The sequence below is a fragment of the Pseudomonas sp. GD03903 genome (assembly GCF_029840045.1).
Lineage (GTDB): Bacteria > Pseudomonadota > Gammaproteobacteria > Pseudomonadales > Pseudomonadaceae > Pseudomonas > Pseudomonas pseudonitroreducens.
The window spans coordinates 1-113,524 of the sequence record NZ_JAOCBT010000022.1; the positions used below are offsets into that span (position 1 = coordinate 1).

Annotated in this window: 104 protein-coding genes and 1 pseudogene (1 of these 105 cut by a window edge); 60 read left to right on the top strand and 45 right to left on the bottom strand. The window is 65.8% G+C overall.

Translation table 11 applies throughout. The features are described from left to right. Positions 1-505: DUF2780 domain-containing protein (locus tag N5C91_RS25865; RefSeq protein ID WP_279832960.1), on the bottom strand; the 505-nt coding region annotated here is incomplete at its 3' end. 287 nt (positions 506-792) lie between these two features. On the opposite strand from N5C91_RS25865, the gene mdtD reads away from it, so the two are divergent. Next, on the top strand, positions 793-2,229 hold the full coding sequence (gene mdtD / locus N5C91_RS25870) for a multidrug transporter subunit MdtD (protein ID WP_236172691.1): 1,437 nt from the start codon (positions 793-795) through the stop codon (positions 2,227-2,229). Here the strand turns inward: mdtD and N5C91_RS25875 are convergent, their stop codons facing one another. Beyond that, positions 2,230-2,742 (bottom strand): RimK/LysX family protein, encoded by a 513-nt coding sequence (locus N5C91_RS25875; protein ID WP_236172692.1) that lies wholly within the window; start codon positions 2,740-2,742, stop codon positions 2,230-2,232. It lies immediately after the preceding gene. A 105-nt stretch (positions 2,743-2,847) separates the two neighbouring features. After that, positions 2,848-3,060 (bottom strand): cold-shock protein, encoded by a 213-nt coding sequence (locus N5C91_RS25880; RefSeq protein ID WP_015475193.1) that lies wholly within the window; start codon positions 3,058-3,060, stop codon positions 2,848-2,850. Positions 3,061-3,381: 321 nt separating this feature from the next. Between N5C91_RS25880 and dbpA the strand changes: the two genes are divergently transcribed. Together dbpA and yccS are read left to right on the top strand one after the other, a co-directional pair. After that, the gene (gene dbpA, locus N5C91_RS25885) at positions 3,382-4,758 is read left to right on the top strand and encodes an ATP-dependent RNA helicase DbpA (protein ID WP_236172693.1); all 1,377 of its coding nucleotides are present in this window, start codon (positions 3,382-3,384) and stop codon (positions 4,756-4,758) included. A gap of 210 nt (positions 4,759-4,968) precedes the next feature. Beyond that, complete coding sequence (yccS, locus tag N5C91_RS25890) at positions 4,969-7,164, top strand: YccS family putative transporter (RefSeq protein WP_236201314.1); 2,196 nt, start codon at positions 4,969-4,971, stop codon at positions 7,162-7,164. 118 nt (positions 7,165-7,282) lie between these two features. On the opposite strand, the gene N5C91_RS25895 is transcribed toward yccS, so the two are convergent. The 6 genes from N5C91_RS25895 to rpmE form a co-directional block, all read right to left on the bottom strand. Beyond that, the gene (locus N5C91_RS25895; RefSeq protein ID WP_279832963.1) at positions 7,283-8,017 is read right to left on the bottom strand and encodes a transporter substrate-binding domain-containing protein; all 735 of its coding nucleotides are present in this window, start codon (positions 8,015-8,017) and stop codon (positions 7,283-7,285) included. A gap of 63 nt (positions 8,018-8,080) precedes the next feature. Then, positions 8,081-8,854 carry a phosphatase PAP2 family protein gene (locus tag N5C91_RS25900; RefSeq protein ID WP_279832965.1) on the bottom strand — a complete coding sequence of 258 codons (774 nt, stop codon included), beginning with the start codon at positions 8,852-8,854 and terminating at the stop codon, positions 8,081-8,083. A gap of 180 nt (positions 8,855-9,034) precedes the next feature. Beyond that, positions 9,035-10,303, bottom strand: a complete 1,269-nt coding sequence (locus N5C91_RS25905) for a malic enzyme-like NAD(P)-binding protein (RefSeq protein ID WP_169934958.1) — start codon at positions 10,301-10,303, stop codon at positions 9,035-9,037. 103 nt (positions 10,304-10,406) lie between these two features. Further along, positions 10,407-11,852: a M48 family metalloprotease gene (locus tag N5C91_RS25910; RefSeq protein WP_279833103.1), complete on the bottom strand. Its 1,446-nt coding sequence runs from the start codon at positions 11,850-11,852 to the stop codon at positions 10,407-10,409. A gap of 2 nt (positions 11,853-11,854) precedes the next feature. After that, a complete protein-coding gene (locus N5C91_RS25915; RefSeq protein WP_279832968.1) occupies positions 11,855-12,607 on the bottom strand; it encodes a thermonuclease family protein in 753 nt (250 codons plus the stop codon). Positions 12,608-12,683: 76 nt separating this feature from the next. Continuing rightward, entirely contained in the window at positions 12,684-12,899 is a 216-nt protein-coding gene (rpmE, locus tag N5C91_RS25920; protein WP_024766509.1) for a 50S ribosomal protein L31, read from the bottom strand. Between the two features lie 175 nt (positions 12,900-13,074). Between rpmE and N5C91_RS25925 the strand changes: the two genes are divergently transcribed. The 10 genes from N5C91_RS25925 (at position 13,075) to N5C91_RS25970 (ending at position 26,822) form a co-directional block, all read left to right on the top strand. Continuing rightward, on the top strand, positions 13,075-15,336 hold the full coding sequence (locus N5C91_RS25925; protein ID WP_279832969.1) for a primosomal protein N': 2,262 nt from the start codon (positions 13,075-13,077) through the stop codon (positions 15,334-15,336). 205 nt (positions 15,337-15,541) lie between these two features. Next, positions 15,542-17,281: an arginine--tRNA ligase gene (gene argS, locus N5C91_RS25930; RefSeq protein WP_279832971.1), complete on the top strand. Its 1,740-nt coding sequence runs from the start codon at positions 15,542-15,544 to the stop codon at positions 17,279-17,281. Between the two features lie 6 nt (positions 17,282-17,287). Then, a complete protein-coding gene (locus tag N5C91_RS25935) occupies positions 17,288-18,100 on the top strand; it encodes an SPOR domain-containing protein (protein ID WP_279832973.1) in 813 nt (270 codons plus the stop codon). A 166-nt stretch (positions 18,101-18,266) separates the two neighbouring features. Then, positions 18,267-18,803 carry an ATP-dependent protease subunit HslV gene (gene hslV, locus N5C91_RS25940; RefSeq protein ID WP_037013407.1) on the top strand — a complete coding sequence of 179 codons (537 nt, stop codon included), beginning with the start codon at positions 18,267-18,269 and terminating at the stop codon, positions 18,801-18,803. A gap of 29 nt (positions 18,804-18,832) precedes the next feature. Beyond that, the gene (gene hslU / locus N5C91_RS25945; protein WP_279832976.1) at positions 18,833-20,173 is read left to right on the top strand and encodes an ATP-dependent protease ATPase subunit HslU; all 1,341 of its coding nucleotides are present in this window, start codon (positions 18,833-18,835) and stop codon (positions 20,171-20,173) included. Positions 20,174-20,248: 75 nt separating this feature from the next. Further along, on the top strand, positions 20,249-20,620 hold the full coding sequence (locus N5C91_RS25950) for a DUF971 domain-containing protein (RefSeq protein ID WP_236172703.1): 372 nt from the start codon (positions 20,249-20,251) through the stop codon (positions 20,618-20,620). Positions 20,621-21,251: 631 nt separating this feature from the next. Beyond that, positions 21,252-22,931: a class II poly(R)-hydroxyalkanoic acid synthase gene (gene phaC / locus N5C91_RS25955; protein WP_279832978.1), complete on the top strand. Its 1,680-nt coding sequence runs from the start codon at positions 21,252-21,254 to the stop codon at positions 22,929-22,931. After that, entirely contained in the window at positions 22,928-23,932 is a 1,005-nt protein-coding gene (gene phaZ, locus N5C91_RS25960; RefSeq protein WP_236201308.1) for a poly(3-hydroxyalkanoate) depolymerase, read from the top strand. Before phaC (N5C91_RS25955) ends, phaZ begins: the two co-directional genes overlap by 4 nt. 332 nt (positions 23,933-24,264) lie before the next feature. Beyond that, on the top strand, positions 24,265-25,947 hold the full coding sequence (gene phaC, locus N5C91_RS25965) for a class II poly(R)-hydroxyalkanoic acid synthase (RefSeq protein WP_236172706.1): 1,683 nt from the start codon (positions 24,265-24,267) through the stop codon (positions 25,945-25,947). Between the two features lie 260 nt (positions 25,948-26,207). Continuing rightward, a complete protein-coding gene (locus tag N5C91_RS25970; protein WP_236201307.1) occupies positions 26,208-26,822 on the top strand; it encodes a TetR/AcrR family transcriptional regulator in 615 nt (204 codons plus the stop codon). A 79-nt stretch (positions 26,823-26,901) separates the two neighbouring features. Here N5C91_RS25970 and N5C91_RS25975 read toward each other — a convergent pair whose 3' ends face one another. From N5C91_RS25975 to N5C91_RS25985, 3 genes are all read right to left on the bottom strand, one after another. Continuing rightward, complete coding sequence (locus N5C91_RS25975) at positions 26,902-27,846, bottom strand: phasin family protein (protein ID WP_279832983.1); 945 nt, start codon at positions 27,844-27,846, stop codon at positions 26,902-26,904. Positions 27,847-27,856: 10 nt separating this feature from the next. Continuing rightward, the gene (locus N5C91_RS25980; protein ID WP_236172709.1) at positions 27,857-28,267 is read right to left on the bottom strand and encodes a phasin family protein; all 411 of its coding nucleotides are present in this window, start codon (positions 28,265-28,267) and stop codon (positions 27,857-27,859) included. Between the two features lie 194 nt (positions 28,268-28,461). Continuing rightward, positions 28,462-28,737, bottom strand: a complete 276-nt coding sequence (locus N5C91_RS25985; RefSeq protein WP_236172710.1) for a polyhydroxyalkanoic acid system family protein — start codon at positions 28,735-28,737, stop codon at positions 28,462-28,464. 150 nt (positions 28,738-28,887) lie between these two features. Here N5C91_RS25985 and ubiE point away from each other — a divergent pair, with 150 nt between their 5' ends. From ubiE to N5C91_RS26045, 12 genes are all read left to right on the top strand, one after another. After that, complete coding sequence (gene ubiE, locus N5C91_RS25990) at positions 28,888-29,670, top strand: bifunctional demethylmenaquinone methyltransferase/2-methoxy-6-polyprenyl-1,4-benzoquinol methylase UbiE (protein WP_236172711.1); 783 nt, start codon at positions 28,888-28,890, stop codon at positions 29,668-29,670. Then, a complete protein-coding gene (locus tag N5C91_RS25995) occupies positions 29,667-30,293 on the top strand; it encodes an SCP2 sterol-binding domain-containing protein (protein ID WP_236201400.1) in 627 nt (208 codons plus the stop codon). The genes ubiE and N5C91_RS25995 overlap by 4 nt, the downstream gene beginning before the upstream one ends. After that, complete coding sequence (gene ubiB / locus N5C91_RS26000) at positions 30,290-31,897, top strand: ubiquinone biosynthesis regulatory protein kinase UbiB (protein WP_236172712.1); 1,608 nt, start codon at positions 30,290-30,292, stop codon at positions 31,895-31,897. Before N5C91_RS25995 ends, ubiB begins: the two co-directional genes overlap by 4 nt. A gap of 95 nt (positions 31,898-31,992) precedes the next feature. After that, the gene (gene hisI, locus N5C91_RS26005; RefSeq protein ID WP_184590387.1) at positions 31,993-32,406 is read left to right on the top strand and encodes a phosphoribosyl-AMP cyclohydrolase; all 414 of its coding nucleotides are present in this window, start codon (positions 31,993-31,995) and stop codon (positions 32,404-32,406) included. Beyond that, a complete protein-coding gene (locus N5C91_RS26010) occupies positions 32,396-32,734 on the top strand; it encodes a phosphoribosyl-ATP diphosphatase (RefSeq protein WP_065086256.1) in 339 nt (112 codons plus the stop codon). The genes hisI and N5C91_RS26010 overlap by 11 nt, the downstream gene beginning before the upstream one ends. A 27-nt stretch (positions 32,735-32,761) precedes the next feature. After that, positions 32,762-33,010, top strand: coding sequence for a twin-arginine translocase TatA/TatE family subunit (locus N5C91_RS26015; protein WP_236172713.1), 249 nt, complete (start codon positions 32,762-32,764; stop codon positions 33,008-33,010). Positions 33,011-33,013: 3 nt separating this feature from the next. Next, the gene (tatB, locus tag N5C91_RS26020; protein WP_236172714.1) at positions 33,014-33,538 is read left to right on the top strand and encodes a Sec-independent protein translocase protein TatB; all 525 of its coding nucleotides are present in this window, start codon (positions 33,014-33,016) and stop codon (positions 33,536-33,538) included. Next, the gene (gene tatC, locus N5C91_RS26025; protein WP_236172715.1) at positions 33,535-34,332 is read left to right on the top strand and encodes a twin-arginine translocase subunit TatC; all 798 of its coding nucleotides are present in this window, start codon (positions 33,535-33,537) and stop codon (positions 34,330-34,332) included. Before tatB ends, tatC begins: the two co-directional genes overlap by 4 nt. Further along, positions 34,329-35,036 carry a 16S rRNA (uracil(1498)-N(3))-methyltransferase gene (locus N5C91_RS26030; RefSeq protein WP_236172716.1) on the top strand — a complete coding sequence of 236 codons (708 nt, stop codon included), beginning with the start codon at positions 34,329-34,331 and terminating at the stop codon, positions 35,034-35,036. Before tatC ends, N5C91_RS26030 begins: the two co-directional genes overlap by 4 nt. Before the next feature lie 186 nt (positions 35,037-35,222). Beyond that, on the top strand, positions 35,223-37,136 hold the full coding sequence (locus tag N5C91_RS26035; protein ID WP_236172717.1) for a methyl-accepting chemotaxis protein: 1,914 nt from the start codon (positions 35,223-35,225) through the stop codon (positions 37,134-37,136). A gap of 368 nt (positions 37,137-37,504) precedes the next feature. Next, the gene (locus N5C91_RS26040) at positions 37,505-39,451 is read left to right on the top strand and encodes a methyl-accepting chemotaxis protein (protein WP_279832994.1); all 1,947 of its coding nucleotides are present in this window, start codon (positions 37,505-37,507) and stop codon (positions 39,449-39,451) included. Between the two features lie 94 nt (positions 39,452-39,545). Then, positions 39,546-39,974 carry a UPF0158 family protein gene (locus N5C91_RS26045; protein WP_236172719.1) on the top strand — a complete coding sequence of 143 codons (429 nt, stop codon included), beginning with the start codon at positions 39,546-39,548 and terminating at the stop codon, positions 39,972-39,974. Between the two features lie 424 nt (positions 39,975-40,398). Here N5C91_RS26045 and N5C91_RS26050 read toward each other — a convergent pair whose 3' ends face one another. Genes N5C91_RS26050 through mexA form a run of 3 tightly spaced genes read right to left on the bottom strand, consistent with a single transcriptional unit; the run spans position 40,399 to position 46,174 of the window. Then, positions 40,399-41,856, bottom strand: coding sequence for an AdeC/AdeK/OprM family multidrug efflux complex outer membrane factor (locus tag N5C91_RS26050; RefSeq protein ID WP_279832996.1), 1,458 nt, complete (start codon positions 41,854-41,856; stop codon positions 40,399-40,401). 1 nt (position 41,857) lies between these two features. Beyond that, positions 41,858-45,001 (bottom strand): efflux RND transporter permease subunit, encoded by a 3,144-nt coding sequence (locus N5C91_RS26055; protein ID WP_279832998.1) that lies wholly within the window; start codon positions 44,999-45,001, stop codon positions 41,858-41,860. 15 nt (positions 45,002-45,016) lie between these two features. Further along, positions 45,017-46,174, bottom strand: coding sequence for a multidrug efflux RND transporter periplasmic adaptor subunit MexA (gene mexA, locus N5C91_RS26060; RefSeq protein WP_236172722.1), 1,158 nt, complete (start codon positions 46,172-46,174; stop codon positions 45,017-45,019). 270 nt (positions 46,175-46,444) lie between these two features. Between mexA and N5C91_RS26065 the strand changes: the two genes are divergently transcribed. Next, positions 46,445-46,879 (top strand): MarR family transcriptional regulator, encoded by a 435-nt coding sequence (locus tag N5C91_RS26065; protein ID WP_236201399.1) that lies wholly within the window; start codon positions 46,445-46,447, stop codon positions 46,877-46,879. A 51-nt stretch (positions 46,880-46,930) separates the two neighbouring features. Here the strand turns inward: N5C91_RS26065 and N5C91_RS26070 are convergent, their stop codons facing one another. The 3 genes from N5C91_RS26070 to N5C91_RS26080 all read right to left on the bottom strand — a co-directional run bounded on the left by N5C91_RS26070 (position 46,931) and on the right by N5C91_RS26080 (position 49,753). Beyond that, positions 46,931-47,506 (bottom strand): YceI family protein, encoded by a 576-nt coding sequence (locus N5C91_RS26070; protein WP_236172723.1) that lies wholly within the window; start codon positions 47,504-47,506, stop codon positions 46,931-46,933. 28 nt (positions 47,507-47,534) lie between these two features. Then, positions 47,535-48,089, bottom strand: a complete 555-nt coding sequence (locus N5C91_RS26075) for a cytochrome b (RefSeq protein ID WP_236172724.1) — start codon at positions 48,087-48,089, stop codon at positions 47,535-47,537. A 176-nt stretch (positions 48,090-48,265) separates the two neighbouring features. Next, on the bottom strand, positions 48,266-49,753 hold the full coding sequence (locus tag N5C91_RS26080; protein ID WP_236201298.1) for a flavin monoamine oxidase family protein: 1,488 nt from the start codon (positions 49,751-49,753) through the stop codon (positions 48,266-48,268). Positions 49,754-49,944: 191 nt separating this feature from the next. Here N5C91_RS26080 and N5C91_RS26085 point away from each other — a divergent pair, with 191 nt between their 5' ends. Continuing rightward, positions 49,945-51,348, top strand: coding sequence for an adenosylmethionine--8-amino-7-oxononanoate transaminase (locus N5C91_RS26085; RefSeq protein WP_279833000.1), 1,404 nt, complete (start codon positions 49,945-49,947; stop codon positions 51,346-51,348). 78 nt (positions 51,349-51,426) lie between these two features. After that, the gene (locus N5C91_RS26090) at positions 51,427-52,146 is read left to right on the top strand and encodes a 16S rRNA (uracil(1498)-N(3))-methyltransferase (RefSeq protein WP_279833002.1); all 720 of its coding nucleotides are present in this window, start codon (positions 51,427-51,429) and stop codon (positions 52,144-52,146) included. A gap of 275 nt (positions 52,147-52,421) precedes the next feature. Here N5C91_RS26090 and N5C91_RS26095 read toward each other — a convergent pair whose 3' ends face one another. The 10 genes from N5C91_RS26095 to pilG form a co-directional block, all read right to left on the bottom strand. Then, a complete protein-coding gene (locus N5C91_RS26095) occupies positions 52,422-53,033 on the bottom strand; it encodes a LysE family translocator (RefSeq protein WP_279833004.1) in 612 nt (203 codons plus the stop codon). 74 nt (positions 53,034-53,107) lie between these two features. After that, positions 53,108-53,908, bottom strand: a complete 801-nt coding sequence (locus N5C91_RS26100; protein WP_279833006.1) for an AraC family transcriptional regulator — start codon at positions 53,906-53,908, stop codon at positions 53,108-53,110. A gap of 7 nt (positions 53,909-53,915) precedes the next feature. Continuing rightward, complete coding sequence (locus tag N5C91_RS26105; protein ID WP_279833008.1) at positions 53,916-54,431, bottom strand: chemotaxis protein CheW; 516 nt, start codon at positions 54,429-54,431, stop codon at positions 53,916-53,918. An 11-nt stretch (positions 54,432-54,442) separates the two neighbouring features. Then, positions 54,443-55,477: a chemotaxis protein CheB gene (locus N5C91_RS26110; RefSeq protein WP_236172730.1), complete on the bottom strand. Its 1,035-nt coding sequence runs from the start codon at positions 55,475-55,477 to the stop codon at positions 54,443-54,445. Further along, entirely contained in the window at positions 55,470-63,944 is an 8,475-nt protein-coding gene (locus tag N5C91_RS26115; protein ID WP_279833011.1) for an Hpt domain-containing protein, read from the bottom strand. Before N5C91_RS26115 ends, N5C91_RS26110 begins: the two co-directional genes overlap by 8 nt. 24 nt (positions 63,945-63,968) lie before the next feature. Further along, positions 63,969-64,832 carry a protein-glutamate O-methyltransferase gene (locus N5C91_RS26120; RefSeq protein ID WP_236172794.1) on the bottom strand — a complete coding sequence of 288 codons (864 nt, stop codon included), beginning with the start codon at positions 64,830-64,832 and terminating at the stop codon, positions 63,969-63,971. Between the two features lie 62 nt (positions 64,833-64,894). Next, a complete protein-coding gene (locus N5C91_RS26125; RefSeq protein ID WP_236172732.1) occupies positions 64,895-66,943 on the bottom strand; it encodes a methyl-accepting chemotaxis protein in 2,049 nt (682 codons plus the stop codon). 83 nt (positions 66,944-67,026) lie between these two features. Further along, complete coding sequence (locus tag N5C91_RS26130) at positions 67,027-67,563, bottom strand: chemotaxis protein CheW (RefSeq protein ID WP_169934991.1); 537 nt, start codon at positions 67,561-67,563, stop codon at positions 67,027-67,029. A 54-nt stretch (positions 67,564-67,617) separates the two neighbouring features. Next, positions 67,618-67,983, bottom strand: a complete 366-nt coding sequence (pilH, locus tag N5C91_RS26135) for a twitching motility response regulator PilH (protein WP_024766237.1) — start codon at positions 67,981-67,983, stop codon at positions 67,618-67,620. 46 nt (positions 67,984-68,029) lie between these two features. Next, positions 68,030-68,437: a twitching motility response regulator PilG gene (gene pilG / locus N5C91_RS26140; RefSeq protein WP_015475142.1), complete on the bottom strand. Its 408-nt coding sequence runs from the start codon at positions 68,435-68,437 to the stop codon at positions 68,030-68,032. A 282-nt stretch (positions 68,438-68,719) separates the two neighbouring features. Between pilG and gshB the strand changes: the two genes are divergently transcribed. The 7 genes from gshB to N5C91_RS26175 all read left to right on the top strand — a co-directional run bounded on the left by gshB (position 68,720) and on the right by N5C91_RS26175 (position 74,696). Further along, positions 68,720-69,682, top strand: a complete 963-nt coding sequence (gene gshB, locus N5C91_RS26145; protein ID WP_236172733.1) for a glutathione synthase — start codon at positions 68,720-68,722, stop codon at positions 69,680-69,682. A 56-nt stretch (positions 69,683-69,738) separates the two neighbouring features. Continuing rightward, positions 69,739-70,632, top strand: a complete 894-nt coding sequence (locus N5C91_RS26150; protein WP_236172734.1) for an energy transducer TonB — start codon at positions 69,739-69,741, stop codon at positions 70,630-70,632. 75 nt (positions 70,633-70,707) lie between these two features. Continuing rightward, positions 70,708-71,277 carry a YqgE/AlgH family protein gene (locus N5C91_RS26155; RefSeq protein ID WP_236172735.1) on the top strand — a complete coding sequence of 190 codons (570 nt, stop codon included), beginning with the start codon at positions 70,708-70,710 and terminating at the stop codon, positions 71,275-71,277. Beyond that, on the top strand, positions 71,274-71,711 hold the full coding sequence (ruvX, locus tag N5C91_RS26160; protein WP_236172795.1) for a Holliday junction resolvase RuvX: 438 nt from the start codon (positions 71,274-71,276) through the stop codon (positions 71,709-71,711). The genes N5C91_RS26155 and ruvX overlap by 4 nt, the downstream gene beginning before the upstream one ends. Positions 71,712-71,865: 154 nt before the next feature. Next, positions 71,866-72,378, top strand: a complete 513-nt coding sequence (gene pyrR / locus N5C91_RS26165) for a bifunctional pyr operon transcriptional regulator/uracil phosphoribosyltransferase PyrR (protein ID WP_024766241.1) — start codon at positions 71,866-71,868, stop codon at positions 72,376-72,378. A 45-nt stretch (positions 72,379-72,423) separates the two neighbouring features. Beyond that, positions 72,424-73,428, top strand: coding sequence for an aspartate carbamoyltransferase catalytic subunit (locus N5C91_RS26170; RefSeq protein WP_236201292.1), 1,005 nt, complete (start codon positions 72,424-72,426; stop codon positions 73,426-73,428). Beyond that, the gene (locus N5C91_RS26175) at positions 73,425-74,696 is read left to right on the top strand and encodes a dihydroorotase (RefSeq protein ID WP_236201291.1); all 1,272 of its coding nucleotides are present in this window, start codon (positions 73,425-73,427) and stop codon (positions 74,694-74,696) included. The genes N5C91_RS26170 and N5C91_RS26175 overlap by 4 nt, the downstream gene beginning before the upstream one ends. 539 nt (positions 74,697-75,235) lie before the next feature. Here N5C91_RS26175 and N5C91_RS26180 read toward each other — a convergent pair. From N5C91_RS26180 to pilT, 5 genes are all read right to left on the bottom strand, one after another. Beyond that, positions 75,236-76,405 carry a PLP-dependent aspartate aminotransferase family protein gene (locus tag N5C91_RS26180; protein ID WP_279833024.1) on the bottom strand — a complete coding sequence of 390 codons (1,170 nt, stop codon included), beginning with the start codon at positions 76,403-76,405 and terminating at the stop codon, positions 75,236-75,238. Then, positions 76,402-77,775, bottom strand: a complete 1,374-nt coding sequence (locus tag N5C91_RS26185; protein ID WP_279833025.1) for a cystathionine beta-synthase — start codon at positions 77,773-77,775, stop codon at positions 76,402-76,404. Before N5C91_RS26185 ends, N5C91_RS26180 begins: the two co-directional genes overlap by 4 nt. A gap of 325 nt (positions 77,776-78,100) precedes the next feature. Beyond that, positions 78,101-78,505, bottom strand: coding sequence for a TM2 domain-containing protein (locus N5C91_RS26190; RefSeq protein ID WP_017520120.1), 405 nt, complete (start codon positions 78,503-78,505; stop codon positions 78,101-78,103). Between the two features lie 92 nt (positions 78,506-78,597). Next, positions 78,598-79,743 (bottom strand): type IV pilus ATPase PilU, encoded by a 1,146-nt coding sequence (gene pilU, locus N5C91_RS26195; RefSeq protein ID WP_236172740.1) that lies wholly within the window; start codon positions 79,741-79,743, stop codon positions 78,598-78,600. A 104-nt stretch (positions 79,744-79,847) separates the two neighbouring features. Further along, the gene (pilT, locus tag N5C91_RS26200; protein WP_017520118.1) at positions 79,848-80,882 is read right to left on the bottom strand and encodes a type IV pilus twitching motility protein PilT; all 1,035 of its coding nucleotides are present in this window, start codon (positions 80,880-80,882) and stop codon (positions 79,848-79,850) included. 73 nt (positions 80,883-80,955) lie between these two features. On the opposite strand from pilT, the gene N5C91_RS26205 reads away from it, so the two are divergent. From N5C91_RS26205 to N5C91_RS26265, 13 genes are all read left to right on the top strand, one after another. Beyond that, a complete protein-coding gene (locus N5C91_RS26205) occupies positions 80,956-81,645 on the top strand; it encodes a YggS family pyridoxal phosphate-dependent enzyme (protein ID WP_236172741.1) in 690 nt (229 codons plus the stop codon). A gap of 25 nt (positions 81,646-81,670) precedes the next feature. Next, entirely contained in the window at positions 81,671-82,504 is an 834-nt protein-coding gene (gene proC, locus N5C91_RS26210; protein WP_236172742.1) for a pyrroline-5-carboxylate reductase, read from the top strand. A gap of 5 nt (positions 82,505-82,509) precedes the next feature. Next, a complete protein-coding gene (locus N5C91_RS26215) occupies positions 82,510-83,718 on the top strand; it encodes a hypothetical protein (protein ID WP_279833033.1) in 1,209 nt (402 codons plus the stop codon). A gap of 142 nt (positions 83,719-83,860) precedes the next feature. Next, complete coding sequence (locus tag N5C91_RS26220) at positions 83,861-84,454, top strand: YggT family protein (protein ID WP_236172744.1); 594 nt, start codon at positions 83,861-83,863, stop codon at positions 84,452-84,454. A 6-nt stretch (positions 84,455-84,460) separates the two neighbouring features. Continuing rightward, complete coding sequence (locus N5C91_RS26225) at positions 84,461-84,751, top strand: DUF167 domain-containing protein (RefSeq protein WP_236172745.1); 291 nt, start codon at positions 84,461-84,463, stop codon at positions 84,749-84,751. A 118-nt stretch (positions 84,752-84,869) separates the two neighbouring features. Beyond that, on the top strand, positions 84,870-86,837 hold the full coding sequence (locus N5C91_RS26230) for a dynamin-like GTPase family protein (RefSeq protein ID WP_279833037.1): 1,968 nt from the start codon (positions 84,870-84,872) through the stop codon (positions 86,835-86,837). A 98-nt stretch (positions 86,838-86,935) separates the two neighbouring features. After that, positions 86,936-88,075, top strand: coding sequence for a homoserine O-acetyltransferase (locus N5C91_RS26235; protein WP_054907817.1), 1,140 nt, complete (start codon positions 86,936-86,938; stop codon positions 88,073-88,075). A gap of 8 nt (positions 88,076-88,083) precedes the next feature. Next, a complete protein-coding gene (gene metW / locus N5C91_RS26240) occupies positions 88,084-88,704 on the top strand; it encodes a methionine biosynthesis protein MetW (RefSeq protein ID WP_236172747.1) in 621 nt (206 codons plus the stop codon). Positions 88,705-88,738: 34 nt separating this feature from the next. After that, positions 88,739-89,161: a DUF4426 domain-containing protein gene (locus tag N5C91_RS26245; protein ID WP_236172748.1), complete on the top strand. Its 423-nt coding sequence runs from the start codon at positions 88,739-88,741 to the stop codon at positions 89,159-89,161. Next, positions 89,158-89,751, top strand: coding sequence for an RdgB/HAM1 family non-canonical purine NTP pyrophosphatase (rdgB, locus tag N5C91_RS26250; protein ID WP_279833043.1), 594 nt, complete (start codon positions 89,158-89,160; stop codon positions 89,749-89,751). The genes N5C91_RS26245 and rdgB overlap by 4 nt, the downstream gene beginning before the upstream one ends. After that, the gene (gene hemW / locus N5C91_RS26255; protein ID WP_279833045.1) at positions 89,748-90,956 is read left to right on the top strand and encodes a radical SAM family heme chaperone HemW; all 1,209 of its coding nucleotides are present in this window, start codon (positions 89,748-89,750) and stop codon (positions 90,954-90,956) included. The genes rdgB and hemW overlap by 4 nt, the downstream gene beginning before the upstream one ends. Before the next feature lie 84 nt (positions 90,957-91,040). Continuing rightward, positions 91,041-91,364 carry a DUF3392 domain-containing protein gene (locus N5C91_RS26260; RefSeq protein WP_017520106.1) on the top strand — a complete coding sequence of 108 codons (324 nt, stop codon included), beginning with the start codon at positions 91,041-91,043 and terminating at the stop codon, positions 91,362-91,364. A 44-nt stretch (positions 91,365-91,408) separates the two neighbouring features. Next, entirely contained in the window at positions 91,409-91,663 is a 255-nt protein-coding gene (locus N5C91_RS26265; RefSeq protein WP_017520105.1) for a hypothetical protein, read from the top strand. Between the two features lie 145 nt (positions 91,664-91,808). Here the strand turns inward: N5C91_RS26265 and N5C91_RS26270 are convergent, their stop codons facing one another. From N5C91_RS26270 to N5C91_RS26290, 5 genes are all read right to left on the bottom strand, one after another. Further along, complete coding sequence (locus tag N5C91_RS26270) at positions 91,809-93,155, bottom strand: DUF1329 domain-containing protein (RefSeq protein WP_279833050.1); 1,347 nt, start codon at positions 93,153-93,155, stop codon at positions 91,809-91,811. 168 nt (positions 93,156-93,323) lie between these two features. Beyond that, on the bottom strand, positions 93,324-93,995 hold the full coding sequence (gene trmB, locus N5C91_RS26275; RefSeq protein WP_217284487.1) for a tRNA (guanosine(46)-N7)-methyltransferase TrmB: 672 nt from the start codon (positions 93,993-93,995) through the stop codon (positions 93,324-93,326). 134 nt (positions 93,996-94,129) lie between these two features. Further along, positions 94,130-94,936, bottom strand: coding sequence for a thiazole synthase (locus N5C91_RS26280; RefSeq protein WP_236172753.1), 807 nt, complete (start codon positions 94,934-94,936; stop codon positions 94,130-94,132). A gap of 58 nt (positions 94,937-94,994) precedes the next feature. Continuing rightward, positions 94,995-95,195, bottom strand: coding sequence for a sulfur carrier protein ThiS (gene thiS / locus N5C91_RS26285; RefSeq protein WP_017520101.1), 201 nt, complete (start codon positions 95,193-95,195; stop codon positions 94,995-94,997). A gap of 100 nt (positions 95,196-95,295) precedes the next feature. After that, on the bottom strand, positions 95,296-95,664 hold the full coding sequence (locus tag N5C91_RS26290; RefSeq protein WP_024766771.1) for a DUF423 domain-containing protein: 369 nt from the start codon (positions 95,662-95,664) through the stop codon (positions 95,296-95,298). Between the two features lie 32 nt (positions 95,665-95,696). Between N5C91_RS26290 and mtgA the strand changes: the two are divergent. Continuing rightward, positions 95,697-96,420 (top strand): annotated as a pseudogene (gene mtgA / locus N5C91_RS26295) (monofunctional biosynthetic peptidoglycan transglycosylase). On the opposite strand, the gene N5C91_RS26300 reads toward mtgA, so the two are convergent. The 5 genes from N5C91_RS26300 to ftsY all read right to left on the bottom strand — a co-directional run bounded on the left by N5C91_RS26300 (position 96,417) and on the right by ftsY (position 101,179). Then, positions 96,417-97,031, bottom strand: coding sequence for a hypothetical protein (locus N5C91_RS26300; RefSeq protein WP_236201279.1), 615 nt, complete (start codon positions 97,029-97,031; stop codon positions 96,417-96,419). The pseudogene mtgA and the gene N5C91_RS26300 sit on opposite strands and share 4 nt — an antisense overlap. A 94-nt stretch (positions 97,032-97,125) precedes the next feature. Then, positions 97,126-97,980 (bottom strand): RNA polymerase sigma factor RpoH, encoded by an 855-nt coding sequence (rpoH, locus tag N5C91_RS26305; RefSeq protein ID WP_024766773.1) that lies wholly within the window; start codon positions 97,978-97,980, stop codon positions 97,126-97,128. Positions 97,981-98,091: 111 nt separating this feature from the next. Then, positions 98,092-99,102 (bottom strand): permease-like cell division protein FtsX, encoded by a 1,011-nt coding sequence (ftsX, locus tag N5C91_RS26310; RefSeq protein WP_236172757.1) that lies wholly within the window; start codon positions 99,100-99,102, stop codon positions 98,092-98,094. Then, positions 99,102-99,773, bottom strand: coding sequence for a cell division ATP-binding protein FtsE (ftsE, locus tag N5C91_RS26315; protein ID WP_236172758.1), 672 nt, complete (start codon positions 99,771-99,773; stop codon positions 99,102-99,104). The genes ftsX and ftsE overlap by 1 nt, the downstream gene beginning before the upstream one ends. Then, positions 99,770-101,179: a signal recognition particle-docking protein FtsY gene (gene ftsY, locus N5C91_RS26320; protein ID WP_279833063.1), complete on the bottom strand. Its 1,410-nt coding sequence runs from the start codon at positions 101,177-101,179 to the stop codon at positions 99,770-99,772. The genes ftsE and ftsY overlap by 4 nt, the downstream gene beginning before the upstream one ends. A 191-nt stretch (positions 101,180-101,370) precedes the next feature. On the opposite strand from ftsY, the gene N5C91_RS26325 reads away from it, so the two are divergent. Genes N5C91_RS26325 through rsmD form a run of 3 tightly spaced genes read left to right on the top strand, consistent with a single transcriptional unit; the run spans position 101,371 to position 104,859 of the window. Next, entirely contained in the window at positions 101,371-102,741 is a 1,371-nt protein-coding gene (locus tag N5C91_RS26325) for a pitrilysin family protein (protein WP_279833066.1), read from the top strand. Then, positions 102,734-104,251, top strand: a complete 1,518-nt coding sequence (locus tag N5C91_RS26330) for a pitrilysin family protein (protein WP_279833069.1) — start codon at positions 102,734-102,736, stop codon at positions 104,249-104,251. Before N5C91_RS26325 ends, N5C91_RS26330 begins: the two co-directional genes overlap by 8 nt. After that, positions 104,251-104,859 carry a 16S rRNA (guanine(966)-N(2))-methyltransferase RsmD gene (gene rsmD, locus N5C91_RS26335; RefSeq protein ID WP_279833072.1) on the top strand — a complete coding sequence of 203 codons (609 nt, stop codon included), beginning with the start codon at positions 104,251-104,253 and terminating at the stop codon, positions 104,857-104,859. The genes N5C91_RS26330 and rsmD overlap by 1 nt, the downstream gene beginning before the upstream one ends. Before the next feature lie 5 nt (positions 104,860-104,864). On the opposite strand, the gene N5C91_RS26340 is transcribed toward rsmD, so the two are convergent. Then, on the bottom strand, positions 104,865-105,218 hold the full coding sequence (locus N5C91_RS26340; protein ID WP_236172764.1) for a hypothetical protein: 354 nt from the start codon (positions 105,216-105,218) through the stop codon (positions 104,865-104,867). Between the two features lie 107 nt (positions 105,219-105,325). On the opposite strand from N5C91_RS26340, the gene N5C91_RS26345 reads away from it, so the two are divergent. Continuing rightward, positions 105,326-106,321, top strand: coding sequence for a hydrolase (locus tag N5C91_RS26345; RefSeq protein ID WP_279833077.1), 996 nt, complete (start codon positions 105,326-105,328; stop codon positions 106,319-106,321). 82 nt (positions 106,322-106,403) lie between these two features. Continuing rightward, entirely contained in the window at positions 106,404-106,820 is a 417-nt protein-coding gene (locus N5C91_RS26350; RefSeq protein ID WP_169935018.1) for a GNAT family N-acetyltransferase, read from the top strand. A 105-nt stretch (positions 106,821-106,925) separates the two neighbouring features. Here the strand turns inward: N5C91_RS26350 and N5C91_RS26355 are convergent, their stop codons facing one another. Then, a complete protein-coding gene (locus tag N5C91_RS26355) occupies positions 106,926-107,579 on the bottom strand; it encodes a TetR/AcrR family transcriptional regulator (RefSeq protein WP_236172766.1) in 654 nt (217 codons plus the stop codon). Positions 107,580-107,823: 244 nt separating this feature from the next. Between N5C91_RS26355 and N5C91_RS26360 the strand changes: the two genes are divergently transcribed. From N5C91_RS26360 to N5C91_RS26385, 6 genes are all read left to right on the top strand, one after another. Beyond that, positions 107,824-109,254 (top strand): coniferyl aldehyde dehydrogenase, encoded by a 1,431-nt coding sequence (locus N5C91_RS26360; protein WP_279833083.1) that lies wholly within the window; start codon positions 107,824-107,826, stop codon positions 109,252-109,254. Positions 109,255-109,289: 35 nt separating this feature from the next. Next, the gene (locus tag N5C91_RS26365) at positions 109,290-109,835 is read left to right on the top strand and encodes a twin-arginine translocation pathway signal protein (protein WP_236201270.1); all 546 of its coding nucleotides are present in this window, start codon (positions 109,290-109,292) and stop codon (positions 109,833-109,835) included. A gap of 39 nt (positions 109,836-109,874) precedes the next feature. Continuing rightward, the gene (locus N5C91_RS26370; RefSeq protein ID WP_279833086.1) at positions 109,875-111,470 is read left to right on the top strand and encodes a GMC family oxidoreductase; all 1,596 of its coding nucleotides are present in this window, start codon (positions 109,875-109,877) and stop codon (positions 111,468-111,470) included. Between the two features lie 350 nt (positions 111,471-111,820). After that, complete coding sequence (gene coaD / locus N5C91_RS26375) at positions 111,821-112,300, top strand: pantetheine-phosphate adenylyltransferase (RefSeq protein WP_184590535.1); 480 nt, start codon at positions 111,821-111,823, stop codon at positions 112,298-112,300. Between the two features lie 144 nt (positions 112,301-112,444). Then, a complete protein-coding gene (locus tag N5C91_RS26380; RefSeq protein ID WP_017521427.1) occupies positions 112,445-112,696 on the top strand; it encodes a YfhL family 4Fe-4S dicluster ferredoxin in 252 nt (83 codons plus the stop codon). 123 nt (positions 112,697-112,819) lie between these two features. Then, positions 112,820-113,524, top strand: the 5' end (the start) of a protein-coding gene (locus N5C91_RS26385) for a gamma-glutamyltransferase family protein (protein WP_279833091.1). The gene runs 999 nt beyond the window's last position; the window shows 705 of its 1,704 coding nt (coding positions 1-705); the start codon lies at positions 112,820-112,822; the stop codon falls past the right edge of the window.

Consider the following 113,524-nt stretch of genomic DNA (forward strand, 5'->3'; position numbering starts at 1 on the left):
GCAGGTTGCTGTTGGCGCCCTGCTTGCCGAGGTAATCCAGCAGCACGCTGGAGAATTTGCCGGTCATGTCCTGGTCCATGCCCAGCGCGCCGAAGGCCTTGCTCACGTCGCCCATGTTGCTGACGTTGCCCAGCAGGCCGCTGGACGCACCACCGCCCAGGTTGCCCAGTTGGCCGCCCAGGCCGCCGAGTGCATTGCTGCCGGTGAGCTTGTCGAGGCCGGGGACGGACTTCGCCAACTGCGAATAGTCCGCCGTGCTGAGCTTGTTCTTCGCCAGGCCGAGCAAAGCGCCCGTGCCGCCGAGCGCCTGCTCGTCGCTGACGCCGAGCTGACCGGTAAGGGCATCGAGCAGGCCACTGGTCTGCGGCGTCGAGGCCACGCGCGAGGTATCGGCGCCGGTCGCCCCGGACACCGCCTTGGCGGCATCGCCCAGGTTGAAGGCAAACGCGGAAGAAGCCGCCAGCAGGGCGGCCAGTGCGAGGGTGACACGGGGTTTGACGGACATCGCTGTCTCCTGGGATACCGAACGCCAGATTCGACCGGAAGCCAGGGCCAATGTTCCACCATGGCTGGCGTGGCGGAGCAAAAGCGCGGCGCGGTCACAGCGCCGTCAAAGACCGTCTTCAGCGGGGCGCGCCGGGGAACTCGCTCGCCACTGCGCAGCGCCAGGCCATTCGTGGCATCACCCTGCCGAGCTGCAAGACAGACCCGACTCACCGCCGGCGCGGCGATTTCCCCCGCGATCGGCAAAGTTTCCCTAAGCTAGAGCCATACCCGCCCGACGGACCGACCATGAGCGAACCCTTCATCCTCACGCCCCGCGTGGCCCGCCTGCTGCCCTGGCTGGTGGCCATTGCCTTTTTCATGCAGGCCCTGGACGGCACCATCCTCAACACCGCACTGCCCAGCATGGCCCGCTCGCTGGAAGAAGACCCCCTGCGCATGCAGGGCGTGGTGATCGCCTACCTGCTCACCGTGGCGCTGCTGATCCCCTCCTCCGGCTGGATTTCCGACCGCTTCGGCACGCGCCGGGTGTTCCTCTTCGCCATCTTCCTGTTCAGCTTCGGCTCACTGCTCTGCGCGCTCTCGCCCAGCCTTGGCACCCTGGTTGGCGCCCGCGTGGTGCAGGGCATCGGCGGCGCGCTGATGATGCCGGTGGGGCGCCTGGTGATCCTGCGCGTCTACCCGCGCAGCGACCTGGTGCGCATCCTCAGCTTCGTCACCATCCCCGGCCTGCTCGGCCCGCTGGCGGGGCCGACCATGGGCGGCTGGCTGGTGGAGTACGCCAGCTGGCACTGGATCTTCCTGATCAACCTGCCGGTGGGACTGATAGGCTTCATCGTCGCCCTGCGCCTGATGCCGGATCTGCGCGGCATACGTGCAACGCGCTTCGATACGATCGGCTTCCTGCTGTTCGGTGGTTCCATGGTGCTGATCACCATCGCCCTGGAAGGCCTGGGCGAATTGCACATGCCGCACGTACGCGTGGTGCTGCTGCTGATTGGCGGCATGGTGCTGCTGGCCGCCTACTGGCTGCGGGCGTTGCGCATCGAGTCGCCACTGTTCCCGCCATCACTGTTCACCACGCGGACCTTCGCCGTGGGCCTGCTGGGCAACCTGTTCGCCCGCCTGGGCAGCGGCTCCCTGCCCTTCCTCACGCCGCTGCTGTTGCAGGTGGGCCTGGGCTTCTCGCCGTCCAAAGCGGGCATGACGATGATCCCCATGGCCCTGGCGGCAATGGTCATCAAATCGCTGGCACGGCCACTGCTGGACCTGTTCGGATATCGCAAGCTGCTGGTCAGCAACACGCTGCTGCTGGGAGCGATGATCGCCAGTCTCGGCCTGGTGGACCAGGACACCCCCTATGCACTGCTGCTGGTGCAACTGGCGATATTGGGCGGGATCAACTCGCTGCAGTTCACCGCGATGAACACCCTCAGCCTCATCGACCTGCGTGACGACAACGCCAGCGCTGGCAACAGCCTGCTCTCGGTGGTCATGCAATTGTCGATCGGCATGGGCATCGCCTGTGCAGCGGCACTGCTGGGCGGCTTCACGGGGGACCAGGAAAGCGTGCAGGGCGACGTGCTCGCAGCCTTCCACGCGACCTACTTCAGCGTCGGCATCCTGTCGATGCTGGCGGCGGCGATCTTCTTCCAACTGAATGCCGAAGACGGCCGCACCACGCCGCGCCGCGTCGATCCGGAGACCGACGTCAGCGAGCACTGATCAGGGCTTGCAGGTAGGCGCTGCGGTCTGCGTCTTCGAGGCGTCCACCGCGCCCAGGTGCTCGAGGGTGCGGCGGCCGAGCAGGACCGGATAGTCCAGGGTCTGACGGTCACGCAGGGTGAACTGCTCGCGATAGACCTTGCCGCCCAGGCACACGTCCATCAGCACTACCGGGGCGCGCTCGACGCCACTGGCGGTCTTGAACTTGAGCACGCGCTCGACCCGCCGCTCGAAGGGCAGGCGTTCTTCCTTGCCGGTCGCCGGGTCACTGATCATCACGTCGTATTGCACCCAGCGCTCGCCGTTCTTCCTGATCCGGGCGATGTTGCGCGCATCCATCACCGAAGTCTGCGCGCCGGTATCCAGTTTCACCTTGAGCGGTGCCTGCTCGGGCATCAGCGTGAGCGTCTCCACCCAGCCCCAGGTCGTGGGCTGCGCGGGCGCGTCGGCGGCCAGGGCGCTGCCCGAAACGAGCAGACCGGCGAGCAGCAGGCGGAAGGCAGGCGATGGCATGGGGGCAACTCCGGAAATCGATGACGGTGCGATAGGTAAAGAACATAGGCAATAAAAAACCCCGGATGTTTCCATCCGGGGTCTTTCGGCTGACGCCAGGGGATCTTAGTTGATCACCTGTACGCGCTCGGCCTGCATGCCTTTCTGGCCCTGCACGACTTCGAAGCTGACCTTCTGGCCTTCGGCCAGAGTCTTGAAGCCGTTACCTTCGATAGCGCGGAAGTGTACGAACACGTCCGGGCCGCTTTCCGGGGTAATGAAGCCGTAGCCTTTGGTCTCGTTGAACCACTTGACGGTGCCGTTCTGACGATTCGACATGGTGTTCTCCTTGGAACGTATTTTTGAAATTAGCCACGAATGGCCAGGAACTGAGTTGCAAGGAGTTACAAGGAGTCGAGCAGGACGGGGTGGAATAACCGACCGCATCAGGTCACGATCGACGGCGACCCATGCAAACACAGTGCGGAAACTCTACGACAAAAATTCGCGGAAAGCGAATCTCTTGAAAAAACCGTATATCGGCACTTTGGCAAATTCGGACGAGTGGCCTCAAACCCTTGCCATATCGGCTTCTCAGCCCTGCTGAGGGTACTCTCCTGCTACACTGCGCGGCCATATGGATTCACCCGGGCTCCCTTCGTGACCACCTCTGCATTTTCCAGCCTCGCGCTGTCGGCCGACCTGCTGGCCAACCTCGATTCTCTCGGTTACCGCGAGATGACGCCGATCCAGGCCGCCGCCTTGCCGGCGATCCTCAAGGGCCGCGATCTGATCGCCCAGGCCAAGACCGGTAGCGGCAAGACTGCCGCCTTCGGCATCGGTCTGCTCAGCCCGCTGAATCCGCGCTACTTCGGCTGCCAGGCGCTGGTGCTGTGCCCGACCCGCGAGCTCGCCGACCAGGTCGCCAAGGAGATCCGCCGTCTCGCCCGCGCTGCCGACAACATCAAGGTGCTGACCCTCTGCGGCGGCACACCTTTCGGCCCGCAGATCGGCTCGCTGGAGCACGGCGCCCACGTCGTGGTCGGGACGCCGGGACGGATCCAGGAGCACCTGCGCCGCGGCACCCTGAAGCTCGACGGCCTGAATACCCTGGTGCTCGACGAAGCCGACCGGATGCTCGACATGGGTTTCTACGACAGCATCGCCGACATCATCGGCCAGGCTCCGGCGCGCCGGCAGACGCTGCTGTTCTCCGCCACCTACCCCGATGGCATCGGCCAACTGGCGGCGAAGTTTCTGAAGAATCCCGAGCGCGTGGAAGTGGAAGCGCTGCACGACGACAGCCAGATCGAACAGCATTTCTACGAGATCGATGCCAAGCAGCGCCTGGATGCCGTCGTCCGCCTGCTGCAGCATTTCCGCCCGCAATCCTGCGTCGCCTTCTGCCATACCCGCCAGCAATGCATGGAAGTGGTGGAGCAGCTCAATGCCCGGAAGATTTCCGCCCTGGCCCTGCACGGCGATCTGGAGCAGCGCGAGCGCGATCAGGTGCTGACCATGTTCGCCAACCGCAGCTGCAGCGTGCTGGTAGCCACCGACGTGGCCGCGCGCGGGCTGGACATCGCTGCGCTGGAAGCGGTGATCAACGTCGAGCTGTCGCGTGACGCGCAGGTCCACGTGCACCGTATCGGCCGCAGCGGCCGTGCCGGCGAGAAGGGCCTGGCACTGTCCCTGGTCACCCCCGCCGAGGCCAGCCGTGCCCAGGCGATCGAGGATTTGCAGGGCGCGCCGCTGAACTGGGAGCGCATCGATTTCCTCAAGGCCAACGACGCCCCGCTGCTGCCGCCGATGACCACTCTGGCGATCGCCGGTGGACGCAAGGACAAGCTGCGCCCCGGCGATATCCTCGGCGGCCTCACCGGCGATGCCGGCCTGAAAGGTACGCAGGTGGGCAAGATCGCCATCTTCGATTTCCAGGCCTTCGTCGCCGTGGAGCGCGATGTCGCCAAGCAGGCGCTGAAGCACTTCAACGAAGGCAAGATCAAGGGCCGCTCGTTCAAGGCACGCATCCTCTAGCGATGCCTGTTTATGTAGGAGCGAGCTTGCTCGCGCAATTGCATGGCAACGATGTAGCCGGCAAACAGCGTTCGCGAGCAAGCTCGCTCCTACAAAGAGCCGTCCGCCAGGGATGGTGAGCAAACGCGGCAGCATGTCTACGCTCGCGATAGCCGCACGACAGTCGTTCCGCTAGTCTGAGGGGCAGACATTCGGAAGTCCCGCACGCGCATGTTCTCCTCCCCACTGCTCCAGTCTCTGCGGCGCCTCTGGGCGCTGGACAAGTTCGCCTACAGCCTGCGGGTGTTCGTCGCCCTCAGCGGGGTCATGCTCGCGTGCTGGCTGCAGGGCCGGCCGGAGCTGGTGATCCCGCTGTTCCTCGGGGTCATCGCCAGCGCCCTGGCGGAAACCGACGACCACTGGCTGGGACGCCTGCAGGCGCTGCTGGTGACGCTGGCCTGCTTCAGCATCGCCGCACTGGCGGTGGAGCTGCTGTTCCCCTACCCGCTGCTGTTCGTCGCCGGGCTGGCCCTGTCGACCTTCGCCATGACCCTGCTCGGCGCCCTGGGCGAGCGCTACGCGGCCATCGCCTCGGCGACACTGATCCTGTCGATCTACACCATGATCGGCGTCGACCAGCGCGGCGGCACGCCCACCGACTTCTGGCGCGAGCCGCTGCTGCTGGTGGCCGGCGCCGGCTGGTACGGGTTGCTCTCGGTACTCTGGAACGCCCTGTTCGCCAACCAGCCGGTGCAACAGAGCCTGGCGAAGCTGTTCCTCGAACTGGGCGAGTACCTGAAGATCAAGTCGACCCTGCTGGAGCCGCTGCGGCACCTCGATGTCGAGGCCCAGCGCCTGGCCCTGGCGCGGCAGAACGGGCGCGTGGTGGTGGCATTGAACCAGGCCAAGGAAACCATCCTGGCGCGCCTCTCCCACGGCAGGCCGAGCCCGAAGATCAGCCGCTACCTGAAGCTCTACTTCATCGCCCAGGACGTCCACGAGCGCGCCAGCTCGTCGCATTACCCGTACAACCAATTGGCCGAGGCGTTCTTCCACAGCGATGTGCTGTTCCGCTGCCAGCGCCTGCTCAACCAGCAGGGCAAGGCGTGCAAGGCGCTGGCGAAGGCGATCCAGCTGCGCCAGCCGTTCGACTACAACGACAGCGAACTGGCCCTGGCCGACCTCAACGCCTCGCTGGAATACCTGCGCCAGCAGGGTAATCCAGCCTGGCGCGGGCTGCTGCGCTCCCTCGGCGCGCTGGCCGCCAACCTCACCACCCTGGACCGCAAGCTCAGCGGTGCAAGCAACCCCGACGCGCTCGACGATGAGCAGGACAGCACCCTGCTCGACCGTTCCCCGCGCTCGCTCAAGGATGCACTGGAGCGCATCCGCCTGCAGGTGTCACCGACCTCGCTGCTGTTCCGCCACGCCCTGCGCCTGTCGCTGGCGCTGGCCGCCGGCTATGGCGTGCTGCACCTGATCCACCCGACCCAGGGCTACTGGATCATGCTCACCACGGTGTTCGTCTGCCAGCCGAACTACGGGGCGACGCGCATCCGCCTGGTGCAGCGGATACTCGGCACACTGGTCGGCCTGGTGGCCGGCTGGGCACTGATCGACCTGTTCCCCAACCCGCTGCTCCAGTCGCTGCTGGCGGTGGTCGCCGGGGTCGCCTTCTTCGCCACGCGGAGCACACGCTATACCCTGGCCACGGCGGCGATCACCCTGCTGGTGCTGTTCTGCTTCAACCAGGTGGGCGACGGCTACGGGCTGATCCTGCCGCGCCTGTTCGACACCCTGCTGGGTGCGCTGATCGCCGGCATCGCGGTATTCCTGGTGCTACCCGACTGGCACGGGCGCAGCCTGCATCGGCTGGTCGGCGGCACCCTGGCGTGCAACAGCCGCTATCTGCGGGAAATCATGCAGCAGTACGCCAACGGCAAGCGCGACGACCTCGCCTATCGCACGGCGCGGCGCAACGCGCACAACGCCGACGCGACACTCTCCACCACGCTGTCGAACATGCTCCTGGAGCCCGGCCACTTCCGCAAAGACGCGGAAATCGGCTTCCGTTTCCTGGTGCTCTCCCACACCCTGCTCAGCTACCTCTCCGCCCTCGGCGCGCACCGCAACCAGCTGCCACCGGACGTCAACGACGACCTCATCGCCGAAGCCGCCGAGCGCCTCACCGCCAGCCTCGACGATATCGCCGCGCGCCTCAACGAGCGGCGCCCGGTGGCTATCTACAGCGACGAGGAAGACGCGCTGGCCAAGCGCCTGGAAGAACTGCCCGAGGAACAGGACGACGCCCACCGCCTGGTGCAGACCCAGCTGGCACTCATTTGCCGGCAGCTCACGCCGCTACGCACCCTGGCGGCGCACCTGCTGAAGAAGGACATCGGCGCGGAACAGGCCGAAACCGCCTGACGCTTTTGCAGGAGCGCGGGGGACGCCCAGTTCTTGCTCGCGAACACATGGCACCAGATGGCCTGGCGCGAAACGGGGTTCGCGAGCAGGCTCGCTCCTACCCAGAGGCAAGGCCCCGTCAGAGACCGTGCTCGCGCATCAGCTGGTCGTAGCTGCCATCCGCACGCATCTCGCGGATCGCCTTGTTGAAGGCCGCAACTATCTCGGCATGGTGCGGGTTATGCCGGCCGACGAGGATGTGCAGGCCGTTCTCGGCCAGCGGCACCGGGAGGAACTCCAGCTGCCCCTTGAGTTCGGCGAGGTCGCCGTTGAAATGCACCCGCGCGGTGATCTCGTCTTCCAGTGTCAGGTCCACGCGCCCGGCCTGCAGCATCAGCGCCGCATTGACGAAGCTGAATACCGCGACCCGCTGCAAATTCGAGTCGCTGTCGAACGCTGCGGAATAGGCATAGCCGCGCACAATGGCAATGCGATACGGATAGAGATCGGCCAGCTTGCCGAAGGTAATGGGCGAGCCCTGGCGCTTGATCAGGCGCACGCGGTTGAACAGATAGGACTCGGAATACACACCGAAGGACTCCCGCTCCGGCGTATACCAGGCATCCGCCACCAGGTCGTACTCGCCGTTCGCCACACCGTGCAGCACGCGCGGCCAGGGCACCTCGATGTATTCGCTGGCATAGCCGGCGCGCTTGAGCGCGGCCTGCACCAGGTGCACCGCCACGCCATTGCCGGGCAACTGCCGGTCCGCGTAGGGCGGCCAGCGATCCGCGGCGATACGCAGCGTTTCCCCGGCCCGCGCCGCGCTGGAGACGCACAGGAACAAGAGGATCAGCAGCAGGCGCAGCAGCATTGGGAAACGTCCGGGGAGGGGCTTGGGCAAGACTAGTCGCTGCCCCCGGCGTCGCGCCAATCTTCAGAACAGCATCGCCGCACGCAAGCTCATGCCGCCGCCGGTTTCCGGCACCACCGCCACGTTGTAGCGCTCGCTCTCCGGCCCCTCGAGGAACAGGTTGTAGGTGAAGTTGGCGAAGAAGTTGCCCACCGCCATCCCCACCAGCACGTCGGTGGGATAGTGCTTGTCACCTTCCACGCGCGACAGCGCGGTCAGCCCGTCGAGGGTGTAGAGCCCGGCCCTGGCGGTGTAGCGCCAGGCGGGGTCCATGTCGATGTAGTCCAGGTTGCGCCGGGTAAAACTGGTGTGCACGGCCGTCACCGCAGTGTGCTTGGAGGGGAAGGAGTCATCCGGGATTCCGTCCGGCCGCTCGCGTCCGGACCACTCCTTGGCCTCCTCGACGAAACCGGTCACCGCATAGCGGTCCGCCGCCAGCAAGCTCAGGTTGCGCCCGCGCCAGCTCCATTTCTCCTCGGTGCTCACGTCCTTGGGCGAGGCCACCAAGGCGGTGACGACGCTCAGGCCGGTGGCGAGGTTGAGCATGCGGTCGGCAGCCTGGTTGGCGTCGCCGCCGAACAACCAGCCGTGGTTGCTCGCCGACTTCTGCCACTTGTGGTCCCAGTTGCCCGCCGCAATCACCGCCGCGCCGGCCACCGGTGCCCAGACGTCGGCGCTGGTGACGGCGCGCTGCGCCGAGTCTCCCACCCGATCCCAGCTCATTTGCGGCGCCCCTGCGCAACCGATGAGCGCGGCGCTGGCCGCCAGGGTGGCGACTGCCAGACAAGTCCGATTCATGATGCTCCCCCATGCGCCCGGCCCGCTCCAGAGCAGCGGACGCGTCAATGCATGAGCAGGGAAGGATAGTCGGGACGATTCTGAAGGCCCCTGCCTTCAGTCATTAATGGGTAACTCTTCGTTTCACTCAGCTGAAAAAGAAAAACCCCGCCGAGGCGGGGTTTTCCGAGTCAGACGGAATCAGCCTTTGAAGACGTCTTCCACCGACTGCAGCGGGTAGTGCTTCGGATACGGCAGGGTCGCCACGCCGGTCTCGATGGCGGCCTTGGCCACGGCATCGGAAACGACGGTGATCAGGCGCTTGTCCATCGGCTTCGGAATGATGTACTCGCGGCCGAATTCCAGGGCGGTCACACCGTAGGCGTCGCACACGTCCTTGGGTACCGGCAGCTTGGCCAGGTCACGCAGGGCCAGGGCGGCGGCGATCTTCATTTCTTCGTTGATGCGGGTGGCGCGCACGTCCAGGGCACCGCGGAAGATGAAGGGGAAGCCAAGCACGTTGTTGACCTGGTTCGGGTAGTCCGAACGGCCGGTGGCCATGATCACGTCGTTGCGGGTGGCGTGGGCCAGTTCCGGCTTGATTTCCGGGTCCGGGTTCGAGCAGGCGAAGACGATCGGGTTCGGCGCCATGCGCTGGAGGTCTTCAGCGCTGAGCAGGTTGGCACCAGACAGGCCAACGAACACGTCGGCGCCTTCCAGGGCGTCGGACAGGGTGCGTTTGTCGGTCTCGGTGGCGAACACCGCCTTGTACTGGTTCAGATCGTTACGGCCGGCATGGATCACGCCCTGGCGGTCGATCATGTAGATGTTCTCGACCTTGGCGCCCATGCTCACCAGCAGCTTCATGCAGGAGATGGCGGCAGCGCCAGCGCCGAGGCAGACGATCTTCGCGGTCTCGAGCTTCTTGCCGGCGATTTCCAGGGCGTTGAGCATGCCGGCGGCGGTCACGATGGCGGTGCCGTGCTGGTCATCGTGGAACACCGGGATGTCGCACTGTTCGATCAGGGCGCGCTCGATCTCGAAGCACTCGGGTGCCTTGATGTCTTCCAGGTTGATGCCGCCGAAGGTGATGGAGATGCGCTTGACGGTATCGATGAACGCCTGCGGGCTCTCGGCATCGACTTCGATGTCGAACACGTCGACCCCGGCGAAGCGCTTGAACAGAACGCCCTTGCCTTCCATCACCGGCTTGGAGGCCAGCGGGCCGAGGTTGCCCAGGCCGAGGATGGCGGTGCCGTCGGAAATGACCGCGACCAGGTTGCCCTTGCCGGTGTACTTGAAGGCCAGTTCCGGATCACGCGCGATTTCGCGCACCGGCTCGGCGACACCCGGGCTGTACGCCAGCGACAGGTCGCGGGCGGTGACGGTCGGCTTGGTCAGCTCGACGCTCAGTTTACCGGGGCGGGGTTGGGCGTGATATTCGAGGGCAGCGGTCTTGAGATCAGACATTTGGGCACTTCCGCTTTTGTTGCTTGTTGGACAGACGGGGGCCCGAGCATACGCACAAACCCCGCACCTGCCAAGGTAGCCCAAGCCCCTGCTGTCAAGACCTCTAGCGTACGACTTTCAGCCAATCGCCCGGTTTTGGCTGACCAGTTGGATACAAGTCATTCAATAAACGTATACGATTTATCGAGTCAGATTCCGGACCGGATTCAGCCTTCGCGAACTGCTCGACAGTCTGCCCGGATTTGACCTGAACAACGGCGATCCGGCGCGGTTGTGCGTATTTCTGTTCGTCTGCACGCATTGGCCTGAAGCTGCGGATGACCTGCATGAATTCGTCGTCGACGCTCTCCAGGGAGGCGCGGCCTTTGACCGCACCAACGAAGAGGTAGGCGCGGTCCTTCTGGTAGACCACCGCCACGCGCCGTGCCGGCGAACCCGGCACCACGCCGGTGGCGACATCCAGGCCAGCCTGCTGGAAGCTTTCTTCGTTCGATAGCCGCCCACCAGTACCCTTGCGCAGGTATTCCGCCGGGGTCAGCTGGCCCTCGCGCTGTACCAGCTTCATGCCGATGTAGGCCTGCTGGTCGGCGGTGAAGCCGACCAGGGCGGTCGGCTGGTTGAGAATGCCCCAACCCGCGGGGTAGGTCAGGGTGAAGTCCAGCTCCGAATGGTAGAAGCTCTGCCCGCGGCGCACGCCACTGGAGGCGGAGTCGCCGAAGGGCATACCGTCGATGGCCTTCAGGTAGCGCTCGGCATCGACTTCGCGCTGGCCGCTGGCAGCCAGGGCCTGGGCCGGCCCGATCACCTGCTTCAGGCGCTGGTCGTTGTCCGGATGGGTGTCGAACAGCCCGTGGTAGCCCACCGGCTGGGCTGCCTGCCCCTTGCGCGCGGCCTCGTCACGGGCGAAGTCTTCCTGGTTCTTCAGCACCCGCACCACCTGGATCATCGCGGTGGGATCGTAGCCGGCGCGAGCCAGGTACTTGGCGCCCAGGCCGTCGGCCTCCAGCTCCATGTCGCGGCCATAGCCGCGCACGAAGGCGGTGCCGAGCACGTTGGTGAGGTCGGCGGCGGCGCCAACGCCGGTGCCAATGGCCACCGCCTGGCCAAGGATGTTCCAGGCGCTGGACTGGCTTTGCTGCTTGACGCTATGCCGCGCGGTAACGTGGCCGACCTCATGGCCGAGCACCGCCGCCAGTTCCGCCTCCGAGCCCAGGTACGCCATCAGCCCGCGGTGGATATAGATGTAGCCGCCGGGCAGGGCGAAGGCGTTGATGTCAGGGGTGTCGATGACCGTGAAGTGATACTGCAGCTGCGGCCGGTCGCCGGCGCGGGCGACCCGTTCGCCGACCTGCTGGACGTAGGCCTGCAGCTTCGCGTCCTCATAGCGCGGGTATTGCTTGGCGATTTCCTGGCTGTACTTCTGGCCCATCTCCAGCTCGCTCTGCTCGCTCATCATGACGAAGTCAGACTTGCCGGTAGCCGGGTTGGTGGCGCAACCGCCGAGGACGCCCATCAGCGCCAGCAGGGCCAGAATTCCGAACGAGCGCAAGCTCATGGCAATACCTCCATCATCGCCGGATCGGTCACAGGCAGCATCCAGCGCGCCTGCCCGGGTTTCACGCCACCGTGCGCGGCACGGTCGATGACCCAGCCGCGCGCTTCTATTTGTCGACCCTTCAGCTCACGCAGGGTTGCATCGTCGAACTGCTTCACGAGGCGCGGCTGGATACGCAGTACCAGCGGGCCGTCGAGATCGATCCACAAGCCGCCGCGGTTGCGTTGAACCTGCTCCACCCGACCGCGCACCACCGCAAAGCCGCTGTCCTGAAGTTGCTGCGCCGTCTGCACCGGGGACTTTTTCCACAACCCCAGCTTGGCGCTGCGCGCCACGCGCTCGGCGGCCCGCTGACAGGCAGTGAGCTCGGTGTTGGGTGCGATAGCTACAAGGTAGCCCAGACCTTCGGCGAGCAACCGGGATTCAAGGTTGTTACCGCCGGCGTCATAGGTGTGGGCCAGTGTGCGGCCGTACTTGTCCTTGCCTTGCCGACCGACAACCAGGCCGACTTCGCCGTCATTGGCCGCCACCAGCTCCTGCAGGCGGCGCTGGGCGGCGACGGCAAAGGGCTCCTCGGAGCGGCCGTGATGGGCCAGCTCGGGGGCATTCACGCCGATCAGGCGAACGCTGCGGCCGTCGGCCAGCTTGAGCGTGTCACCGTCCACTACCCGCGCCACGCGCACCGTTTCCACCGAAGCAGGCTTCGGGCAGGCAGCAGCGCTGGCGTCCAGGGAAAAAAGGACGGCCATAAAAAAGGCGCCCACGAGGGACGCCTTTTTCGAGTTACCGTGAAAAACCATCGTCGGCCTTTCCCGGAAATCGATCTTACTTCTTGCCGCCGAACATGGCGAAGCGCTGGTTGAAGCGGTCGATACGGCCGCCGGTGTCCAGAACTTTCTGCTTACCGGTGTAGAAGGGGTGGCACTCGGAGCAGACGTCCAGGTGAATGCCCTTGCACAGGGTGGAACGGGTCTTGATCACGTTGCCACAGCTGCAGGTAGCTTCGATGTCTTCGTACGCGGGATGGATTTCCGGTTTCATGGTCTCTTCCTCTCAGTGGTGTGCCGCCACCCAGTCTCTGGCAGAAGCCGAGCCACGGTCATCGAGGACCGCGGGCGGGATCTTTTACCGGGCACCGCACGGAAATTAAGGGCGTGGATCATACCAGAGAACGCTTTCAACGCAAGATCAGGCATGACCGACCGTCGCATTGCCCATGCTACCATCGAATGCTTCTCGCCACCCGGAATCGCACCGCGTGTCCTCACCCTCCATCCTGCGTCTCGCCCTGCCCTCGCCGCTGCGCCGCCTGTTCGATTACCTGCCGCCACGCGGGGTCGACGTAGGGCGCCTGCAACCGGGCGTACGCCTGCGCGTGCCGTTCGGCCGCCGCGAAATGGTCGGCGTGCTGGTGGACAAAGTGGAAGCCTCCGACGTGCCGGCGGACAAGCTGCGCCCGGCCCTGGCCGTGCTCGACCACGAGCCGCCGATGCCGGCACACCTGCTGGAGCTGTGCCGCTGGACATCGCAGTACTACCAGCACAGCCTGGGCGACACCTTCTCCTGGGCGCTGCCCAACCTGCTGCGCCAGGGCGACCCGGCCGAGGCGCGCCAGCAGCGCTTCTGGCACGCCGAACCGGGCGCCCGCGAGGAAGACCCGCGCCTGGCTCGCGCACCGCGCCAGCGCGAGGCGTTGAAGATTCTCAAGCAGCACCCCCACGGTGTTGCCCACGACCTGCTCAGCCAGTTGCAGATCAACAAGGACAGCCTCGACCTGCTCCAGGAAAAGGGCCTGGTCACCCTGGAAGTGCGCGAGCATCGCGTGCCGCCGCACCACGGCCCCTGGCTGGCGCAGGCAGAGCTGCCGCTCAATGCCGAGCAACGCGCCGCCTTCGAGGCCGTGCGCGCCGGCTTCGGCAGCTTCCACAGCTTCCTCCTGGCCGGCGTCACCGGCAGCGGCAAGACCGAGGTCTACCTGCAACTGATCCGCGAGACTCTGGAAGCCGGCAAGCAGGCGCTGGTGCTGATCCCCGAGATCAACCTCGGCCCGCAGACCCTGAGCCGCTTCGAGCGCCGCTTCAACGCGCGGATCGCCCTGCTGCACTCGGCCCTGACCGACCGCGAGCGCCTCGACGCCTGGCTGGCGGCCCGTGACGGCGAGGCGGACATCATCATCGGCACCCGCTCGGCATTGTTCACCCCGATGAAGAATCCGGGGCTGATCATCATCGACGAGGAGCACGACGCTTCCTATAAACAGCAGGAAGGCCTGCGCTACCACGCCCGCGACCTCGCCATGGTGCGCGCGCGCCTGGAAAACCTGCCGATCCTGCTGGGCTCCGCCACGCCGGCGCTGGAAAGCCTGCACAACGCCCAGAGCGGCCGCTACGGCCTGCTGCGCCTGACCCAGCGTGCCGGCGGCGCGCACCAGCCGAAGTTCCACCGTCTGGACGTGAAGAGCCTGCCGCTGGATTCCGGCATCTCCATGCCGTTGCAGCGCTCGATCAAGGAAACCCTGGCCGCCGGCCAGCAGGTGCTGGTCTACCTGAACCGCCGCGGCTTCGCCCCGACCCTGCTGTGCCACGACTGCGGCTGGATCAGCCAGTGCCCGCGCTGCGATGCGCGGATGACCGTGCACCAGGGCAGCGGCGAGCTGCGCTGCCACCACTGCGACCACCGCGAGCGACCGCCGCGCAACTGCCCGAAATGCGGCACGGTGGACCTGCGCCCGGTCGGCGCCGGCACCGAGCGCGCCGAGGAGCGCCTGCGCATCCTCTTCCCGGACTACCCGGTGCTGCGCATCGACCGCGACAGCACCTCGCGCAAACACGCCATGCGCGACCTGTTCGCCACCATCAACAAGGGCGAGCCATGCATCCTGGTCGGCACCCAGATGCTCGCCAAGGGACACCACTTCCCGCGGGTCACCCTGGTGGCGATCCTCGATGCCGATGGCGGGCTGTTCTCCGCCGACTTCCGCGCCAGCGAGCGCATGGCCCAGCAGATCGTCCAGGTCGCCGGCCGCGCCGGGCGCGCCGAGGAACCGGGCCGCGTGCTGATCCAGACTCATCTGGCCGACCACCCGCTGCTGGTGCAACTCACCGAGCAGGGCTACTTCGCCTTCGCCGAGCAGGCCCTCACCGAGCGCCGCGCCGCCGGCCTGCCGCCATTCGCCCACCTGGCGCTGCTGCGCGCCGAGGCGCACAAGCCTGGACAGGCGGAGGGTTTCCTCGACGAAGCCTGCGCCGAGGCCGAACGCCTGCAAGCTGCGCTCGGCCACGAGGTGGAGCTCCTCGGCCCGGTACCCGCGCCCATGGAGCGCCGCGCCGGCCGCTATCGCGCCCAGTTGCTGCTGATGAGCACGGCCCGTGCACCACTGCACCGTCTTCTCACGCCCTGGCTGCAAACGCTCGAGGGCATGCCCGGCGGGCGCCAGGTACGCTGGTCGCTGGATGTCGACCCGATCGATCTGTTCTGACGACCCTCTTTTATTCCCAAGAACCCGTCCGCCGCGCCGGAACCGTCCTACATTGACTTCCATCAGCCGCGACGGATGGCACAGCGGCGAGACTGAACTCGGAGCGTTCCGCGGTTGGCAAGCCATGCCCGGCCACGGATAATGCGCGGTTCTGAGCCCGATAACCGGTCGCGCGCGCCGGATGCACGCGAGCACGGAGAAAACCATGAAAGACACGATTCGCCACCTGATCCAGCAAGCCCTTGTCAGCCTCACCGAAGATGGCACCCTGCCCGCCGGCCTGACGCCCGACATCCAGGTGGAGAACACCAAGGACCGAACCCACGGTGACTTCGCCAGCAACATCGCCATGATGCTGGCCAAACCCGCCGGGATGAAGCCGCGCGACCTCGCCACCAAGCTGGTCGAGGCGCTGCCGCAGAGCCCGGAAGTGGCCAAGGTCGAGATCGCCGGTCCCGGCTTCCTGAACTTCTTCCAGGACCAGGCCTGGCTCGCCGCCAGCCTCGACAAGGCCCTGGCCGACGAACGCATCGGCGTGCGCAAGGCCGGCCCCGCGCAGCGCGTGGTGGTGGACCTGTCCTCGCCGAACCTGGCGAAGGAAATGCACGTTGGCCACCTGCGCTCGACCATCATCGGCGACGGCGTCAGCCGCGTGCTGGAGTTCCTCGGCGACACCGTGATCCGCCAGAACCACGTCGGCGACTGGGGCACCCAGTTCGGCATGCTGCTGGCCTATCTGGAAGAACAACCGGTAGACGCCCAGGCCGAACTGCACGACCTGGAAGTCTTCTACCGCGCCGCCAAGAAGCGCTTCGACGAGTCGCCCGAGTTCGCCGACCGCGCCCGTGAACTGGTGGTCAAGCTGCAGGCCAAAGACCCCAAGTGCATGGCCCTGTGGACCCGCTTCAACGACATTTCCCTGTCGCACTGCCAGAAGGTCTACGACCTGCTGGACGTCAAGCTGACCATGGCCGACGTGAAGGGCGAGAGCGCCTATAACGACGACCTCGCCCAAGTGGTCGCCGACCTGACGGCCAAGGGCCTGCTGGTCGAGAGCGACGGCGCCCTGTGCGTGTTCCTCGACGAGTTCAAGAACGCCGAAGGCGAGCCGCTGCCGGTGATCGTGCAGAAGGCCGGCGGCGGCTACCTCTATGCCACCACCGACCTGGCCGCCATGCGCTACCGCCACAAGGTGCTGCACGCCGACCGCGTGCTGTACTTCGTCGACCAGCGCCAGGCCCTGCACTTCCAGCAGGTGTTCGAAGTCGCCCGCCGCGCCGGTTTCGTCCCGGCCAGCATGGACCTGGAGCACATGGGCTTCGGCACCATGAACGGCGCCGACGGCAAGCCATTCAAGACCCGCGACGGCGGCACCGTGAAGCTGATCGACCTGCTGATCGAAGCCGAGGAGCGCGCCTACACCCTGGTGAAGGCCAAGAACCCCGACTTCAGCGAGCAGGACCTGCGCCAGATCGCCCACGCCGTTGGCATCGGCGCGGTGAAATACGCCGACCTGTCCAAGCACCGCACCAGCGACTACAGCTTCAACTTCGACCTGATGCTGAGCTTCGAAGGCAACACCGCGCCGTACCTGCTGTATGCGTACACCCGCGTGGCGAGCATCTTCCGCAAGCTGGGCAAGGGTTATGACGAAGTGGGCGGCAAGATCGCCCTGCAGCAACCGCAGGAAATCGCCCTGGCCGCACAGCTGGCGCAGTTCACCGACCTGCTCAACAACGTGGCGACCAAGGGTGTGCCGCACATCCTCTGCGCCTACCTGTACGAGCTGGCCGGCCTGTTCTCCAGTTTCTACGAGCACTGCCCGATCCTCACCGCCGAAGACCCGGCGCAACAGGAAAGCCGCCTGCGCCTTGCCGCGCTGACCGGCCGCACCCTCAAGCAGGGCCTGGAGCTGCTGGGCCTGGAAACCCTGGAGCGCATGTAAGCACCCATGGCGAAGAAGAAACCCGCTCCCAAGCGCGGCGCCAGCCGCTACCAGGCCCCGGCCAAGAAGACGTCGGTCCCCGGCTGGGTCTGGCTGGTCGCCGGCCTGGCCATCGGCGGCTTCATCATGTTCCTGATGAAACTGGAGCCGGGTCGCAACGACGTCAAACGCGAGAAGCCGGAAGCGCCCAAGACCGTGGTCGGCTCCAACAAGCCCTCCGGCACCGTGCAACCGCAGCAGCCGGCGGCACCCACCGGGGTCAAGCCCAAGTACGACTTCTACACCCTGCTGCCGGGCTCGGAAGTCGCCGTGCCGCCGGAGGCCGTGCCGCCGCCGGCCAAGCCGACTCCGCCGCCGACCGTGGTCGCGACCAAGGAAGAGGCCGAGAAGATCGACACCCAGCGCGCCCTGACCGCCCTGAGCGGCCAGACTCCGCCACCGCCCGCAGTGGTCAAGCCGGCAACGCCCGCCACGCCGCCAGCGACCCAGGTCGCTGGCGCGCAGAAGCAGGCCCTGCCGCAGGCTCCGGCCAGCGATAGCGCACCAGCCAAGCCGACCCCGCCGCCAGCCGTGGCCGCGACGCAGTACTACCTGCAGGCGGGCTCGTTCCGCAAACAGACCGACGCCGACCACCTGCGCGCGCAGATCATCATGATGGGCCAGAACGCCCGCGTGGAGTCCGGCACGGTACGCGACGAAACCTGGTACCGGGTGATGGTCGGCCCCTACGGCGACCGCGCCAAGGCCTCCGCCGCGCAGAAGCAACTGGCCGGCAACGGCTTCAGCAACCTGCTGTTACAGCAACGCCAGACCAGATAAAAGCGGCTGCAAGCGGCAGGCTACAAGCTCCAGGCCAAAACCGCCTTCAGCTTGCAGCCTGTCGCCTGAAGTCTACCGCCGCTCTTCCTCCCTTGAATCACGCCAGCCTCGTCCCCATCTGACTCTGCATTCGGGCACATCGCCCCGCTAGTGTGGAGTAAGACCCTTGACCACCATCGTATCTGTCCGCCGTAACGGCAAAGTCGTCATGGGCGGCGACGGCCAGGTTTCCCTGGGCAACACCGTGATGAAAGGCAACGCGAAGAAAGTCCGCCGCCTGTACCACGGTGAAGTGCTGGCCGGCTTCGCCGGCGCCACCGCCGATGCCTTCACCCTCTTCGAACGCTTCGAGCAGCAGCTGGAAAAACACCAGGGCCACCTGGTGCGCGCCGCCGTCGAACTGGCCAAGGACTGGCGTACCGATCGTTCCCTGAGCCGCCTGGAAGCCATGCTCGCCGTGGCCAACAAGGACGCCTCGCTGATCATCACCGGCAATGGTGACGTCGTCGAACCCGAGCATGGCCTGATCGCCATGGGCTCCGGTGGCGGCTTCGCCCAGGCGGCCGCGATGGCGCTGCTGCAGAAGGCCAACGACGAGATGAGCGCCCGCGAAATCGCCGAGACCGCGCTGAACATCGCCGGCTCCATCTGCGTGTTCACCAACCAGAACCTGACCATCGAGGAGCTCGACAGCGCCCTTTGAGGCGTTGTCGTTCCGGAGTAACCCGTCAAATGTCCATGACTCCCCGCGAGATCGTCCACGAACTCAACCGCCACATCATCGGCCAGGACGATGCCAAGCGCGCCGTCGCCATCGCCCTGCGCAACCGCTGGCGGCGCATGCAGCTGCCGGCCGAGTTGCGCGCCGAAGTGACGCCGAAGAACATCCTGATGATCGGCCCGACCGGCGTCGGCAAGACCGAGATCGCCCGTCGCCTGGCCAAGCTGGCCAACGCGCCGTTCATCAAGGTGGAAGCGACCAAGTTCACCGAAGTCGGCTATGTCGGCCGTGACGTCGAGTCGATCATCCGCGACCTCGCCGATGCCGCGATCAAGATGCTCCGCGAGCAGGAAGTGCAGAAGGTCAAGTACCGCGCCGAAGACGCCGCCGAAGAGCGCATCCTCGACGCGCTGCTGCCGCCGGCACGCACCACCGGCTTCGGCGACGAGCCGGCGCGCGAGGATTCCAACACCCGCCAGCTGTTCCGCAAGCGCCTGCGCGAAGGCCAGCTGGACGACAAGGAAATCGACATCGAGGTCGCCGACATCCCCTCGGGCGTGGAAATCATGGCCCCGCCCGGCATGGAAGAGATGACCAACCAGTTGCAGAACCTGTTCTCCAACATGGGCAAGGGCAAGCGCAAGAGCCGCAAGCTGAAGGTCGCCGAGGCCATGAAGCTGATCCGCGACGAAGAAGCGCAGCGCCTGGTCAACGAAGAAGACCTCAAGGCCCGCGCCCTGGAAGCGGTGGAGCAGAACGGCATCGTCTTCATCGACGAGATCGACAAGATTGCCAAGCGCGGCAACGTCGGCGGCGCCGATGTGTCCCGCGAGGGCGTGCAGCGTGACCTGCTGCCGCTGATCGAAGGCTGCACCGTGAACACCAAGCTGGGCATGGTGAAGACCGACCACATCCTGTTCATCGCCTCGGGCGCGTTCCACCTGTCCAAGCCCAGCGACCTGGTACCGGAACTGCAGGGCCGCCTGCCGATCCGCGTCGAACTCAAGGCCCTGAGCCCGAGCGACTTCGAGCGCATCCTCAGCGAACCCCACGCGTCGCTGACCGAGCAGTACACCGCGCTGCTGAAGACCGAAGGCCTGGACATCGAGTTCGCCGCCGAAGGCATCAAGCGTCTCGCGGAGATCGCCTTCCAGGTCAACGAGAAGACCGAGAACATCGGTGCCCGTCGCCTGCACACCCTGCTCGAGCGCCTGCTCGAAGAGGTGTCGTTCGATGCCGCCGACCTCGCCAGCGAGCACAGCGACAAGGCCATCGTGATCGACGCGGCCTACGTCAACGGTCACCTGGGCGAACTGGCCCAGGACGAAGACCTGTCGCGCTACATTCTCTAAGAGCGACTACCGGCAGCAGGCGGCAGGCTACATGCCAACCGCCTGCGGCCTGCAGCCTTTAGCCTGGAGCCCTCCATGCACATCCCCTCCGCCATCAAGCTGCACAAGGCCTCGAAAAAGCTTTCGCTGACCTATGGGGAGCAGTCCTACGAACTGTCTGCCGAGTTTCTGCGGGTGCACTCACCGTCGGCGGAAGTCCAGGGCCACGGCAACCCGGTGCTGCAGGTCGGCAAGCTGAATGTCGGCCTGAACAACCTGGAGCCGGCCGGGCAGTACGCGCTCAAGCTGACCTTCGATGACGGCCACGACAGCGGCCTGTTCACCTGGGACTACCTCTACGAGCTGTGCGTGCGCCACGACGAGATGTGGGCGGATTACCTGGCGCAGCTGGAGAAAGCCGGCAAGTCGCGCGACCCGTCGGAGTCGGTGGTCAAGCTGATGCTGTAACCGGGACACCACACTTCCTGACTGCGTAGGAGCAGACTCCGTCCGCGATCGGCCCCAGGCCACGCCAAACCCATCGCGGATAAATCCGCTCCCACAGATGCTGAAGGTGCTTCCTGTAGGAGCGAGCTTGCTCGCGAACCATTCCAACGCCTGCGCTGCCGGAAAATTCGTTCGCGAGCAAGCTCGCTCCTACAAAAGCCCCAACTCTGCTCCTACAACTCGTTCGATCTTCCCTTCCAGCTTTCCCTGCGCACCAACCTTCGTCGGGCAATCGCCCAGGGCACGCCATTTGCAACATTCATCCGGCAGACTGTTGCTTGCGTGGCCGCCGTCAGGGGATTGGCGAGATGCCCCCGCTCTAGGGCGCGTTTTCTAACTTTTCCCGACATACTCCTAGGAGAAGGCCCACGCTGCACCAGCTTGCGCGGCGAAGGAAACTCGGGTAACCAAGGCAGTGCAATGTACGGAGTTACAGTGCACAGAGCGTGGTCTCCTGAACTTCCAGTGATGCCGCCAAGTAGATGAATCGCGTGGAGCTGTCTCCACGTTCCGCAACCCCGAGAAGTACTAGGCATTACGTCACCCAGGTGAGCCCCGCCAGTATGCGTCTCAGGACAATGGAGCGTCGCCGATGACCCAGAAGAACAACAGCGATCTACCCCAGCAAGCCGCGGAAAACACACTTGCCCTCAACCCGGTGATCGGGATTCGCGGCAAGGACCTGCTCACTTCTGCCCGGATGGTGTTGCTGCAAGCGATCAAGCAGCCCTTCCACAGCGCCAAGCACGCGACGCACTTCGGCCTCGAGCTGAAGAACGTGCTGCTCGGCAAATCCGAGCTGAAGCCCTCGGACGACGACCGTCGCTTCAACGACCCGGCCTGGAGCCAGAACCCGCTCTACCGCCGCTACCTGCAGACCTACCTGGCCTGGCGCAAGGAGCTGCACACCTGGATGGGCGAGAGCGACCTGTCGCCCCAGGACATCAGCCGTGGCCAGTTCGTCATCAACCTGATGACCGAGGCCATGGCGCCGACCAATACGCTGTCCAACCCGGCAGCAGTCAAGCGCTTCTTCGAAACCGGCGGCAAGAGTCTGCTCGACGGCCTCACCCACCTCGCCAAGGACATGGTCAACAACGGCGGGATGCCCAGCCAGGTGAACATGGATGCCTTCGAGGTCGGCAAGAACCTGGCCGTGACCGAAGGCGCGGTGGTGTTCCGCAACGATGTGCTGGAACTGATCCAGTACAAGCCGATCACCGAAAGCGTGCACGAGCGCCCGCTGCTGGTGGTGCCGCCGCAGATCAACAAGTTCTACGTCTTCGACCTGTCGCCGGAGAAGAGCCTGGCGCGCTTCTGCCTGCGCAACCAGGTGCAGACCTTCATCGTCAGCTGGCGCAACCCGACCAAGGCGCAGCGCGAGTGGGGCCTGACCACCTACATCGAGGCGCTGAAGGAAGCCATCGACGTGGTCCTGAAAATCACCGGCAGCAAGGACCTGAACATGCTCGGGGCCTGCTCCGGCGGCATCACCACCGTCACGCTGCTCGGCCATTACGCCGCGCTGGGCGAGAACAAGGTGCACGCCTTCACCCAGATGGTCAGCGTGCTCGACTTCGAACTGGACACCCAGGTCGCCCTGTTCGCCGACGAGAAGACCCTGGAAGCCGCCAAGCGCCGCTCGTACCAGTCCGGCGTGCTGGAAGGCAAGGACATGGCCAAGGTGTTCGCCTGGATGCGCCCCAACGACCTGATCTGGAACTACTGGGTCAACAACTACCTGCTGGGCAACGAGCCGCCGGCCTTCGACATCCTGTTCTGGAACAACGACACCACGCGCCTGCCCGCCGCGCTGCACGGCGAGCTGGTGGAGATGTTCAAGACCAACCCGCTGACCCGCGCCGGCGCCCTGGAAGTCTCCGGCACGCCGATCGATCTCAAGCAGGTCACCTGCGATTTCTACTGCGTGGCCGGCCTGTCCGACCACATCACGCCGTGGGAAGCCTGCTACCGCTCCGCCCGCCTGCTGGGCGGCAAGTGTGAATTCATCCTCTCCAACAGCGGGCACATCCAGAGCATCCTCAACCCGCCGGGCAACCCCAAGGCACGCTTCATGACCGGCCCTGACCTTTCCGTCGATTCCAAGACCTGGCAGGAAAACTCCAGCAAGCACGCCGACTCCTGGTGGCTGCACTGGCAACAATGGCTGGCCGAGCGCGCAGGCAAGCTGAAAAAGGCCCCGACCGCCCTGGGTAACAAGGCTCACCCGGCCGGCGAGGCCTCCCCCGGAACCTACGTACACGAACGATGAAAACAGAACTCCTCCCGCAAGCCGGCGCCGTGGACGACGCCAACCATCCAGATTCGTCGCAGGCCGTGGAAGTGGCCGCGCCGACGAGCCGGCGCGCGCGCAGCAAAAGCAGCGGCGAGGAGATACTGCCGAGCAAGGCGCCGGCGGCGCAGCCCTTCGAGTTCCGCACCATCGAGCTCGACGGGCAGACCATCCGCACCGCCGTGCGCCCGGGCAAGAAACACATGACGCCGCTGCTGATCTTCAACGGCATCGGCGCCAACCTCGAACTGGTGTTCCCCTTCGTCGCCGCACTGGACCCGGACCTGGAGGTGATCGCCTTCGACGTGCCCGGTGTCGGCGGCTCGTCCACCCCCAGCACGCCTTACCGCTTCCCCGGCCTGGCCAAGCTGGCCGCGCGGATGCTCGACTACCTCGACTACGGCCAGGTGACGGCCATTGGCGTGTCCTGGGGCGGCGCCCTGGCGCAGCAGTTCGCCCACGACTACCCCGAGCGCTGCAAGAAGCTGATCCTCGCCGCCACCGCCGCCGGAGCGGTGATGGTGCCGGGCAAGCCGGCGGTGCTCTGGCGCATGGCCAGCCCGCGCCGCTACATCCAGCCGTCGTATGGCGTACACATCGCCCCGGACATCTACGGCGGCGCCTTCCGCCGCGACCCGAAGCTGGCCATGGCCTTTGCCAGCAAGGTGCGCTCGTCCGGCAAGATGGGCTACTACTGGCAGCTATTCGCTGGCCTGGGCTGGACCAGCATCCACTGGCTGCACAAGATTCGTCAGCCGACGCTGATCCTGGCTGGCGACGACGACCCGATCATCCCGCTGATCAACATGCGCATGCTGGCCTGGCGCATTCCCAACTCGGAGCTGCACGTGATCGACGACGGCCATCTGTTCCTGGTGACCCGCGCGGAAACCGTGGCACCGATCATCATGAAATTCCTCCAGGAAGAGCGACAGCGCGCGATCATCCACCCCCGTCCATTCGCCCCCAAGGCCGGCTGAAGCATCACAGCTTCGTCACACTCGGTGGGCATCCTGCCTTGACCGATCGCTGCACAGGCACTTTTTTTAAAGAGCCGAACAACAAACAGGCGTGTTCACGGGTATCGACACGTAGCGCCTGATTCGGGACCCGCGCTGCGGCCACCTTCGCAGGTGACCGCAGGGCAGCCCGGCTGCTGATCCACTGCCCTGTTTTCGGGCAGCTTCCTCTCGCGTCGATACCCGTGCACATCCCTCGAACCGGCGACAAGCGTCTGGAACGGGCCATTCCCGATTCTGGTACAGGCTTTGCGTCGCCATTGGCAGGTCGGACCCTTTACGGAGTGCTGTTCATGCGAGAGAAAGCTGAGCCTGGTAGCGTCCCCGTTCCCACCCAATACATGAATGCGCAGAGCGCGATGGTCGGCCTGCGCGGCAAGGACATGCTGTCCACCCTGCGCATGCTGGCACTGCAGGGTGTGCGCCAGCCGGTGCATTCGGCGAAGCACCTGGCGGCCTTCGGCAAGCAGGTCGGCAAGGTGCTGATCGGCGACTCGCCGCTGCAACCCAACCCGCAGGACGCGCGCTTCCAGGACCCCTCCTGGCGGCTGAATCCGCTTTACCGGCGTACCGTGCAGGCCTACCTGGCCTGGCAGAAGCAGTTGCTGGCCTGGGTCGACGAGAGTGACCTGAAGCCCGACGACCGCGCCCGCGCGCGGTTCCTGCTGTCGATCCTGTCCGACGCCGCCTCGCCATCCAACACACTGCTCAACCCATTGGCGGTGAAGGAGCTGTTCAACACCGGCGGACAGAGCGTCCTCAAGGGCGTGCAGCATCTGCTGGACGACCTGATGCACAACGGCGGCATGCCCAGCCAGGTCAACCGCAGCGCCTTCGAAATCGGCCAGAACCTGGCCACCACGCACGGCGCCGTGGTGTTCCGCAACGAGGTGCTGGAGCTGATCCAGTACAAGCCGATGGGCGAGCATCTGCACGCCAAGCCGTTGCTGATCGTGCCGCCGCAGATCAACAAGTTCTATATCTTCGACCTGTCGCCGGAGAAGAGCTTCGTCCAGTACGCCCTGAAGAATAATCTGCAGGTCTTCATGGTCAGCTGGCGCAACCCCGATGCGCGTCACCGCGAATGGGGGCTGTCGACCTACGTCACGGCACTGGACGAAGCCATCGAGGCGTGCCGCTCCATCAGCGGCAGCCGAAGCGTGAACCTGATGGGTGCCTGCTCCGGCGGCCTGACCATTGCGGCCCTGCAAGGCCATCTGCAGGCGCGCCGGCAATTGCGCAAGATCGCCAGCGCCACCTACCTGGTCAGCCTGCTGGACAGCCAGGTGGAAACCCCCGCCGCGCTGTTCGCCGACGAACAGACCCTGGAGACCAGCAAGCGCCGCTCCTACCAGCACGGGGTGCTGGACGGTCGCGACATGGCCAAGGTGTTCGCCTGGATGCGGCCCAACGACCTGATCTGGAACTACTGGGTCAACAACTACCTGCTGGGCAAACAGCCGCCAGCCTTCGACATCCTCTACTGGAACAACGACAACACTCGCCTGCCTGCCGCGCTGCACGGCGACTTCCTCGACTTCTTCAAGCACAACCCACTGGCCCGCCCCGGCGCCATGGAAGTCAACGGCACGGCCATCGACCTGAAGAAAGTGGCCGTGGACAACTTCCACGTCGCCGGCATCACCGATCACATCACGCCGTGGGACGCGGTATACCGCTCGGCGCAGCTACTGGGCGGCGACAGTCGCTTCGTGCTGTCCAACAGCGGACATATCCAGAGCATCCTCAACCCGCCCGGCAACCCCAAGGCCTGCTACTTCGAAAACGGCAAGATCAGCTCCGACCCGCGCGCCTGGTACTACGACACCAAGCGCCAGGAAGGCAGCTGGTGGCCGCTGTGGCTGGAGTGGATCCAGCAGCGCTCGGGCGAACGACGTCCGGTGAGCTTCGACCTGGGCAACGCCGAATACCCGCCCAAGGAAGCGGCGCCGGGGACGTATGTGCATGTGCGCTGATCTCGGAACCCCGAAACGAATTGCCCAGCCAGCACCGTAAAGGCTCTTGTAGGATGGGTGGAGCGCAGCGATACCCATGCCGTCGGCGCGCGGAATTGATGGGTATCGCTGCGCTCCACCCATCCTACGAGAAACTCTCCCGGCGACCCTTGGAGCGAAGCGCAAAGAACGCTCCGTGCAGAAGTTTGCCGCGCAGCCATTGGCAGCCACCCTCCCCCGCGGCTATCGTCGGCTCCACTGCGGCTGGAACAAGAACACGGATGAAAACGCGCGACCGGATTCTCGAATGCGCCCTGCAGCTGTTCAACGAGCAGGGCGAGCCCAACGTCTCCACCCTGGAGATCGCCACCGAACTGGGCATCAGCCCCGGCAATCTCTACTACCACTTCCACGGCAAGGAACCCCTGGTGCTGGCGCTGTTCGAGCGCTTCCAGGAGGAACTGGCGCCACTGCTTGACCCGCCGGAAGACGTGCGACTGGGTGCCGAGGATTACTGGCTGTTCCTGCACCTGATCGTCGAGCGCCTGGCGCATTACCGCTTCCTCTTCCAGGACCTCTCCAATCTTTCCGGAAAGCTGCCCAGGCTGGCTCGCGGCATACGCACCTGGCTCAACCAGCTCAAGCGCACCCTGGCTACGCTGCTGGCGCAGCTAAAGGCCCAGGACGAATTGATCAGCGACACCGAAGCGCTCGGCCAACTGGTGGAGCAGATCACCCTGACCTTGCTGTTCTCGCTGGACTACCAGCGCATCCTCGGCCACCAGGGCGACGTACGCCAGGTGGTGTTCCAGGTGATGATGCTGGTGGCGCCACACCTGCGCCCGGACTCGCAGCTGATCGCCGAGCGGCTCGCCAAGCGCTACCTCGCTCCCTGAGCCACAGCGCGCAAGCTTTTCCCTTGAGAGAATGAAAACGCCCGGCGCGAGGCCGGGCGTGGGTGTTGCAGCAGACCGATCAGGCCTGGGACGGCGGCGTTGCCGGAGCGGCAGCGGACGGCGTCACGGCCGGCGCGGCGGCGGCAGCCGACGGTGCCGGGGTGGCGGCCGGAGCGGCTGCCGGTTTCGCAGCAGCCGGTTTGGCGGCGGCCTTGGGTGCGGCGGGCTTCTTCACGGCAGGCTTCTTCGCCGCGGCCGGCTTGGCTGCAGGTTTCGCAGCGGCAGGCTTGGCGGCAGCGGCCGGTTTTGCAGCGGGCTTGGCGGCCGGTTTCGCAGCGGCTTTCGCAGCAGCGGGTTTGGCAGCCGGTTTCGCGGCAGGTTTGGCCGCAGCCTTGGCAGCGGGTTTCGCGGCCGCCTTGGCAGCCGGTTTGGCGGCAGCTTTAGCGGCGGGCTTGGCAGCCGGCTTCGCTGCAGGTTTCGCAGCGGGCTTGGCGGCGGATTTGGCAGCCGGTTTGGAAGCCGCGGTCTTCACAGCGGGTTTCGCGGCCGGTTTGGCGGCGGCTTTCGCTGCGGGTTTGGCGGTAGCCTTGGCGGCCGGTTTGGCGGCCGGTTTGGCGACGCTGACGCCGGTGAGCTTCTCGATCTGCTTGGTGAGGCTATCGACCTTGCTGTGCAGGTCCTTCACTTCACGGCTGCTCGGTACGCCCAGGCGCGAGATCGCGCTGTTCAGGCGCTTGTCGAAGGCCTCTTCCAGCTCGCCCCACTTGCCGATCGCGGCGCCCTTCACGGCATCGACGCGCGCCTTCGCGGAACGGGTGGAAGTCTTCACCGCACCCTCGACTTCGGTCTTGGCCAGTTTCTCAGCCTTCTCGCCGTCCTTGACCAGGGTCTCGAACACCTTGCTGCCGTCCTTGCTGACCTTCGAGTAGGCCCCCAAGCCAGCCAGCCAGATCTGCCGCGAGTATTTCTCGATCTCGCCGATCCAACTGGACTCTTTTTTATCGGTAGTTTTTTTGCCAGCCATCCTGCTCTCCTTATTGGGTTCTCGCGACACGCTCGAGCACTGCGCTCAGCTCATCCAGCTTAGCAGAGAGCGCCTCCACATCACGCCTGGAGGGAATTCCGATTCGATTGAGGGCGGAGGCGACACGCGCATCGAACGCTTCCTCGATCCTGTCGAAATTCAGCTTGGCTTTGACGCTGTGCAGGCGACCCTTGACGCTGTCGTTGGCGGCGTCGATCTGGGTGCTCACCAGGTCGCGGCCTTTCTTCTCCACGGACTCGCCGGACTTGACCAGTTCCTTGAAGTACTCACTGCCTTCGGCGCCCACGCGAGCGTAGGTACCCAGGCCGGCGAGCCAGATCTGCCGCGCGTAGTGCTTGGCATCGGAGTAGAGGGAGGATTCGAGCTCTGCGACTTTCTTCTTGCTGACAGCCTTGGCCATGGTGGCACCTCACAGGGTTCTGATTCGATGATGTCGAACAGCTGCCCGCGAAAGGCGGGACTGTGAGCCAAGGTATCGGGGAAAATTAGAAAACACATACCAGGCTTTGCAGGAACGAAGCGGCTACAGGCGGCTAGCCTCAGGCTGCAGGGGAAAACAGCCTGAAGCCTGAAGCCTGCCGCCTGCCGCCACCCTTACGCCAGCGCCTTGTCCAGCGCGCGCTCGATCTCACCCTTGAGCAGGCCGCCCATGGCCGAGAGCATCAGGCCCAGCTTCACATCCACCGCAACCTTGTCCGCGCCCACTTCGATGCGCCCATCCACGCCGCTGCGCTTGAACAGCAGGGTGTCGCCCTGCCACTCGCTGCTCACCCCGTGCTCGCGGGAGAGCTTGTCGGCGAGCTTCTCTGCCTTGGCGCGGGCGGCCTCCAGGCCCAGGGAATGGTTACGTTCGACGTGGATACGGGACATGCTGGAACTCCGCGATTGACTGACTTTCCAGATAATACGCGCCGCGCCGTATCGCCGCACCCCGGCGCCCCTCTTGCGGCGGCGAGCGGGGCGGCGTTTTCTCCGCATCCTGTTAGAATGCCCGCCACTGACTTCCAGGGTAGAAACGCCATGAGCGAACCGCGCAAGCCCCAAGCCGGCCAGGACAGCGCCGATCCCACCACGCACTTCGGCTACAAGACCGTGCGCGAGAGCGAGAAGGCCGAGAAGGTCGCCGAAGTGTTCCACTCGGTCGCCGCCAAGTACGACCTGATGAACGACCTGATGTCCGGCGGCATCCACCGTCTGTGGAAGCGCTTCACCATCGAACTGTCCGGCGTGCGCGCCGGCAACCGGGTGCTGGACATCGCCGGCGGCACCGGCGACCTGACCCGCCAGTTCTCCCGCCTGGTCGGCCCGACCGGCGAAGTGGTGCTGGCCGACATCAACGCCTCGATGCTCAAGGTCGGCCGCGACAAGCTGCTCGACAGCGGCGTCGCCGGCAACGTCAGCTTCGTCCAGGCCGACGCCGAGAAGCTGCCGTTCCCCGACAACTACTTCGACGCGGTAACCATCGCCTTCGGCCTGCGCAACGTCACTCACAAGGACGAAGCCATCCGTTCCATGCTGCGGGTGCTCAAGCCCGGCGGCCGCCTGCTCGTGCTGGAGTTCTCCAAGCCCACCAGCAGCCTGCTGTCCAAGGCCTACGATGCTTACTCCTTCACCCTGCTGCCGCTGATGGGCAAATTGGTGACCAACGACTCCGAGAGCTACCGCTACCTCGCCGAGTCGATCCGCATGCACCCCGACCAGGAAACGCTGAAGTCGATGATGGTGGAGGCCGGTTTCGACCGCGTCACCTACCACAACATGACCGGCGGCGTGGTCGCCCTGCACCGCGGCATCAAGCCCTGATGACCCTGCTCCTGCAGGCCGCCCTGGCCAGCGCCGAAGCCACCATCAACCGCGTGCTGCGGCTCGATGGCGTGGCGCTCAGGCGCCTCGGCCGGCTCGCCGGCAAGGTGCTGGAAGTGGACTGCCAGGCGCCGGCGCTGCGGCTGTTCATCCTGCCCGATGCCGACGGCCTGCACTTGGCCGCGCACCACGAGGCGCCGGCCGACTGCACCCTCGTCGCACCGGCCGGCAGCCTGCTGCAGCTGGCCCTGGCCAAGGACAAGACCCGCGTCCTGCACAGCCCGGAAGTGACCATGGGCGGCGACAGCGCGATGCTGCTGGAGCTGGCCGACATCCTCCAGAGCCTCGAACTCGACTGGGAGTACGAAGTCTCCCGCTGGCTCGGCCCGGCACCCGCACATCTGCTCGGCGCGCGCCTGCGCGGCGGCATGGCGTGGGCCGGCGATAGCCTGGAAAGCCTGCGCCTGAGCCTCGCCGATTACCTCGCCGAAGAAAGCCGCACCCTGGTCGGCCGGCATGAAGCCGAAGCGCGCTTCGCCGAATTGGACCAGTTGAAGATATCCCTCGACCGCCTTGACGCGCGGATCACTCGCCTGACCCAGAAGATCAAGCCTGACGCATGAAGCTGCTCGCCTTCCGCCGCCTGCTGCGCATCCAGCGCGTAGCCATCCGCTACCGCCTGGACGACATGGTCCTCGAACTGCCCTTCCTGCCCTGGTGGCTGCGTCTGGTCGGCGGCCTGCTGCCCTGGCGCTGGCTACCGCGCAAACCGCTGGACCTGAGCCGTGGCGCGCGCATCCGCCTGGCGCTGGAAGACCTCGGGCCGATCTTCATCAAGTTCGGCCAGATACTCTCCACCCGCCGCGACCTGCTCCCCGACGACATTGCCCTGGAACTGGCTTTCCTCCAGGACAAGGTGCCGCCCTTCCCGCCGGAACAGGCCGTGGCGCTCATCGAACAGCAACTGGGCGCGAAGATCGAGCAGGTGTTCGCCCGCTTCGAACGCGAACCGCTGGCCTCCGCCTCGGTGGCGCAGGTGCACACCGCGCAGCTCAAGAGCGGCGAGGAAGTGGTGGTGAAGGTCATCCGCCCGAACCTGGAGCCGGTGATCCGCTCGGACATCGCCTGGCTGCACATCCTCGCGCGCACCGCCGAGCGCATCTCCGCCGACGCCCGCCGCCTGCACCCGGCCGAAGTGGTCAGCGATTACGAGAAGACCATCTACGACGAGCTCGACCTGCTCCGTGAAGCGGCCAACTCCTCGCAGCTGCGGCGCAACTTCGAAGGCTCGCCGCTGCTCTATGTACCCCAGGTCTACTGGGACTGGTGCCGCCCCAAGGTACTGGTGATGGAGCGCATCTACGGCATCCCGGTGACCGACCTGGAGACCCTGCGCGACCAGCGCACCGACTTCAAGGCCCTGGCCGAGCGCGGCGTGGAGATCTTCTTCACCCAGGTATTCCGCGACAGCTTCTTCCACGCCGACATGCACCCCGGCAACATCTTCGTCAGCACCCGCACGCCCTGGAGCCCGCAGTACATTGCGGTGGACTGCGGCATCGTCGGCAGCCTCACCGACGAAGACCAGGACTACCTGGCGCGCAACCTGATCGCCTTCTTCAAGCGTGACTACCGCAAGGTCGCCCAGTTGCACATCGACTCGGGCTGGGTGCCGGCGGAAACCAAGGTCAACGATTTCGAGGCGGCGATCCGCACCGTGTGCGAGCCGATCTTCGAGAAGCCGCTGAAGGACATCTCCTTCGGCCAGGTGCTGCTGCGCCTGTTCCAGACTGCGCGGCGCTTCAACATGGAAGTACAGCCGCAACTGGTGCTGCTACAGAAGACCCTGCTGAACATCGAAGGGCTGGGCCGCCAGCTCTATCCGGAGCTGGACCTGTGGACCACCGCGCAGCCCTTCCTGGAGCGCTGGATGCGTGATCGCGTCAGCCCCGGCACCCTGCTGCGCAACGCCCAGCAGCACATCGAACAACTGCCGCACCTGGCGCAGATGACCCGCGACACGCTCGAACGCCTGTCCCGCGAGCCGCAGCCAGAAGCGCGCCTGAGCGGTGCTCAGGCCGGCATGGCCAGCGCCTGGCCGGCGCGGCTGATTGGCGCAGTGCTGGTTGCCGGCGCCGCCGAAACCGGCCTGGCCACCCACTCCCTCGCCGCCTGGCCGGCCTGGGCGATGCTGGCCGGTGGTCTGTATCTGATTCTGCGCCGATAGCCAGTCGCCCCAGCGGCTGGCACACTTGACCGCTATACGAAGTGGCTTACAAAGTGGCTCTGGGCACCGCGCGTGCCCGCTGTACGGAACCCGAGATGAAAGACTGGCTGGACGAAATCAACTGGAATGCCGATGGACTGGTGCCGGCAATCGCCCAGGACCATCGCACCGGCCGCGTGCTGATGATGGCCTGGATGAACCGCGAGGCCCTGGCCCTTACCGCCGCCGAGAACCGCGCCATCTACTGGTCGCGCTCGCGCGGCAAGCTCTGGCGCAAGGGCGAGGACTCCGGCCACGTGCAGAAGCTCCACGAACTGCGCCTGGACTGCGACGCCGACGTGGTGATCCTGATGGTCGAGCAACTGGGCGGCATCGCCTGCCACACTGGCCGCGAGAGCTGCTTCTACCGGGTGTTCGAGAACGGCGCCTGGCAGACCGTCGACCCGGTCCTCAAGGACCCGGATGCCATCTACTCCCACGTAGGTACAGGAAAACCCCATGAGCACTGATACCCTCGCCCGTCTGGCGGAAGTCCTCGAAGCGCGCAAGAATGCCGCACCGGACAGCTCCTACGTGGCCAGCCTGTATCACAAGGGCCTGAACAAGATCCTGGAGAAGGTTGGCGAAGAGTCGGTGGAAACCATTCTTGCCGCCAAGGACGCCGCCACCAGCGGTGATTGCACGGACCTGATCTACGAAACGGCCGACCTCTGGTTCCACTCCCTGGTGATGCTCGCCGCCCTCGGCCAGCACCCGCAGGCGGTACTGGACGAGCTGGACCGCCGCTTCGGCCTTTCCGGGCACGACGAGAAAGCCGCGCGCCAGCCGTCAGCCTGAACCCGACAACTTTGCGAGGAAAACAAGATGGGCATCTTTGACTGGAAACACTGGGTAGTCATCCTGATCGTCGTGGTCCTGGTCTTCGGCACCAAGCGCCTGAAGAACCTGGGTTCGGATGTCGGCGAAGCCATCAAGGGCTTCCGCAAGGCAATGAACACCGAGGAAGACGACAAGAAGGACCCGAGCGCCGCTGCCGGCAACCCGCCGCTGAACCAGCCGCACACCATCGACGCCCAGGCGCACAAGGTCGAAGAGCCGGCGCGCAAGGACTGATTCATGTTCGGTATCAGCTTCAGCGAACTGCTGCTGGTGGGCCTAGTCGCCCTGCTGGTGCTCGGCCCCGACCGCCTGCCGGGTGCCGCGCGCACGGCCGGCCTGTGGATCGGCCGGCTCAAGCGCAGCTTCAACGCCATCAAGACGGAAGTGGAGCGCGAACTGGGTGCGGATGAAATCCGCCGCCAGTTGCACAACGAGCACATCCTGCAGATGGAACAGGAAGCCAAGAAGCTGATGGCGCCGCTGACCGACCTGCAGGACCAGGCCCGCGAAGCCTTCAACCCGCAGCAGCCGGCCCAGCCCGACAGCCAAGGGGCGACGAGCGAGTCGCCTGCGGCACCGAGTATCGCGCCCAACAGCCGGCTGAACAGCCTGCCAGGCGCGGGCATCGCCCCTGTCGCCACCCCGGAAGCGGCACCCGCCGCTCCGGCAGAACCTGTCGCTGCGCCCCAGGCGCAAGCCCCAAGCGAGACGCCGGCGCCGAGCCAGCCGTCCGCTTCGTCCGAGACGCCGCGTAGCCCATGAGCGCCGAAAAGCCCGACCAGCCCGAACAAGACCAGGAAATGCCCCTGGTCTCGCACCTGACCGAACTGCGCAATCGTTTGCTGCGCTGCGTGATCGCGATCTTCGTGATCTTCATCGGTCTCCTGTACTTCTCGCAGAAGATCTACGCGCTGGCTTCCGAGCCGCTGCGGCGCTTCCTGCCCGAAGGCGCGACGATGATCGCCATCGACCCGGCGTCAGCCTTCCTCGCGCCGCTGAAGCTGACCATGATCGTTGCCGTGCTGATTGCCATGCCGGTGATCCTCGGCCAGATCTGGGGCTTCATCGCCCCCGGCCTGTACAAGCACGAGAAGCGCGTCGCCCTGCCGCTACTGGCCTCCAGCATCATACTGTTCTACGCCGGCATGGCCTTCGCCTACTTCCTGGTGTTCCCGTTGATGTTCCACTTCTTCCTCGGCCAGGCCCCGGAAGGCGTGACGCCGATGACCGACATCAACAGCTACCTAGACTTCCTCACCCTGCTGTTCGCCTTCGGCGTGGCCTTCGAGATTCCCGTGGCCACTGTCCTGCTGGTATGGATCGGCGTGGTCGACGTGGCCTACCTGAAGAAGATCCGCCCCTACGTGATCATCGGCTGCTTCGTGGTCGGCATGGTTCTCACCCCGCCGGATCCGCTGTCGCAGACCTTGCTGGCAGTGCCGATGTGGATGCTGTTCGAGGCTGGCGTACTGTTCAGCCACCTGATCCGCAAACGCGGGCCGGAAACCGAAGACGACGAGCCCAAGGGCGACCAGCCGCCGGCTACCCGTCCGTGAACCTGCTGCTGCTCGACGACGCCGACTTCGTCGCGGCGGACCGCGTGATCCTGCGCGACCGCCGCCTGACGCACATGCAGGAAGTCCACCGCGCCGAAAGCGGCGACCGCCTGCGCGTGGGCCGACTCGGCGGCCTGATGGGCGAAGGCCACCTGCTGCGCCTGGAAGCCAACGAGGCCGAGTTGCAGGTCAGCTTCGACCAGGCCCCGCCGGTGAAACTGCCGCTGACCCTGCTGCTCGCCCTGCCCCGCCCGAAGATGCTCCGCCGAGTGCTGCAGACCGTGGCCGCCATGGGCGTGCCGCGCCTGGTGCTGCTCAACAGCTACCGGGTGGAAAAGAGCTTCTGGCAGACGCCCTTCCTCGAGCCCGAGGCCATTCGCGAGCAACTGATCCTGGGCCTCGAACAAGCCCGCGATACGGCGCTGCCCGAGGTCATCATCGAGAAGCGCTTCAAGCCCTTCGTCGAGGATCGCCTGCCCGCCCTCGCTGCCGGCAGCCTCGGCCTGATCGGCCACCCCGGCCCCTGGCCCGAGTGCCCGCGTGCGTTGAGCGAACCCGTGACGCTGGCGATCGGCCCGGAGGGCGGCTGGATTCCCTACGAGGTCGACAAGCTGCGAGAGGCCGGCCTGAATCCCGTACAACTGGGTGAACGCATCTTGCGCGTCGAGACTGCCGTGACCGCCCTTCTGGCACGACTGTTCTAACTCAAACTGGCGCAAAGCCAGTAACCACGCGGCCTCCAGCGTGAACCGCCAGTCAGAAAAAGCACCCCGGAACTCTTCAGTTCCACGCGCCCGCGCCGATATCAGCGGTACCGGTCGTCCCCACTCTGCGCATTTCCTGCTCAGCCATGCGTACCGGCCCCGTACAACCCCTGGAGCGCCGCCTTCATGTTTCGCTGGTTCAACAACCTGACTGTCAAACTCAAACTCGCCGCAGGCTTCGGCCTGGTGCTGCTGCTCACCCTGCTGATCGCCCTTACCGGCTGGATCAACCTGGGCAATGTGATCAACCGGGGAGACAAGCTCGGCGAGATTTCCGAGCTGATCTCGATCGCCAAGGACCTGCGCATCGCCCGCCTGAAGTTCCAGTCCACCCGCGCTCCGGAAGACGCCAGGCTGGTGCTCGATACACTGGACAAGCTGGACCAGCGCCACCGCGCGCTGAACGAAAAGTTCAGCGAGGCCGAGGACCGTCGCGTCATCGACCAGCAGCATGAGCTGAGCGTGGAATACCGCAAGCTGTACGCCCAGTTGCTGAAGTCCTTCGAAGAGCGCGATGCCGCCAAGCAGGTGCTGATCCAGGCCGCCGGCGCAGTCAGCGAGGGCCTGCAGAAAGCCGAGCAGAAGCTGGTCAACAGCGCCAGCGTGGAAAGCCTGCAGCACCTGCAGGACCTCGCCGGCATTGGCCGCGCCGTCATGCAGGCGCGCCTGCAGGTGATGGCCTACACCAGCACCGACGCACAGAACCTGGAGCAACCGGCCTTCTCTGCCCTGCAGAAGCTGATCGACGGCGTGAAGAGCGACATGAGTACCTCGCCGGCCGAACTCAACGGAGAATTCCGCGCCACCCTCGATGCGTTGGAGACCTACCGCAACGCGCTGACCAACTACCGCAACGAGGTCAACGACAGCCAGGCCGCCCGCGACCGTATGCGCGACAGCGGCCAGCAGATCGAGAAGCTGAGCAACGAGCTGACCGCTACCCAGACCGCCAAGCGCGACGCCGGCGTCGCCCAGGCCAAGACCCTGCTGGGCCTGGCCACGCTGATCGCCCTGGTGCTGGGCAGCATCGCCGCCTGGATCATCACCGTGCAGATCGTCAATCCGCTGCGTGACGTACTGGGCCACGCCGAGCGCATCGCCGACGGCGACCTCAGCCGGGATATCCCGACCACCCGCCACGACGAGCTGGGCCAGCTGCAGAAGAGCATGCAGCGCATGAACCTGTCCCTGCGCGAGCTGATCGGCCGCATCCACGATGGCGTGACGCAGATCGCCAGCGCCGCCGAGGAACTGTCCGCGGTGACCGAGCAGACCAGCGCCGGGGTCAACAACCAGAAGACCGAGACCGACCAGGTCGCCACCGCGATGAACGAGATGGCCGCCACCGTGCAGGAAGTCGCGCGCAACGCCGAGGAAGCCTCCGAGGCCGCCTCCGCTGCCGACCGCCAGGCCCGCGACGGCGAAGGTGCGGTGAACGAAGCAGTGAACCAGATGGACCGCCTGGCTGGCGAAGTCAGCCGCACCAACGAGTCGGTGCTCAAGCTCAAGCGTGAGAGTGAGAAGATCGGCAGCGTGCTGGACGTGATCAAGGCGGTAGCCGAGCAGACCAACCTGCTGGCGCTCAACGCCGCCATCGAGGCCGCCCGCGCGGGCGACGCCGGGCGTGGCTTCGCCGTGGTGGCCGACGAGGTGCGCGGCCTGGCGCAGCGCACCCAGTCCTCCACCGAAGAGATCGAGGAACTGATCGCCGGCCTGCAGAGCGGCACCCAGCAGGCCGTGCAGATGATGGAAACCAGCCGCGACCTGACCGTCAGCACTGTCGACCTGACCCGCCGCGCCGGTGAGCGCCTGGGCGCGATCACCCGCACCGTGTCGACCATCCAGTCGATGAACCAGCAGATCGCCGCCGCCTCCGAGCAGCAGAGCGCCGTGGCCGAGGAGATCAACCGCAGCGTGATGAACGTGCGCGACATCTCCGAACAGACTGCTGCCGCCAGCGAGGAAACCGCCGCTTCCAGCGTCGAGCTGGCGCGCCTGGGCAATGAGCTGCAAGTGCTGGTCAGCCGCTTCCGCGTCTGATTTGCACCCTGCAATGAAAGAGGCCCGCGCAATGCGGGCCTTTTTCATGGTCAGTCGATACGTCTGCGCCTGCCGAACCCTCGCGCAGCGCCATCCCGTAGGATGGGTGGAGCTTGCGATACCCATCACCCATCGACGACGCCTGCGATGGGTATCGCTGCGCTCCACGCCATCCTACGAAAGCTCGCCCGGAGCGCGGCCGCGTCAGATATGACGCGACAAATTCCCGCCTTCAGTTTCCCTTCTCGCGGCCGATAGCCTCTGACGCACGAAGATGCGTCCCGATAATTCCGCCTCGCCTCCGATCTTTTGTTGTTGCCTGCCACGGGCCGTCGATCCCGTGGCGACGCCTGCCTGGAGTGTTCGACATGTACGATTGGCTAGTAGTACAGCTGGGACGCCTGAACGTCAGCCTGAAGCTGGTGGTGGGCTTCGGCATCCTCCTCTTTCTCACGCTGCTGGTGCTGCTCAGCGGCCTGAGCAGCCTGGACAACCAGGCAGGGCGCGGTGAGCAGATGGCGACCATCACCGAGCTCAACGACCTCAGCCAGCAGGCCAACCTCGCGCGCCTGCAGTTCGAGCTGGGCGGCGACCGCAGTCAGGCCGAGAAGGTCGAGCAACACAGCACGAAGATGCTGGAGCTGATCGAGCAGCGCCTGAAAGGCAGCGATATCGATGCCAGGCAATTGGACGCCGCACGCCAGGCGGTGAGCGAATACCGCGAAGCTTTCAACGCCCTGACCCGCGCCGTGGACCAGCGCACCCAGGCCCGCAGCACCCTGGTGGGTAGCGCGCAGAGCGCCCTGCAAGCCTTCGAAGCGCTGGACAAGCAGCTCTTCGACCTGCTCGCCGAGCAGCCCGGCGACAGCCAGTTGCTGCACAGCGCCCAGGCCGTCGGCCAGTTGCACCAGCAGTTGCTGGTGGTGCGCTACCAGGTACGTGGCTATGTCTTCGAGCAATCCGCCAGCGCCGAACAGGCCGCCTTTGCCGCCTTCGACAAGCTGCGCGACGGCGGCTCCGCCCTGCAGAGCCAATTGCCGGCCATCGCTGCCGACGGCCTGAACAGCGCGCTGAATGGCCTGCAGAATTACCGCAGCGGCATCGAGCACTTCCGCGACGGCGTAAACGCCACCCAGCAGGCACGCAAGGGCCTGAATGGCGCCAGCGAAGCGCTGCTCTCTGCCGCCACCCACCTCTACGACGACACTCTCGCACGCAACGATGCCGAGACCGCCGCCGCCAAGACCCGGCAGATCCTCATCGCCGTGCTGGCCCTGGCTTTTGGCATGCTGTCGGGCTGGGCCATCAATCGCCAGATCGTCCGTCCGCTGCACGAGGCCCTGGAGCTGGCCGAGCGCATCGCCCAGGGCGACCTGTCCCAGGGCCTTTCCCGTAACCTCAACCTGCAGCGCAGCGACGAGCTGGGCCAGTTGCAGCGGGTGATGCTGCGCATGCGCGAGAACCTGTCGCAGCTACTCGGCCACATCGGCGGCAGCGTCAGCCAGTTGGCCACCGCCGCTGACGAACTCTCCGCCGTCACCGAGCAGACCCGCGCCGGGGTCAACAGCCAGCGCGTGGAAACCGACCAGGTTGCCAGTGCCATCCATGAAATGGCCGCTACCGTGCAGGAAGTCGCGCGCAACGCCGAGCAGGCCTCCGCCGCCGCACAACAGGCCGACCAGCAGACGCGCCAGGGCGACCAGGTGGTGCGGGACGCGGTGACCCAGATCGACCGCCTGGCCACCGAGGTGGATCGCTCCGCCGAGGCCATGGAGTTGCTGCGCAAGGAAAGCGAGAAGATCGGCAGCGTACTCGACGTGATCAAATCGGTGGCCGAACAGACCAACCTGCTGGCGCTCAATGCCGCTATCGAAGCCGCCCGTGCCGGCGAGGCCGGGCGCGGATTCGCCGTGGTCGCCGACGAAGTTCGCGGCCTGGCGCAGCGCACCCAATCCTCCACGGCCGAGATCGAGGGTCTGATCGCGGGGCTGCAACGCGGCGCCCAGGAGGCGGTGACGCGCATGGACGACAGTCGCCGCCTGACCGGCAGTTCAGTGGAACTGACCCGCCGCGCCGGCGATGCGCTGGCAGTGATCGCCCGCACCGTGGCCGACATCCAGGGCATGAACCTGCAGATCGCTTCCGCCGCCGAACAGCAGAGCAGCGTCGCCGAAGAGATCAACCGCAGCGTGGTACAGGTGCGCGAGATCGCCGACCAGTCCGCTGCCGCCAGCGAGCAGACCGCCAGTTCCAGCACCGAATTGGCACGCCTGGGCAACGAGCTGCAACTGCAGGTGGGGCTCTTCCGCCTGTGAGGTGGCAGTCGGTCGGTGCACCCGCACCGGCCGGCGGGACAATTGTCATGCGCATGGCGTAGGATCGGTCACTCGCCATATAGGGAGAGTGACCATGCGCCCGCTGACCATCGACCTCGACGAACTCGCCTTCGCGCTCGACACCCAGGGTATCGATCACTACCTCGATCTGTTCAGCGGCCAGGTGCTGCTGATTGCCGAAGAAGACCCCGATCCGGAGCTCGCCGAATTGCTGCACCGCGAGCCGGAGCGTCTGCTGCCCATCGAACCGCTGAGCAGCGGCCAGTCACTGGACCTGATGCGTGACTTCCTCCGCGAAGTGCCGGAGCCGCACGCCTATTCCGCCCTGGCCAACGCCATCGAAGGGCGCAAGCCGTTCAAGGCCTTCCGCCACGTGCTGATGGGTTATCCCGAGCTGCTACAGGCCTGGTATGTCTACCAGGGCGAAAGGCTGCGCGAGTGCGCGCTGGATTGGCTGGCGGACAACCAGATCCAGCCGGCGACGCGCAGCGCGATGCTTTGATCCGCAAGTTCGCGAGCAAGCTCGCTCCTACGAAGGGCACGCCGGCCCCAGCAGAAGCGCCGCAAACTCTCGCGCAACAATGTAGGGTGCATAACGCCGATGGACTGGCTGGTGGATAACCATATCCAGCCGGCCACCCACAGCGCGATGTTCTGATCCGCAGGTTCGCGAGCAAGCTCGCTCCTACGAAGAGCAGGTACTCCGTGCCCTGTAGGAGCGAGCTTGCTCGCGAACTGTCCCCCACTCCGGCACAACAGCGCAGGATCGCCCCCCAGGCGTGATCGCAAGGGGGCCTGCTCCCGGACCAAGCGACGTGCTCACCGGTGACGTAGGAGCGGACTTCGTCCGCGATCGGCCAGCCCCCGAGCCAATTGCCCGCGCAAACAAGAACGCCGCCCCGAAGGGCGGCGTTTGTTGTTTCCGATCAGAACAACCGGCCTTCCGGCGCCTCGTTGGAGATCGGCTTGGCCTGGGCTGCCGTGGCCTGCCAACCGCCGCCGAGGGCCTTGTACAGGTTGACCTCGCTGGTCAGTTGGTTGAGCCGGTCGGTGATCAGCTGTTGCTGGGCACTGAACAGCGAACGCTGCGCGTCGAGCAGGGTAAGGTAGTTGTCCACACCGGTGCGGTAGCGCTTGTCGGCCAGGCGGTAGTACTCGCTGCTGGCGTCCACCAGCGCGCGCTGCGCCTGCAGTTGCTCGTTGAAGGTGCCACGGGCGGCAAGACCATCAGCCACCTCGGAGAACGCCGTCTGGATGGCTTTCTCGTACTGCGCGATGTTGATGTCCTTCTGCACCTTGGCCAGGTCCAGGCTCGCCCGCAGGCTGCCGGCGTTGAAGATCGGCAGGCTGATCGAGGGCTTGAACAGCCAGGTGCCGGAACCGCCGTCGAACAGGCCGCCGAGGTCCGGGCTGAGGGTGCCGGCGTTAGCGGTCAGGCTGACGTTCGGGAAGAACGCCGCCCGCGCCGCGCCGATGTTGGCGTTGGCCGCCTTGAGCTGGTGCTCCGCCTGGAGGATATCCGGGCGGCGTTGCAGCAGGTCGGAGGGCAGGCCGGCCGGCACGGTGGCCAGCAGTTCGTCGGACAGCTCGCGCCCCTTGGGCATGTCGCCCGGCAGGCCGGAGCCCAGCAGGAGCACCAGGGCGTTCTGGTCCTGCGCAACCAGGCGGGTGTACTGCGCCAGCGTCGCACGCGCGCTTTCCACCTGGGTCTGCGACTGGCGCAAATCCAGGGCCGAAGCGACACCCACCTCATAACTGCGGCGGGTCAGGTCGTAGCTCTTCTGGTAGGTACCCAGAGTATTGCGAGTCAGCTCCAGCTGCGCCTGGTCGGCGCGCAGCGTCAGGTAGGCGTTGGCAACGTTGGCCACCAGGCTGGTCTGAGTGCTGCGGCGGGCCTCTTCGGTCGCGAAGTATTGCTCAAGTGCCTGATCACTCAGGGCGCGCAGGCGGCCGAACAGGTCGACTTCCCAGGCGGTTACGCCAACGGTCGCGCCGTACTGACTGCTGATCATCGAGCTGCCGGTCTGCGACAGGTCCGCCGGCAGGCGCTGCCGCGAGCCGTCGAAGCTGGCATCCACCGCCGGGAACAGGTCGGCCCGCTGGATGCGGTACTGCGCCCGGTAGGCTTCGATGTTCAGCGCGGCGACGCGCAGATCGCGGTTGTTTTCCAGCGACACTTCGACCAGTCGCTGCAGTTGCGGGTCCTTGAAGAACTCGCGCCAGCCGATGTCGGCGCCGGCGTTGGCCGGTTGCGCCGCATCGTAGGCATTGCCCTGCGGGTAAGCCGCGGCCACGGGCGCCTCGGGGCGCTCGTAGTCGGGGATCAGCGAGCAGCCGGACAACACACCGGCGGCTATCGCAAGGGACAGTAAGGACTTTCTCATATCAATGCCCCTTCTCGGTGGCTTCCTGTTCCTTGGACTGCTTGTCCTTGAACAGGGTACTGACCACCACATAGAACAGCGGTACCCAGAAGATCGCGAGGATGGTCGCGGTGATCATGCCGCCGATCACGCCGGTACCGATCGCGTGCTGGCTGCCCGAGCCCGCACCGGTGGAGATCGCCAGCGGCAGTACGCCGAGGACGAAGGCCAGGGAGGTCATCACGATCGGGCGCAGACGCATACGGCACGCCTCGATCGCCGCCTCGACGATGGGCTTGCCCTCGCGCTCGTGCAGTTCCTTGGCGAATTCCACGATGAGGATCGCGTTCTTCGCCGACAGGCCAATGGTCGTCAGCAGGCCCACCTGGAAGAACACGTCGTTGGACAGGCCGCGCATGGAGGTCGCCAGCAACGCACCGATGACGCCCAACGGCACCACCAGCATCACCGAGAACGGAATCGACCAGCTTTCGTACAGCGCTGCCAGGCAGAGGAACACCACGATCAGCGACAGCGCATAGAGCGCAGGAGCCTGCGAGCCGGACAGCCGTTCCTCGTAGGACAGGCCAGTCCAGGCGTAGCCGACACCCTTGGGCAGTTGCTTGACGATATCCTCGACCGCCGCCATGGCCTCACCGGTGGAGCGGCCCGGGGCCGGTTCACCGAGGACCTCCATGGCCGGCACGCCGTTGTAACGCGCCAGCTTGGGCGAACCGTAGCTCCATTCACCGGTGGCGAAGGCACTGAACGGCACCATTTCCCCGGTGCTGTTGCGCACATACCACTTGTCCAGGTCTTCCGGGCTCATCCGCGAGTTCGGGCGACCTTGCAGGTAGACCTTCTTCACCCGACCACGGTCGATGAAGTCGTTGACGTAGTTCGAGCCCCAGGCAATCGAGACAGTGGTGTTGATGTCCGCCAGGGACACGCCCAGCGCACTGGCCTTCTCGTCGTCGATCAGCAGTTTGTACTGCGGCTCGTCGTTCAGGCCGTTGGGGCGCACACGTTGCAGCGCCGGGTTCTGCGAGGCCATGCCGAGGAACTGGTTGCGCGCCTGCATCAGCACTTCGTGGCCGACGCCAGCCTGGTCCTGGAGGAAGATGTCGAAGCCCACGGCGTTACCCAGCTCGAGTACCGCCGGCGGGGCGAAAGCGAACACCATCGCGTCCTTGAAGCTGAAGAAGTGCTGCTGCGCGCGCTGGGCCAGCGCGAACACGCTGTTCTCCGCGCCCGGTCGCTCTTCCCAGGGCTTGAGCATGATGAACGCCATGCCCGAGCTCTGGCCACGGCCGGCAAAGTTGAAGCCGGTCACGGTGAACACCGAGGCCACCGAGCTGCTTTCCTTGTCCAGCAGGTACTCGCGCATCGAGTCCACCACCACCTGGGTGCGCTCGGCGGAGGAACCTGCCGGGGTCTGCACCTGGGCGAACAGCACGCCCTGGTCCTCGTCGGGAAGGAACGCGGTGGGAATGCGGGTAAACAGATAGACCATGCCCCCGAGGATCAGCACGTACATCAGCAGGTAGGGCACGCGATGCTTGAGGATCGAGGTGACACCACGCTCGTAGCCCTGGGTGGTAGCGAGGAACTTGCGGTTGAACCAGCCGAAGAAGCCGCGCTTGTGCTCGCCGTGGTCGCCCTTCTCGATGGGCTTGAGCATGGTGGCGCAGAGCGCCGGGGTGAGGATCAGCGCCACGATCACCGACAGGGCCATGGCCGAGACGATGGTGATGGAGAACTGCCGGTAGATCACCCCGGTGGAGCCGCCGAAGAACGCCATCGGCAGGAACACCGCCGACAGCACCATGGCGATACCCACCAGCGCGCCCTGGATCTGGCCCATGGACTTGCGCGCCGCTTCCCTGGGTGACAGGCCTTCCTCGGCCATCACCCGCTCGACGTTTTCCACCACGACGATGGCATCGTCCACCAATAGACCGATCGCCAGCACCATGCCGAACATGGTCAGGGTGTTGATCGAGAAGCCGAAGGCAGCCAGTACGCCGAAGGTACCCAGCAGTACGACCGGCACGGCGATCGTCGGGATCAGCGTGGCGCGGAAGTTCTGCAGGAACAGGTACATCACCAGGAATACCAGCAGGATCGCCTCACCCAGGGTCTTCACGACCTCGTGGATGGAGGCCGAAACTACCGGAGTGGTGTCGTACGGGTAGACGATATCCATGCCCTGCGGGAAGAACGGCTCCAGCGTGGCCAGGGTGGCGCGGATCGACTTGGCGGTGTCCAGCGCGTTGGCGCCGGTAGCCAGCTTGATCGCGATACCGGAGGCCGGCTTGCCGTTGAACTGGGCGTTGATGCTGTAGTCCTGGCCGCCCAGGGCCACATCGGCGACGTCCTTCAGGCGCACCTGGGAGCCGTCGGCGTTGACCTTGAGGAGGATTTCCTTGAACTGCTCGGCGCTTTGCAGGCGGGTCTTGCCGATGATCGTGGCGTTGAGCTGCTGCCCCTTGACCGCGGGCAGGCCGCCCAACTGGCCGGAGGAGATCTGCACGTTCTGCGCCTGGATCGCCGTCTTCACGTCGCCCGGCGTCATCTGGAAGCTGTTGAGCTTCGCCGGGTCCAGCCAGATACGCATGGCGTACTGCGAACCAAACACCTGGAAGTCACCGACACCGGCGGTCCGCGACAGCGGGTCCTGGATGTTGGAGACGATGTAGTTCGACAGGTCTTCCTTGGTCATGCTGCCGTCGTTGGAGACGACGCCGACCACCATCAGGAAGTTCTTCACCGCCTTGGTCACGCGGATACCTTGCTGCTGTACTTCCTGCGGCAGGAGCGGCGTGGCCAGTTGCAGCTTGTTCTGCACCTGGACCTGGGCGATGTCCGGGCTGGTGCCCTGGTCGAAGGTCACGGTGATGGTCATGCTGCCGTCGGAGTTGGACTCCGAGGAGATGTAGCGCAGATGGTCGAGACCGTTCATCTGCTGCTCGATGACCTGTACTACGGTGTCCTGCACCGTCTCGGCGGAGGCGCCCGGGTAGGAGACCTGGATGGCGATGGCCGGCGGCGCAATGGCCGGGTACTGGTTCACCGGCAACTTGAGGATCGACAGACCGCCCGCCAGCATGATCACCAGGGCAATTACCCAGGCGAAAATGGGCCGGTCAATGAAAAACTTCGACATTACGAATCCCCTTGATTAACCCTGCTTGGCCGGCTCGGCGGCGGCGGGCTTGTCGGCGGCACCAGCGGCGGGCGCCACGTTCTTCGCGGGTACGGCCTTGGCCTGGGCGCCCGGTTGAACGTACTGCAGGCCTTCGGTGATCACGCGGTCACCGGGCTTCAGGCCATCGCTGACCAGCCAGTAGGCGCCCACGGTGCGCTCGGTCTTGAGGGTACGCAGCTCGACCTTGTCTTCGCTGTTGAGCACCAGCGCGGTGGCCATGCCACGGAAGTCACGGGTGACGCCCTGCTGCGGTGCGAGGATGGCCTGCTTCTTGATGCCCTCTTCCAGCTGCGCATGGACGAACATGCCCGGCAGCAGCTCCTTGTTCGGGTTGGGGAAGATGGCGCGTACGGTCACCGAACCGGTGCCCTGGTCAACCGAGACCTCGGAGAACTCCAGCTTGCCCTCGATTGGGTACTCGGAGCCGTCTTCCAGGTACAGCTTGACCTTGGCGGCGTTGTCGCCGGCCTTCTCCAGCTGCCCGGCGGCCAGCTCGCGGCGCAGGCGGATCAGCGCAGTGGAGGACTGGGTAACGTCGACGTAGATCGGGTCGAGCTGCTGCACGGTCGCCAGCGCGGTGGCCTGGCCGTTCTGCACCAGGGCGCCTTCGGTGACGCTGGAGCGACCAATGCGGCCGGAGATCGGCGAATACACCTTGGTGTAGCGCACGTTGATCTTCGCGTTGTCGACGGTGGCCTTGGCCTGCAGGTAGGCGGCCTGGGCGTCGGCGTATTGCTGCTTGCTCACCGCCTCGTCCTTGACCAGCTCCTTGTAACGCTCGGCCTGCTGCTGGGTGGAGACCAGGTTGGCCTGGGCACTCTGCAGGGTCGCTTCATAGGTGGCCGGGTCGATCTGGTACAGCTGCTGGCCCTCCTTGACGTCGCTGCCTTCCTTGAACAGGCGCTTGAGGATGATGCCGTTCACCTGCGGGCGAACTTCGGCGATGCGATACGCGGTGGTGCGGCCCGGCAGTTCGGTGCTCAGGGTCACCTCCTGCGGCTGCAGGGTCACCACACCGACCTCGGGGATCTGCTTCTCCTGCGGGGCCTGTGCTTTATCGCAGCCGGCAAGAGTGGCCATGGCGACGAGCAGGGCCGGGACCAGGGCGCGCATGGCTGGCTTTCGTTGCATATCGTTGTCCTCGTGAGCAAAGCATCCGGTTTGGCTGTGGGCTTGCCGGTCCGGAAAAGCTGGCAAAAATACTTACATTCAGCTCTGTTTGTAAACGTCCGAAAGCCCTGAGGGAAAACTACTGAAACGTTTTAGCCATTGGCCGACATCACAGTAGGTTTCCCGCAAGGCAGTCGCGGCGACGAACAAAGTTGATAACATCAACTAAAATACGAAAAAATGGTTGAGCCGATCAACCTGATTTACACAAGGTTTACCGTGACCGAGCCGATGACCCACAACGTGAATCCCGACCTGCCACAGACCCTGATGAAGGTCCTCGACCACTTGCGCGAGAGCCTCCAGGACGAACTGTACGCCGAGGGCATCGACCTCACGCCACCGGACATCCGCCTGCTCGAACTGATCGGCGCCGACGCGGGCCAGAGCCTGCAGAGCCTGGGTCGCAAGATGTGCCGCGACAAGGCCCTGGTAACCCGCAAGATCCGTGAAATGGAGACGCTCGGCCTGGTTCGCCGTGAACGCAACCCGGACGACCAGCGCAGCTTCCAGCTGTTCCTCACCGAGGCCGGGAGCCGTATCGACGAACGCACCCAGGCCATCCTCGCACGAACCCATGACAATCTGTTCGCGCCGCTGGACGATGAAGAGCAGCGCACTCTCACCCAACTTCTGCGGCAGTGCCTGCAGGGCCGGGGAGACTAAGGCCACAAACGAAAACGCCGGCATTCGCCGGCGTTTTCGCAGTCCTGCGTCTTACTGACGCACCCCTTCAACCGACAGGGTCAGCTCGACTTCCTGGGAAGCCGGGCCGAGGTCGCGCTGGATGTTGAAGTCTTTCAGCTTGAGGGTGGTGGTGCCGAGGAAGCCGGCACGGTAGCCGCCCCACGGATCATCGCCCTGGCCAACCAGTTCAGCCTTGATGGTGACCGGCTTGGTCACGCCATTCAGGGTCAGGTTGCCGGTGATCTCGGCATTCTTGCCATCGGCCTTCACGGCGGTGGATTCGAAGGTCGCGGTCGGGTTCTTCGAGACATTCAGGAAGTCCGCACTGCGCAGATGCTTGTCACGCTCGGCGTGGTTGGAGTTCACGCTGTTGGTGTTGATGGTCACCTTGACCTTGTCGGCGGACGGGTTCTTCTCATCGAAGGTGAAGGCACCGTCGAAGTCGTCGAAGCGGCCGTACAGCCAGCTGTAACCCAGGTGCTTGATGCGGAACTCGATGAAGGCGTGCTGGCCTTCCTTGTCGATCTTGTAGTCCGCGGCCATGGCCTGGCCAGCGGAGAACAGGGCGGTACCCAGCGCCAGAGCGGCGAACGTCTTCTTCAGCATTGAAGCAATCTCCCTTTGAGGTGAGGTGTTATTTCGCGGCACGACCGAGCATGCGCACCAGGGTCGCATCGCGATCGAAGAAATGGTGTTTGAACGCCGCCAGGGCGTGCAGCACGGCCAGGACGACCAGGGTCCAGGCCAGGTACAGATGGATCACACCGGCGATATCGGCCTGGTCGGTGATGCCGCTCAGGGTGGCGGGCACATCGAACCAGCCGAACACGCTGATGGGTTTGCCTTCGGCGGTGGAGATCAGGTAGCCGGCGATGATCACGGCGAACAGCAAGGCGTACAGCGCCAGGTGACCCAGTTTGGTGGCCAGGCGCGTGAGCTGGCCATGGTTGGCCGGCGTCGGCGGTGCCGGGCTGATGAAGCGCCAGAGCACACGCACGATCAGTGCGATGGCCAGCAGGATGCCGATGCTTTTGTGGATTTCCGGAGCGCGGTGGTACCAGGTGTCGTAGTAGTCCAGCTCGCGCATCCACAGGCCCAGACCGAACAGGCCGAACACCACCAGCGCGCTGCCCCAGTGCAGGAACAGGCTGACCAGTCCGTAGCGTGCGGGGGAATTACGCCATTGCATCGATACACATCCTTGAAAACGGGAATTCAAGACTAGCGGCTAATCCATCGAAGAAAAGCAGAAAAATCTGCTTTGAAACATCGACTGACAAGATAGGTCATCTCCTGAAACGGCCGTGCCAGAGCCAGAAACGACAATGCCGGCTTTCGCCGGCATTGTGGATGGAGCGCGTTGGCTCAGAACGGCAGCCAGGACATGATGCCCTTCTTCTCGCCTTTCTCGGCCGGTTTGTCGCTGGCCGCCGGCTTGTTGTCGGCAACCAGCGCCGCACCTTCGAGCACCGGCGTCTTGCCGGCATACAGGTCGCGGACCTGGCTGGCGGCGCGCTTGCCACTGCGCAAGGCGCCTTCGATGGTGCCCGGGTAGAGCGCATCGGTGTGTTCGCCGGCAAAGGCGACGCGCGCAACCGGAGTCTCCCAGACGCGCCAGAAGCGGCTGATCTGGCCCGGACCATAGGCCAGGTAGGAGCCGCCGGTACCGACGTCGGTGCTGTAGCGGCGCATTTCATAACCGTCGTAGGCGCCGCGCATCTTCGGGTAGTACTTGTTCATGCGGATCAGCACCTGCTCCGACAACTGGCGGTCACCGAAGGCCTGCATCACGCGGGCGTTGTCGCCGGACAGGTTGATCAGCACGTTGGCGCCGCCCTTGGTCGCGGGTTCGACCCAGATCATGCCCAGGCCCTGGTCGCTGTAGATCTCGCCGGACAGGCGCGACTTGTCGTCCCACACCGGGCGCTTGAACTTCATCAGGATCTGGTCGCGCCAGCCGTAGTTGGTGCCCTTGAGCGCCGCCAGCTGCTTCTCGTTCAGGCTCGGGGTCAGGGTGATGCTGCCCAGCGCCCGCAGCGGTACAGCCAGCACCAGGTAGTCGGCGGTGTAGCCGGTGGGGCCGACCTTGACGGTCACGCCGTCCTTGTCCTGGCTGATCGCAGTGACCTTGGCGTTGGTCTTGATGGTCTTGATCTGCTTGACGAAGGCCTGGGCCAGCACCTGGCTGCCGCCGGGCAGGCGCGCCGCGCGCAGGTCACGGTCGTCGACGCCGCGGTACACACGGCCCTGCTGGGCGAGGTAGAGCAGCGACAGGCGCGACGGTTCGTCGTAGTGCGAACGGATACGCTGGTTGACCAGCAGGCGCGCGGTCGGCGACAGGTTCAGCTTGTCCAGCCAACGCGCGGCGGTGAGCTGATCGAGGGCGAACAGGGTCTTGTTCGCCAGCGGGTTGAGCGGGTCGTCGATGGAGGCGGACAGATCATTCAGGGACTTCTCGAAGCGTTCGAGGTCCGCGGCGACGGCCGGCATCTTGGTCTTCAGGTCGGCGCTGGTGTAGTAGAGACCGTCGATCAGGTAGCTCGGGGTGCGCACGAATTCCGGCGCCGGTACCGAATTCACCTTCAGGGTGTCCAGGTAGCCGTTTAGAGTCGGCTGGGCCTTCTTGTTGCCGATCCATTCGCTGGTGGCCAGGCCCGAACGGCCACCCACCTGCGGCTTGGCTTCCAGCACGGTGACCTGCCAGCCGGCCTGCTGCAGCTCATAGGCCGCGGAAAGCCCAGCGAGTCCGGCGCCTACCACGATGGCGGTCGGTTGTTTGTCCTTGCCCAGCGCCACAACGCTGAACACGCCCAGAGCGAGCAGCGCGGCAGCGCGCAGCCATCCCATTTTCATCGCCAGACTTCCCCGAATTGGTGCAAAGGCGCGAAGCATACGTGAGCGCCCGAAAGCCGAATAGCTGTCTTGGTCGGCTGCCTACAACATGTGTCGTAGGACGTGTCCTTGTTCATCTCAGGTGCATTGCATAGGCTTGCCGACCAGAGCGAGCCGAACGTCAGAAGAGCCATCAATTTAAGGAGCCGGCCATGGGCCTGAATGCCGAGTGGATGCAGCGTGATCTCGAGGTGCTGTGGCACCCCTGCACCCAGATGAAAGACCACGAGCGCCTGCCGGTGATCCCGATTCGACGTGGCGAAGGCATCTGGCTGGAGGACTTCGAAGGCAAGCGCTACATGGACGCGGTCAGCTCCTGGTGGGTCAATGTCTTCGGCCACGCCAACCCGCGCATCAACCAGCGCATCAAGGACCAGGTCGATCAGCTGGAGCACGTGATCCTCGCCGGCTTCAGCCACCAGCCGGTGATCGAACTCTCCGAGCGCCTGCTGCGCCTCGCGCCGGCCGGGTTCTCCCGGGTGTTCTACGCCGACAGCGGCTCGGCCGGCATCGAAGTGGCGCTGAAGATGAGCTACCACTACTGGCACAACCTCGGCCAGCCGGAGAAGAAGCGCTTCATCACCCTGACCAACAGCTACCACGGCGAGACCGTGGCGGCGATGTCGGTGGGCGACGTGGCGCTGTTCACCGAGACCTACAAGTCGCTGCTGATGGACACCATCAAGGTACCGACCCCCGACTGCTACCTGCGCCCCGAAGGCGTGAGCTGGGAGGAGCACTCGCGGACGATGTTCGCCGCCATGGAGCAGGCGCTGGAGCAGCACCACCATGAGGTCGCGGCGGTAATCGTCGAACCGCTGGTGCAGGGCGCCGGCGGCATGCGCATGTACCACCCGGTCTACCTCAAGCTGCTGCGCGAGGCCTGCGACCGCTACGGCGTGCACCTGATCCACGACGAGATCGCCGTCGGCTTCGGCCGCACCGGCACCATGTTCGCCTGCGAACAGGCCGGCATCACCCCGGACTTCCTGGTGCTGTCCAAGGCCCTGACCGGCGGCTACCTGGCGATGAGCGCGGTGCTCACCACCGACAAGGTCTACCAGGCCTTCTACGACGACTACGCCACCCTGCGCGCCTTCCTCCACTCACACACCTACACCGGCAACCCGCTGGCCTGCGCCGCCGCCCTGGCGACCCTGGACATCTTCGAGCAGGACAACGTCATCGAGGCCAACAAGGCCCTGGCGGCGAAGATGGCCAGCGCCACCGCGCACCTGGCCGACCACCCCCACGTCTCGGAAATCCGCCAGACCGGCATGATCCTCGCCATCGAGATGGTTCAGGACAAGGCGACGAAAACCGCCTACCCCTGGCAGGAGCGCCGCGGCCTGAAGGTCTTCCAGCACGGCCTGGAACGCGGCGCGCTGCTGCGCCCGCTGGGCAGCGTGGTGTACTTCCTGCCGCCGTACATCATCACCCCCGAGCAGATCGACTTCCTCGCCGAAGTCGCCAGCGAAGGCATCGACATCGCCACCCGCGAGAGTGTCAGCGTGGCGGTCAGCGAACGCTTCCCCGAGCATCGCGATCCAGGCTAAAAGCGGCGGCAGGCTTCAGGCTGCAGGCGGCAGGCGATACACTTGCCCACCTGTAGCCTGCCGCCTGTAGCCCAAAAAATGCGCCTCTCCCGCTTCTTCATCGACGCCCCGCTCTCCCTCGGCCAGCACGAGCTGCCCGAAGCCCAGGCCCACTACATCGGCCGCGTGCTGCGCCACAGCGCGGGCGACGCGGTGCAGCTGTTCGACGGCTCGGGCCAGGAATACCTGGGCGAGCTGATCGAAGTGGGCAAGAAGAACGTCCGCGTGGAGCTGCGCGAAGCCTTTGCCGGCCAGGCCGAATCGCCGCTGCGCGTGCACCTGGGCCAGGGCCTGTCGCGTGGCGAGCGCATGGACTGGGCAATCCAGAAGGCTACCGAACTGGGCGCCAGCGAGATCACCCCGATCGTCAGCGAACGCTGCGAAGTACGCCTGAAGGACGAACGCGCCGACAAGCGCATGGCCCACTGGCGCCAGGTGGCGATCAGCGCCTGCGAGCAGTGCGGCCGCTCGGTACTGCCGGTGCTCAATGCACCGGTCACCCTCGGCGAATGGCTGCAGAGCTGCGAAGCGCAGCTCAAGCTGGTGCTGCACCCGGTGGCCGAGGCGCTGACCAGCCATGACCGGCCGGCGAGCCTGGCCTTCCTGATCGGCCCCGAAGGTGGGTTGAGCGATGCGGAAGTGGAACAGGCGAAGTCGGCTGGATTCCATGCCGCGCGACTGGGGCCGCGCGTGCTGCGGACCGAGACAGCGCCGGTGGTGGCGCTGAGTGTGGCGCAGCAATTGTGGGGCGACTTCTAGATTCTCTGCGATGGAAAACCCCTCACCCTAACCCTGGCTGCGCGCCCCGCTCCAAAGGGAGAGGGGACCGTCCTCAGCAAGATGAACTCAAGCGTCAGCCGGCAGAATCGGATCCCTCTGAGCGGGGCGCGCAGCCAGGGCCGGAGTGAGGGCAGGCCGGCAACTCCGGTGCCAGGCGGGTTCGCGAGCAAGCTCGCTCCTACGAAGAGCACACCGAGCGGGCCGGCAAGTTGCAGGAGCGAGCTTGCTCGCGAACAGCCCAGCCACCCAGCGATTCAGATCCCGCGCAACGCCAACCCCGCCAGCACCAGCAACACCACTCCGCAAAGCGCATGACTGACCCGGTGCCAGCGCGGCGAAGCGTTGCGCCGCAGCCAGTCGACCAGTCCCGCGCAGAGGAAGCAGCAGAGCACCGAGGCCGTCATGAAGCCGGCGAAAAACACCAGCGAATCCGCCAACGACGGCACGCCATCGACCAATCCGGCCATGGCGCCGCCCAGCGCGCCCCAGTAGACGATGTTCTTCGGGTTCGACAGCGACAGCATCGCCCCGGAAGCGAAAGCCCCGGCGTTGTGCTCGCCGGTATCGCCCTCTTCCAGCATGCCGACCTCGCGTGCGTCGCGCAGGCTCTGCACCCCCAGCCAGGCCAGGTACGCGGCGCTGGCCAGGGTCAACGGCAGGCGCAAGGTTTCATGGCCGAACAGCAGCGCCAGCCCGGTCAGGCCGATCAGCGCCCAGACGGCATCGCCGATCAGCGAGCCGAACTGCACCAGCAACGCCGGGCGAAAGCCGCCCTTCAGGCCACGGCGCAGGGTTTCGGCGAGCACGGCGCCGGGAGACAGGCAGAAGACGATGCCGAACAGCAGCGCAGCGAAAAACAGCGTCATGGATCAATTCTCGAACAGGATGGCGTTGGGGCAATTCTGCCGGGCCAGCAACGACCGTACTTGAACCGGATTGCTCAGCGCAGGGCGCGCTGGAAGTTGCCCGGCGACACGCCATAGGCCGCGCGGAAGTGCCGGTTCAGGTGGCTCTGGTCGGCGAAACCCAGCGCATGGGCCACCTCGGTGGCCGGCAGGCCGGCACGCAGCAGCGCCTGGGCGCGGCGGGTGCGCAGTTGCATGGCCCACTGCCGCGGGCTCAGGCCGACCTGTTTCTGGAAACTGCGCAGCAGGTGGAAACGCGATAGGCCGAGGTAGGTCGCCATCTCATCGAGGCTGGGTTGCCGTGCCAGGTCGGCGGCCAGCCAGTCCTGCAGGTCGGCCATCCGACCACCGCTCTCGACAGCATCCCGCGGCAGACGCACGCCCATGGCACGGGCGATCTCGGCGAGCAGCAGTGTCAGGCGCTCCTCGCCGCGCTGGCGAACGAAGGGGTCATCACCGAGCACGCGCTCGACGGCGTCGGCCATGGCCATGCTCAGAACGGGCAAGCGATCAGTGGCGCGCTCGAATTCCAGGCGCTGCAGGCCGAGCATCATGGCCAGTTGGTCGGGGGCGACATAGAGGCTGGCGAACTGCCAGGGCTGTCCTTCGGCAACGCCGCCGCCCTGGATCTGACCGGGGTTGTAGCAGGTGACGCAACCGGGGCCGGCGTCAAAGGTACGGCCATCCAGCCAGACGCTTTCCTCGCCGCGCAGGTTGGCGCTGATGACAAATTCGTCGTGGCTGTGGCGTTCGAAACGGTGGCCACCCAGGGTGGCGCCGGCGACCTCGAAGCCAGGTTGATCCCCCAGCTGGGCAAGGCGCAGGCCACCGCTCATGGCAAGGTTAAATGAGGCCGGAGTCGGCCAGCTTCTGCTCCAGCGCGGCCAGGTCGGGGATGCGCGCCTGGGCGTCGCCCAGGTCCACGGCGTCCAGCTCCAGCGGCGCCAGCGGCACGTCGAGACGCTTGAGGTCGCTGCCGACCTTCAGCGAACGCGGGATGCCCTGCACCAGCAGCGCGAAGAACTTCACATTGGGCCGCCCTCCCAGGGCGTTGACCACGATCACCCGGGCGCCGGGGCTGACCTCGGCCTGGCCGTCGGAGGCCGCCTCGAAGGACAGCAGCGGCAGGCGCAGGTCGCGCCAGGCCACCTGACCCAGGTACCAGGACGGCAGGCCGTCCACCGGATGCGGAGCGCGGTAGGTGATCAGCTCGGCCACCGCCACGTTGGGCAGCAGCAGGTTGCGGTCGGCCAGCGGTACCAGCAGGCCGGTCAGGCTGCTGGGGGCACTGTTGGCCGCGGCACCAGCAGCCACGGCGGGATTGGCAACGCCGGCATTGGCGACGGGGAGATCACTCATCAGGCCTTATCTCACTGCGTGACTACGCCGACGCATTGCTCGGCGAGATGATTGACCAGCGCCGCCGCGAGTTCGCGCGGGTCGCCGGAAAGAGTGCTGTAGCCGCCTTCGCGCAGGCTGTCGGGCATGCTCGAGCAGGCGCAACTGTCGGCGCGCTGAGTCCAGATCGGCGCGCCCTGGCGGCGTACGTAGGCCGCGGCGGCGCTGCCGTCGCTGCACATACCGCTGAACACGATCACACCGCAACGCTCGCCATATTGCTGGGCGAGGTTGAGCATCATCTGGTCGATGGACGGGCTGTAGGGTTCCGGCCAGCCGCGGTCCTGCACGTGCATCCGCGCCGCGTCGTCGAAACCCAGCTCGCGGGCGATCGGCACCACCACGACTTCACCGCAGCGCACCGGATCGCCGTCGCGCACGCTGTTGACGTGCCACTGGCTGTGGCGGCCGACCGCTTGCGGCAGGTTCGCCTCGAACGAAGCATCGATGTGCTGGGCATACAGGAAGCCCACCGGCAGGCCGCCGGGCAGCGCATCGAGGAAGGTTTTCACCGCCGCCGGGCCACCGAGGGAGGCGGCCAGCAGCCAGACCTGCGCAGCCGGTTCGCCGGCCTTGAGCGGGGACGCCGCGAGGTCATCGGGCAGTGCCACGCGGGTCGGGCGCTGCGCTTCATCGAGCAGCGCGGCCAGGCTGCGGCCCACGCCGGCGCTGGGGTCGCCCACCAGCTTGCGCAGCTTGGAGACCAGCCGGCGCTCCCAACGCGGGTAATGTTCGGAATGCCGCTCCGGCGCATGACCTTCGCCGAACAGCACGGGTACCCGCGACTGCTCCAGCAGGTTGTCCACCAGCGGCGAGTCTTCCTGCTGCGCCAGGTCGACCAGCCACAGGTCGGTTTCGCAGGCGTCCAGCTGGTCGCTCTCAAGGCGCGCCGGGTCGGCGTTGAGTACCACCTGGTAGCCGTGGCCGGCCAGCGCCTGCGCCAGCACGTGGCGCTGCAGCGAGGTGTCGGCGATCACCGCAATGCGCGGCGTGGTCTGCTCAGACATGGGCCTTCACCAGCTTGTGGATAGTCTCCAGCAGCTCGGATTCCTGGTACGGCTTGCCCAGGTACTGGTTGACGCCGATGGCCAGGGCACGGTCGCGGTGCTTCTCGCCGGTACGGGAGGTAATCATGATGATCGGCAGGTCCTTCAGCTGTTCATCGTGGCGCACCAGGGTGGCCACCTCGAAGCCGTCCATGCGCGGCATCTCGATATCCAGCAGCATGATGTCGGGCTTGTGGTCCTGCAACTGGGCAATGGCGTCCACCCCGTCCTTGGCGGTGAGCACGTTCATGCCGTTGCGCTCCAGCAGGCGGCTGGTGACCTTGCGCACGGTGACCGAGTCGTCCACCACCATGACCAGGGTCGGGCGCTGGTGCTCGATTTCCGCCACGCTCGGGCCTGCCAGCTGGCGCCGCGGCGCATGCTGGATGAGCTGGGCGTGGAGCACACGGATCGTCGCCAGCAGGTCGAGAATCACCACCACGCGACCGTCACCGAGGATGGTTGCGCCGGAGATGCCGCTGACGCCAGCGAACTGCGCGCCGAGGCTCTTCACCACGATTTCGCGCGAGCCGGCCAGGGCGTCCACCTGCACCGCCACGGCGTGGTCCGCCGAGCGCACCAGGATCACCGGCAGCGGCAGCGACTGGCCGACCAGCTTGGGATGCTGGCCGTTGTTGAGCAGGTCGCCCAGGTACTTCAGCTCGTAGCTCTGGCCGGCGTATTCGAAGCTCGGCGCAGCGCCGGATTCGTCGGCGGCGGCCTGCTCGTAGAGCGCTTCCAGCTCGTAGGGGGAGACCCGCACGATACCTTCGATGGTGTTCAGCGGCAGGGCGTAGAGGTCCTCGCCGGAGAGCACCATCAGCGCGCGGTTCACCGACACGGTGAACGGCAGGCGGATGTCGAAGCGGGTGCCTTCGCCGACGCCGGACTGGATGCTCATGGAACCGCCGAGCTGTTTCACCTCGGAGTTCACCACGTCCATGCCCACGCCGCGGCCGGAAATCTGCGTGACCTTCTCGGCAGTACTGAAGCCCGCCTCGAGGATGAACTGCAGCACCTCGTGGTCGTTCAGCTCGCTGTCGTCGGTCATCAGGCCGCGCTCGATGGCCTTGCGGCGCACCGCTTCCAGGCGGATGCCGGCGCCATCGTCGGCCAGGGTCAGGAGGATGTCGCCACCCTCGCGGCCCAGGGTCAGGCGGATGGTGCCCTGCTCCGGCTTGCCGGCGATGCGACGTGCCTCACCGGACTCGATGCCATGGTCGACCGCGTTGCGCAGCATGTGCTCCAGCGGTGCGACGATGCGTTCGAGCACGGTACGGTCCATCTCGCCTTCGGCGTTGCTGACCACGAACTCGACCTGCTTGCCCAACTCGCTTGCCACCTGCCGGACGATCCGCCGCAGGCGCGGCACCAGGCGGTCGAAGGGCACCATGCGGGTGCGCATCAGGCCTTCCTGCAGCTCGGTGTTGACCCGTGCCTGTTGCAGCAGCAGGGTCTCGGCATCGCGGTTCTTCGCGGCCAGGGTTTCCTTGAGGTCGAACAAGTCGGAAGCGGACTCGAACAGCGCGCGGGAGAGCTGCTGCAGCTGCGAATAGCGGTCCATTTCCAGCGGGTCGAAATCTTCGTAGCCGGCGCGCTCGGCGTCGGCCTGGTGGCGCGAGAGGATCTGCGCCTGGGTTTCGGTATCCAGGCGGCGCAGCTGGTCGCGAACCCGCTCGATGGTGGCGTCCATCTCACCCAGGGTCGAACCGACGTCGCTCACCTGCTGCTCGACCCGGCCACGGAAGATGGAAGTCTCACCGGCGAGGTTGACCAGGCCTTCGAGCAGTTGCGCGGGCACCTTCACCAGTTCCTGCGGCGCACGGCGCGCAGCGGCTTCCTGGGCGGCTTCCTGGGCGCGGCGGACGAAGGGCAGCACCACCGGCGCATCGAGGCGCTGCGGCACGGCCGCCGCCATGATGGCTTCCGGCAACACCGGCAGATTCGCCGGGGCTGGCGGTTCGGCGAGCGGTTCTTGGTCGCTGGATTCCTCGAGCTGGCTTTCGGCGCTCTCGACTTCGCCCAGGTGCAGGCGCAACTGGTCGACCTCGGTCTGCAGCCCTTCGAAGCCGGACTGCACGTCCAGCAGCAGGCTTTCCGGCCAGGGCGCGCCCTGCTGCTGGGCTTCGCCCAGATGCTGTTCGAGGTCGTGGGCCAGGTCGCCGAGGCTGGTCTGGCCGGCCAGGCGCGCACCGCCCTTGAGGGTGTGGAGGATACGCAGCAGCTCGTCCAGCGCGCCGTTCTCGCGCTCGGCGTCCCAGCGGCCGAGGGCCTGCTCCATGCCTTCGAGCAGGTCGTCGGCCTCTTCCAGGAAGATATCCAGGATGTCGGCTTCCGGACCTTCCGGCACCGCGTGTGCGGGGCTGATCGCGTGCAGGCTGACGCTGCTGGGGATGCTCAGTTGTTCTTCGGGGTTGGCACGAAATCGGTGGATCGCGTCAATCAGCGATTCACCTCCCGGTACCCGGCGATGCTGTTGGACCGCCTCGAGCATCTCGGCGAGACGATCGTGGCAACGCTGCAGCAGCTCGAAGAGCGTCGGGCTGGCGCGCAGGCGCCCGCCGCAGAGGCCCTCGTAGAGGAATTCCAGTTCGTGGGCGAGGTCGCCGATGGGGCGAATCTCGGCCATCCGCGCGCCGCCCTTGAGGGTGTGCAGGTCGCGTTGCAGCGCTTCCAGCTCGACGCTGTTGTCGGGGTTCGACATCCAGCGATGCAGGGCACCGGAGGAGCTTTCGAGGATGTCGAAACCTTCCTCGAGGAAGATTTCCACCAGTTCCTGGTCGCGATCCTCGCCCAGCTCGAAGTCGATGTCCTGGACACCGGCGGCTTCAGCAGCGGGTGCGTCCGGCTCGATGGCATCCGGCTCCGCTGGCAGCGCAGCGGAAACCTCGGTTTCGCTTTCGATTTCGGCGAGGGAAGACTGCAGGTCGGCGGCGGGTGCCGCAGCCTCCAGCTCCGCCTCCGCGGCCACTTCGGGATCGCTGTCTTGCTCGGTAGCAGCAGCCAGGTCGGGGCTGTCGAGATCGCCGCTTTCAAGGTCGGCGACTTCAGGTTCTGCGGCGACTTCGGCTTGCGGCGCCGCCTCGCTGGGCAATTCCAGTTCGAGCTCGTCCGCGCTGGTCTGCGGCTGTTCGACGACGCCGTCTGCCGTGCTGTCGAGGTCTTCGGCATCCAGCTCCCGCTGCGCCTGCGCAGCCAGTGCCTGCGGCGCGCTCAGGCCGGCAGCCGGGTTCTGGCGGAAGGTGCGGATGGTCTGCACCAGGTCCGCCGGGTCGGTCAGCGCCTGGCTGGCCTGCAACTGGTCGAGCTGGGTCGCCAGGCGGTCGTGGCAGGTGCGCAGCAGGTCGCCCAACGGCTGGCTGTGCTGGAAGCGATGGTCCAGCAGGCCTTCGTAGAGTGATTCGAGTTCGTGGGACAGATCGCCGATCTCGCGGATTTCCGCCATGCGCGCGCCACCCTTGAGGGTGTGCAGGTCGCGCTGCAGGGTCGAGAGCGCAGCCAGGCCTTCGGGCGAGGCCAGCCACTGGTCCAGCGCCTGGCCGGCGTTGTCGAGGATATCGACGGCTTCTTCGAGGAAGATCGCCACCATTTCCTCGTCCAGCGCACGCGGCGGTTGCGGCGCGGCGGGGTGGGCGTGCGGGGTTTCGGCGGTGATGACCTCATCGTCGTCATCATCGGCGGCGCCGCGCGGGGCACCGTCGTTGTCATTGCGTGGCGACCAGCTCAGGCCGTCGGGCAGGTTGTCGTCGTCCACCGGGCGACTGTCGAGGAGGAACTCTTCGTCTTCGGCGGGGAAGTCTTCGGCCGTCAGGTTTTCCAGGTCGACGAACTCGACCTCGGAACCATCCTGCGCGTCCTCCGACAACTCACCCTGGGCAGCGGGCGCCGGCGCGTCGAGCAGGCGATGCAAGGCCTCGACCTGTTCCGGGTGGGCGCTGACCTGCAGCGCGGCAGCCACCTGGTCCATCATGCCGATCAGCGCCTCGTGGGCCGTTTCAGCGGCAGAGAAGAACGCCTCGCCGGTTTCCAGGCGGCCCTGGCGCACCGCGCCGTAGACTGCCAGCAGCGCGTCGGCGAGCTCGGCCATCTGTGGCAGCTCGGCCATCTGCGCGCCGCGGCTGAGGGTTTCCAGCTCGTCGTAGAGGGCGCCCAGCTCCTGGCGCTCCTGCGGGTGCTCGCGCCAGCGGCGCAGCAGGTCCTCGGCATCGAGGAGGATGTCCATGCCTTCGGCGAGGAACATGCCGATCAATTGTGGATCGCTGCCGCTGCCCTCGCCGCTTTCTCCGCGACGCTTGGCTTCGGCGGCCTCCAGGCGCTCCTGGTGGACCTGCACAATGCGTGCGAGCAGCTCGGTGCTGCCGTCGATGGGCGCCAGCGGGCGACCTTCGACGAGTTGGTCGAGGCCGGTGCGGAACAGGCCTTCGGCCGCGTGCAGCAACTCGGCTTCGCGCAGGTCGACCTGCAGCAGGTTGGTCTTGAATTCCTTCACCAGCCGCTCCAGCGGCGTGGCGATTTCGGCAATCGGCAGGATGCCGGCCATGTGCGCGCTGCCCTTGAGGGTGTGCAGGGCGCGCTGCAGGTCGTCGGTCACCGGCTGCGGCAGCTGCTGCGCGCAATCGGCGAGGAAGCCGACCAGGGTTTCCAGATGGGCTTCGGCTTCGTTGCGGAAGATCTCCAGCAACTGCGGATCGAGGCTTTCGTCGAGGCCTTCATTGGCGGCCTGGGCAGCGATCTCCTCGACCTCTGCCAGCTCGGGGGTGATGTCTTCGACCTGCGCCGCGGACTCCGGCAGCCCGCCATCGGGCGGCGGCACCGGCTGGCCCTTGGCCAGGGCATGGGCAGTGGCGGCCAGGCGGTCGACATCGTCACGCTGGCGCTGGGCGCTGGCGGCGTATTCCTCGACCAGCTCGGGCATCAGCGCGACCACGTCCTGGACCACCTGCAGTACCGCAGGCGAGGCGGCAATGCTGCGATCGAGCACGCGGTTGAGCAGGTTCTCGATGGACCAGGCCAGCTCGCCGATCACCAGCGCGCGAACCATCCGGCCACTGCCCTTGAGGGTGTGGAAGGCGCGGCGAATCTCGGTCAGCGACTCGCGGTCGTCGGTGTTGGCCAGCCAGGTCGGCAGATGCTCACCGATAGTTTCCAGCACTTCGCCGGCTTCTTCGATGAACACTTCGCGCAGTTCTTCGTCGATCGGTTCTTCGTCGGCGGGCGGCGGCAGCAGGCTGGGTGGTACGTCCTGGGCCGGCGGGTTGATCGCCGATACCGGGGCGGCCATGACTTCGGCCAGGGACAGCGGCTTGGCCGGTGTCTCGGCGCCCGGCTCGGGCTCGGCCGGCGGGCTGGGCAGCTCGACTTCCGGCAGGTCCAGCTCGGCGATGTTCTCGTCGCTCCAGGCTTCGGCCTGGACGGCGGGCGCCTGGGGCTCGACCAGCGGTTCCAGCGCTTCCAGCTCAAGTGGTGCGTCGAGGCTGAAGTCGACGCCTGCGTCCAGCGCGGTCGGCTCGCTCAGTTCGCCCAGGGTCCAGTTGTCATCGCTGACCAGCGAGGTTTCGGCGGTGGCCGGTTCATCGGTGGCAGGCTGGGCGTCCAGGCTCAGGTCGTCCAGGGATTCCAGGGTCGCCAATGGCGCGGGCTCGACCGTTTCCAGGCTGGCGAAGCTTTCGTCCAGTTCCAGCGAGGGTGCGGGCGACACGGCAGTCGGCTGGCTCAGGTCGATGCTGAACCAGTCTTCCTCGGCGGGCTTGTCGCCGGCCGGGGTGAGCGACTCCATATCCCAGGTCAGCTCGTCTACCGGGGCTGGAGTGGTCTCCAGTGTCGGCAGGCTGGCGAAATCCTCGAGCAGTTCCGGCGTTGCCGCGGATTCGCCCGAGGTGGCGGACAGGTCCAGCGGCTCCCAGGATGGCTCGGTAGCGGCGGGCTGTGCCTGCACCGGCTCGTCGAACCGCGGTGCCTCGGCCAGCGGAGCCGCGTCGTCCAGGCTCCAGCTCAGCTCATCCGCCAGCGGTTGCGCGGGCGCCTCTTCCAGTGTTTCGAGGCTGAATTCGATGTTGTCGGCCTTGTGGCTGTCGTCCAGCGACCAGCCGTCATCGGCCAGGGTGGTGTCGGTGATCGGTGCGGCCGGCTCCAGCTCGATATCCCAGCTGAGGCTTTCCGGCTCCAGGGTCGCGCCGGGCAGTTCAGCCGAGGCAGCCAGCGGCGTGACCTCGTCGAGAGTCCAGGCACCCGGTTCGGCACCGGTCTCGGTGGCGGTCAGGCCGGTGTCCAGCTCCAGGGGTTCGAAGGTGAAGCTCGCGTCGGCTTCGCCAACTGGCTGCGCTTCGAGCTCGGCCGGGAGGTCGAAGTCGGCCGGCAGTGTCGGTTGCTCCCCGGCGGCAGGTTCGACCACGGGCTCCAGCGATTCGAAGGTGAAGCTCTCTCCAGTGTCCGCAACCGGTGGGGGCGTATCGAGGTCGGCAAGGTCCAGGACCGGTTCGTCCACCGGTGCCAGCCCTTCTGTCGCGGCAAGCTCGGCAGGCTGTTCGAACGCCAGCACCTCGAGCGGGGCGACGTCAAAGCTCGCGGGCTCGAAGCTGTCGGCGATTTCCACCGGCGCGGCCAGTTCCGGGACTTCGTCCACCGGCACCGCTTCGCTCGGCTCGGCCAGCGGCTGCGCGGCCAGTACATCAATTTCGTCGAGCGGATTGTCCAGGGGCGCAGGTGCGTGAGCTTCCGGCTCGGCGTCGAGGATCGACGGACGCGGCTTGAGCGAGTAGCCCAGGCTGTCCAGGCTCTCCTCGGCCACGTCGAGGATCATGTCGCCCTGGGTGTTGTGGTCTTCCGACAGGCGCTCGAGGTAGTACTCGACGCTGGTAATGGCGTCGGCCAGGGTGTCCAGGCTGTGCCAGTCCGGCACGGCCTGGCGCACCAGCAGTTGTTCCTGGATGTAGCGATTGCAGTTTTCCAGCAGTTTTGCCGCACGCTCCTGGGAGATCATCGCCAGGCCGCCGCGAACTTGCGTCAGCAACTCCGGCACGCGGGCCAGGTGTTCGTGATTCCACTGCGAGGCGATGAACTCGATGATCGCGTCCTTGGCCAGTTCCAGGCCGTTGCGCGCTTCCTTGATCACTACCTGGTGGATCTGCTCGACATCGGTGGTCGGCAGGACGTTTTCTTCGTTGCCCGGCTCTTCGCTCGGGCCGACCATGCCGGCCAGGGTCGCTTCGACGTAGAGCAGCGCGCCAGCGACATCCATCAGGGTCGCGTCGTTGGGCTGACGCTGGCCATGGGCGAGCGCACTGACCACTTCGATCTGATCGAGAATGACCTTGCGCGGCTGGCCGAAGCCCAGCACAGCGAGGGTGTCGGCGATCTGCTTGAGCGGCGCCAGCAGGCCGCCCAGTTCGCTGACGCCGCTGCGGTCGCTGCGCACGAACAGGTCGAGGCTGTCCTTGACCCGCACCAGCTCCTCGCACAACGCACCGACCACCGAACGCATGGCGTCGCGGTCAGGGCCGGCGAGGCGGGCACGTTCCTCGTCCACCAGGGCGGCACCCGGCAGGGCGTCGTCGAGGCGGTACTCGTCCTTCACCGCACGCACGCGCGGCGACTGGTCGGAGGCCTTGGCCACGTAGAACAGCAGGTTCTTGATCAGTTCATCCGGCGCCGGCTGGTTCATGGCGTCGGCGCCCTGGTCGACCAGGCGCTTGAATTCGCGGTCGACCTGACGCAGCAGGTTACGTACCGAGGTGCCGTTGGCGATGCTGCCGTTGGCCAGGCCTTCGATCATCGCCGAGGCGATCACCCACAGGCGGCCCAGCGGGGCGTCCTTGCACAGCGATTCGAGGCGGGCGAATACGCGCGCCAGGTAGCCCAGGTTGGTCGGCAGGTCCTGGTTGCGGATGACGCCGACCAGCGCGACCTGCAGCATCTGCCGCAGCTTGCGCAGCAGCGCCGGCAGTTCGGCGGTGCGCAGGCGCGCCAGGGCGTCCACCGGCAGCACCGGCGAGGACTGGGAAAGGTCGGGGGAGAACAGGCTGGTTTCCGACAGCAGCTTCTCGCCACGGGCGGTGCGCAGGTCGTTGAGCAGCGGCAACACCACCAGCGGCAGGTCGCGACGCGCGCTCTGGATGCGCTCGAGGTACGCCGGCAGTTGCAGGATCGCCTGCATCAGCACTTCCAGCGCTTCACTCTGGCTGGAGACCGTAGCGTCGATCAGCGCCTGGGCGAGGTATTCCATTTCCTCGGCGAGCAGGGCCGCGCCGTAGAATTCCACCATCTGCAAGGTGCCGCGCACCTGGTGGATATAGGCCAGGCAAAAGCCCATCCGCGTCGGGTCCTGGGGATTCTCGACGTAGGATTCGAGGGCTTGCCGCGCCTGCTTGAGCGTTTCGGCAATCTCGCCTTTTACCCATTCCAGGGCGACATAATCGTGCCGATCACCCATAGCCACTCCACTCATGTGTCTGTGTCATCCCTTCCGGGTAAAGGCCAGAACGCGCTCATCGGCGACCGGTTCGAGCAGCGGGTGGTGCCAATCGGCCACTTCCCCCACTCCGATCACCAGCAGTCCCCCAGGCGCCAGCCGCTCGGCCAGGCGATTGAGGATGTCCCGCCGCCGCCAGCGGCGGAAATAGATCAGCAGGTTCTGACAAAAAATCACGTCCATGCCGGACATTGGCGCCTTGGCCAGTTCCAGCACATTCAGCCGGGCGCAACAGACGCGCTCGGCAAGATCGGGTATCACACGGTATCGACCGTCATCCTGCGCGCTGAAATAGCGCGTGGCCAGTTCCGGGTCGATATCCGCAAGCTTGCGTGCCGCGTAGCTCGCCTCGCGCGCCCGGTTCAGGGCATTGAGGCTGATATCGGTGCCGGTCACGCCAAACAGCGGCGCAAGACCTGCGTCTTCGAGTACCTTGGCGGCCACCATGGCGAGGGAGTATGGCTCCTCGCCGCTGGAACAGCCGACGCTCCACAAGGCCAGCGGCCGGCTCGGGCCGACCTGCTCGAGGCGCTGGCGGAGGAAGCCCTCCAGCACGTCGAATGAAGCCTTGTGGCGAAAGAAACGGGTTTCCTGAACGGTGAGGCGGTCCAGCAGATTCGACCATTCGACGGCGCCACGCGGGCCATCGGTGACCTGGCGGTAGTAGGTGCCGTAGTCGGCGATGCCCAGTTCGCGCATCCGCGCGCCCAGGCTGGTCTGCAGGAAGGCGCGGCGCTGCTCGTTGACGACGACGCCGGTGCGGTCTTCCAACAGTGCCTGCCAGTCGCGGAAATCCGCGGCCGACATGTCGGCCAACGGCTGCAACGACCAGACGCCAGTTGCCTGCATGTCGCGCCCCTCGCTCAAGACTGTCATGCGCTACCCGGTGAAGAGCAGCGCACCTCCTCTGCTCAGGCCTGTTCGGCGGTGTCCGGCAGTTTGAAGCCGGATACGGAGTGACGCATCTCGCCGGCCATCTTGGCCAGGTTGCCAATGCTGCGCGCGGTAGCGGTGGTACCGGCAGAGGTCTGCGAGGTGATCTCCTGGATCACGTTCATGGTGTTGGAAATGTGGCCGGCGGAGGAGGCCTGCTGACGGGCGGCGTTGGAAATGTTCTGGATCAACGCTGCCAGGGTCTTGGATACCTTCTCGATCTCTTCCAGCGACACACCGGCGTCCTGCGCCAGGCGGGCACCGCGTACCACCTCGGAGGTGGTCTGTTCCATCGAGATCACCGCTTCGTTGGTGTCGGTCTGAATGGTCTTTACCAGCGCCTCGATCTGCTTGGTCGCCGCCGAGGAGCGTTCCGCCAGTCGCTGTACTTCGTCCGCTACCACGGCGAAGCCGCGGCCCGCGTCGCCCGCCATGGACGCCTGGATCGCGGCGTTCAGTGCGAGGATGTTGGTCTGGTCGGCAATGTCGTTGATCAGGCTTACGATGTCACCGATCTCCTGGGACGATTCACCGAGGCGTTTGATCCGCTTCGAGGTGTCCTGGATCTGCTCACGGATGTTGTCCATGCCGGTGATGGTGTTGTGCACCACTTCGTTGCCCTTGTTGGCGATGGCTACGGAACGTTCCGCTACCGCCGAGGACTCGGAGGCGTTCGCCGATACCTGGTCAATGGACACGGCCATTTCGTTGATCGCCGCGGAGGCGCCGGCGATTTCCTGGGCCTGGTGCTCGGAAGCCTCGGCCAGGTGCATGGCGGTGGCCTGGGTTTCCTGGGCGGCGGCGGCCACCTGCACAGCGGTCAGGTTGATGGTTTCCACCAGCTCGCGGAGCTGGTCGATGGAGTAGTTGATGGAGTCCGCGATCGCACCGGTGAAGTCCTCGGTCACGGTCGCGGCCACCGTCAGGTCACCGTCGGCGAGGTCGGCGATTTCATCGAGCAGTCGCAGAATCGCCGCCTGGTTACGTTCGTTTTTCTCGGCGGTCTCGGCCAGTCGGCGGTTGGTTTCACGCACCATCACCAGGCCGATGAGGATGATCGCGCCCAGGGCAATGATACCCAGCGCGGCGCTGGCAACCTGGTTGAACACACGGCCTTCGGCCAGGTTCTCGAAGCCGGCGGCGAGGTTGGAAGCCTTGTCCAGCAGGGTCTGCGAGCCACCGAAGATGGTGTTGGCGGCTTCACGGACCTGGAACAGTTCCGGGGAGGTCTCGAGGATCTCGTCCACCGAGCCGGAAACGAATTCGAAGAGTTCGGCAATCTCGTTGAGGCGGTCCACCGCTTCGGCGTTGGTCACCTTGGAGATGCTCATCGCCGCGTTGCCTTCCTTCATGCCCTTGAGTACGCGGCCGAAGAGGCTGGCGTCACGGCCGAAGCTGTCGGCGGCCTGCACGGAGTTCTCGTCACCGGCGAGCACCTTGTTCACCGAGCCGAGGATACGTTCGGCCAGCAGCGACTGACGCTGGGCTACCGCCACCTGGTCGGCCGGGGCGCCGTTCTCCAGCAGGATGTCGACGACCTCTTCGTACTCCACCTGCAGCTGCGGGATGGTTTCGGCGAGCGTCGCGGCTACCTGGTGCAGGGACAGTACGGTCTGTTCGCTGGCGAGGATGGAGTCGGCGTTCTTGCGCAGGGTGTCCCAGTCCTTCTGTACTTCCGCCATCTGCGGTTGTACCGAATCCGGGCTCGGCGGCAGGCCGGTGCTTTCGTCACCCTTGGAGAGGATGTTCCAGCGCTTCTCGAAGTCGTTGCGCGCTTCTTTCAGCAGCTTGAACGCTTCGCCCTTGCCCGCCGCGGCTTCCGTGGCGTTCTTGGCGATACGCTGGGACAGCACCCGCAGCTCGCCGGCATGGCCGATGTACTGCTTGTCGTGGTTCGACTGGGTGTTGAGGTAAGCGAAGTTGGCGAACAGCAAGACGATCGCCACGATCAGGACCACGAAGAGTCCGAGGATCAGCGAGCTGCTACGCGCACCCGAAAAAAGACTGCCTGCCTTTATATTTTTCATATTCGGCCCCCGCCTGGACCCACCACGATTACGGTTTCCATGTCACAACAAGGGCCGGCAAAGCCGGCCCAACCGGTCAAACTCTAGCTGGCGACATCCAGGAACCCCGGGTGCTCAGCCAGCGCATGCGGGCTGAACACGAGCCAGGGTTGCTCCCGATGGAAGACGCCATGGATAAAGGGCTGCAGGACCGCTTCGAGGGGCGGCAGCTGCTCGGAGAAGGTGTCCACCGGGAAGTGCTGCATGCCGAATACCTCATCGACGATGAGGCCGGCGAAGACTTCCTGGTGTTCCACGACGAGCACGCGCCGTTGCTTGCGCAGAGGCGACAGCTCCGCGCCGAGGAATCCGCACAGGTCCATGATCGGCAACAGGCGGCCGCGCACGTTGGCGACCCCCTTCACCCAGTCACGGACGCCGGGCAGCAGTGTGTAGCGGGGCTCGTGAAGAACCTCGCCGACCTCCCCCATGGGTGCCACGAACAGGCGCCCAGCCATGCGAAAGCCGATGCCGTTCCAGCTCTGCACCACCTCGCGCTGGGCGGGCAGGCCCGCAGCCAGCTGCCGACAGCGCTGATCGATCTGGACGAGAACCTCGAAAGGACTCTGGACTTCCGCCATGCCGGCCCTGGCCTTCTCTAATAATTATGTTCGCTACGTGCAGGTACGGCTGTATCAGCCGGCCAGCACCGAATTGATGGTCTTGAGCAGTGTTTCTTCGTCCACCGGCTTGGTCAGGTAGTCGCGAGCGCCCTGGCGCTTGCCCCAGACCTTGTCGGTCTCCTGGTCCTTGGTGGTAACGATGATCACCGGAATCGCGCTGGTTTCCGGGTCCTTGGACAGCTGACGGGTCGCCTGGAAGCCGTTCAGGCCGGGCATGACGATGTCCATCAGGACGACGTCCGGCTTTTCCTGGCGAGCCAGGGCCACGCCGTCGGCGCCATTTTCGGCCTTGAGTACCTGGTGCGAGTGCTTTTCCAGCATCGCGGTCAGCTTGTACATCTCGGTCGGCGAGTCATCAACAATCAGAATTCGAGCCATTGTGGTCCCCATACGGAATAGGCGTCACCGGCGCTCACGCCGGACTTCAGGAAGCGTGCTCCACCGGGGTGAAGTCGGGCACATGGGTCTTGATCGCGCCGAGCAGTTCTTCCTTGCTGAAGGGCTTGGTGAGGTACTGATCGGAACCGACGATGCGACCCTTGGCCTTGTCGAACAGACCGTCCTTGGAGGACAGCATGATCACCGGCGTGGATTTGAAGGCACTGTTGTTCTTGATCAGGGCGCAGGTCTGATAGCCATCCAGGCGCGGCATCATGATGTCGACGAAGATGATGCTCGGATGGGTATCGGCGATCTTGGCCAGCGCGTCGAAGCCGTCGATGGCTGTAATGACATCGCAGCCGACCTTCTTCAGCAGGGTTTCAGCCGTGCGACGAATCGTCTTGGAATCGTCGATCACCATTACTTTCAAACCGTCGGAATGCTGTTCCATGTTCGCCCTTACCATCTCGGTGAGTCGTTTTTTCCGCTTTTTATTTCAGTGCGCTAGCGCCCTGCCACCGTCGGGCTGCGACCCAATCGTGGGAACCTTTTACCACAATCGTCAGAATCTTTACCACGCCCAGCAAATTCAGGCCATAAGACCCGGAACACGCAGGCTTTTTCCTTGACCGAGCGCACATCCAGCGCCACCCTGAGCGTCCATTTTCAGCCTTTTCGGCGCGGCTCTGCGTCGCAGCCCCAAGCCCCACAGACTTCCCCAGGAGGACATCCCATGAGCGTACGCCTCGGGATCGTGATGGACCCCATCGCGCAGATCAGTTTCAAGAAGGACAGCTCCCTGGCCATGCTGCTGGCTGCCCAGGCCCGTGGCTGGCAGCTTTTCTATATGGAACAGCAGGACCTTTACCAGAAAGAGAACGTCGCCCGCGGCCGCATGCGTCCGCTCAAGGTGTTCTACGATCCGGCCCACTGGTTCGAACTGGAAGAGGAAGTCGACCAGCCGCTGTCGGACCTGGACGTGATCCTGATGCGCAAGGACCCGCCCTTCGACAACGAGTTCGTCTACTCCACCTACCTGCTGGAACAGGCCGAAACCGCCGGCACGCTGGTGGTCAACAAGCCGCAGAGCCTGCGCGACTGCAACGAGAAGTACTTCGCCACGCTGTTCCCGCAGTGCGCGCCACCGACCGTGGTGAGCCGCCGGTCCGACATTTTGCGCGAGTTTGCATCACAGCATCGTGACATCATTCTCAAACCCCTGGATGGCATGGGCGGATCGATGATCTTCCGCCACCGCGAAGGCGACCCGAACCTCTCGGTGATCCTCGAGACCCTCACCCGACACGGCCAGGAGCAGGTCATGGCGCAGCGCTACCTGCCGGCCATCAAGGACGGCGACAAGCGCATCCTGATGATCGACGGCGAGCCGGTGGAATACTGCCTGGCGCGCATCCCGGCGCAGGGCGAGACCCGCGGCAACCTCGCCGCCGGTGGCCGCGGCGTGGCCCAGCCGCTGACCGAGCGCGATCGCTGGATCGCCGCGCAGGTCGGTCCGGAACTGCGCAAGCGCGGCCTGCTTTTCGTCGGCCTCGACGTGATCGGCGAGAACCTCACCGAGATCAACGTCACCAGCCCGACCTGCATCCGCGAGATCGATGCGGCCTACGACACGCGCATCGGTGAGAGACTGATGGCAGTCATCGACGAAAAGCTCAAGGCGCGCAGTGCGTCATAGACTTTTATAAGCCTCGTCGGCAGACTTCCGCCCCACCCTGGCCTACGCGACCCGCAATGAACGCTGCAACCCACCAAGACTTCCCCGTGTCCTCCGGCGTACGCCCCGCGGACCGTCTGGGTTTCACCCTGTTCGTTGCGGCCATCCTGCACGTGGCCGTGCTGCTGGGGGTGGGCTTCACCATGCCCAGCCCCAGCCAGTTGAGCAAAACCCTGGAAATCACCCTGGCCAGCTTCAAGAGCGACAAGGCGCCAGAGAAAGCCGACTACCTCGCCCAGATGAACCAGCAGGGCAGCGGCACCCTGGAGCACAAGGCAGTCCCCAAGACCACCGAGCAGGCGCCGTTCCAGGACACCGAGGTCAAGAAAGTCTCGCCGCCGGCCACCCCGCGCCAGGCCAAGAGCCCGGAAGCACCCAAGGCCGCCGTCGCCACCCGCACCCCGCGCCCGGACAAGGTGCAGACCAAACAGCAGACGCCCAAGGCCGAGACCGTCGCCAAGCCGGCGCCGCAGTTCGACTCCAGCCAGCTCTCGGCGGAAATCTCCAGCCTCGAGGCCGACCTCGCCCGCGAGCAGCAGGCCTACGCCAAGCGCCCGCGTATCCACCGCCTGAGCGCCGCCTCGACCATGCGCGACAAGGGCGCCTGGTACAAAGAGGAATGGCGCAAGAAGATCGAGCGCATCGGCAACCTCAACTACCCGGACGAAGCCCGCCGTCAGCGTATCTACGGCAGCCTGCGGCTGCTGGTGTCGATCAACCGCGACGGCTCCCTGTATGAAGTGCAGGTGCTCGAATCCTCCGGCCAGCCGCTGCTCGACCAGGCCGCCCAGCGCATCGTGCGCCTGGCCGCGCCCTTCGCGCCGTTCTCCGGCGACCTGAACGACATCGACCGCCTGGAAATCATCCGCACCTGGCGCTTCGAGCGCGGCGATCGCCTGTCGAGCAACTGATCCGGCGCACCTGCCAACCTCTGCTGGCGCTTTCAAGTCTTGTCCCTTTGGCCCCCAGGCCTGAAACTAGCCGGCATGAAAAGCACAGCCGCCAGCTACCTCAAGCACCATTTCCTGATCGCCATGCCACACATGGCGGACTCCAACTTTGCCCAGACCGTCACCTACCTCGTGGAACACAACGAGCAGGGTGCCATGGGCCTGATCATCAATCGCCCCAGCGGCCTGAGCCTCGCCGACGTGCTCGAACAACTGCGCCCGGACGAACTGCCGCCGGTGCGCTGCCAGGGCATGACCATCTACAACGGCGGGCCGGTACAGACCGACCGCGGCTTCGTCCTGCACCCCGCCGGGCGCAGCTACCAGGCCACCCTGGAGCTGGGCGAGCTGTCGCTGTCCACCTCCCAGGACGTGCTGTTCGCCATCGCTGACGGCAGCGGCCCGGCGCAACACCTGATCACCCTCGGCTACGCGGGCTGGGAAGCCGGCCAACTGGAAGCCGAACTGGCCGACAACGCCTGGCTGACCTGCCCGGCAGACCCGGCGGTGCTCTTCGAGGTGCCGGCCGAACAGCGCCTGTCGGCGGCCGCCGAGCGCCTGGGGGTCAACCTCAGCCTGCTCACCGCCCAGGCCGGGCACGCCTGATGAGCAGCAAGCCATTACGCCTGCTGCTGGGCTTCGACTACGGCACCAAGCAGATCGGCGTCGCCGTCGGCCAGGCCATTACCGGCCAGGCCCGCGAGCTGTGCGTACTCAAGGCGCAGAACGGCGTGCCGGACTGGAACCGCGTGGAAGCCCTGATCAAGGAGTGGCAGCCCGACGCCATCGTCGTCGGCCTGCCGCTGAACATGGACGGCACCCCCAGCGAGATGAGCGAGCGCGCCGAGAAGTTCGCCCGCCGCCTCAACGGCCGCTACAACCTGCCGGTGCACACCCACGACGAACGCCTGACCACCTACGCCGCCAAGGGCGAGCGCCTGGCCCAGGGCCAGCGCGACGGCTACCGCGAGCGCCCGGTGGACGCCCTGGCCGCCGCCCTGCTGCTGGAGGGCTGGCTGGCGGAGAACGCCCCCGCCTGACCTGCGGCCGCCTTGAGCTGCCGCAGGGCCCCTTGACCTGAAGCAGCGCCAAGGCAACGAAAGCCACTAAGCTTGCCGGACCACTCCTTCCCGGAACGGTCCGCCCCGATGGCCGCCCGTGCCGGGTGGCCTCGCCAACCGAACCGGAGACGTCATGACCCTGCCAAGCCCCGCCGAACTCATCCCCCGCATGGCCACCGACCTGCGCAACTACCTGGCGCAGCGCGGCATCGACTCGCCGCGCTTCGTCGGCATCCACACCGGCGGCATCTGGGTCGCCCAGGAACTGCTCAAGGCACTGGGCAGCGACGAGATCCTCGGCATCCTCGACGTCTCCTTCTACCGTGACGACTTCACCCGCAGCGGCCTGCACCCGCAGGTCCGTCCGTCGGAACTGCCCTTCGAGATCGACGGCCAGCACCTGATCCTGGTGGACGACGTGCTGATGAGCGGCCGGACCATCCGCGCCGCGCTGAATGAGCTGTTCGACTACGGTCGCCCGGCCAGCGTAACCCTGGTCAGCCTGGTCGACCTGAACAAGCGCGAGCTGCCGATTCGCCCGGATGTCGTCGGCGAAACCCTGTCATTGGCACCCAACGAGCGGGTAAAATTGCGCGGTCCCGCACCACTTGTCCTCGAGCGCACGCTTCTCAGCCCCGCGCTGTAACCCCGCGCGCCCGGACATCCACCCCCAACTTTCAGGGCCTGCCACATGCCGACCGACGCCAAGCGCCCGCTGCAGCTCAACGACCTGGGCCAGCTGCGCCACTTCCTCTCGCTCGACGGGTTGTCCCGCGAACTGCTGACTGAAATCCTCGACACCGCCGACTCCTTCCTCGAAGTCGGCGCCCGTGCGGTGAAGAAAGTCCCGTTGCTGCGCGGCAAGACCGTGTGCAACGTGTTCTTCGAAAACTCCACGCGCACCCGCACCACCTTCGAGCTGGCCGCCCAGCGCCTGTCCGCGGACGTCATCTCGCTGAACGTGTCGACCTCTTCGACCAGCAAGGGCGAGACGCTCACCGACACCCTGCGCAACCTCGAGGCGATGGCCGCCGACATGTTCGTCGTGCGCCACAGCGACTCGGGCGCCGCGCACTTCATCGCCGAGCACGTCAGCCCCAACGTCGCCGTGATCAATGGCGGCGACGGCCGCCACGGCCACCCGACCCAGGGCATGCTCGACATGCTCACCATCCGCCGCCACAAGGGCAGCTTCGAGAACCTCTCGGTAGCCATCGTCGGCGACATCCTGCACTCGCGGGTGGCACGCTCCGACATGCTCGCGCTGAAGACCCTCGGCTGCCCGGATATCCGCGTCGTCGCCCCGCGCACCCTGCTGCCGGTGGGCCTGGAAGAACAGTACGGGGTGAAGGTGTTCACCGACGCCAACGAAGGCCTCAAGGACGTCGACGTGGTGATCATGCTGCGCCTGCAGCGCGAGCGCATGGCCGGTGGCCTGCTGCCCAGCGAAGGCGAGTTCTTCAAGCTCTACGGCCTGACCCAGAAGCGCCTGCAACTGGCCAAGCCGGACGCCATCGTCATGCACCCCGGCCCGATCAACCGAGGTGTGGAGATCGATTCCGCCGTGGCTGACGGCGACCAGTCGGTGATCCTCAACCAGGTCACCTACGGCATCGCCATCCGCATGGCCGTGCTGTCCATGGCCATGAGCGGCCAGAACGCCCAACGCCAGCTGGAACAGGAGGACGCGCAATGACCGTCAGTATTCGTGGCGCCCACCTGATCGACCCGGCCAGCGGCCTGGACAAGGTCTGCGACCTGCACATCGAGGCCGGCCGTATCGTCGCCATCGGCGACGCCCCGGAAGGCTTCCACGCCGCCCAGGAAATCGACGCCGCCGGCCTCATCGCCGCGCCCGGCCTGGTCGACCTGAGCGTCGCCCTGCGCGAGCCGGGCTACAGCCGCAAGGGCAGCATCGAGAGCGAAACCCGCGCCGCTGCCGCCGGTGGCGTCACCAGCCTGTGCTTCCCGCCGCAGACCAAACCGGTGCTGGACACCTCGGCGGTCGCCGAGCTGATCCTCGACCGCGCCCGCGAGGCCGGCAACGCCAAGGTCTTCCCCATCGGCGCGCTGACCAAGGGCCTGGGCGGCGAGCAGCTGTCCGAGCTGGTCGCCCTGCGCGATGCCGGCTGCGTGGCCTTCACCAACGGCCTGGCACCGATGGCGAGCAATCGCGTGCTGCTGCGCTCGCTGGAATACGCGGCGACCTTCGACCTCACCGTGATCTTCACCTCGCAGGATGCCGAACTGGCAGGCGACGGCATTGCCCACGAAGGCCCGACCGCCAGCTTCCGCGGCCTCGCCGGCATCCCGGAAACCGCCGAGACCGTAGCCCTGGCGCGCAACCTGCTGCTGGTCGAGCAATCCGGTGTGCGTGCGCACTTCAGCCAGCTGACCAGCGCCCGTGGCGTCGAATTGATCGCCCAGGCGCAGGCCCGCGGCCTGCCGGTGACCGCCGACGTCGCGCTGTACCAGCTGATCCTCACCGACGAGGCGCTGGCGGACTTCTCCAGCCTGTACCACGTGCAGCCGCCGCTGCGTTCGCACAAGGACCGCGAGGCCCTGCGCGAAGCAGTGAAGAGCGGCGTGATCCAGGCCATCGCCAGCCACCACCAGCCCCATGAGCAGGACGCGAAGAACGCCCCGTTCGCCGCGACCGACCCAGGCATCAGCAGCGTCGAACTACTCCTGCCGCTGGCCATGACGCTGGTGCAGGATGGCCTGCTCGACCTGCCGACCCTGTTGGCGCGCCTGTCCAGCGGCCCGGCCGCCGCCCTGCGCCTGCCAGCTGGCAAGCTGGCGATCGGCGCGGCCGCCGACGTAGTGCTGTTCGAAGCAGACGGCCAGACCCTGGCGGGCGAGACCTGGCACTCCCGTGGCCAGAACTGCCCGTTCCTCGGCCACTGCCTGCCGGGCGTGGTGCGCTGCACCCTGGTGGACGGGCATATCGTCCACGCGGTCTGACGCCGCACCGCTCCATGAAAAAGCCCGCCGATTGGCGGGCTTTTTCATGGAGTTGGCTCGGACGCAGGATGGGTGGAGCGCAGTGATACCCATGCTGCCGGTGCCGCGAATGATGGGTATCGCTGCGCTCCACGCCATCCTACGAAGGAGCAGGCGTGCGCGGCTTCGCTCCTACAAAAAGCGATCCGGCGCAGGGCACCAGATCATCGCCAAAGCCTTGGCCCCACCGCTCCAAGAAAAAGTTCGCCAATTGACGGGCTTTTTCATGGAGTTGGCTCGAACGTAGGATGGGTGGAGCGCAGCGATACCCATGCTGCCGGTGCCGCGAATGATGGGTATCGCTTCGCTCCACGCCATCCAAAGAAGGAGCAGGCGTGCGCGCCTGCGCACCCTTGTAGGAGCGAGTTTGTGACCCACAGGGATGTGGGAAATGCCGTTACCCGTAGGGAATGGATTCGGCCTCGCGAACATTCCGGGCACTGAGGCTGGGCGGTTCGCGAGCAAGCTCGCTCCTACAAAAAGTAGTCCGGCGCAGGGCATCAGATCATTGCCAAGGCCTTGGCCAGGTCGGCGCGCAGGTCTTCCACGTCTTCCACACCCACCGATAGCCGGATCAGCGAATCACCGATCCCCAGCGCCGCGCGGCTCTCCGGTGGGATGCTGGCGTGGGTCATGATCGCCGGGTGCTCGATCAGGCTTTCCACGCCACCCAGGCTTTCCGCCAGGGCGAACAGCTGGACGTTCTCCAGGAAGCGCCGCGAACCGGCCAGGTCGGTATCCAGGTCCAGCGAGATCATTCCGCCGAAACCCTTCATCTGCCGGCGCGCCAGCTCATGCTGCGGGTGCGAGGCCAGTCCGGGGTAGTAGACGCGCTTCACCTGCGGCTGCTGTTCCAGCCACTTCGCCAGGTCGAGGGCATTGGCGCAGTGCCGCTCCATGCGCAGCGCCAGGGTCTTCACGCCGCGCAGGGTGAGGAAGGCATCGAACGGCCCGGCGATGGCACCGACGGAGTTCTGCAGGAAGCCCACGCGCTCGGCGAGGTCGGGGTTGTCGCCGACGATGGCGATCCCGCCGATCACGTCCGAATGGCCATTGAGGTACTTGGTGGTGGAGTGCACCACGATGTCGAAGCCCAGCTCCAGAGGCCGCTGGATCCAAGGGCTGGCGAAGGTGTTGTCGGCCACGCAGAGGATGCCGCGTTCGCGGCAGGTGCGAGCAATGGCGGCCAGGTCGGTCAGGCGCAGCAGCGGGTTGCTCGGGGTTTCCACCCAGACCATGCGCGTCTTGTCGGTGAGTGCCGCCTCCAGCGCGCCGGGCTGGGACAGGTCGGCGAAGTGGAAATCGTGCCCGGCGCTGCGCCGCCGTACCCGCTCGAACAGGCGGAAAGTGCCGCCATACAGGTCATTGCCGGAGACGATGTGCGAGCCGGCATCGAGCAGTTCCAGCACCGCCGAAATCGCCGCCAGACCCGAGGCGAAGGCGAACGCCTTGCTGCCACCTTCCAGGTCCGCCACGCAGCGCTCCAGCGCCCAGCGCGTGGGGTTGTGCGAGCGTCCGTAGTCCAGGCCCTTGTGCACGCCGGGGCTGTCCTGGCGGTAGGTGGAGTTGGCGTAGATCGGCGGCATGATCGCCCCGGTGGACGGGTCCGGCTCCTGCCCGGCGTGGATCACGCGGGTGGCGAAACCGAGGCGGTCGTCGTGCTGGCTCATGCGAGGGTCCTCCGTAGATGGTTGAGCAGGTCGAATCGGGTGATCAGGCCGTGGAAGCCCGAGGCGTCGGCGATAATCGCCACCAGCCCGCGCGCCAGCACGGCTTCGAGTTCCTTGAGGCTGGCGCCGGGCGCCAGGGTTTCCGGGGCGGTGCTCATGGCGCTGGCGACATCGCTGCGGAAATGCGCCGGGTCGTCATGTACGCCCAGCAGGATGTCGGACTCGTCGATGACGCCGACCAGGCGCTGGCCGTCGAGCACCGGGAGCTGGGAAATGTCCGCCAGGCGCATGCGCTGGAAGGCGGTGAGCAGGGTGTCGCCGGGGCCGACGCTGACTACCCTGCCCTCCTCGAAGCGCCGCGCAACGATGTCGCGCAGGTCGCCGTAGCGCTTGCGCTGCAGCAGGCCCTGGTCGGTCATCCACTGGTCGTTGTAGATCTTCGACAGGTAACGCGTGCCGGTGTCGCAGACCAGGCTGACCACGCGCTTTGGCTCCTTCTGTTCGCGGCAGAAGCGCAGCGCGGCGGCCAGCAACGTGCCGGTGGACGAACCAGCGGCGATGCCCTCGTTGCGCAGCAGCTCGCGGGCCGTACTGAAGCTTTCCTCGTCGCTGATGGAGTAGGCGTGGCGCACGCTGGAGAGGTCGGCAATCGACGGCACGAAGTCTTCGCCGATGCCTTCGACCGCCCAGGCACCCGGCGTACCGATGGCGCCCGAGCGCGAGTACTCGGCCATGATCGAGCCCACCGGGTCGGCCAGGACCATTTCCAGGTCCGGCTGGACCTTCTGGAAGAACCGGGTCAGGCCGGTCAGGGTGCCGGCGGAGCCGACGCCGACCACCACCGCGTCGAGGTCATGACCGGTCTGCGCCCAGATTTCCGGGCCGGTGCCGGTCTCGTGGGCCAGCGGGTTGGCGGGATTGTTGAACTGGTCGGCGAAGAAGGCATCGGGCAGGTCCTTCGCCAGCCGCTCAGCAACGTCCTGGTAGTACTCGGGGTGCCCCTTGCCGACGTCGGAGCGGGTGATGTGCACCTCGGCGCCCATGGCGCGCAGGTGCAGGACCTTCTCGGTGGACATCTTGTCCGGCACTACCAGCACGACTCGGTAACCCTTGGCGCGGCCGACCAGCGCCAGGCCCAGGCCGGTGTTGCCGGCGGTGGCTTCGACGATCACGCCGCCGGGCTTGAGCCGGCCGTCGCGCTCGGCGGCCTCGATCATGGCGACGCCGATGCGGTCCTTGATGGAGCCGCCGGGATTCTGCGATTCGAGCTTGAGGAACAGGGTGCAGGGTCCGGTATCGAAGCGCGTCACGCGGACCATGGGGGTATTGCCGATCAGGTCGAGTACGGCAGGGCGGGATTCGTTGCTCATGGCAGCCACTCCTTCTGCGGCGCCATGGGGATCGCCCGGCGGCGCCTGCTACTGTCCTCCTGACCTTAGGCGCGAGGCACAGCTCGCGCCAGGCGGCGCGACGAAAGAGAGCGGGTGGGACTTGGGTAGGAGCGGACTTCGTCCGCGATGTGCAACCGGCCAGCGCGGAGCCGCCGGAAATCGATCGCAGGCGCAGCCCGCTCCTGCGGAAGCAAGCAATACGCAGGGCGTGGGCCTGTAGGAGCGAGCTTGCTCGCGAACTGCCGCAGCACCGGAACTGCCGAGTAGCACGTTCGCGAGCAAGCTCGCTCCTACAAAAGAAGGATCAGATGCGCTGCGGCCCGTTGCGCTCGGAAATCTGGCTGTTCAGCGTCCAGAAGTCGTACAGCACACCGATGAAGAACAGCCCGCCGGTGAACAGGTAGAGGATGCCGGTGAGCCACTTGCCCATGTACATGCGGTGCACGCCGAACACCCCGAGGAAGGTCAGCAGGATCCAGGCGACGTTGTAATCCACGCCGCCGGAACGGTAGCGCTGGTCTGCCGCGTCATCCATGGAAGGGATGAGGAACAGGTCGATGATCCAGCCGATGAAGAACAGGCCGAGGGTGAAGAACCAGATGGTGCCGGTGATCGGCCGACCGTAGTAGAAGCGGTGCGAGCCGGTGAAACCGAAGATCCACAGCAGATAGCCGATGACCTTGCTGTGGGTGTCAGGGTTGGCGGACATGCCTTTCTCCCGTTGCTTTACGTGACCCTCAGCATAAACGAAAAGCCCGCGCGGGGCGGGCTTCTCGGGTGACGTCCGGTTGCGGCCGGGGATCAGCGGAAACGCCGGCTGGGGTCGTCGTCGCTCATCTCCAGGGTCAGCCCCTGGGTCATGGTGGTGAGGTGGTCGGCGTCGGTTTCCGAGCCCAGCTTGATCATCAGGCGCAGGTCGTTCGCCGAGTCGGCGTAGGCCAGCGCATCTTCGTAGGTGATCTCGCCCTGGGTATAGAGCTGGTACAGCGCCTGGTCGAAGGTCTGCATGCCCTGCTCGGTGGAGCGCTTCATCAGCGGCTTGAGCTCGTGCACCTCGCCCTTGCGGATCAGGTCGGCGGCCAGCGGGGTGTTCAGCAGCACCTCGATCACCGCGCGGCGGCCCTTGCCGTCCGGCGTCGGTACCAGTTGCTGGGCGACGATGGCCTTGAGGTTAAGCGACAGGTCCATCCACACCTGGCCATGCCGGTCAGCCGGGAAGAAGTGGATGATCCGCTCCAGCGCCTGGTTGGCGTTGTTGGCGTGCAGGGTCGCCAGGCACAGGTGGCCGGTTTCGGCGAAGGCCACGGCGTGGTCCATGGTCTCGCGCGAGCGCACCTCGCCGATCATGATCACGTCCGGCGCCTGGCGCAGGGTGTTCTTCAGGGCCACCTCGAAGGTATCGGTATCCAGGCCCACTTCGCGCTGGGTGACGATGCAGCCCTGGTGCTGGTGGATGTACTCGATGGGGTCTTCGATGGAGATGATGTGACCGGTGGAGTTCTTGTTGCGGTAGCCGATCATCGCCGCCAGCGAAGTGGACTTGCCGGTACCGGTGGCGCCGACGAAGATCACCAGGCCGCGCTTGGTCATCGCCAGCTTCTTGAGGATTTCCGGCAGCTTCAGGTCATCGATGGTCGGGATGTTGGTCTCGATGCGGCGCAGCACCATGCCCACCAGGTTGCGCTGGTAGAAGGCGCTGACACGGAAACGGCCGACACCACGGGCGCTGATGGCGAAGTTGCACTCGTGGTTCTCGGCAAAGTCGCGGCGCTGCTGTTCGTTCATCACCGAGAGCACGGTCTCGCGGGTCTGCTCCGGCGACAGCGCGGTCTTGGTGACCGGCAGCACCTTGCCATTGACCTTCATTGACGGTGGCACGCCCGCCGTGATGAACAGGTCGGAGGCACCCTTTTCCACCATGAGGCGCAACAGCTTCTCGAATTCCATGATCTTTCTCGCCGGGTTCACGCTGACTACGACGGGGCTGTCGGATCACGAAGCGAGTGCGTGTGGCGCGCTCCGTGCGCCGGGCCGGGAACGGCCCGGTGGGATTAGAAGTTTTCCGGGATCTTGGCTTTTTCTTTCGCCGCGTCGCGCGTCACCAGGCCCTTGGCGACCAGGCCCTTGAGACACATGTCGAGGGTCTGCATGCCGATCGCGCCGCCAGTCTGGATCGCCGAGTACATCTGCGCGACCTTGTCCTCGCGGATCAGGTTACGGATCGCCGGGGTGCCGATCATGATCTCGTGGGCCGCGACACGGCCGCCGCCGATCTTTTTCAGCAGGGTCTGGGAAATCACCGCCTGCAGGGACTCGGAGAGCATGGAGCGGACCATGGACTTCTCCTCGGCGGGGAACACGTCGACGATACGGTCGATGGTCTTGGCCGCGGAGGTGGTGTGCAGGGTGCCGAACACCAGGTGGCCGGTTTCCGCCGCGGTCAGCGCCAGGCGGATGGTCTCCAGGTCACGCATCTCGCCCACCAGGATGATGTCCGGGTCTTCACGCAGGGCCGAGCGCAGGGCCTCGTTGAAGCCCAGGGTGTCGCGGTGCACCTCGCGCTGGTTGACCAGGCACTTCTTCGATTCGTGGACGAATTCGATCGGATCCTCGACGGTGAGGATGTGGCTGTATTTGGTGTTGTTCAGGTAGTCGAGCATCGCCGCCAGCGAGGTGGACTTGCCCGAACCGGTCGGACCGGTCACCAGCACCAGGCCTCGCGGTACGTCGGAGACGCGCTTGAACACTTCGCCCATCCCCAGGTCTTCCATGGTCAGCACCTTGGAGGGAATGGTCCGGAACACGGCGCCGGCGCCGCGGTTCTGGTTGAAGGCGTTGACCCGGAAGCGGGCAACGCCCGGCACTTCGAAGGAGAAGTCGGTTTCCAGGAACTCTTCGTAATCCTTGCGCTGCTTGTCGTTCATGATGTCGTAGATCAGCGCGTGAACCTGCTTGTGCTCGAGCGGCGGCAGGTTGATGCGGCGGACATCGCCGTCGACGCGGATCATCGGCGGCAGGCCGGCCGAGAGGTGCAGGTCCGAAGCGCCCTGCTTGGCGCTGAAGGCGAGCAGCTCGGTAATATCCATGGGACTCCCCAATCAAGAGCAAGCAGGTAGAATGCCGCAGAACACGCAGCAGCCGGGCGGAAAAGCGACGGTAATGTCCACGATAGCAGAGAATATTGCAAAGGTTCGCGTACGAATCCGTGAGGCGGAACAAGCGAAAAATCGCACGCCTGGCTCGGTGCAGTTGCTTGCCGTGAGCAAGACCAAACCCGCCGCCGCCATCCGCGAAGCGTATGCCGAAGGCCTGGCCGATTTTGGCGAGAACTACCTGCAGGAAGCGCTGCTCAAGCAGACCGAGCTGGCCGACCTGCCGCTGACCTGGCATTTCATCGGCCCCATCCAGTCGAACAAGACCCGCCCCATCGCCGAGCACTTCGACTGGGTGCACTCGGTGGACCGCCTGAAAGTCGCCCAGCGCCTCTCCGAGCAGCGCCCGGCGAACCTGCCGCCGCTGAACGTGCTGCTGCAGGTGAATGTCAGCGGCGAGGACAGCAAGTCCGGCTGCTCTCCCGAAGAGCTGCCCGCCCTCGCCCAGGCGGTTGCGCAACTGCCCCACTTGAAACTGCGCGGCCTGATGGCCATCCCCGAGCCGACCGAAGACATCGCCGTGCAGCACGCCGCTTTCGCCCGCCTGCGCGAACTGATGCAAGCCCTGAACCTCGGCCTGGACACCCTGTCCATGGGCATGAGCCATGACCTTGAAGCCGCCATCGGCGAAGGCGCCACCTGGGTGCGGATCGGTACCGCCCTGTTCGGTGCCCGCGACTACGGCGCCTCGCACTGACGCACTGAATAAAGGAAGAGACTCCATGAGCAGCACCCGCATTGCCTTCATCGGCGCCGGCAACATGGCCGCCAGTCTCATCGGTGGCCTGCGCGCCAAGGGCGTCGCCGCGAGCGACATCCGCGCCAGCGACCCGGGCGCCGAGCAGCGCGCGAAGATCGCCGCCGAACACGGCATCGAAGTGCTCGGCGACAATGCCAGCGCCGTGGCCGGTGCCGACGTGGTGGTCCTGGCAGTCAAGCCGCAGGTCATGAAGGACGTCTGCCTGGCGCTGGCGCCGGCGCTGACGGAAAACGCGCTGATCGTCTCCATCGCCGCCGGCATCCCCTGCGCCAGCCTCGAGCGCTGGTTGGGCGAGGCCAACGGCCAGCCGCGCGCCATCGTCCGCTGCATGCCCAATACCCCGGCGCTGGTCGGCCTGGGCGCCAGCGGCCTGTACCCCAACGCCAGCGTCAGCGCCGCCCAGCGCGAGCAGGCGCAGCAATTGCTGAGCGCCGTGGGCATCGCCCTGTGGCTCGACGAGGAGCGCCAGATCGACGCGGTGACCGCCGTCTCCGGCAGCGGCCCGGCCTACTTCTTCCTGCTGATGGAAGCCATGACTGCCGCCGGCGAAAAACTCGGCCTGTCCCGCGAAGTCGCCGGCCAGCTGGCCCGCCAGACCGCCCTGGGTGCCGCGCAGATGGCCACCACCAGCGATGTCGACCCGGCCGAGCTGCGCCGCCGCGTCACCTCGCCCAAAGGCACCACCGAAGCGGCCATCAACACCTTCCAGGCCAACGGCTTCGAGGCCCTGGTGGAGAAGGCCGTCGGCGCCGCCGACCATCGCTCTGCCGAGCTGGCCGAACAACTGGGCCGCTGATTGCGATGACGCATGCCGCCCGGCGACCAGGGAGGGTCGCACTGCCACTCACTGCCTGCTTCCTGCTGGCCAGCGCCGCCGTCCAGGCGGCGCAATGCCCGGTACCCGCGAGCCTCGACCAGTCGGCGCTGGACGCCCGTCAGGCGATGCAACAGGCCATGGCCAGCGGCTTCGACAACGATGCCGACAACACCGTCGCGCCCGCGCTCAGCCAGGCCATCGAGCACTACAAGCAGACCCTGGCCACGGCCTTCGACGCACACCTCGCCTGCGCCCAGGGCACTCTGGACGCCGCCACTCTGCAGGCCGACCTGCGCCAACGCCTGTTGCCTGCCGCACAGCCGAGCAGCGATGGTTCGCCGTCCGACCAGGACGAGATTATCGTCACCCTGAGCGACAAGCCGACCCCGCTGCTGCTGGTCAGCGGCGGCTTCGCCATTCCCTGCGGCACCGACAACGTGCTGCGTGGTTACCGCCGCGAAGGCGAGGCCTGGGTACGCGCGCTGGACTGGCAGAGCGGCCCCTACAAAGACATCTCCGGCGCCTACGGCGACCTGTTCATGAGCACCCGGCTAGCCAGCGGCGATCTCGCGCTGATGCACGGCACACCGTGGTGCACCTCACGCTGGAGCCACCTGGCGGTGGAAGTGATCCGCCCCGCCACGGGAAGCCAGGCCCAGCGCACCTTGCTGCATACCGAGCACGATTACGTCCGCGATGAACAGGAAGTGCAGCTCAAGGCTCGCCCCGATGGTTTCGAATGGCGCGCCGAGGTCGGCAGCCTGGACGGCGACCTGCTGACCCGCCCGGGCATCTTCCGCTACCGCCAGAGCGATGAAAGCTTCCAGCGCATCCAGCCCGCTGCGTCCAATGGCCGCGGCTTTGTCGATGAGTGGCTGCGAGTGGACGCCGACCTCGCCCGCGCCTGGGCCGAACCGGCCAGCGCAGATGCCACGCTGGCGGCACGCGAAGAGCTGCTCGGCCTGAACAAGCGCACCGGCGTCACCCTCGCCTACACCGCCGTGCGCGGCTGCAGGCAAGACCCCGCGCGCTTCCAGGTCGACATCGAACTGGACAGCCCGCAACCGCTGGCCGAAGGCAACCAGCGCCATGTCGGCATTCGCCAGGAATCCAACGGTTTCACCCTGCTGGGCCTGAGCAAAAGCGCCGACCCGACCTGCAATGGTCCCGACCTGATGGCCAAGCGGGGTTGAATTTGCACGCAACGAAACACACTTACACGCGACCGGCGACGATGAATTCCCTACAGTATGGCGTTACAGCGCCGTCGTTGACCGACCGCCCGATTCGCCCGGCCCTGCGCGCCGGTGCCCAACGTTCACCAAGGACCGCCCAATGACCGGACTTTCCACAGCCGCCATCTATGTGATCCAGACTCTTGGCAGCCTGTACCTGCTGATCGTGCTGCTGCGCTTCATCCTGCAACTGGTCCGCGCCGACTTCTACAACCCGCTCAGCCAGTTCATCGTGCGCGCCACCAAGCCGCTGCTGAACCCGCTGCGCCGGATCATCCCCGGCTTCGGCGGCATCGACTTCGCCTCGCTGGTGCTGGCCATCCTGGTCCAGCTGGTGCTCATGGTCGTCACCCTGACCCTGATGGGCTACGGCGTCGGCGGCTACATCCTGCAACTGCTGGTGTGGTCGATCATCGCGGTGACCTCGCTGTTCCTGAAGATATTCTTCTTCGCCCTGATCATCAGCGTGATCCTCTCCTGGGTCGCCCCGGGCAGCTACAACCCCGGTGCCCAGCTGGTAAACCAGATCTGCGAGCCGTTCCTGGCGCCCTTCCGCAAGCTGCTGCCGAATCTGGGCGGGCTGGATATCTCGCCGATCTTCGCGTTCATCGCGCTGAAACTGATCGACATGCTGGTGATTGGCAACCTGGCCGCCATGACCGGGATGCCGCAGATTCTCTCTCCGTTCATGTAACCAGGCATGCCGTTCTACCACTGGGACGGCGAGGACCTGATCCTCGACTGCCACCTGCAGCCCAAGGCAAGCCGCGACGAGTTCGCCGGGCTGCACGGTGAGCGCCTGAAGATCCGCCTCACCGCGCCACCGGTCGAAGGCAAGGCCAACGCCCACCTGCTGGCGTTCCTCGGCAAGGCCTTTGGGGTGGCGAAGAGCGCGGTGAAGCTGGAAAGTGGCGAGCTGAATCGTCAGAAGCGCGTGCGCATTCCCCGTCCGACGAAACTTCCGGCAGAACTCGGGATAGCCGCTCGGTAACCTTGGCCGACCTTACGTGTAGGAATGTGCTGTAGGCCAATTGCTATTCCTACACTCCGACGCATAATCCACGCCATCCATTCCCCGCGCAGGACGCGCCAGCCCAAGGAACGCCCGGATGAGCATGGAACGTCTCAGTCAGCAGATCGATGCCTATGTCACCTGGAAGCGCGAGCTGGTCCGCGAGATCACCCGCTATCGCAGTTGGCTGGAGCGCGCCCGGCTGAATACCCCGGAAATCGAGAATCGCCTCGAACGCACCCTGCGCCTGCTGCGCGTCGACCACATCACCCTGGCCTTCGTTGGCGAGTATTCGCGCGGCAAGACCGAGCTGATCAACAGCCTGTTCTTCTCCGGATTCGGCCGCCGCATGCTGCCGTCCCAGGCCGGGCGCACCACCATGTGCCCGACCGAGCTGTTCTTCGACCCGCGCTCGGAACGCCCCTACGTGCGTCTGCTGCCGATCGAGACCCGCGTCGCCGACGCCAGCGTGGCCCAGTTCAAGCGCATCCCGCGGCATTGGGTGAACATCCCGCTGGATACTTCCGACCCGGCAAACATGGCCGAGGCCTTCGCCCAGGTCGCCAAGACCAAGCCGCTGCCGGTGGAACAGGCGATCCAGCTGGGCTTCCACCCGGACATGCTCGAAGCCACCGACAAGCCCGGCATCGTGCTGGTACCGGCGTGGCGCCACGCGCTGGTCAACTTCGACCATCCGCTGCTGCGCCAGGGCCTGCGCATCCTCGACACGCCCGGCCTGAACGCCCTGGGCAGCGAGCCGGAGCTGACCCTGTCGATGCTGCCCAGTGCCCAGTCGATCCTCTTCCTGCTGGCCGCCGATACCGGCGTCACCGCCTCCGACATGGCCATCTGGCAGGACCACGTGCGCCAACTCGGCGAGGACGGCCACACCAGCCTCTACGCGGTACTGAACAAGATCGACGTGCTCTGGGACGACCTGGCCGGCGAAGCCTTCGTGCAGAACGCCATCCGCCACATCCAGGACACCACCGCCCGCCAGTTGGGCATTGCCCGTGAGGATGTGCTGCCGCTGTCGGCCAAGCAGGCGCTGCTGGCCAAGGTCCGCGGTGACCGCGAGTTGCTCGCCCGCAGCCAGATGGAATCCCTCGAAGCGCTGCTCTGCGAACGCATCGTCGCGCAGAAGGAACGCCTGCTGGAGGATGCGGTGGTCGGCCAGGTGCTGGCGCTGGTCAACAACAGCCAGCACAGCCTGCGCGTGCGTCTGGACAAGGTGAAGGAGCAGCAGGTACTGCTCAACGACCAGCAGCAGGACAGCGGTCAGTTGCTGTTCGAGCTGACCGCGCGGACCAAGGACGACCACAACCTGCACCACAAGCGCCTGCTCAGCCTGAAGACCAACCAGCGCCTGCTGCGCCACCAGGGCGAGCAATTGCGCGAGGCGGTGCGCGCCGAGCGCCTGGAACAGCACCTGAAGAAGGTCCACGACAAACTGCGCGGCAGCTGGACCACGGTCGGCATCCACCAGGCGATCCTGCAGTTCTTCCGCACCGTGGAAGGCGACCTGGTCGCCCTCGGCCATGAAGCCGAAACCGCCAACCGCATGGTCGCGGCCATCTACCTGCGGCACAACGAGGAAAACCCGCTCAACGCCCTGGATGCCCCGCAGTTCCGCGTCCAGCGCTACCTGCGCGACCTGGCCAAGCTGCAGGAGAAGGCCGATCGCTTCCGCCTGCACCTGAAGACCCTGCTCACCGAACAGCGCCTGCTGACCCGGCGCTTCTTTGCCACCGTCGCCCAGGAAGTCATCGGCCTGCACCAGCGCCTGCGCGAAGAGGCCGAGCAATGGGCCGCCGACGCCCTGATGCCGCTCATGCAGTACAGCCTTGAGCACAAGCAGATGCTGGAAACCCACATGCTGCGCCTCAAGGCCCTGGCCCAGGAAACCCAGCAGGCACGGCAACGCTCGCTGCTGCTGGGGCGCTATACCGAAGAGCTGGAACAGCAGCTAGCCGAGGCCACCGACATCCTCCGCCAGCTGCGCCGCCCGGCCCCGCTGCAACGCCAGGCCAAGGTCGTTACCCTGCCCACTTCCCAGCGCGCCTGAAACCCGCGCCACGCCCGCGCTGCCCCTTCCGAGTGCGCTTGCCGCAGGGGGCGGCGCTCTTTAGACTGGCCGTCCTTTTTTATTCATGAGCAGGGTCGATGCCAACAGTCTTCCCCGAAGATTCCGTCGGTCTGGTCTCGCCCCAGACGCTGCAGTTCAACGAACCGCTGCCCCTGGCCTGCGGCAAGACCCTGCCCGAATACCAGCTGGTGATCGAGACCTACGGCGAGCTGAACGCCACGGCGAGCAACGCCGTGCTGATCTGCCACGCGCTCTCCGGCCATCACCACGCCGCCGGCTACCACAGCGAGGACGAGCGCAAGCCGGGCTGGTGGGACAGCTGCATCGGTCCGGGCAAGCCCATCGACACCCGCAAGTTCTTCGTCGTCGCGCTGAACAACCTGGGCGGCTGCAACGGCTCCACTGGCCCCACCAGCCCTAACCCCGCCACCGGCAAGGCCTACGGTGCGGACTTCCCGGTTGTCACCGTGGAAGACTGGGTCAACAGCCAGGCACGCCTGGCCGATCGCCTGGGGATCCAGAGCTGGGCCGCCATCGTCGGCGGCAGCCTGGGCGGCATGCAGGCGTTGCAGTGGACCATCAGTTATCCCGAGCGCGTGCGTCATTGCCTGTGCATTGCCAGCGCACCGAAGCTGTCGGCGCAGAACATCGCCTTCAACGAAGTCGCGCGCCAGGCGATCCTCTCGGACCCTGAGTTCTTCGGCGGGCACTTCCAGGAACACGACGTGATTCCCAAGCGCGGCCTGCGCCTGGCGCGGATGGTCGGCCATATCACCTACCTCTCCGATGACGCCATGGGCGCCAAGTTCGGCCGCGACATGAAGTCGGAGAAGCTCAACTACGACCTGCACAGCGTCGAGTTCCAGGTGGAAAGCTACCTGCGCTACCAGGGCGAAGAGTTCTCCACCCGCTTCGACGCCAACACCTACCTGCTGATGACCAAGGCGCTGGACTACTTCGACCCGGCCGCCGCCCATGGCGACGACCTGGCGCGGACCCTCGCCGGGGTGAAGGCGGACTTCTGCCTGATGTCCTTCACCACCGACTGGCGCTTCTCCCCGGCGCGTTCGCGGGAGATCGTCGACGCCCTGCTGGCGGCGAAGAAGAACGTCAGCTACCTGGAAATCGACGCCCCGCAAGGCCATGACGCCTTCCTGATGCCGATTCCGCGCTACCTGCAAGCCTTCAGCGGTTACATGCACCGCATCAGCGTATAAGGAACACCATGCGCGCCGACCTGGAAATCATCCAAGACTGGATCCCCGCCGGCAGCCGCGTGCTCGACCTGGGCTGCGGCGATGGCGAGCTGCTCGCCTGGCTGCGCGACCACAAGCAGGTTGGCGGCTACGGGCTGGAGATCGACCCCGACAAGATCGCCAAATGCATCGAACGCGGAGTCAACGTCATCGAACAGGACCTGGACAAGGGCCTGGGCAACTTCGCCAGCAACAGCTTCGACGTGGTCGTCATGACCCAGTCGCTGCAGGCCCTGCGCTACCCGGACAAGGTGCTGGCGGAGATGCTGCGCGTGGGCAAGACCTGCATCATCACCTTCCCCAACTTCGGCCACTGGCGCTGCCGCTGGTATCTCGCGCGCAATGGCCGCATGCCCGTGTCGGAGTTCCTTCCGTACACTTGGTACAACACGCCGAATATCCACTTCTGCACCTTCCGCGACTTCGAAGCGCTCTGCCACGAGCAGCACGCGAAGGTGCTCGACCGCCTGGCGGTGGACCACGAGCACCAGCATGGCTGGGCCTCGCGAATCTGGCCTAATCTGTTGGGTGAGATCGGCATCTACCGGATCAGCGGCGCTGGCGTGCAAGACCACCGCATCGCCGTCTGATCGCGGCTATCTGATAGAGCCCGGGAGAAACATCATGCGCCGCCTGCTTACCTTCTTCGCCTGCCTGGTCCTCGCCCTGCCCGCCTTCGCCGAACAGGTGAAGCGCCTGGGTGACCTGCAGGTGCACTACAGCGTATTCAACTCCAGCTTCCTCCAGCCCAACGTCGCGCAAGCGGTGGGCGTGGTGCGCAGCAAGGCCCAGGGCGTGATCAATATCGTGCCGCTGGACGCCGCCGGCAAACCGGCCAACGCCACCGTCGCCGGCAGCGCCAAGAACCTGATGGGCCAGACCATTCCCCTGACCTTCAAGCGCGTGGTCGAGGAAGGCGCCGTGTACAACCTGGCGCAGTTCCCCATCGAAGGCCGCGAAACCCTGACCTTCTCCATCCAGGTCCAGTCCGGAAGCGAAGCCCCGCAAAGCTTCGACTTCATGCAGGAAATCTTCCCCGACGAATGATCAAGCTCGAACAACTGGTGCTGGCCAGTCACAACGCCGGCAAGCTCAAGGAACTCCAGGCCATGCTCGGAGCCCACGTGAAGGTGCGCTCCATCGGCGAGTTCAGCGACGTGGAGCCGGAAGAGACCGGCCTGTCCTTCGTCGAGAACGCCATCCTCAAGGCGCGCAATGCCGCGCGCATCTCCGGCCTGCCGGCGCTGGCAGACGACTCGGGTCTGGCGGTCGATTTCCTCGGCGGTGCGCCGGGCATCTATTCCGCGCGCTACGCCGACGGCCAGGGTGACGCGGCGAACAACGCCAAGCTGCTCGATGCACTGAAAGACGTGCCGGACGCGCAACGCGGCGCCCAGTTCGTCAGCGTGCTGGCCCTGGTTCGCCACGCCGACGACCCGCTGCCGATCCTCTGCGAAGGCCTCTGGCACGGCAGCATCCTGCGCGAAGCGCGCGGTGAGTATGGTTTCGGCTATGACCCGCTGTTCTGGGTGCCGGAAGCCGAGTGCTCCAGCGCCGAACTGGCGCCTGACCGCAAGAACCAGATCAGCCACCGCGCCCGCGCGATGGCCCTGCTGAAGCAGCGGCTGGGACTATGACCAAGGCTTCAGGCGACAGGCTTCAGGCCCCAGGCAAAAGCCCCCACCTGCAGCCTGCGGCCTGCAGCCTGCAGCTCCCGCCGCTCTCGGCGTACGTACACATCCCCTGGTGCGTGCGCAAATGTCCCTATTGCGACTTCAATTCCCACGCCGCCGGGCCGGAGCTGCCGGAAGACGCCTACGTCGAGGCGCTGCTGGCTGACCTGGCCGCCGACCGCGGATACGTCCACGGCCGCAAGCTGACCTCGATCTTCTTCGGCGGCGGTACGCCCAGCCTGTTTTCCGCCAAGGCGCTGGGGCGCATCCTTGACGGTCTGGAGCAGCAGGTTGGTTTCGAAAGCGACATCGAGATCACCCTTGAAGCCAATCCGGGCACCTTCGAGCAGGCCAAGTTCGCCGACTACCGCCAGCTGGGAATCAACCGGCTGTCCATCGGTATCCAGAGCTTCCAGGCCGAGAAGCTCAAGGCGCTGGGCCGTATCCACGATGGTGACGAAGCCATTCGCGCCGCCGAAATGGCCCGCCGCGCCGGCTTCGACAACTTCAACCTGGACCTGATGCACGGCCTGCCGGAGCAGAGTGTCGCCGATGCACTGAGCGACCTGCAGCAAGCCATCGCCCTGGCCCCGACGCACCTGTCCTGGTACCAGCTGACCATGGAACCGAACACGGTGTTCTGGAGCCAGCCGCCGGAGCTGCCCGAAGACGACCAGTTGTGGGAAATCCAGGAAGCCGGCCAGGCGCTGCTCGCCCAGGCGGGCTACCTGCAATACGAAACCTCCGCCTACGCCCGTGACGGCAAGCGCGCGCGGCACAACCTGAACTACTGGACCTTTGGCGATTTCCTCGGCATCGGCGCCGGCGCCCACGCCAAGCTGAGCACGCCGGAAGGCCGCATCCTGCGCACCTGGAAGACCCGCCTGCCGAAGGACTACCTGAATCCGGAGAAACCCTTCCAGGCCGGCGAACGCGACCTGGAGGCCGGCGACCTGCCGTTCGAGTTCATGATGAACGCCCTGCGTCTTACCGAGGGCGTGCCGGCGGCGACCTTCACCGAGCGCACCGGCCTGCCGCTCGCGGCCATCGAGGAGGCCTGCCTCCTGGCGCGCAAGGACGGCCTGCTGGTGGCGGACCCGCTTCGCCTGGCGCCGACCGAACGCGGCCAGCTGTTCCTCAACGACCTGCTGCAGCGCTTCCTGCCCTGAGCTCCTGACTCACCTGCGGCCGGGCGACGTCAGCGTCGCCCGCCGTGTACACTCCCCGGCGACTCTCGATCCCAAGGAGCCCCAATGGACTTCGCGCTCGACCTGATTGCCAATGTCTCCCGCTGGTGCCGCGGCCACCTGTCCGACATCGCCCTGGCGATCATGGCCACCGTGCTGGTGCTGTTCGGCCCGGCGATCAACGCCTGGGTTCAGCAGCGCATCGGCAGCCTGAACTTCGTCTTCCGCACCCTGCTGTTCGTGCTGATCTGCGCCGTCGGCTACGGCCTGGCGATGGTCTTCGTCACCCCATGGCTGGCCAAGGGCCTGGGCTATTTCAACAACTACACCCTGGCGCCCGTCCTGCTGCTAGTGTTCTTCGTGATTGGCATGATCGCCGACCGCAGTTGAGCTGCGTTCCTCCGGCGGTTGGCCACACACCCGCCGGAGGACACATGAAGCCGATCAAGCATCTCTACCTGCACTTCTCCGATGGCCAGCGCCTGGCGCTGCGCTTCCCGCAACAGAGCGACGACCCCGCCGAAGTGGCCCGCGGCATCCGCAAGCAGATGGAATCGCCGGTCATCAGCATCGAGGTGGACGGCGACCTGCTGATCATCCCGCGCACCAGCATCAAGTACCTGCAGATCAGCCCGGCGCCGATGCGCATGCCGGAAACCACGGTGCTGGGTGCCGAGCTGATCGAATAACGCAGCAGTTTTCTGTAGGAGCGAGCTTGCTCGCGAACGCTTTGTCCGGGCGCACCGTCCGCTGGGGCGGTTCGCGAGCAAGCTCGCTCCTACAGGTCCGTTGCGCAGATAAACGAAGGCCGCCTTTCGGCGGCCTCTGTCGGACTCAGTTGCCCTCGCGGCGCAGCGCCTGCGGGGTGAAGTCGCGCGGCCCCAGCGGGACCTTGAAGTCGTACATCGGCTCGTTGTTGTCCAGGCCGTCAACGAAGTAGCGCTTGCCTTCGAAGTCGTACAGCGCCTCCAGGGTACTGAGCACCATGGGTACGTCGTAGTAGTTGATCGGGTGCACTTCCTGGGCGCGGATCAGCTTGCCGTCGGCGTTGTAGATGTCCGAGGCGAGGATCTGCCAGCTGTCCTCGTCCAGGTAGAAGCGGCGCTTGGCGAACGGATGGCCCATGCCCTTGCGCAGGGTCGCCTCGACCACCCAGACGCGGTGCGGCTCGTAGCGCAGCAGCTCGGGGTTGAGGGACTTGGTCTTGAGGATATCGGCGTAGGGAATGCCCTTCTGGTGCACGGCGTAGCTGTTGTACGGCACTAGCATCTCGCGCTTGCCGAGCAACTGCCACTCGTAGTGGTCCGGCGCACCGTTGTAGACGTCCACGGTGTCGGCGGTGGCCAGGCCGTTGGTGTCCGGCTGCAGGGTGTCGTAGGCCAGGCTCGGCAGGCGGCGCACGCGGCGCTCGCCACTGTTGAAGCGCCAGGCCTTGCGGATCGACAGCACCTGGTCGATGGTCTCCTGCACCACCAGCGCCGAACCGGCAAGCTTCGCCGGGGCGACAATGTTGTACTTGTAGTAGAACAGCGTGTTGTTCAGGTCCTGCGGGGTCATGCCCTCGCGACCATAGTTGAAGTACACGTAGCGGTCGAGCTTGAGCAGGTTGTAGCTGCCGCTGGCGAGCACGGCGGCCTGGTTGGTCACCATGTGAATCTGCTCGCCACGGTAACGCATGATGTGGTTCCAGATGGCTTCCAGGCCGGTCTTCGGAATCGGAAACGGCACGCCCGCGGCCGCGCCCTGCACACCGTTGCCGTCGGCAATCAGCTCCGCGTTTTCGGCGTTGAAGCGGGTGGCGTCATAGATGCGCTGGGGCAAGGAGGCACTGCGGCGGCTGGGAAAGACGCGCAGGTAGTAGTCCGGGTTCTCCTGCAGCAACGCCTGGGTGCCGGGCGTGAGCAGCGCCTGGTACTGCGCCAGGTTCTTGCTGTCGATCTTGTACTGCATGGCGTCGCCAGCATACGGATCAAGGTGGTGGGTGCCGGGCTGGTATCCCGCCGGGGCGCTGGTGATACCGCCCGTCCAGGCAGGGATGGTGCCGCTGGCGTTGCCGGCCATCTCCGCCCCCATCGGCGTCAGGTCGCGGCCCAGTCGAGCGGCCTCGGTGGCATCGACTTTCGCCTGCGCCGGCAGGGCCCACGCCCCCGCCATCAGCAGTACAGCAAGTTTCTTCAACACAGCAGACTCCTTTGCGACGGACTCCTGTCCATCACTCTTATTTTCGTCCGCGGCGGGTGCCGCTTTTTATTCAGGAGGTGAGGGTGGCCTTCATGGCCTGCCGGGTGGTCCCGGTCTGTAGGGTGTTCCTGCGTAAAAAAGGCCTGCTGCGCAGGCCTTTCCGATACCTCAGTCGACGCGCTCGAACTTCAGGTCCCAGACGCCATGGCCGAGTCGCTCCCCGCGACGTTCGAACTTGGTGACCGGGCGCTCTTCCGGGCGCGGCACATAGGTATTATCGGCCGAAAGGTTGCGGTAGCCGGGTGCGGCATTCATCACTTCCAGCATGTGCTCGGCGTATTGTTCCCAGTCGGTGGCCATGTGCAGCACGCCGCCGACCTTCAGCTTCTGTCGCACCAGCTCGGCCCAGGCCGGCTGCACGATGCGACGCTTGTGGTGACGCGACTTGTGCCACGGGTCCGGGAAGAACAGCAGCAGGCGATCGAGGCTGGCGTCGGCGACGCAGTCACGCAACACTTCGATGGCATCGCAGCTGTAGACGCGAATATTGGTCAGGTCCTGGGTCAGCATGCCGTTGAGCAGCGCGCCAACGCCCGGACGGTGCACTTCCACGCCGATGAAGTCCTGCTCCGGCGCGGCCGCAGCCATCTCGAGGGTGGCGTGGCCCATGCCGAAGCCGATCTCGAAGGTACGCGGCGCCTGGCGCCCGAACACTTCATCGAAGTCCCGCGCACCATCGGCCAACTCCAGGCCGAACTTCGGCCAGCCCTGATCGAGGCCGCGTTGCTGGCCTTCGGTCATGCGCCCGGCACGCATCACGAAGCTCTTGATGGCGCGCATCGGACGGTTGTCGGCGTCGGGCTGGTTCTCGGGCTGATTTTCGGGAATGTCACTCATGACTCGGACCTTGCGGGTAAATGCACGCGCGGGCCGGTTGCTTCTGGCAAACCGGCCCGCGCGTCGAAGTGGAAACGTTAGTTGATCAGGCCGGTCATCGGCGACGACGCGCTCGCGTAGAGCTTGCGCGGCATGCGGCCGGCCAGGTAGGCCAGGCGGCCGGCGACGATGGCGTGCTTCATGGCCTCGGCCATCATCACCGGGTTCTGCGCGTGGGCGATGGCAGTGTTCATCAGCACGGCCTCGCAGCCCAGCTCCATGGCAATGGTGGCGTCAGAGGCGGTACCCACACCGGCATCCACCAGCACCGGAACGCTGGCTTCTTCGAGGATGATGCGCAGGTTGTACGGGTTGCAGATGCCCAGGCCCGAGCCGATCAGGCCGGCCAGCGGCATCACTGCAATGCAACCGATCTCGGCCAGTTGGCGGGCGATGATCGGGTCATCACTGGTGTACACCATGACGTCGAAGCCGTCCTTGACCAGCACTTCGGCGGCCTTGAGGGTTTCGACGACGTTGGGGAAGAGAGTCTTCTGGTCGGCCAGGACTTCCAGCTTGACCAGGTTGTGGCCATCCAGCAGTTCGCGGGCCAGACGGCAGGTGCGCACGGCCTCGACGGCGTCGTAGCAGCCGGCGGTGTTCGGCAGGATGGTATAGCGATCCGGCGGGATCACGTCCAGCAGGTTGGGCTCGCCCGGGTTCTGGCCGATGTTGGTGCGGCGCACCGCTACGGTGACGATCTCGGCGCCCGAGGCCTCGATGGCGACGCGGGTCTCTTCGAGGTCCTTGTACTTGCCGGTGCCGACCAGCAGGCGCGAATTGTAGGTACGGCCAGCCAGGGTAAAAGGCTTGTCGACCGGCAGGTTGGAAGTAGCTTGGCTCATCGGATCACTCCTGACGAAAAGGAAGGCGGGCGGGGCCTGAAATCTGGGGCGACGGGCTCTAGCCGCCGCCGATGGCATGCACCACTTCCACCTGGTCGCCTTCGCTCAGGGCGGTGGCGGCGTGCTGGCTGCGCGGCACGATGTCCTGGTTGAGCTCGACCGCGACACGCTTGCCGGTGAGGTCGAGACGCTCGAGCAGGTTGGCGACGCTGTGGCCGTCGGGCAGCTCGAAAGGTTCGCCATTCAACTGAATACGCATGGGCGGGACGGTCATTGCTGGAGGGGTCGGCATTCTAGCCCGATCGCGCCGGATGACCAAGGTATCCGGGCGTCGCACTCGGGCTTTTCTGACGCTCGGGTCAACCCAGCTGGAAGGCCGCCACCAGCAGCAACGCCCAGCCGATGAGGAAGAACAGGCCGCCGATCGGGGTGATGATGCCCACGCTCAGGCCTGCCAGGGTCAACAGGTAGAGGCTCCCGGAGAACAGCAGGATGCCAACGGTGAATGCCCAGCCGGCAAGGCTGATGAGGGTGCCGCCGATGTGCGCGGTGAGCAGCGCCACGCCGAACAGCGCCAGGGCATGCAGCATCTGGTAGTGCACGCCGGTCTGGAACACCGCCAGGTACTCGGGCGTGAGCTTGTTCTTCAGGCCGTGGGCAGCGAACGCGCCGAGGGCCACTCCGGTGAAACCGAAGAACGCGGCGAGCATCAGGAAAGTGCGCAGCATGGGACAGCTCCAGACAGGTGAGTATCGCTATAATGGCCCGCTCATCCGCCCAGGCAAAGCCTCCGCATGCGCAACGCCCTCCGCCGCCTGTCAAAGATCGCGCTCTGGTTCGTCGCCATCAGCGTGGCGCTGGTCATCGTCCTGCGCTGGGTACCGCCGCCGGGAACCATGGTGATGGTCGAGCGCAAGGTCGAGTCCTGGTTCAACGGCAAGCCCATCGACCTGCAGCGCAGCTGGCGCTCCTGGGACGAGTTGCCGGACAGCCTCAAGCTCGCGGTGATCGCCGGCGAGGACCAGAAGTTCGCCGAGCACCACGGCTTCGACCTGCCGGCAATCCAGAAGGCGCTGGTGCACAACGAGCAGGGCGGCAAGGTTCGCGGCGGCAGCACCATCAGCCAGCAGGTGGCGAAGAACGTCTTCCTCTGGACCGGGCGCAGCTGGCTGCGCAAGGGCTTCGAAGCCTGGTTCACCCTGCTGATCGAGACCTTCTGGTCCAAGCAGCGGATTCTCGAGGTCTACCTCAACAGCGTGGAATGGGATGCCGGCGTGTTCGGCGCCCAGGCCGCCGCCCAGCATCACTTCGGCGTCGACGCCAAGCGCCTGTCGCAGCAGCAGGCCAGCCTGCTCGCCGCGGTGCTGCCCAACCCGCGCAAATGGAGCGCCGGCAAGCCCGGCCCTTACGTGCGCCAGCGCGCCTCGTGGATCCGCCAGCAGATGTGGCAATTGGGCGGGAGCGACTATCTCGAACGCCTTTAAGGCGCTTCGCTGAGCTTGAGGGTATTGCGCGGCACCACTCGCACCCACTGCAGGGTGCCGTCACGGTGCAGCACGGTCATACCCTTCTCCGGATAAACCCAGGCCTCGCCGCCATCGACCTGCAGACGCAGGCGCGGGTCGCCCAGGCCCACCGCCAGCCGGCCGACCGCCAGGTCTTCCTGCGGCGCCAGCGCCAGCTCGGAGACTGGCTTGCTGCCCAACTGCCCCATCAGATCGGCACTCAGCGGCTGGTCCTTGCTGGTCGGCTGCATGCCAGTGGCCTTGGCCAGGCTGGCATGTTCGGCGTCACTCAGCGCCAGCTCCGCCTCGACGTGCCAGGGCCCTTCCTCGGTCACCAACTTGCCGCGGTAATGCAGCTGCGGGCCGTCCTGGCTGGCGGTCAGCCATAGCTCTCCAGGCTGCTGGTCCTGCAGCTGGCCGAGGGTCAGGCGGTCATCGGCCAACGGCTCGAAAATCTTTTCCTTCCAGTCGTTGAACCACTGCGGCGGCTTGGGCGGTGCCGAAGTTCGGGCCACCCAGGTACCCAGGCCGAAGGCCAGCAGGGCGATGACCAGGAAAAACATCCCGTGGACGGGACGCAGGCGCGGCATGGGGCTCTCCAGACTCTGGACAGAGAATGAGCGGACAGAAAAAAACCGCACCAGGGTGCGGTTCTCGGTCTCAACGGGAGCACATCGAAGCCGGTCAGGCTTCGATGCGGCCTTTGAGCTTGTTCATCGCGTTCTTTTCCAACTGACGAATCCGCTCGGCGGACACGTTGTACTTGGCCGCCAGGTCGTGCAGCGTCGCCTTTTCCTCGGCCAGCCAACGCTGGTAGAGAATGTCGCGGCTGCGTTCGTCCAGGCCTTCCAGCGCTTCGTGCAGGCTGGCGGTGGAGCTGTCGCTCCAGTCCGCTTCCTCCAGCTGGCGCGCCGGGTCGTAGCGATGGTCTTCCAGATAATGCGCCGGGGACTGGTAGGCGCTCTCGTCGTCGGCATCCGCCGCCGGGTCGAAGGCCATGTCCTGTCCGGTGAGACGGCTTTCCATCTCGCGGACTTCGCGGGCCTCGACACCGAGGGTTTCCGCGACGCGGTGCACTTCGTCATTGCTCAGCCAGGCCAGTTTCTTCTTCTGGCTGCGCAGGTTGAAGAACAGCTTGCGCTGCGCCTTGGTGGTCGCGACTTTGACGATCCGCCAGTTGCGCAGGATGAACTCATGGATCTCCGCCTTGATCCAGTGGACGGCGAACGACACCAGGCGCACACCCATTTCCGGGTTGAAGCGCTTCACGGCCTTCATCAGGCCGACGTTGCCTTCCTGGATCAGATCGGCCTGGGCCAGGCCGTACCCGGAATAACTCCGGGCGATGTGCACAACAAAGCGCAGGTGCGCCAGAACCATTTGCCGTGCCGCTTCCAGATCTTGCTGGTAGAAGAGGCGTTCGGCCAGTTCGCGCTCCTGCTCCGGCGTCAGCAGCGGAATGCTGTTCACCGAGTGCACATAGGCTTCCAGGTTCGCACCGGGAGCCAGGGCATAAACAGGTTGCAGAGAAGTGGTCATGCGAATCCTCCGATTCACGAAACTCGCGCAGTGTAGCACTGCGAAATCTGACTGCAAGCGGGTGTAAAAGTTCCTTTACACCCACTTGACCCCCAGCAAAATCAGGGGGTTTCAGCGCGGCGCCAACTCACGCAGATGGCGCGCCACGGCCAGCCAGGCACCGATCCAGCCCAGCAGCACGGCGCCCACGGTGAGCGACAGGCCGTCATCGACCGGTACGCCCGCCAGGCCGAAATCACTGCCATACAGCCCGGCCAGGTTGACCACCGAGCTGTTCAGCCAGTCCAGGCCAAAGGCCAGCAGGGCCCATGACAGGATGCCGGCGCCCAGGCCATACAGCGCGCCCATATAAAGGAAGGGGCGGCGCACGTAACCGTCCGTCCCGCCGACCAGCTTGATGACTTCGATTTCGTTACGGCGATTTTCGATGTGCAGGCGGATGGTGTTGCCGATCACCAGCAATAGGGTCAGCACCAGCAGGATGGTCAGGCCGAAGACGAAGCGGTCACCCAGCTTGAGGATTGCCGACAGCCGCTCGACCCAGACCAGGTCCAGCTGTGCCTGTTGTACACCCGGCAGTTCCGAGAGCCGTTGACGCAAGGCATCCAGCTGGGCCTTGTCGATCTGCTTGGGCGTCACCGAGATGACCGCCGGCAGCGGGTTGTCAGGCAACTCCTTCAGCGCTTCGCCAAGACCGGACTGTTCCTGCAGCTCTTTCAGCGCATCGTCACGACTGATGAGCTGTGCCTCGATGACATCGGGCATTTTCTCGATCTGCTCGCGCAGGTCCTGGCCCTGGGCCTCGCTGGCCTTGAGGTCGAGGAACAGGGAAATCTGCGCGGCGCGCTGCCAGGAGCCGCCAAGGCGCTCGACGTTGTTCAGCAGCAGCGACAGGCCCATGGGCAGGCTCAGGGTAATCCCCATCACCAGGCAGGTGAAGAAACTGCCGAAGGGATGGCTGACCAGGCGGTGCAGGCTGTCCATCAGGCTGGCGCGGTGGTTTTCCGCGTAGGCCGAGAGCGAGGCGCTGTGGTCCTGGTGTTCGTTGTCTTCCGGGCGCTCGCGCGTGTTGCGCGTCGGGGTGCCCTCTTCTTCGCCACGCGGCAGGTCATTGGCGCTCATCAGGCGTTCTCCTCACGATCGGCGATGATGCGGCCGCGCTGCAGGGTGATCATCCGGTGGCGCATCCGCGCGATCAGCGCCAGGTCGTGGCTGGCGATCAGCACGGTGGTGCCCAGGCGGTTGATGTCCTCGAACACCGACATGATTTCCGAAGCCAGGCGCGGGTCGAGGTTACCGGTCGGTTCATCGGCGAGCAGCAGGGCCGGACGGTGTACCACCGCGCGGGCGATACCAACGCGCTGCTGCTGGCCAGTGGACAGGTCGGACGGACGGTCTTCGGCCTTTTCCTTCAGGTTCACCCGCTCCAGCGCCGCTTCGACGCGGTAGGCGATCTCCGCCTTGGGCAGGCCGAGGATCTGCATCGGCAGGGCGACGTTGTCGAACACGCTGCGGTCGTCGAGCAACTGGTGGTTCTGGAACACCACGCCGATCTGCCGGCGCAGGAAGGGAATCTGCGCGGTGGAGATGCGCGAAACGTCCTGCCCGCCGAGCAGCAGCTTGCCGGAGGTCGGCCGCTCCATCGCCAGGATCAGGCGCAGCAGGGTGCTCTTGCCCGCGCCGGAATGGCCGGTGACGAACATGATCTCGCCGCGCGGCACGCGGAACGAAATCTCGTGCAGGCCGACATGGCCGTTGGGGTAGCGCTTGCCAACCTGCTCGAAACGAATCATGCGATTTCCCGGGTCTCGAAGAGTGCACGGACGAAGGCATCGGCTTCGAAGGTTCGAAGATCGTCGATCCCTTCGCCGACGCCGATGTAGCGGATCGGCAGCGCGAACTGCTTGGCCAGGGCGAAGATCACCCCGCCCTTGGCGGTGCCGTCCAGTTTGGTCAGGGCCAGGCCGGTCAGCTCAACGGCGTTGTTGAACTGCTTGGCCTGGTTGATGGCGTTCTGCCCGGTGCCGGCATCCAGTACCAGCAGGACTTCGTGGGGAGCCGTCTCATCCAGCTTGCCGATGACGCGGCGGACCTTCTTCAGCTCTTCCATGAGATTGTCCTTGGTGTGCAGGCGGCCGGCGGTGTCGGCGATCAGCACATCCACGCCACGGGCCTTGGCAGCCTGCACGGCGTCGAAGATCACCGAGGCGGAATCCGCGCCGGTGTGCTGGGCGATCACCGCGATGTTGTTGCGCTCGCCCCAGACCTGCAGTTGCTCGACGGCGGCGGCGCGGAAGGTGTCGCCGGCGGCCAGCATGACCTTCTTGCCGTCCTGCTGCAGCTTCTTCGCCAGCTTGCCGATGGTGGTGGTCTTGCCGACGCCGTTCACGCCGACGACCAGGATCACGTAGGGCTGCTTGTCCGCCGTGATGCTCAGCGGCTGCTCGACCGGGCGCAGCAGGGTCGCCAGCTCCTCCTGCAGGGCCTTGTACAGCGCCTCGCTATCGGCCAGTTCCTTGCGCGCCACGCGCTTGGTCAGGTTCTGCACGATGGCAGTGGTGGCCTCGACGCCGACGTCGGCGGTCAGCAGGCGGGTTTCGATTTCGTCGAGCAGGTCGTCGTCGATGGCCTTCTTGCCCAGGAACAGGCTGGCCATGCCTTCGCCGAGGCTGGCGCTGGTCTTCGACAGGCCCTGCTTGAGGCGGGCGAAGAAGCCGACCTTCGCCGGTTCGGCGGTAGCCGGCTTGGCTTGCGGCTCAGGCTGTGGGGCGACCGCGGGTTCCGGCTGGGCGACCACGATGGGCGCTTCGGCCACGGGCTCGGGCTGAACGGGCGCGGCGACGGGCGTCGGCTCGACCGGCAGGACGGCCGGCTGCGGCGCTTCGGCAACGCTCGGCTGCGGCTCAGGCTGCTCAGACTGAAGAGCGGGCTGCACCAGCGGCTCGACCGGCACGGCGGCCGGCACTACGTCGATGACCGGCTCGGGAGCCGGCTCGGCGCGCGGTGCGAGCGGTTCGGCTTGTGCAGCAGGAGCCTGTTCGGGCGCAGGAACGGGCTCGGCGGCAACCGGTTGTTCTACCGGCTGCTCGGTTTCGGCGGCGGGTTGCTCCTCGGCCTGCGGCTTCTTGCGCCACCAACCGAACAGCCCCTTCTTCTCCCCGGCTGGCGGGGCCTTCTTGTCGTCGTTGGAACCAAACATGTAGGGATCGAATCTCTAGGGGACGCCACGGGGACAGGTCGTGAAAAAGCCTCGAAACAGCTTTGCGAAATCCTGAACGTGGCCGCCCGGAAAACGGATGGGTATCCTAGCATCTCCTCGCCCGCCGGGGTTAAGAGGCTGGCCGCCAGCCTGCATAGACCCCGCGGACAGCCCGAAAGGTTCAGTCCACGATGAAAACCCTTGCGCGCCGCCACGCCGGCCTGCTGCTCGGCTCCCTGTTGCTGCCACTGATGGCCGTCGCCGCCGAACCACAGCCCACCCATGAATACACCCTGGACAACGGCCTGAAAGTCGTCGTCCGCGAAGACCACCGCGCGCCCGTGGTGGTCTCCCAGCTCTGGTACAAGGTCGGCTCCAGCTACGAGACACCCGGCCTCACCGGACTCTCCCACGCCCTTGAACACATGATGTTCAAGGGCAGCCGCAAGCTCGGCCCCGGCCAGGCTTCGCTGGTGCTGCGCGACCTCGGCGCGGAGGAGAACGCCTTTACCACCGACGACTACACCGCCTATTACCAGGTGCTCGCCCGCGACCGCCTGCCGGTGGCGCTGGAGCTGGAGGCCGACCGCATGGCGCACCTCGCCCTGCCGGCCGACCAGTTCAAGAGCGAGATCGAGGTGATCAAGGAAGAACGCCGCCTGCGCACCGAGGACAAGCCCAGCGCGCTGGCCTTCGAGCGCTTCAAGGCCGCCGCCTACCCTGCCAGCGGCTACCGCACGCCGACCATCGGCTGGATGGCTGACCTGCAGCGCATGACCATCGACGACCTGCGCCACTGGTACCAGGCCTGGTACGCGCCGAACAACGCCACCCTGGTGGTGGTCGGCGACGTGACCGGCGATGAGGTGAAGGCCCTGGCCGAGAAATACTTCGGCGAGATTCCCAGGCGCGACCTGCCCGCCGCACGCAAGCCGCTGGAGCTGGCCGAGCCGGGCGAGCGCCGCCTGAAACTGCATGTACGCACGCAGCTGCCCAGCCTGATCATGGGCTTCAACGTGCCCACCCTGGGCAGCAGCGACGATTCGAAGCAGATCAACGCCCTGCGCCTGATCTCGGCGATCCTCGACGGTGGCTACAGCGCCCGCCTGGCCTCGCGCCTGGAGCGCGGCGAGGAAATCGTCGCCGGCGCCTCGGCCTCCTACGACGCCTTCTCCCGCGGCGACGGTCTGTTCTTCCTCTCCGCCACGCCCAACGTGCAGACCGGCAAAACCCTCGACCAGGTCGAGGCCGCGCTGTGGAAGCAGCTGGAAGACCTCAAGCAGAACCCGCCGAGCAAGGAAGAACTGGAGCGCGTACGCGCCCAGGTGATCGCCGGTCTGGTCTACGAGCGCGACTCCATCGCCGGGCAGGCCAGCACCATCGGCGAACTGGAAAGCGTCGGCCTCGGCTGGCGCCTGGCGGACAAGGACCTGGAAGCCATCCAGGCCGTCACTGCCGAAGACATCCAGCAAGCTGCCCGCACCTATTTCACCCGCTCCCGCCTGACCCTCGCCCAGGTCCTGCCGGAAGTCGCCACCGACAAGGAGCCGAGCCATGAGTGAACGCAATGGCCTGCGCTACGGCCTGGTCGGGCTGATCGTCATTCTGTTGATCGCCGGACTGGTGCTGTTCGTTTCCCGCCCCGCGGCCGAGCCCGAAGTGGCCGCGCCGGCGCCCGCACCTGCGCAACCGGCTAGCGCCGAAAATGCCGCGCCCACCGGCCTGCAATCCCTGGCCGAAGCCGCCGGCAAGGCGCCCAGCCACCGCAAGCTGAACATCCAGCAATGGCAGACCGCCGAGGGCGCCCGCGTGCTCTTCGTCGAAGCCCATGAGCTGCCGATGTTCGACCTGCGCCTGACCTTCGCCGCCGGCAGCAGCCAGGACGGCGACACCTATGGCCTGGCCATGCTGACCAACGCCATGCTCAACGAAGGCGTGCCCGGCAAGGACACCAGCGCAATCGCCGCCGGCTTTGACGACCTGGGCGCCAACTTCGGCAACGGCTCCTACCGCGACATGGCCGTGGCCAGCCTGCGCAGCTTGAGCGAGCCGTCCAAGCGCGACGCCGCGCTGGCGCTGTTCGACCAGGTGATCGGCCAGCCGACCTTCCCCGAAGACGCCCTGGCGCGCATCAAGAACCAGGTCATGGCCGGCTTCGAATACCAGAAGCAGAACCCCGGCAAGCTGGCGGGCCTGGAACTGTTCAAGCGACTTTATGGCGACCATCCCTACGCTCACTCCAGCGACGGCAACGAGAAGTCGGTGCCGAAGATCAGCGTCGCCCAGCTGCGCGCCTTCCACCAGAAGGCCTACGCCGCCGGCAACGTGGTCATCGCGCTGGTCGGCGACCTGACCCGCGAGCAGGCCGAAGCCATCGCCGGCAGCGTCTCCAAGTCCTTGCCCAAGGGCCCCGCCCTGCCAGCACCGGGCGAGCCGCAGATGCCCAAGGCCGGCGTCACCCACATCGAGTTCCCGTCCAAGCAGACCCAGCTGATGCTGGCGCAACTGGGCATCACCCGTAACGACCCGGACTATGCCGCGCTCTACCTGGGCAACCAGATCCTCGGCGGCGGTGGCTTTGGTACCCGCCTGATGGACCAGGTGCGCGAGAAGCGCGGGCTGACCTACGGCGTGTACTCCGGCTTCACCGGCATGCAATCGCGCGGGCCGTTCACCATCGGCCTGCAGACCCGCGCCGAAATGAGCGAAGGCACCCTCAAGCTGGTGCAGGACATCGTCCGCGACTACCTCGACAAGGGCCCGACGCAGAAGGAACTGGACGACGCCAAGCGCGAGCTGGCCGGCAGCTTCCCGCTGTCCACCGCGAGCAACGCCGATATCGTCGGCCAACTCGGCGCCATCGGCTTCTACAACCTGCCGCTGGATTACCTGGAGACCTTCCTCAGCCAGGTCCAGGGCCTGAGCGTGGAACAGGTGAAAGAAGCGATGCGCCGCCACCTCGACCCGGACGCCTTCGTCATCGTCACCGCCGGCCCCACCGTGCCGCAGCAACCGCTGCCGCCGCCCACCGACAAACCCGCCGCGCAACCCGCCGGCGTACCGGAGCACTGATGAGCAAACGACCCGGCGGCGCCCCGCGCGCCGCACAGAAGCCCCACGGCGGCCAGGGCCAGCTGCGCATCATCGGCGGCGAATGGCGCAGCCGGCGTTTCGCCTTCCCCGACGGCCCGGGCCTGCGCCCGACACCGGACCGGGTGCGCGAAACCCTGTTCAACTGGCTGGCGGCGTATGTTCCGGGCGCCCGCGTGCTCGATCCCTTCGCCGGCAGCGGCGCGCTGTTCCTCGAAGCGCTGTCCCGTGGCGCCAGCTCAGGCCTGGCGCTGGACACCAACGGCGAAGCCGTGGCCGCCCTGCGCAGCACCCTCGATACCCTCAAGTGCGGCAACGGCCAACTGCTGCTGACCGATTCGCTGCGCTACCTCGACGCCCCGGCCTCTCAGGCCTTCGACCTGGTCTTCCTCGATCCGCCCTTCCACCAGGACCTGCTGCAGAACACCTGCGGCCTGCTGGAGGAACGCGGCTGGCTGGCCAAGGACGCGTGGATCTACACCGAAAGCGAGGCCGTGCCCTCCAGCCTCGGCCTGCCGGGCAACTGGCGGCTGCATCGGGAGAAGACCGCAGGCTCGGTGCATTACGCGCTGTGGCAGCGGGAAGACTGAACCAGTCAGATGGATTTGCCGATGTCGACGGAGCTGACGCGGGTCAGCTCCACGCCATCCACCACCATTTTCCATTGAGTACCGTCCCGATAGGGCGGCTTCGAGACCTTGAAGTGAGTGTCGAAGAAGCCGACGCCCACGGTGAACCCATCGGCGTCGTAGCTCTTGATCGGCGCCTCGATGGAACGCGAGCCGCCACCCGAGAGGCGTTTGTAGGCAACGCGCCCATCCGCCGTGATGAGCAGGCTCATTTGGGCCGAGCGCCAATCCCCGACGTACGACTTGTGGTCCTGAGGCACCGGCTCGCTACAGGCCACCAGCCAAAACGCCAGGCTCAGCGCCGCGATCTTCTTCCACATGCCTCCCCTCCTTTTCATGGGTTCGCCGCGCCGAGGAAGTGCAAGACATCCATCACGGGGCTGACTTGGCGTTACTATCGCAGCTTGTCCGCCCCCATTGTTCAATGATGACCATACCCTCCCCGTTCAAACCCGCCTGGTGGCTACCCGGCCCGCACCTGCAGACGCTCTATGGCTCGCTCCTGCGCAAGGCGCCCAGTCTCCAGCGCACCCGCGAGCGCCTGTGGCTGGACGATGGCGACTTCATCGACCTCGACTGGCATGGCCCGCACGAGGCGGGTACGCCGCTGGTGCTGGCGCTGCATGGGCTGACCGGGTCGTCCTCCTCGCACTACATCCTCGGCCTGCAGCAGCAACTCGCCGCGCAGGGCTGGGCCAGCGTCGCGCTGAACTGGCGCGGCTGCTCGGGGGAGTCGAACCTTTTGCCGCGCGGCTACCACTCCGGCGTCAGCGAGGATCTCGCCTCGGTGGTTGCCCACGTCCGCGCCCAACGGCCGATGGCGCCGCTCTATGCAGTGGGTTACTCACTGGGTGGCAATGTGCTGCTCAAGTACCTGGGCGAATCCTCGGAGAGTTGCCCGCTGAAAGGCGCGGTCGCGGTGTCGGTGCCGTTCCGCCTCGACCAGTGTGCGGATCGCATCGGCATCGGCTTCTCCAGGGTCTACCAGGCGCACTTCATGCGCGAGCTGGTGGCCTACGTGCAGACCAAGCGCCAGGCCTTCGCCGCCGGCGGCCACGCGGAAAACCTCGCTGCGCTGGAGCGCCTCGGGCCGCTGGACGGCATGCGCACCTTCTGGGACTTCGACGACCGGGTGACCGCGCCGCTGCATGGGTTCGCCGACGTGCACGATTACTACCGGCGTGCCTCCAGCCGCTATTACCTGGGCGGCATCCGCGTGCCGACGCTGGTCATCCAGTCCAGCGACGACCCATTCATCCATGCCAACAGCGTGCCGCAGCTGGACGAGCTTTCCGCGTCAACGCAGCTGGAACTGCTCGCCCACGGCGGCCACGTCGGGTTCATCGGCGGCTCCCCCGCGCGCCCGGACTATTACCTGGAGCGCCGCATTCCGCAGTGGCTGCGCGAACGACGGGAAGCCTGACTGCGCTGGATCAGCCCAGTAGAACGGGAATGAGGCAGACTGGAACTGCACCAGGAAGGAAACGCCAGAAAGGAGCGCCGCCATGCACGACACACCGCTGACGATTCTGCAAAACCCGCCGCTGAGCAATGCTCAGTGCGCCGCTATCGCCGCGCTTTACCGCGCCGTGGGCTGGGGCTCTCCCGGCACTACCGCGGAACTGCGCGATCTCTACGAATACTCCAGCTACTTCCTGCTGGCCCTGGACGGTGAACAGGTAGTCGGCCTGTTGCGCGCGGAAAGCGAAACGGCGCAGACCACCTGGCTGGCGGAGATAGCCGTGCTGCCGAGGCTCCAATTGCGTGGCACGGGCCTGGCGCTAATGGCGCGTTTCCTCGCCGATCACCCTGACCGCACGCTTTATACCGATGCCACCGAGGGGGTGGAGGAGTTCTTCCTGCGCCACGGCATCGCCCTGCGCCGACCGCGGGTGCCGGGACCACGCCAGGTGGATGCATGACCTTCCGGCCCGACCATTCGGCGGATAACGCTGGCGCGTGATGCGCCCTACAGGGGGGCTCGGCGTAGGGCGAATAACCGGTCACGGTTATCCGCCGATGGAATATCAGCCTTCCAGCGGCACATACAACCGATCGAACACCGCCGCCACCGCCTCGCGAAACGGCGGGGCGATGTGCCCGCTTTCCAGCGCCAGCACCTGATAGATGCCACGGCGCATCAGCGCTTCGCTGAGATCACTGGCTACTTCACGGGTGGTACACAGGTAACGCACCCAGGAGGTGAGGATGATCCAGGCGTTCAAGGTCAGCGCTTCGAGCTGCGGTTCGTCCATCTGCAGGATGCCGGCGTCGACAAAGCCCCGGTAGATCGCCTTGGCGTTGTCCATGGCGCGGCGGGCAAAGGAGCGATAGGCGGCGGCCAGCTCCGGGTCGGAATCCAGCAGGTGCTCAAGGTCGCGGTGCAGGAAGCGGTAGTGCCACATCGCGGCAAGCAGCGCCTCGAGGTAGAAAGTCTTGTCTTCCACCGTCAGCGCGCGCCCCTCGGGCAGGTGCAGGAACTGGTCGACGTGGCTTTCGTACTCGGCGAACAGCTGGGCGATGATCACCTGCTTGTTGCGGTAGTGGTAATACAGATTGCCCGGCGAGATGCCCAGGTGTGCGGCGATGTGGTTGGTGGTGACGCTGCGCTCGCCCTGGGCGTTGAACAGCTCGAGGCTGGCCTGGGCAATGCGGTCACGGGTATTGATGCGTGGTGCCATTCGCGAAACTCATCGAAGCGGATTGCGCGGACGCAAAGGTACACCGATTGCTACCACCTGACACAACTCCGGGGTGCGCCCAACTTTTCGTTGGCTGGGCCTGGCGGCGCGGAAACGGCATGCTGATTGACACTCTAGAGCAATTGCTCTAAAAAACCAGCGACAGTATAAAAACGCGAAGCATCCGAGATCCTTGTGTGAATCCCCGGAGAGCTTCCCCACCCGCTTCCGCCAGGAGCCCGTCATGGTTGCCGATATCGCCTACCTGCAGCAGACCCAGCAGCAGATCAGCCAGCTGGAAACCCTTCTCGAACGCCAGCGCCAGGCCTATCGCGCGAACCCGATGCCGGACGCCGGCCAGCGCATCCAGTGGCTGAAGAGCCTCGCCAACCTGCTGGTGACCGAGCAGAAGGCGATCATCGACGCCATCAACGCCGACTTCAGCAACCGTTCCGCCGACGAGACCCTGCTCGCCGAAGTGCTGCCCAGCCTGCACGGCGTGCACTACGCCACCAAGCGCGTGAAGAAGTGGATGAAGCCCTCGCGTCGCAGCGTGGGCATGCAGTTCATGCCAGCCTCGGCCAAGGTCATCTACCAGCCGCTGGGCGTGGTCGGTGTGATCGTGCCGTGGAACTACCCGCTGTTCCTCGCCATCGGTCCGCTGACCGGCGCGCTGGCCGCCGGCAACCGGGTGATGATCAAGATGAGCGAATCCACCCCGGAATCCGCCCGCGTGCTGAAGGAACTGCTGGCCAAGGTCTTCCCCGAGGACCTGGTCGCCGTGGTGCAGGGCGAAGTGGACGTCGGCGTGGCGTTCTCCAAGCTGCCCTTCGACCATCTGCTGTTCACCGGCGCCACCAGCGTCGGCAAGCACGTGATGCGCGCCGCCGCCGAGAACCTCACCCCGGTCACCCTGGAGCTGGGCGGCAAGTCGCCGGCGATCATTTCCGCCAGCGTGCCGATGAAGGACGCCGCCGAGCGCATCGCCTTCGGCAAATCGCTCAACGCCGGGCAGACCTGCGTGGCGCCGGACTACGTGCTGGTGCCGCAGAACCGCGTCGACGAGTTCGTCGAGAGCTACCGCCAGGTGGTCCAGGGCTTCTTCCCGAAACTGGAGAACAACCCCGACTACACCGCGATCATCAACGAGCGCCAACTGGCCCGGCTGAACAGCTACCTCGCCGACGCCCAGGCCCGCGGCGCCACCGTCGTGCCGCTGTTCCCGCAGGCCCAGGGCCGCCGCCTGCCGCAGGCGCTGGTGCTGAACGTGAGCGACGAGATGAAGATCATGCAGGAAGAGATCTTCGGCCCGCTGCTGCCGGTGATCCCCTACCAGAACCTCGACCAGGCGCTCAGCTACGTCAACGAGCGCGACCGCCCGCTGGCGCTGTACTTCTTCGGGTACGACAAGCGCGAGCAGGACCACGTGCTGGCCCAGACCCACTCCGGCGGCGTGTGCCTCAACGACACCCTGCTGCACGTCGCCCAGGACGACATGCCCTTCGGCGGCGTCGGCCCCTCCGGCATGGGCCATTACCACGGCCACGAAGGCTTCCTGACCTTCTCCAAGGCCAAGGGCGTGTTCAGCAAACCGCGCTTCAACGCCGCGCGGGTGATCTACCCGCCCTACGGTAAATCGCTGCAGAAGCTGGTCTACAAGCTGTTCATCCGCTGACCGGTTCCCTATCAACTCCAGGTGAAACAATAAGAATGACAGACACCTCCCTGAGCGCGCCGGGACTCTCCCGGCGCGGCGTGCTCAAGATCGGCCTGCTGGGTGGCGCCTTCCTCGCCACGGCCGGCGTCACCGCCAGCCTCAGCGGCTGCTCCGCCAGCACTCCGGCCAGCGGTTACGCCGTGCTGCGCGAGTCCGACCTGCCGTTCCTGCGCGCGCTGATCCCGGTGATGCTGGCCGGCGCCGTGCCCGCCGAGCGCATGGCCGAGGCGGTCAAGGGCACCATCCAGAGCCTGGACAACAGCCTGAACCACCTCTCCCCGGAAATGCTCAAGCTCACCGTGCAACTGTTCGACGTGCTCGCCCTGCCGATCACCCGCGGACCGCTCACCGGCATCTGGGGCAGCTGGGACAACGCCAGCGCGCAGGACGTGCAGAACTTCCTGAACCGCTGGCAGAACAGCTTCATCTCCCTGCTGAAGATGGGCCACAGCTCGCTGCTGCAACTGGTGATGATGGCCTGGTACAGCCGCCCGGAATCCTGGGGCCACTGCGGCTACCCCGGCCCGCCGAAGATCTGATTCCGCCAGAACAACAAGAATTCGCCTGAGAGATTTCCGATGCCCGTACCCGATCTGTTCGCCGAGGGCCTGGCCCGCGGCTGGAAAGTCCACAACGGCTCGCGCCTGGACAAGGACCTGACTCTGGAAGCCGACGTGGTGATCGTCGGCACCGGCGCCGGCGGCGGCACCACCGCCGAAACCCTCAGCGCCGCCGGCTACAAGGTGCTGCTGGTGGAAGAAGGCCCGCTCAAGACCAGCAGCGACTTCAAGATGCAGGAAGCCGACGCCTACCCGAACCTGTACCAGGAAGGCATCGGCCGGATGAGCAAGGACGGCGCCATCACCATCCTCCAGGGCCGCGCCGTGGGCGGCACCACCCTGGTCAACTGGACCTCCAGCTTCCGCACCCCGGAGCCGACCCTGGAACACTGGGCCAAGGAGCACGGCGTCAAGGGCCACAGCGTCGCCGAGATGGCGCCCTGGTTCGAGAAGATGGAACAGCGTCTGGGCGTCGCGCCCTGGATCATGCCGCCCAACGCCAACAACGATGTGATCCGCAACGGCTGCGAGAAGCTCGGCCTGCACTGGAAAGTCATCCCGCGCAACGTCCGTGGCTGCTGGAACATCGGTTACTGCGGCATGGGCTGCCCGACCAACGCCAAGCAGTCGATGCTGGTCACCACCATCCCGGCGACCCTAGAAAAAGGCGGCGAACTGCTGTTCCTCGCCCGCGCCGATCGCCTGCTGCACGACGGCAACAAGGTCAGCGGCCTGGAGTGTTCGGCCATGGACGAGCGCTGCGTCGCTCCCACCGGCCGCAAGATCACCATCAAGGCGCGTCACTACGTGCTCTCCGGCGGCGGCATCAACACCCCGGCGATCCTCCTGCGCTCCAAGGCACCGGATCCGAACGGGCGTGTTGGCCAGCGCACCTTCCTGCACACGGTGAACTTCAGCGCCGCGCTGTTCGACGAAGTGATCAACCCGTTCTACGGTGCGCCGCAGTCGATTTATTCCGACCACTTCCAGTGGGACGACGGCGCCACCGGGCGCATGTCCTACAAGCTCGAAGTGCCGCCGCTGCAACCGGCACTCAGCGCCACCCTGCTCGGCCGCTTCGGCGAGGACAACGCACTGCGCATGGAGCAGTTGCCGCACACCAACGTGATCCTGGCGCTGATGCGCGACGGCTTCCATCCGGACAGCGCAGTGGGCTCGGTCAGCCTGCGCGGCGACGACACCCCGGTGCTCGATTACCAGATGACCGACTACACCTGGGACGGCATCCGCCGCGCCTTCCACACCATGGCCGACATCCAGTTCGCCGCCGGCGCCAAGGCGGTGCTGCCGCTGCATGCCGACGCCGACTATGTGAAAACCGCCAAGGATGCCCACGCGCTGATCGACAGCCTGAGCCTGGAGCTCTACCGCACCCGCCTGGGCAGCGCCCACGTGATGGGCGGCTGCGCCATGGGCGAGGATGCGAAGCAATCGGTGTGCGACAGCCTCGGCCGCCACCACCAGCTGGAGAACCTGTCGATCCACGACGGCTCGCTGTTCCCCACCAGCATCGGCGCCAACCCGCAGCTCTCGGTCTACGGCCTCACCGCGCAATTGGCCGATGCGCTGGCCAAGCGGCTGGGCAAGGCCTGAAGCGACTCCCGGACCATCCGCGTGAGATGGTTCTTCGTAGGAGCGAGCTTGTGACCCACAGGGATGTGGGGAATGCCGTTATCCGTAGGGAATGGATTCGGCCTCGCGAACATTCTCCCCTGCGGGGCTGGTTCGCGAGCAAGCTCGCTCCTACAGGGGGGTTCCTTGCGAAAATCCGTGCACAGGCTCTGGCACGCGGCCTGTACGTGACTCGTCGGTCTTTCGCCGGTTATCTCAGGTAGTCCGCTCACAGAAGCACTACCAAGGTCGCTTGGCCCGAGGAACATGCTGCGTTACCATCCGCCCGCTATTGCACCAGCCTGCCAACAAGAGCCGACCAGGACGCCGCGATGAATCGAGTGCTGTACCCGGGTACCTTCGACCCCATCACCAAAGGCCATGCCGATCTGGTCGAACGCGCCTCGCGACTGTTCGACCAGGTGATCATTGCCGTCGCCGCCAGCCCCAAGAAGAACCCCCTGTTCCCCCTGGAACAGCGCGTAGAACTGGCCCGCCAGGTCACCTCGCACCTGCCCAACGTGGAAGTCGTCGGCTTCTCTTCGCTGCTCGCCCATTTCGCCAAGGAGCAGAACGCCAACATCCTGCTGCGCGGCCTGCGCGCGGTGTCGGACTTCGAGTACGAGTTCCAGCTGGCCAACATGAACCGCCAGCTCGCCCCCGACCTGGAGAGCATGTTCCTCACCCCGTCGGAGAAGTACTCCTTCATCTCCTCCACCCTGGTGCGCGAGATTGCGGCGCTGGGCGGCGACATCACCAAATTCGTCCATCCCGCGGTGGCCAGCGCCCTGGCCGAGCGCTTCAAGCGCTGACCGCACGGCCGCCAGGGAAGGCGGCAACCTCCCCGATTCCAGCGCCCTCCGGCGGGGCCGCGTGCAACGCACGCGCCAATACGGCACAATTTCACCATTGTTGCTACCGAGCGCCGTGGCTGCCGCCATGGTTGGAGTTGTTCGATGTCCCTGAAAATCACTGACGATTGCATCAATTGCGACGTCTGCGAACCTGAGTGCCCCAATGCCGCGATCTCCCAGGGCGAGGAGATCTACGTCATCGACCCGAACCTGTGCACCGAATGCGTCGGCCACTACGACGAGCCGCAGTGCCAGCAGGTCTGCCCGGTCGACTGCATCCCCCTCGACGAAAGCAACGTCGAGAGCAAGGATCAGCTGATGGAAAAGTACAAGAAGCTCACCGGCAAAGCCTGACTTCGCGCGTCTCGACACTTTTTCATTGAGTTCTCACAAACGCGGGGCGTCGTGGATTGTCTATCCTCCACCTTCGCCCCGTTTGGTTTTCCAGCCGGCCCTGCCGGCGGTTCGTGAGATGCCATGTCCCTGTTGAACTCCCGCTCCCGCGCCTCCCTGCTCGGCTTCTGCAGCCTCCTGCTGCTGAGCTTTGCCCTGCACGCAGCGGAGCATCCGGCCCAGGCCAGCGTCGCCACGGCGCACCCGTCTGCCACCGTGGCAGGCCTGGAAACCCTCGCCGACGGCGGTAACGCCTTCGACGCCGCCGTGGCCATCGCCGCGGCCCTGGCAGTAGCCGAGCCCTATGGCTCGGGCCTGGGCGGTGGTGGCTTCTTCCTGCTGCGCAAGGCCGGCAGCCCGCCGACCTACCACTTCATCGACGCCCGCGAGCGCGCCCCGCTGGCCGCCAGTGCGCGGATGTACGAGCGCAACGGCAAGGTCGACCCACAACTGTCGCTCAATGGCCCGCTGGCCGCCGGCATTCCCGGCCTCCCCGCCGCCCTGGCGGACATCACCAGCCGCTACGGCCGCAAGACCCTGGCGAACAACCTCGTGCCGGCGATCCGCCTGGCCACCGACGGTGTGTCCATCGACCGCGTCTACATCGACCGCGCCTCCTGGCGCCTGGACGCGATGCGCAAGGACCGCGAGACCGCGCGCATCTTCCTCGACCAGGGCAACCTGCCCGAGGAATACAGCCTGATGCGCCAGCCGCAGTTGGCCAACACTCTGGAGAAGCTGGCGCGCTACGGCCGCACTGGCTTCTATGAGGGCGAGACGGCGGCGAAA

Excerpts from the sequence above, each read along its gene's own strand:
- N5C91_RS26100 (WP_279833006.1), bottom strand. The coding sequence starts at position 53,908 with ATGAGCGGTGGCCTGCGCCTTGCCCAGCTGGGGGATCAACCTGGCTTC.
- N5C91_RS26095 (WP_279833004.1), bottom strand. The coding sequence starts at position 53,033 with ATGACGCTGTTTTTCGCTGCGCTGCTGTTCGGCATCGTCTTCTGCCTG.
- N5C91_RS26125 (WP_236172732.1), bottom strand. The coding sequence starts at position 66,943 with ATGAAAAATATAAAGGCAGGCAGTCTTTTTTCGGGTGCGCGTAGCAGC.
- N5C91_RS26380 (WP_017521427.1), top strand. The coding sequence starts at position 112,445 with ATGTCCCTGAAAATCACTGACGATTGCATCAATTGCGACGTCTGCGAA.
- N5C91_RS25895 (WP_279832963.1), bottom strand. The coding sequence starts at position 8,017 with ATGCTGCTGCGCCTGCTGCTGATCCTCTTGTTCCTGTGCGTCTCCAGC.
- phaC (WP_279832978.1), top strand. The coding sequence starts at position 21,252 with ATGACCCAGAAGAACAACAGCGATCTACCCCAGCAAGCCGCGGAAAAC.
- N5C91_RS26130 (WP_169934991.1), bottom strand. The coding sequence starts at position 67,563 with ATGGCGGAAGTCCAGAGTCCTTTCGAGGTTCTCGTCCAGATCGATCAG.
- N5C91_RS26325 (WP_279833066.1), top strand. The coding sequence starts at position 101,371 with ATGAAAACCCTTGCGCGCCGCCACGCCGGCCTGCTGCTCGGCTCCCTG.
- N5C91_RS26075 (WP_236172724.1), bottom strand. The coding sequence starts at position 48,089 with ATGCAATGGCGTAATTCCCCCGCACGCTACGGACTGGTCAGCCTGTTC.
- ubiB (WP_236172712.1), top strand. The coding sequence starts at position 30,290 with ATGAAGCTGCTCGCCTTCCGCCGCCTGCTGCGCATCCAGCGCGTAGCC.
- N5C91_RS26300 (WP_236201279.1), bottom strand. The coding sequence starts at position 97,031 with ATGCCGCGCCTGCGTCCCGTCCACGGGATGTTTTTCCTGGTCATCGCC.
- N5C91_RS26050 (WP_279832996.1), bottom strand. The coding sequence starts at position 41,856 with ATGAGAAAGTCCTTACTGTCCCTTGCGATAGCCGCCGGTGTGTTGTCC.
- N5C91_RS26190 (WP_017520120.1), bottom strand. The coding sequence starts at position 78,505 with ATGTCCGCCAACCCTGACACCCACAGCAAGGTCATCGGCTATCTGCTG.
- N5C91_RS26110 (WP_236172730.1), bottom strand. The coding sequence starts at position 55,477 with ATGTCTGAGCAGACCACGCCGCGCATTGCGGTGATCGCCGACACCTCG.
- gshB (WP_236172733.1), top strand. The coding sequence starts at position 68,720 with ATGAGCGTACGCCTCGGGATCGTGATGGACCCCATCGCGCAGATCAGT.
- N5C91_RS26045 (WP_236172719.1), top strand. The coding sequence starts at position 39,546 with ATGCGCCCGCTGACCATCGACCTCGACGAACTCGCCTTCGCGCTCGAC.
- N5C91_RS26340 (WP_236172764.1), bottom strand. The coding sequence starts at position 105,218 with ATGTGGAAGAAGATCGCGGCGCTGAGCCTGGCGTTTTGGCTGGTGGCC.
- N5C91_RS26040 (WP_279832994.1), top strand. The coding sequence starts at position 37,505 with ATGTACGATTGGCTAGTAGTACAGCTGGGACGCCTGAACGTCAGCCTG.
- metW (WP_236172747.1), top strand. The coding sequence starts at position 88,084 with ATGCGCGCCGACCTGGAAATCATCCAAGACTGGATCCCCGCCGGCAGC.
- pyrR (WP_024766241.1), top strand. The coding sequence starts at position 71,866 with ATGACCCTGCCAAGCCCCGCCGAACTCATCCCCCGCATGGCCACCGAC.
- mexA (WP_236172722.1), bottom strand. The coding sequence starts at position 46,174 with ATGCAACGAAAGCCAGCCATGCGCGCCCTGGTCCCGGCCCTGCTCGTC.
- argS (WP_279832971.1), top strand. The coding sequence starts at position 15,542 with ATGAAAGACACGATTCGCCACCTGATCCAGCAAGCCCTTGTCAGCCTC.
- pilT (WP_017520118.1), bottom strand. The coding sequence starts at position 80,882 with ATGGATATTACCGAGCTGCTCGCCTTCAGCGCCAAGCAGGGCGCTTCG.
- N5C91_RS26355 (WP_236172766.1), bottom strand. The coding sequence starts at position 107,579 with ATGGCACCACGCATCAATACCCGTGACCGCATTGCCCAGGCCAGCCTC.
- ubiE (WP_236172711.1), top strand. The coding sequence starts at position 28,888 with ATGAGCGAACCGCGCAAGCCCCAAGCCGGCCAGGACAGCGCCGATCCC.
- phaC (WP_236172706.1), top strand. The coding sequence starts at position 24,265 with ATGCGAGAGAAAGCTGAGCCTGGTAGCGTCCCCGTTCCCACCCAATAC.
- hslU (WP_279832976.1), top strand. The coding sequence starts at position 18,833 with ATGTCCATGACTCCCCGCGAGATCGTCCACGAACTCAACCGCCACATC.
- trmB (WP_217284487.1), bottom strand. The coding sequence starts at position 93,995 with ATGCGCGCCATCAAGAGCTTCGTGATGCGTGCCGGGCGCATGACCGAA.
- N5C91_RS26065 (WP_236201399.1), top strand. The coding sequence starts at position 46,445 with ATGACCCACAACGTGAATCCCGACCTGCCACAGACCCTGATGAAGGTC.
- N5C91_RS26035 (WP_236172717.1), top strand. The coding sequence starts at position 35,223 with ATGTTTCGCTGGTTCAACAACCTGACTGTCAAACTCAAACTCGCCGCA.
- N5C91_RS25985 (WP_236172710.1), bottom strand. The coding sequence starts at position 28,737 with ATGTCCCGTATCCACGTCGAACGTAACCATTCCCTGGGCCTGGAGGCC.
- N5C91_RS26155 (WP_236172735.1), top strand. The coding sequence starts at position 70,708 with ATGAAAAGCACAGCCGCCAGCTACCTCAAGCACCATTTCCTGATCGCC.
- N5C91_RS25935 (WP_279832973.1), top strand. The coding sequence starts at position 17,288 with ATGGCGAAGAAGAAACCCGCTCCCAAGCGCGGCGCCAGCCGCTACCAG.
- N5C91_RS25905 (WP_169934958.1), bottom strand. The coding sequence starts at position 10,303 with ATGTCTGATCTCAAGACCGCTGCCCTCGAATATCACGCCCAACCCCGC.
- pilU (WP_236172740.1), bottom strand. The coding sequence starts at position 79,743 with ATGGAATTCGAGAAGCTGTTGCGCCTCATGGTGGAAAAGGGTGCCTCC.
- mdtD (WP_236172691.1), top strand. The coding sequence starts at position 793 with ATGAGCGAACCCTTCATCCTCACGCCCCGCGTGGCCCGCCTGCTGCCC.
- N5C91_RS25900 (WP_279832965.1), bottom strand. The coding sequence starts at position 8,854 with ATGAATCGGACTTGTCTGGCAGTCGCCACCCTGGCGGCCAGCGCCGCG.
- N5C91_RS25925 (WP_279832969.1), top strand. The coding sequence starts at position 13,075 with ATGCTACCATCGAATGCTTCTCGCCACCCGGAATCGCACCGCGTGTCC.
- N5C91_RS25875 (WP_236172692.1), bottom strand. The coding sequence starts at position 2,742 with ATGCCATCGCCTGCCTTCCGCCTGCTGCTCGCCGGTCTGCTCGTTTCG.
- rsmD (WP_279833072.1), top strand. The coding sequence starts at position 104,251 with ATGAGCAAACGACCCGGCGGCGCCCCGCGCGCCGCACAGAAGCCCCAC.
- N5C91_RS26120 (WP_236172794.1), bottom strand. The coding sequence starts at position 64,832 with ATGCAGGCAACTGGCGTCTGGTCGTTGCAGCCGTTGGCCGACATGTCG.
- phaZ (WP_236201308.1), top strand. The coding sequence starts at position 22,928 with ATGAAAACAGAACTCCTCCCGCAAGCCGGCGCCGTGGACGACGCCAAC.
- N5C91_RS25975 (WP_279832983.1), bottom strand. The coding sequence starts at position 27,846 with ATGGCTGGCAAAAAAACTACCGATAAAAAAGAGTCCAGTTGGATCGGC.
- hemW (WP_279833045.1), top strand. The coding sequence starts at position 89,748 with ATGACCAAGGCTTCAGGCGACAGGCTTCAGGCCCCAGGCAAAAGCCCC.
- N5C91_RS26360 (WP_279833083.1), top strand. The coding sequence starts at position 107,824 with ATGGTTGCCGATATCGCCTACCTGCAGCAGACCCAGCAGCAGATCAGC.
- N5C91_RS26220 (WP_236172744.1), top strand. The coding sequence starts at position 83,861 with ATGACCGGACTTTCCACAGCCGCCATCTATGTGATCCAGACTCTTGGC.
- N5C91_RS26150 (WP_236172734.1), top strand. The coding sequence starts at position 69,739 with ATGAACGCTGCAACCCACCAAGACTTCCCCGTGTCCTCCGGCGTACGC.
- N5C91_RS25980 (WP_236172709.1), bottom strand. The coding sequence starts at position 28,267 with ATGGCCAAGGCTGTCAGCAAGAAGAAAGTCGCAGAGCTCGAATCCTCC.
- pilG (WP_015475142.1), bottom strand. The coding sequence starts at position 68,437 with ATGGAACAGCATTCCGACGGTTTGAAAGTAATGGTGATCGACGATTCC.
- ftsX (WP_236172757.1), bottom strand. The coding sequence starts at position 99,102 with ATGAGCGCCAATGACCTGCCGCGTGGCGAAGAAGAGGGCACCCCGACG.
- N5C91_RS26015 (WP_236172713.1), top strand. The coding sequence starts at position 32,762 with ATGGGCATCTTTGACTGGAAACACTGGGTAGTCATCCTGATCGTCGTG.
- N5C91_RS26185 (WP_279833025.1), bottom strand. The coding sequence starts at position 77,775 with ATGAGCAACGAATCCCGCCCTGCCGTACTCGACCTGATCGGCAATACC.
- N5C91_RS26345 (WP_279833077.1), top strand. The coding sequence starts at position 105,326 with ATGACCATACCCTCCCCGTTCAAACCCGCCTGGTGGCTACCCGGCCCG.
- ftsY (WP_279833063.1), bottom strand. The coding sequence starts at position 101,179 with ATGTTTGGTTCCAACGACGACAAGAAGGCCCCGCCAGCCGGGGAGAAG.
- N5C91_RS26330 (WP_279833069.1), top strand. The coding sequence starts at position 102,734 with ATGAGTGAACGCAATGGCCTGCGCTACGGCCTGGTCGGGCTGATCGTC.
- tatB (WP_236172714.1), top strand. The coding sequence starts at position 33,014 with ATGTTCGGTATCAGCTTCAGCGAACTGCTGCTGGTGGGCCTAGTCGCC.
- N5C91_RS26170 (WP_236201292.1), top strand. The coding sequence starts at position 72,424 with ATGCCGACCGACGCCAAGCGCCCGCTGCAGCTCAACGACCTGGGCCAG.
- N5C91_RS26215 (WP_279833033.1), top strand. The coding sequence starts at position 82,510 with ATGACGCATGCCGCCCGGCGACCAGGGAGGGTCGCACTGCCACTCACT.
- rdgB (WP_279833043.1), top strand. The coding sequence starts at position 89,158 with ATGATCAAGCTCGAACAACTGGTGCTGGCCAGTCACAACGCCGGCAAG.
- N5C91_RS26225 (WP_236172745.1), top strand. The coding sequence starts at position 84,461 with ATGCCGTTCTACCACTGGGACGGCGAGGACCTGATCCTCGACTGCCAC.
- N5C91_RS25970 (WP_236201307.1), top strand. The coding sequence starts at position 26,208 with ATGAAAACGCGCGACCGGATTCTCGAATGCGCCCTGCAGCTGTTCAAC.
- N5C91_RS26230 (WP_279833037.1), top strand. The coding sequence starts at position 84,870 with ATGAGCATGGAACGTCTCAGTCAGCAGATCGATGCCTATGTCACCTGG.
- N5C91_RS25950 (WP_236172703.1), top strand. The coding sequence starts at position 20,249 with ATGCACATCCCCTCCGCCATCAAGCTGCACAAGGCCTCGAAAAAGCTT.
- proC (WP_236172742.1), top strand. The coding sequence starts at position 81,671 with ATGAGCAGCACCCGCATTGCCTTCATCGGCGCCGGCAACATGGCCGCC.
- rpoH (WP_024766773.1), bottom strand. The coding sequence starts at position 97,980 with ATGACCACTTCTCTGCAACCTGTTTATGCCCTGGCTCCCGGTGCGAAC.
- ftsE (WP_236172758.1), bottom strand. The coding sequence starts at position 99,773 with ATGATTCGTTTCGAGCAGGTTGGCAAGCGCTACCCCAACGGCCATGTC.
- N5C91_RS26280 (WP_236172753.1), bottom strand. The coding sequence starts at position 94,936 with ATGAGCCAAGCTACTTCCAACCTGCCGGTCGACAAGCCTTTTACCCTG.
- N5C91_RS26115 (WP_279833011.1), bottom strand. The coding sequence starts at position 63,944 with ATGGGTGATCGGCACGATTATGTCGCCCTGGAATGGGTAAAAGGCGAG.
- N5C91_RS26085 (WP_279833000.1), top strand. The coding sequence starts at position 49,945 with ATGGGCCTGAATGCCGAGTGGATGCAGCGTGATCTCGAGGTGCTGTGG.
- N5C91_RS26235 (WP_054907817.1), top strand. The coding sequence starts at position 86,936 with ATGCCAACAGTCTTCCCCGAAGATTCCGTCGGTCTGGTCTCGCCCCAG.
- N5C91_RS26260 (WP_017520106.1), top strand. The coding sequence starts at position 91,041 with ATGGACTTCGCGCTCGACCTGATTGCCAATGTCTCCCGCTGGTGCCGC.
- pilH (WP_024766237.1), bottom strand. The coding sequence starts at position 67,983 with ATGGCTCGAATTCTGATTGTTGATGACTCGCCGACCGAGATGTACAAG.
- rpmE (WP_024766509.1), bottom strand. The coding sequence starts at position 12,899 with ATGAAACCGGAAATCCATCCCGCGTACGAAGACATCGAAGCTACCTGC.
- N5C91_RS25915 (WP_279832968.1), bottom strand. The coding sequence starts at position 12,607 with ATGGCCGTCCTTTTTTCCCTGGACGCCAGCGCTGCTGCCTGCCCGAAG.
- N5C91_RS26105 (WP_279833008.1), bottom strand. The coding sequence starts at position 54,431 with ATGAGTGATCTCCCCGTCGCCAATGCCGGCGTTGCCAATCCCGCCGTG.
- N5C91_RS26070 (WP_236172723.1), bottom strand. The coding sequence starts at position 47,506 with ATGCTGAAGAAGACGTTCGCCGCTCTGGCGCTGGGTACCGCCCTGTTC.
- N5C91_RS26080 (WP_236201298.1), bottom strand. The coding sequence starts at position 49,753 with ATGAAAATGGGATGGCTGCGCGCTGCCGCGCTGCTCGCTCTGGGCGTG.
- N5C91_RS26180 (WP_279833024.1), bottom strand. The coding sequence starts at position 76,405 with ATGAGCCAGCACGACGACCGCCTCGGTTTCGCCACCCGCGTGATCCAC.
- N5C91_RS26245 (WP_236172748.1), top strand. The coding sequence starts at position 88,739 with ATGCGCCGCCTGCTTACCTTCTTCGCCTGCCTGGTCCTCGCCCTGCCC.
- N5C91_RS26265 (WP_017520105.1), top strand. The coding sequence starts at position 91,409 with ATGAAGCCGATCAAGCATCTCTACCTGCACTTCTCCGATGGCCAGCGC.
- N5C91_RS26350 (WP_169935018.1), top strand. The coding sequence starts at position 106,404 with ATGCACGACACACCGCTGACGATTCTGCAAAACCCGCCGCTGAGCAAT.
- N5C91_RS25880 (WP_015475193.1), bottom strand. The coding sequence starts at position 3,060 with ATGTCGAATCGTCAGAACGGCACCGTCAAGTGGTTCAACGAGACCAAA.
- thiS (WP_017520101.1), bottom strand. The coding sequence starts at position 95,195 with ATGCGTATTCAGTTGAATGGCGAACCTTTCGAGCTGCCCGACGGCCAC.
- tatC (WP_236172715.1), top strand. The coding sequence starts at position 33,535 with ATGAGCGCCGAAAAGCCCGACCAGCCCGAACAAGACCAGGAAATGCCC.
- N5C91_RS26365 (WP_236201270.1), top strand. The coding sequence starts at position 109,290 with ATGACAGACACCTCCCTGAGCGCGCCGGGACTCTCCCGGCGCGGCGTG.
- N5C91_RS26205 (WP_236172741.1), top strand. The coding sequence starts at position 80,956 with ATGTCCACGATAGCAGAGAATATTGCAAAGGTTCGCGTACGAATCCGT.
- N5C91_RS26290 (WP_024766771.1), bottom strand. The coding sequence starts at position 95,664 with ATGCTGCGCACTTTCCTGATGCTCGCCGCGTTCTTCGGTTTCACCGGA.
- N5C91_RS26090 (WP_279833002.1), top strand. The coding sequence starts at position 51,427 with ATGCGCCTCTCCCGCTTCTTCATCGACGCCCCGCTCTCCCTCGGCCAG.
- N5C91_RS26370 (WP_279833086.1), top strand. The coding sequence starts at position 109,875 with ATGCCCGTACCCGATCTGTTCGCCGAGGGCCTGGCCCGCGGCTGGAAA.
- N5C91_RS26175 (WP_236201291.1), top strand. The coding sequence starts at position 73,425 with ATGACCGTCAGTATTCGTGGCGCCCACCTGATCGACCCGGCCAGCGGC.
- N5C91_RS26010 (WP_065086256.1), top strand. The coding sequence starts at position 32,396 with ATGAGCACTGATACCCTCGCCCGTCTGGCGGAAGTCCTCGAAGCGCGC.
- yccS (WP_236201314.1), top strand. The coding sequence starts at position 4,969 with ATGTTCTCCTCCCCACTGCTCCAGTCTCTGCGGCGCCTCTGGGCGCTG.
- hisI (WP_184590387.1), top strand. The coding sequence starts at position 31,993 with ATGAAAGACTGGCTGGACGAAATCAACTGGAATGCCGATGGACTGGTG.
- coaD (WP_184590535.1), top strand. The coding sequence starts at position 111,821 with ATGAATCGAGTGCTGTACCCGGGTACCTTCGACCCCATCACCAAAGGC.
- N5C91_RS26055 (WP_279832998.1), bottom strand. The coding sequence starts at position 45,001 with ATGTCGAAGTTTTTCATTGACCGGCCCATTTTCGCCTGGGTAATTGCC.